The following is a 112,000-nucleotide window of genomic DNA, read 5'->3' as shown; positions in this document are numbered from 1 at the left end:
CCCGGCCCGGGCGAGACGATCCTCGCCACCGGGGCGGCGAGCGGCCCCGGTGGCAAGGGGTTGAACCAGGCGGTCGCCGCTGCCCGTTCTGGAGCCTCGACCACGTTCGTCGGAGCCGTGGGCGACGACGAGGCCGGTGAGCGACTCCGCGGAGTGCTCATCGAAGAGGGGGTGCGCGCGGGACTCAGCGTCTCCGAGCGACCCACGGGCACGGCGTTCGTCATGGTCGCCGACGACGGCGAGAACGCGATCGTCGTCGTCGCCGGGGCCAACGGCGACGGCGCCGCGATCACCGCGGAGGCGGCATCCGCTCTCGCGTCGGCGGGCTCGGGCGACCTCGTCCTCGCGCAACTGGAGGTGCCGCTCGACGCCGTGTTGTCGGCGTTCCGCTCGGCGAAGGAGCGCGGGGCGACGACCGTTCTCAACGCCGCACCCAGCAGGCCGCTCTCGGACGATCAGCTGGCTCTCGTGGATGTGCTGATCGTGAACCAGCACGAGTGCCTCGACCTCGCGGGGGCACCGGTCGAGGGGGTCGGGGGTGCCGCTGTCGCCGATGCCGCGCGCCTCCTCGCCGCACGCGTCGGGACCGTCGTCGTGACGCTCGGCTCCGAGGGCGCGCTCGTCCTCTCCGCGGGCGAGGCGACGCGGATCCCCGCGTTCCCGGTCACTGCCGTCGACACGACCGCCGCGGGCGACACGTTCTGCGGGGCACTGGTCTCCCGCCTCGCGGCAGGAGACCCCCTCGCGGCGGCCGTGCCGTTCGCCTCGGCGGCCGCGGCCCTGTGCGTGCAGCGGTCGGGGGCCGCGGCATCCGCTCCCCGCCTCGACGAGATCATGGAACTGCTCGAGAGCCGCGCCTGGAGCGCCTGATGCGGCGTTCACAACTCCTCAAGATACGCGCGACTCCGGCTCCCTCCAGCCCGGATCAGCCCGGATGGACCCGTTCTTGAGGAGTTGTGAACCGCCGCCGCCACCGCACGCGGCCCGACAAGCGTCCGGCCCGAGCCGCGCTCGCCCGAGACGCACGAAGGGCCGGGGCGCGCGCCCCAGCCCTCGGTTCTCGCGCATGAATCAGAGCGGCGCGACGATGTCCTGCGCGACGTCCCACTCGGTGATCTCCAGCGAGCTCTCGATGCTCTGGCCGGCGGCCTCGGTGGTGCCGCTCGTGGCGAGCACCACGTAGTCCTTCGTCACCTCGAAGGTCACGTCGACGTCCACGCCCTGAGCGGCGGAGGTCCCGCTGACGATGTAGACCTCCTGGCCGAGGCGCGTGCCGGTGCCGGTGACGGTGAAGTCGCCGGTCAGGGCGCCTGCGGTCTCGGCCGGATCGGTGCTCGCGGCCGCGACCGCACCGCTGCTGAGCGCCGCGATGATCGGGTCGCTGGAGTTCGGGTCGGCGACCTGCCAGTCGCTCGTCGACGACTTCACCCAGGCGTCGTCGCCGATCACGATCAGCGATCCCATCGGCGTCGTCGTCTCGACGGCCTTGTTCTGCGGGTTGTACCGCGCGTTGGTCTCCATGCCGAGGAGCGTGGTCTTCGCGGTGTATCCGGCGGTGTCCTGCATCGCGTCGGAGATGCAGGGGCCCAGGGCTGCACCGTCGACGGTGGCCCCCTCGGAGAGCTCGGGGCAGTCGGATGCGGGTGCGGGTGCGGTGGTCTCCTCCGCCGCCGCGGAGGGCTTCGGATCGGTGGGCTCCTCGGCACCTGCGGTGCAGCCCGTGAGCAGGACACTGGCGGCCAGCACGAGGCCGACCCCCCATTTGTTGACGCGCATGGCGTTCCCCCTTCGGTCGTGTGCGTGCGATGCCTGTCGGCATGCACGGCACCAAGCTTGCCAAGTCCTCGGCGACCCGGGTGGAGGCGACACGGAGGTTTCTCCGCTACACTGTCAAGGTTGTCTGCCTTCCGGCATCCATTCGGGATGTCACGGCGGATGACGTGCACACACCCTCCTGTTTCCGGGAAATCCTCGGAAACCGTTCTAGTCCGAAGGAGGTGGGTAAGTGACGCACCAGTACGAACTCATGGTCATTCTGACCCCCGAGATCGATGAGCGCCAGGTCGCTCCTACGCTCGACAAGTTCCTCAAGGTCATCACCAACGATGGCGGTTCGATCGACAAGGTCGACATCTGGGGCAAGCGCCGTCTCGCGTACGAGATCCAGAAGAAGAACGAGGGCATCTACGCCGTCGTCAACTTCACCGCGACCAGCGAGGCCACGCAGGAGCTCGATCGTCAGCTGAAGCTGAACGAGCAGATCATGCGCACCAAGGTCCTCCGCTCCGAGGAAGCTCAGGCGATGGTCGCGACCGAAGCCAAGCGCACCGAAGAGAAGGCTGCCCGCAAGGCCGCCAAGGCTGCGAAGGCCTGAGTCCGATGGCCGGCGAAACAGTCATCACCGTGGTGGGCAACCTCACGGCCGACCCCGAGCTGCGGTACACGCAGAACGGACTGCCGGTGGCGAACTTCACCATCGCTTCGACGCCTCGGAACTTCGATCGCGCCGCCAACGAGTGGAAGGACGGCGAAGCGCTGTTCCTCCGTGCGTCGGTCTGGCGTGAATTCGCCGAGCACGTGGCGGGTTCGCTGACCAAGGGCATGCGCGTCATGGCGCAGGGCCGTCTGCGTCAGCGCTCCTACCAGGACCGCGAGGGCAACCAGCGCACCGCTATCGAGCTGGAGGTCGACGAGATCGGCCCCTCGCTCCGGTATGCGACTGCACAGGTCACCCGTGCGGCCTCGAACGGTGGCGGCGGCGGTGGCGGCGGACAGTCGCGTCCCGCTCAGCAGCAGCAGGTGTCGGAGGAGCCGTGGTCAACGCCCGGCTCGTCGACCAGTGCCGATGCCTGGAGCACTCCGGGCAGCTTCGGCGACGACACCCCCTTCTGAAACAGGATCTCCGGATGCCTCGGCATCTGTCTCAAAACTAAGGAAAAACAATGGCTGGAAAGTCGAGCGGCGACCGCCGCAAGCCGCGGAAGGGCGCGAAGAACGCCGCTCCCGCGAAGTCGATCCGGGTCGGAGTCATCGATTACAAGGATGTCTCCACCCTCCGTAAGTTCGTCTCGGAGCGCGGCAAGATCCGCGCCCGTCGTATCACCGGTGTCTCGGTGCAGGAGCAGCGTCTGATCGCCACGGCGATCAAGAACGCACGCGAGATGGCGCTCCTGCCCTACGCTGGCGCCGGCCGGTAAGGGGTATCGAGATGGCAAAGCTGATTCTCACGAACGAGGTCGCCGGGCTGGGCAGTGCCGGTGACGTGGTCGAGGTCAAGAACGGGTTCGCCCGTAACTACCTCATCCCCCAGGGCTTCGCTACGGCGTGGACCCGCGGTGGCGAAAAGCAGGTCGCTTCGATCCAGGCTGCTCGTCAGGCGCGTGCGATCCACGACCGCGACGAGGCCGTGGCACTGAAGAACTCCCTCGAGAGCACCAAGGTGCGCCTGGCCGTCAAGGCCGGCAACGAGGGTCGCCTCTTCGGCTCGGTCAAGACCGATCACATCGCGGATGCTGTCGCAGCCGCGGGTCTCGGCTCGATCGACAAGCGCAAGGTGCACATCCCGTCGCCCATCAAGGTCACGGGCGAGCACGAGGCCACGGTTCGTCTGCACGACGACGTGACCGCAGTCATCACGCTGCAGGTCGTCGCCGCCAAGTAAGGCGCGACGTCTTGAACACCCCCTGTCCCTCCGGACAGGGGGTGTTCTGCGTCTTCGGGGGCCTGTTCTCCGGGCTGCGGAGCGTGACGCGCCCGGTGAAAATCCAGCTTGACTTTCCCCAGGTTGTACACATCTCGTCTGGGATTCCCTCAACCTTCAATGTGCGGTTGAAGCGCATTCTCATCCACAGGGTGGGGAAACGATAAATACCTGGTCAAAGCGATATTTCAAGGTTCAACTTCGGGTACTCCACCGGGTTATCCACACCCGTTCTGCACAGACTCTCCGGACTTGTTCGCACGCTCTCCACAGAGTTATCCACAGCCTGTGTTGCGACCCGAAACCGCCGCTCGTAGCGTGGTCCAGCGACCCGATGTCGGACGTGCCTGGTTTGCTGCGCAGACAGGCATTCTCGACCGAGTGCCCCGCGCGCCGCCGACTCCTCGGCTCCGCCGGAGGACCGTCGCAGAGAAGGGAGCAGCGTGTCGATCGCCGACATCTCAGAGGACCGCATGGGCAGCAAGCGGTCGCACGAGCGCACCCCGCCCCACGACCTGCTCGCCGAGCAGAGCGCCCTCGGCGGAATGCTCCTCTCGAAGGACGCCGTCGCCGACGTCATCGAGACGCTCAAGGGCGCGGACTTCTACATCCCCAAGCACGAGCTCATCTTCGAGGCGATCCTGTCGCTGTACTCGCACGGTGAGCCGACCGACGTGGTGGCCGTCACCGACGAGCTCATCAAGACGGGCGAGCTGAGTCGCGCCGGCGGCGCCGACTACCTGCACACCCTCACCTCGATCGTCCCCACGGCCGCGAACGCCGGCTACTACGGCGGGATCGTCTCGGAGCGCGCCATCCTGCGCCGCCTCGTCGACGCGGGCACGCGCATCGTGCAGCTCGGGTACGACGGGCAGGGCGACGCCACCGACATCGTCAACAACGCCCAGGCGGAGATCTACTCGATCACCGGGTCCGAGACGGCCGAGGACTACGTCCCCCTGCAGATCGCCGTCGACGCGGCGCTCGAGGAGATCGAGGCGGCCAGCGGGCGCGACGGATCGATGACCGGCGTGCCGACCGGCTTCAAGGAGCTCGACGAGCTCACCAACGGCCTGCACGGCGGTCAGATGATCGTCGTCGCCGCGCGTCCCGCGATGGGTAAGTCGACGCTCGCGCTCGACTTCGCGCGCTCGGCCTCGATCGGGCACAACATCCCCTCCGTCTTCTTCTCGCTCGAGATGGGCAAGAGCGAGATCGCGATGCGTCTGCTCAGCGCCGAGGGGCAGATCCCGCTGCAGAACATGCGCAAGGGAAACCTCGACCCGCGCGACTGGACGACGGTCGCCGCGACGCGAGGTCGCATCAACGACGCGCCGCTCTACATCGACGACAGCCCCAACATGACCCTCGTCGAGATCCGTGCGAAGTGCCGTCGCCTCAAGCAGCGTGAAGGACTGCGGATGGTCATCATCGACTACCTGCAGCTGATGACGTCGGGTAAGCGCGTCGAGTCGCGTCAGCAGGAGGTCTCGGAGTTCTCGCGAAGCCTCAAGCTGATCGCCAAGGAACTGCAGGTCCCGGTCATCGCCCTCTCGCAGCTGAACCGTGGGCCCGAGCAGCGCACCGACAAGAAGCCTGCGATCAGCGACCTGCGTGAGTCCGGCTCGATCGAGCAGGACGCCGACATGGTCATCCTGCTGCACCGCGACTCGGTGTACGACAAGGACGTCCGCCCGGGCGAGGCCGACCTGATCGTGGCCAAGCACCGTAACGGTCCGACGGCGACGATCACCGTCGCATTCCAGGGCCACTACTCGCGCTTCCACGACATGGCGCCGGGCGGCGACTTCAACTGATCGTCGACCTCGCGCAGCTGACCTGATCCAGCTGACCTGATCCAGCTGACCCCGTGCAGCGGAGCCCGATGTCGGAGATGGCCCGCGATCTCCGGTCTCGTGGCGATTCTCACCACGTACGTCAACCTGCTCTTCGAGTATCGAGACTGGCGGTCCGAGAAGACCGAGGTGGACTGGCTCTTCGGGTAGTACCTTCCGCAACAGAGCTCGTCGCCGCTCCCCGCCCTAGGCTCGGACATGCGGGCCCGGGTTTGACCGGTGCGGTGCTGCGCGGCGATCATGAGATTCACGCGCTGACGGGTGCGCACGGGTGAGGAGCGGAATATGCAGCGCGGATCGAACCTCCCTGCTGTGGGCGTCTACAACCAGGCGCTCGTCTTCGACCTCATCCGCCGTTCCGAAGAGGGGCTCAGCCGCAGCGAGCTCGCCGAACGCACCGGGCTGTCGACGCAGACGCTCAGCAATGTCACTCGCCGGCTGGCCAACGAAGGGCTGATCGAGGAGACCGGAAAGGTCATCTCGGGTCCCGGAAAGCCGCGCACGCTCCTCGCGCTGCGATCGGACTCCCGCTACGCGGTGGGTGTGCACCTCGACCCGGCCGTCGACACCATCGTGGTCGTCGATGCCGCCGGCGCTGTCGTGGCCAGGACCGAGCAGACCCCCGGAGGCGCTGACGCGTCGCCGGATGAACTCGTGGGACGTCTCGGAGACAGCGTCCGGTCGCTCATCGGCGAGGCGCGGCTTCCTGCCGAGCGCGTGCTCGGGATCGGCGTGGCCGCTCCGGGGCCCTTCGACCGCGACGCGGGTCGACTGCTGAACCCGCCGCTCCTGCCTGCGTGGCACAACGTGCCCGTGCGCACGGAGCTGGAGCGGGTCAGCGGGCTGCCGACACTGCTCGAGAAGGATGTCGTGGCGACCGTCGTCGGCGAGCAGTGGTTCGACGCGGGGCAGGAGCTCGCCGACGCGATGTTCCTCTACTACGGCGCCGGACTCGGCCTCGGGCTCTCGGTCTCGGGGGCGCCGGTGCACGGCAGGACGGGCAACGCCGGCAACATCGCGCACATCGTCGTCGACACCGAGGGGCCGATCTGCACCTGCGGATCCCGTGGCTGCATCGGAGTGATCATGGAGCCGCGGATGCTCCTGGCGCAGGCCGGGCACGCGGCACCGCCGAGCGGCACGGGCGATGCGCGGATGCAGCTCGAGCGGCTGTCGTCGTTGGCCGCCGCCGGAGACGAGGGAGTGCTCGCGGCCCTCGACAGCGCGGGGCGGCACCTCGCGACGGCGATCGTCGAAGTGAACAACCTCCTCGATCTCGGCATCGTCGTCCTCGGCGGGCCCGCATGGTCGAGGCTCGGCGAGCGGCTTCTGCCGGTGCTCGATCACTGGGTGCACACCACCGCCGTCAGCACGTCCACAGAGCCCGTGCATCTGCGCCCCTCGCAGATCGGAGCGGACTCCGCCGCGGTGGGGGCCGCGTGCCTCGTGCTCGACGATGCGCTCACGGCGCGGGCGTCGCGACTCATGATCAGTCGCTGACCGCGGACGGAACTCCATAGCGTTCCGTGACGGAACTGTTACTCCGCCCTCTCGACCTATTTATCCCATTTGATAGGATTATCCGTCTGAGGGCCTCAACAGCGAGGTCCGCATGCAAAGGAGCAAATCAGATGCGAACGAAGCCCCTCGCCGCCATCGGCGCGATCGCGGTCGGCGCGGTCGTCCTCTCGGGATGCGGTGCGTCCGGCGACGCAGAGACGTCCGACAGCGGCGACCGCACCATCACCGTCGCGTATCAGATGACGTCCGCGTTCCACCAGCTCGACGATCTCTTCCAGAAGGTCAAGCCGGAGTTCGAGGCCGCGAATCCCGGTGTGACGGTCAAGCTCCAGCCGATCGAATCCGAAGACGAGTACTTCACGAAGCTGGCCCTGATGAACGGCTCGCCCGACACCGCACCCGACGTGATCTATGAAGACACCTTCCAGCTGCGCTCCGACGCCGCGGCCGGCTACCTGCTGCCGATCGACGACTACCTCGATGACTGGGACGACTGGGACCAGTTCTACGACGCGGCCAAGGAGGCAGGACTCGGGGGAGACGGCAGCACCTACGGCGTCTCGATGGGCACCGACACCCGCGCGATCTACTACAACAAGGAGATCTTCGCGGCCGCGGGACTCCCCACCGACTGGCAGCCGGAGTCGTGGCAGGACATCCTCGACGCCGCTGAAGCCGTCAAGGCCTACGACGCCGACCTGATCCCGCTGAACATCTACGGCAGCAAGAGTGCGGGTGAGCAGACGTCGATGCAGGGCCTCGAGATGCTCCTCTACGGCACCGAGTCCACTCTCTACGACGCCGACTCCGACAAGTGGGCGGTGGGCTCCCAGGGTCTCACCGACGCCTTCGGCTTCTACGACACTCTCTACAAGAACGATCTCGCGACCCCGCTCGATCTCGCCCTCGACTCGACCATCGGCAGCCGTGTCTCCACCGAGCTGCTCCCCGAGGGCAAGCTCGCCATGGCCATCGACGGATCGTGGCTCCCCGGCGGCTGGATCAGCGGCGACGGTGCCTGGGACGGCTGGGCCGACACGATCGGTCTCGCGAAGATGCCGACGCAGGACGGCGGCAAGCCCGGCTTCACCTCGATGTCCGGGGGCTGGACCCTCGCGGTCGGATCCCAGACCAAGCACCCGCAGACGTCGTTCGACTTCATCGCGATGGCGCTGAACCAGGAGAACTCGCTCAAGTACGACACCGAGAACAGTCAGATCGCCGTCCGTGAGGACGTCGCGACCGACGACGCGTACCTCGCGTACAACCCGACCTTCGCGTTCTTCTCCGACCTCGTGCAGTACACGCACTTCCGTCCGACCACGCCGGACTACTCGCAGATCACCAGCGCTCTCCAGCAGGCCACCGAATCGGTGATCACCGGAGAAGCGACCCCGGAGGATGCCGCGAAGACCTACGACGACGCGCTCACCCAGATCGTCGGCCCGGACAAGGTCGAGTAGGACTCCCGCAGTGACCTCTGCAACCGCAACGCGCAGCCCGGCCCCGGTGCACCCCGGGGCCGGGCGGCGCGCCCCGCTCCGCGACCTGCTGCGCTCCGTCCCGCTGCTGCCCGCCGTGGTGCTGCTGGTCGTGTTCCTGCTCGGGCCGATCCTCTACGCCATCTGGGGATCGCTGACCAACCGCGCCCTCACCGGCTACCGGGCGGCGAAGCCCGAGTTCGTCGGATTCGACAACTACATCTCGCTGTTCACCGACCCGAACTTCTGGACGGCGCTGGTTCTCACGGTCGTCTTCGTGCTGTTCTCCGCGATCATCGGTCAGAACGTGCTGGGACTCGGTGTCGCCGCGCTCATGCGCATCGGCTCGAAGTCGGTCAACAGCGTCGTCGGCGCGCTCGTCGTCGTGGCCTGGGTGATGCCCGAGATCGTCGCCGCTTTCGCCCTGTACGCCTACTTCTCGAAGGACGGCACGCTCAACGCGCTGCTGGAGGGCATCGGCATCCCCGCGGTGAGCTGGCTCATCGAGTACCCGATGTTCGCCGTCATCCTCGCCAACGTCTGGCGGGGCACGGCCTTCTCGATGCTCGTCTACGGAGCCGCCCTCAACGAGGTGCCGCCGGAGGTGATGGAGGCCGCGCAGATCGACGGCGCGAACGCCGCCCAGCGCTTCTTCCTCATCACCATCCCGATGATCCGCCGCTCGATCTCGACGAACCTCATGCTCACCACCCTGCAGACGCTCGGCACGTTCGGGCTCATCTGGGTGATGACCAAGGGAGGGCCGGGCGTCTCGAGTTCCACCCTCCCCGTCCTCGCCTATCAGGAGGCCTTCCAGTACTCCCAGATCGGCTACGGCACGGCGATCGCCGCGGTGACGCTCGTGCTCGGTGCGATCTTCGCGATCTTCTACATCCGCATCCTCAAGCCGGAGGTCGACTGATGACTGCCACCGAAGCACTCGTCCGCCCCACCGTCCGGCGCGGCCCGCGCATCTCGGTCGCGTCGCCCGCGAAGCGCCGCTCCACGGGGCTCGCCAACGCCGTCCTGATCGTGATCGGGGTCGTGTTCCTCGTGCCCATCGCGTGGATCGCGTTCTCGGCGGTGTCTCCGTCGGCCACGGTGTCGATCTCGGTGCCGGAGAGCCTCACGCTCGACAACTTCGTCGCGGTGTTCGACTGGTCGATGACGCTGCTGCCGCTGTGGAACTCGGCGCTGATCTCGTTCGGCACGGCCCTCATCACCGTCGTCGTCGGCGTGCTCGCCGCATATCCGCTGTCGCGGCACAACTCCCGTTTCCAGCGCGGCTTCATGTACTCGGTGCTGTTCGGCTCCTGCCTGCCGATCACGGCGATGATGGTGCCGGTCTACGCGCTCTTCGTGCAGCTGAAGATGCTCGATTCGCAGGTCAGCGTGATCCTGTTCATGGCCGCCACCTCGCTGCCCATGGCGATCTGGATGCTGAAGAACTTCATGGACTCGGTGCCGGTCTCCCTCGAAGAGGCCGCATGGGTCGACGGCGCCTCCGCCATGCGGGCGCTGTGGACCATCGTCCTGCCGCTCATGCGTCCCGGCATCAGCGTCGTCTTCATCTTCGTGTTCACGCAGGCATGGGGGAACTTCTTCGTCCCGTTCGTCCTGCTGTTCAGCTCGGAGAAGATGCCGGCGGCCGTCGCGATCTTCACCTTCTTCGGCAATCACGGCGCGGTCGCCTACGGGCAGCTCGCCGCATTCGCCACGTTGTACTCCGTGCCGATCCTCGTCCTGTACCTGCTCGTGCAGCGTCTCTCCGGCAGCAGCTTCGCGCTGGCCGGCGGCGTCAAGGGCTGATCCCCGCCTCCTCGCACCCCCCGATCCAGAAAGCACCACTCATGCACGACCGCACCGCGCTCATCGAGATGCGCATCGACCGATTCATCCGCGAGCGTCTGCGCCCGGCCCGTCACCGGCTGAGCCACCCGCTCGAGGTTCGCGCCTGGGAGGCCCCGGGCGAGCCGGTGCCCTTCTCCGAGGCCGTGCAGGCCGAGTACGCGCCCACCGCGGTCGGAGCGGCGTGGGGACGCCCCTGGGGCACGACATGGTTCCGGGTGAGCGGGCAGGTGCCGGCCGAGTGGCGCACGGCATCCGGCGATCTCCCCGAGGGCACCAGGGCCGAACTGCTCGTGGACCTCGGCTTCACGGCCGGACAGAGCGGCTTCCAGGCCGAGGCCCTCGTGTGGGGTCTCGACGGCAGTCCGATCAAAGGCATCTCGCCGTTCAACAACGCGGTCGCCGCCGCGGTGCAGCCCGACGGCCGCATCGACGTGCTGCTCGAGGCGGCATCCAACCCCGACGTGGGCAGCATCTTCACGTTCGACCCGACCGCTCTCGGCGATCCCGACACCGCCGGCGTCGATCCGATCTACGTGCTCCGGGTCGTGGACGTGGCCCTGCGCGACCTGACCGTCGAGTCGCTGCTCGACGACACCGTGATCCTGCGGGGGCTCCTCGGCGAGCTCGATGCCTCGTCGCCGCGACGGGCCGAGATCGTGCAGGCGCTGGATCGCATGATCGACCTCGTCGACCCGCACGATGTCGCCGGCACGGCGGCGGAGGGCCGGGAGGCTCTGCGCGGGGTGCTGGCGAGTCCCGCCCATGCCAGCGCGCATGTGCTGCACGCCGTCGGGCACGCGCACATCGACTCGGCATGGCTGTGGCCCGTGCGCGAGACGGCACGCAAGGTGTCGCGGACCTTCTCGAACGTGCTCGCGCTGATGGACGAGAACCCCGACGTCGTCTTCGCCAGTTCGTCGGCGCAGCAGTTCGCCTGGATCAAGGAGCGCTACCCCGAGATCTGGGAGCGTCTGGTCGAGCGCGTGCGCGAGGGCCGCTTCGTTCCGGTCGGCGGCATGTGGGTCGAGTCGGACACGAACATGGTCGGCTCCGAGGCCCTCGCCCGCCAGCTCGTCGAGGGCAAGGGATTCTTCCTCCGGGAGTTCGGGATCGACACCCCTGAGGTCTGGCTGCCCGACTCCTTCGGCTACAGCGGCGCCCTTCCGCAGATCATCAAGGCCTCGGGATCGAAGTGGTTCCTGACGCAGAAGATCTCGTGGAATGAGACGAATCGGATGCCGCATCACACCTTCCTCTGGGAGGGCCTCGACGGCACACGCGTGTTCACGCACTTCCCCCCGGTGGACAAGTACAACTCGGATGCCTCGCAGGCCGATCTCGCGCACGCGCAGCGGAACTTCCAGGACAAGGGCAGAGCCCGAGTGTCACTGCTGCCGTACGGGTACGGCGACGGCGGAGGCGGACCCACCCGGGAGATGGCCGCGCAGGTCGAGCGCGCGGGGTCGCTGGAAGGGTCCCCGGTCGCCCGGCATTCCACGCCGCGGGCGTTCTTCGAGCAGGCCGAGTCCGAATACCCGTCGCCCGAGGTGTGGAGCGGCGAGCTGTATCTCGAGTTCCACCGCGGCACGTACACGAGTCAGCTGCGCACCAAGCAGGGCAACCGTCGCAGCGAGCACCTGCTCCGCGAGGCCGAGCTCTGGGCGGCGACGGCGTCGGTCCGCACCGGTCGCCCCTACCCGGCCGAGCAGCTCACCCGCCTGTGGCAGCTCGTGCTCCTCCAGCAGTTCCACGACATCCTGCCCGGCACGTCGATAGCCTGGGTGCATCAGGATGCCGAGCGCAACTATGCGGCGATCGCCGTCGAGCTCGAGCAGATCATCGCCGAGGCCCTGCGCGCACTGGTCGGCGAGGGCACGCGCAGCCTCGTCGCCAACGCGGCGCCGCACGGGTACGCCTCGGTCGGAGCGCTGGCGATCGGCGAGGCGGATGCGGTCGTGCCGGTCGTACCGATCGCGGCGGACGGCGGGTTCGTGCTCGACAACGGGCTCGTGCGAGCGACGGTCGACTCCCGCGGTGTGCTGACCTCGATCATCGACCTGACGAGCGGGCGCGAGGTCGTGCCGGCTGGTCAGAGCGCCGGCGTCTTCCAGCTGCACCGGGACACCCCGACGCAGTGGGACGCGTGGGACATCGACGAGCACTACCGCCGCAACGTCACCGATCTCCTCGACGTGGACGGCATCGAGATCGTCGACGGCGCCGTGGTGATCTCGCGCTCATTCGGTGCATCGACGCTGGTGCACAGCATCCGTCTCGATGAGGGATCGCGCACGCTGAAGCTGGCTGTCGACGTCGACTGGCGCGAGCAGCAGAAGCTGCTCAAGCTCAGTGTCCCCGTCGATGTGCACACCGATCATGCCGCCTCGGAGATCCAGTTCGGGCACATCGTGCGTCCGACCCACACCAACACCTCGTGGGACGCTGCGCGCTTCGAGACCGTGGCGCATCGATGGGTCAGAGTGGGCGAGAGCGACTTCGGCGTCGCGGTCACCAACGACTCCACCTACGGCCACGACATCACCCGGCATCCGCGTGAGAGCGGCGGCACGTACTCGACCGTGCGGCTCTCGCTCGTGAGGGCGGCGCTGTTCCCCGACCCGCAGCAGGATCAGGGCCGGCACCATCTGGAGGTCGGCATCGTCGTCGGCGGCGAGCTCGTCGATGCGGTCGCCGAGGGGTACCGCACGAACCTCGCGGAGCGCCGCCTCGTCGGCGCCGACGACGTGCACCCCCTCGTCGCGATCGATCACCCGGGCGTGGTCGTCGAGGCGGTCAAACTCGCCCAGGACGGCAGCGGCGACGTCATCGTGCGACTGTACGAGGCTCTCGGGCGTCGCGCCGATGCCACGGTCGCCGTGGGATTCCCGAGCGGTGACGCCGGCGAGGTCGACCTGCTCGAGCGTGAGATCGAGCCGGCCGCGCTGGCGGGTCAGGATGCCGACGGCATCCGTCTGTCGCTCCGACCGTTCCAGCTCGTGACGCTGCGGCTGCCGCGAGGCTGAGGGGAGGACGGGACGCCCCCACCACGGGGGAGGCGGCAGAAAGGGCGCCCCATCCGATGCCGCCATCTGGACGGCACCCCAGCTGCCGCGACAGGCGCGACAGAGCTGTATCGCAAGAGTGACACCGGAGCGCCCGCCGCGCAAGGGCTATCGCGCACGGCGGGCGCTCCGGATCACCTCAGCCGAGCGTCACGGGGTGGGCATGCCGCCGTTCACGTTCAGGGTCTCGCCGATCACGTAGCTGGATTCGGCCGACGCCAGGAACACGTAGGCGGGAGCCAGCTCCGCGGGCTGCCCCATGCGTCCGAGCGGGGTCTCCTCGCCGAACTGCTCGATCTTCTCCTGCGGCTGACCGTCGCTCGGCTGCAATGGCGTCCAGATCGGACCGGGAGCGACCGCGTTCACGCGGATCCCCTTCGGCGCGAGCTGGTCGGCGAGGCCCTTCGTGAAGGCGTTGATCGTCGCCTTGGTCGAGGCGTAGTCGACGAGGATGCCCGACGGCGAGTACGCCTGGATCGAGGTGGTGTTGATGATCGACGCACCGGCCGGCAGGTGCGGGAGCGCCGCCTTGGTGATCCAGAACATCGCGTAGACGTTCGTCTTGAAGGTGTCGTCGAACTGCTCGTCGGTGATGTCGACGAGCGACTCCTGATAGACCTGCTTCCCGCCGTTGTTCACCAGGATGTCGAGGCCGCCGAGAGCCCCCACCGTCTCCGCCACGAGAGTGCGGCAGTACTCCGGGTCGCGGAGGTCGCCGGGGAACGTGGCCACGGTGGCGCCGGCCTCGCGGAGGATGCCGGCGATGCGTGCCGCATCCTCCTCCTCTTCCGGCAGGTACGAGAGTGCGACGTCGGCACCCTCTCGCGCGAAGGCGATGGCGGTGGCCGCACCGATGCCGGAGTCGCCGCCGGTGATGAGAGCCTTGCGGCCGGTCAGGCGGCCGCTGCCACGGTAGCTGTCCTCGCCGAGGTCGGCCTTCGGGGCGAGGTCGGCGTCGAGCCCGGGCTCGGGCATGTGCTGCTTCTCGGGCTCGATGTCGGAGTAGAGCTCTGCGGGGTTGACGAAGGTGTACTGGTCACGAGACATGGTGTGTCCTCTCCTTGTTTTCGTTCGGTCTGGGGTCTGGGGCGCGGTCATCGGAGCCGGATCACCATCCGGCTCAGCGATCGCCGAGCTCGTCGGCGGGCACGACCTCGCGGATCGTCATCGCCGCGGTCAGGAAGGCCAGGTGACTGAGCGCCTGCGGGGTGTTGCCCCACGCGGCCCCGTCGTCGGCATCGATCATCTCGGCGTAGATGCCGACGTCGTTGGCGTGCTCGATCAGCGTCTCCATGAGCGCGAGGGCCTCGTCGTGTCGCCCGACGCAGGCGAGCGCCTCGACCCGCCAGAACGCGCAGGCGACGAAGGTCTTCTCCTCGTCGGCGACGCCGCTGTAGCGGTACATCAGCGCTCCGGCGCCCAGCTCGGCGCTGAGGGCGTCGATCGTCGACGCCATGCGCTCGCCGCGGTCGAATCCGCTGGGCGCGTGCAGCAGCACCGAGGCGTCGAGCTGATCGGAGCCCGCGAAGAAGACGTACGCGCCGCGGCTCTCCGACCAGCAGTGCGCATCGATCCAGGCGCGGATGCGGTCGCGCTCCGCCCGCCAGCGCTCGGCGCTGCCCGGGATCGCCCCGGACTCGGCGAGGGCGATCGCATCTTCCAGAGCTTTCCAGCACCCCATCTTCGACGACGTGTAGTGGCGCTCCTCGGGGAGCTCCCACATGCCCGAATCCGGGTTGCGCCAGACATCGCAGGTGCGATCGGCGATGCTCGCGAGCAGCCGTGAGGTCTCGACGTCGAGGACGTTTCCGGCATCGACATACGTTCGGCAGATGGCCACCAGGTCGCCGTAGACCCCGAGTTGCAGCTGGGATCCGGCGGGGTTGCCCGTGACGACGGGACCGATGCCGCGCCATCCCGAGACGTCGTACTCGTGCGGCTCGGGAACCCGAGAGCCGTCGAGTGCGTACATGACATGCAGGTCGGATCCGTGCTCACGGATCGTGCGCAGCAGCCACGACAATGCGGCGTGCGTCTCCTCTCGCAGCCCGAAGCGCACCAGGGCGTGCGCGGTGTACGCGAGGTCGCGCACCCACGCGAAGCGGTAGTCCCAGTTCTTGCCGCCGCGGGGGTTCTCGGGAAGAGACGTCGTCGCGGCTGCGGCGATGGCGCCGGAGGGACTGTGGATCAGGAGCTTGAGCGCGAGAGCGTTGCGCTGCACATGCGAGCGCCACGGCCCGTCGTACGAGAACACCGACGACCAGTGCTGCCAGTGCTGCACCGTGCGGTCGATGCCGAGATCGACGTTGTGCGCGTCGGGGATGTGCAGCGGCTCCCCGTGCGTCGCCGCCAGTGCGATCAGGTGCCGGGATCCCTGCGAGGTCGTGAACGACCCCTCCTGCTCGGGGCCGACGGACGATTCCGAGGCCGCGGCGATCGGGCCGTGCGCGAAGCCGACCACGACCAGGGCGGTCGCGCCGCTGCGGATGATGTCGGCATGCTCGGTCCGTTCCACCCACGGCGCGGCGGTCTGCAGGGAGGATCCGGGCTGCACGCGCCAGTGCATCGCGACCTCGCCCTCGACGCCGTCGATGCGCCGGGCGAGCTCGGCCCAGGGCAGTCGTCCGGCGACGCCCGAGACGAGGGCGTCGGTGACGCGCACCGTGCCGGCGTCGGTGAGAAACGTCGTCTCGAGCACGTTCGTCTCCGGCACGTAGCGCCGCTCGGTGCGGAACTTCCCGGTGGGCTGCAGCTCCACGCATCCGCCGGTCTGCTCATCGAGCAGGCGCGCGAACACGGGAAGATCGGTCAGCCCCGGAAGCGGCAGCCAGTCGATGCGCCCGTCGAGACCGATCAGCGCGACCGTTCTGCCGTCGCCGATCGGCGCGTACGACGCGAGGGGACGAGCGGAGGGGGGCATGCGTCCATGGTGCGCCCGAGGGGGAAATACCGCCTACCGCCTTGCGCGTCCTGCATCCGCTCGCTATACGAGCACCGCGGCGGGGTCAGGGGCGGACGCGCACCGTGCGGCCCTCGAAGGTGACGAGGTCGCCGTCGTGCAGCTGGCGTCCGCGGCGGCGATCGACCTCGTCGTTCACCCGCACGTAGCCGTCGATGATGACCTCTTTGGCGTCGCCGCCGGAGTCGAGGAGCCCCGAGAACTTGAGGAACTGCCCGAGGCGGATCATGTCGCCGCCGATGGAGACATCGTCGATTCGGCCGGAATTCGTCATGTCTGAATGCTAATCGCCCGACACGGTGCGAGCCGCCGTCCGGATCGGACGGCGGCTCGGGAACGACCCCGGCGGATCAGTCGTCGATGTCGGTGCCGACGACGGCGAAGTCGGCGCTGAAGTCGATGTCGACCGACTGTCGATCGCCCGTGAGCACCGACACGTCATATGGACTCACGTCGTCGTTGTCGGCGTCGAGATCGGTGATCAGGCCGTCGGCCTCGGCCAGTGCCGCGTCGACGAGGGCGCGGATCGTCGCCTCATCGAGTGTGCGGGTCGGCGCGGAATCGTCGTCGTCCTGCTCGGAGGAGACGACGGTCGTCGCGAGATCGGCGGTCACGCGGACCTCGCTCTCGCTGCCGTCCGCCGCGGTCAGCTGCACCTCCCAGGCGCCGTCGCGCTTCGCGTCGATCGAGGTGACCTCGCCGTCGGCGGCGCCGCGTGCGGCATCCGCGATCGCGACGATCTCGTCGGCCGAATCGGTGCCGATCTCACCCGCGGGTCCGCCCGAGCCGGGTGCCGCGTCGGCGGGACCGTCTTCGGCGTCGTCGCGGTCGTCTCCGGGGCGTCCGCCGCGGTCGTCGGCTCCGCGGTCGTCGCCGCGGTCGTCGGCGCCGCGGGGGCCATCGGATATCGAGGGGCGGTCGTCGTCGCCGAACTCGTCGCCGACGGCTGCGCCCAGGGCCACTCCGCCACCCACGAGCACGACGGCCGCGGCGATCCCGCCGCCGATGAGCAGCGCACGCGTGCGGCGGGGCTTCGCCGGAGCGGATGCGGGGGTCTCGGCGGCGGGATCGGCGGTGAGAGGCGCGACCGGTACGGTCTCGGCATCCGCGGCCGGGGGTGCGGGGGGAGCCGGGGGAGCCGGGGGCGTGTTCGCGGGGAGGTTCTCGGGCGTCTGGTCGGGTGTCGGGTTCTTGTCGTTCATGAGTCGATCGTCCCGCGCAGGTGCTGAAGCCACACTGAAGCCCCCTGAAGGCCTCTTCAGGAACGGGCGCTCGTGGTCGGGGCTGGTGCCGGCGTGGTGACCGGGGGAGGTGCCGTGTGCAGTGCCGGTGCCGTGTGCAGGATCACGGCACGGATGCAGGAGGGAACGACGGGTCTGGTCCTGCATCCGTGCTTCGGTCCTGCAGATGGCCCGGGGGAGAGAACCAGGGGGAAGAGAACGGGGGAGAGAAAGGGGGGAGAGATCCCGGGAACGGGTCAGCCCCGCACGGCACTCGCCACGTCGTCGAAGGATGCCGGCACGAACCCGCCGTGCGCCTGCTCGCCGTGCACCAGCTCACCCGACCCGGTCTCGGCGCTGCCGAGCACACCCCACGGGTCGACGATCCTCACGTCGTGACCGTCGAGGTGCAGCCGACGGACGCCCTCGAGCAGCATCCGCTTCGCGATGTCGTTGGCGCGCTGCACGCGGTCGAGGTCGATGACCACCGGGTCGTCGCCGGCCTGCTCCTCGGCGAAGCCCCGCAGCACCCGCTCGGCCTCCATGAAGTGCAGGTCGCCCGCGATCTCGTGCACCGCGATCCCGTCGTGCTCCACGCGACGCGACACCGACCGCGCCCGCTCGGTCGAGGTCATCAGATGCAGGCCCAGATCGTGGTTCATGCGCTCGAACATCCGCACCCCACGCGTGCTGTTGCCGTGCTCGTCGAGCCGGGGCGAGAACACCGCGATGCCGACCTGACCGGGCAGCACGCCCATCAGACCCCCGGCGACGCCGCTCTTGGCGGGGATGCCGACCGAGGTGAGCCAGTCGCCGGCCGAGTCGTACATGCCGCAGGTGGTCATGACGCTCAGCACCTGCCGGTTCACGACGGGGTCGATCAGCTGCTCGCCCTCCGGCGACAGCCCGCCGGCGGCGAGCACCGAACCCATGCGGGCGAGATCGCGCACCGAGACCGACACCGAGCACTGGCGCGTGTACCCGCGCACGATGTCGGCCGGGTCGGCGTCGAGCACGCCCACGGTGCGAAGCATGTACGCGAGCGCCATGTTGCGGTCTGCGGTCGACAGCTCGGACTCGAACACGTCCTCCGCGATCGAGAGCTCGCGGCCCGCGAGGCGGCTGTACAGGTCGAGGATGCGCTCGGCGCGACCATCGGCGTCCGTGCCGTCGACCAGGGCGTGGGCGGCGATCGCTCCCGCATTGATCATCGGATTGCGAGGGCGACCGCTCCCGGGCTCCAGCGAGATCTCGTTGAACGCGTCGCCGGACGGCTCGACGTCGATCCGTTCGAGCACGGCATCGAGACCACGATCCGCGATCGCGAGAGCGTAGGTGAACGGCTTCGAGATCGACTGGATCGTGAACTCGACGTCGGCATCCCCCGCGACGTAGACCTCGCCGTCGAGCGTGGCGACCGCGATGGCCAGGCGATCCGGGTCGGCATCCGCGAGCTCCGGGATGTACGAGGCGACCTCGCCGGCATCCTCCCCGCAGGAGTCGAGCAGCAGCTGGAGGTAGTCGATCATCGGGGTCTGCATGTGCTCCATGCTCCCACGGGCGTTCAGTCGGAGAGAGGGAGGGCGACGACGAATCGCGCCCCGTCCCAGCGTGACGCGTCGACGGAGACGGTGCCGCCGCCGGCCGCCGCGATGCCCCGGACGATCGCCAACCCGAGTCCGCTCCCGCCCGCATCGCGGCTGCGCGCCTCATCGAGCCGCACGAAGCGCTCGAAGATGCGCTCCCGCTCGGGTTCGGGCACGCCGGCGCCGTCATCCTCGATCGTCACGAACACCCACGAGCCCTGCGGGATCACGCTGATCGCGACGCGTCCGGCGCTGTGCCTCGCCGCGTTGTCCGCGAGGTTGCGCAGCAGCTGGCCGAGCAGCCGTGGGTCGCCGACGACGCGCGCGGCGGCGATGCCTGTCCCGTCGACGTCGACCCCGCGCGAGCGCAGTCGGCGCACCTCTCCGAGCGCCACATCGTCGAGATCGACCGCCTCGTCGTGAGTGCCCGCTCCCTCATCGAGGCGGGCGAGCAGCAGTAGCGACTCGACGATCCCCTGCAGGCGCAGCCCTTCGTCGGAGACGACCTCGGCCAGCTCGTCGATGCTGGTGGTGGCGGGGTGCGCCTGGGCGAGCTCGGCGTGCTGGCGGATCGTGGCCAGGGGTGACCGCAGTTCGTGGGAGGCATCCGACACGAAGCGGCGCTGAGCGGTGGCCGAGGCGTCGAGCCGATCGAGCATGCGGTTCATGGTCGTCGCGAGCGCAGCGATCTCGTCGGACGACGGGGGCACCTCGACCCGTCGGTGCAGGTGCTCTGCGGTGATGCCGTCGACCTCCCGTCGGATCCTCGTCACGGGTCTCAGCGCACGGCCGACGACCAGCCAGGTCGTGACGGCGACGAGCACGAGCAGCAACGGCACGGCCACGGCCAGCAGAACAGCCACGGTCGACAGGGTCTCGACGGAATCCTCGATCGGCACGGCGAGCACGAGGGTCTCGTCGCCGTGCAGATCATCCGAGACGATCAGCATCGGCGTGCGGTCGATCGTGCGCGTGCTCGCCCCGTCGACGATCGGCAGGGCGGTGGACCCCAGGTCGTCGAGGGCGTATTCGCTCGCCGCGCGCACCGACCCGTCCGGCGCGATGATCTGCACGATCTCGTCTTCGAGGGTGTCGATCCCGCGGCCGCCGGGCCCGTCCAGTCGCTCCGTCAGCTCATCGAGGCGCTGTTCGGCCGCACGTTCGGCACTCGCATGGATGCTGGAGCTCAGGATGCCGTAGAACGAGAACGCACCGATCAGCAGGGCGACCGCGACGACGAGGGTGGCGCCGAGAGTGGTCCGCGCCCGCACCGATCGCCACGCGCGGCTAGCCACCGTCGGCCGCCAGTCGGTATCCGGCCCCGCGGATCGTCTCGATCGCCTCGCGGCCGAACGGCTTGTCGAGCTTGCGGCGCAGATGCCCGACATAGACCTCGACGATGTTCGGGTCGCCGTCGAAGTCGTCGTCCCAGACGCCCTCGATCAGCGCTCGCTTCGAGAGCACCTGACCGCGATGGCGCATCAGGTACTCCAGCACTGCGAACTCGCGGGCGGTCAGGGTGAGGGGAGTCTCGCCGCGCCAGACGTGGTGAGACGAGGGATCGAGTCTCAGGTCGCCGGCTTCGAGGACCGCGGGGCGCGCGACCGCGCCGCGGCGCACCAGGGCGCGGATGCGGGCGACGAGGATCGCGAACGAGAACGGCTTCGTCACGTAGTCGTCGGCTCCGGTCTCGAGCGCCTCGACCTGATCCCACTCGCCGTCCTTCGCGGTGAGCATGAGCACGGGCGTCCAGTTCTCCTCGGCGCGCAGCGCCTCGCACACCTTCCAGCCGCTCATGCCGGGCATCATCAGGTCGAGGACGATCGCGTCATAGCGTGTCTCGCGCGCCCGCCAGAGCCCGTCGACCCCGTTGTGGGCGACGTCGACCGCGAAGCCCTCGGCCTCGAGTCCTCGGCGCACGGCGTCGGCCAGACGCGCCTCGTCGTCCACCACCAGGATCCGCATGATCCCAGTGTGGCGGGCGCACGCTGAATCCGCGCTGAAGCGGGGCGGTCGAGGTGTGGTCGGCGGCGGCGTGGAGGAGAACGGAGGGAGGTTGGCAGCGTGGATCGCCTGTGGTTTCATGAGGGGATGACCAGGATCCGGGGGGACAGGTCGAGAGGCACGCGTCTGCTTCTCGTCATCGCGACGACCATGCTGCTCGCGGGGTGCGCGACAGCGACCACCGGACTGTCGACGGCATCGCCGACGGCATCCCCGAGTCCCACCCCCACCGCGGCGTGCCCCCAGGTCGAAGGCGTCGAGCTGCCCGCGGACTGCGCGCCGTACGACCCCGAGAATGCGATGGCGCAGAACGACCGCTACCGCGACCGCGTGGATCTGACGGAGGCGAGCCGAACGGCGGCCGAGCGGCCGGCGACCGACATCCGCACGGCCCTCGAGGCCCTGCGCGCCTCGGGCGACCTGTCGGTCGACGCCGTGGAGGACGCGATCTCGGATGCCGGGCTGAGCGACATCCAGATCATCGGCGACGACCGCGCCGTCGCGTTCGGGGTCGCCGCACCCGAGGGCGGATGCATCTTCGGAGAGGTGTCGGCCGATGTGCTCACCGTCGAGGTCGGCGGCATCATCATGGACGGCGGCTGCCTGCCGGCGGTCGGTCACTGACCGGCGCGAGCACTCCCGCGAACACTCCTCTGGGAGGAAAACTCTGTCTCGGGAGGACCCGATCCCGCGGATTCTCCTCCCGACAGGCAGTTCTCCTCCCACGGCTTCGTCGACCGGCACCGACCGGCGTCACCGACGCCGACAGGCAGCATGGAGATCACACGTCGGTGCGGAACCCCGACGCCTTGTGCGTGCCGTCGCAGAACGGCTTGATCGTCGACAGGCCGCACCGGCAGAGCGCGACGGTGCGTCGGCTGACAGGGATCGGCTCTCCGTCGGAGTTCTCGATCACGGCCGCCCCTCTGACCAGCAGCGGCCCGTCGGGATACGCGGTGATCGTCACGGACTCCTCCGGCCCGATCATCGCGACGACCGCTCCCGCAGCGAGGACTCGCCGCGTGTCCACGACTCGAGCATGTGCCCGGCCGCCCAGCCGTCGACGGTGAGACAGGCCGCGGCGCCGAACATGATGTCCTCGAGCAGCTCGGGGCGGTCCTCGGCCAGAGCACCCGCGAGGTCACGTGCGGCGATCTGCTCGTGCACGGCATCCGCCTCGACATGCTCGTCGAAGTACTCGGTCACGTCCGCGGTGAAGCCGAGCCGGCGCAGACCGTCGCCGTACATGCGGTTGGGGATCGACGAAGTGATCTCGAACGCCGCGAGATGTCCGACGATCGCGCCGACGAGTCGTCGGTTGATGCCGAACATCGACATCATGTTGAGCGATGCGAGCGTGATCGCCGGAACGTCGTCGACGTACCCGCCGTAGGTGTCGTCGAGGCCGGCGCCCCGCATCGCGCGAGCGAAGATCGTCGCATGCACGCGGTCGGGGCGTCCTCCGCCGTACTCGTCGGACTGGATCTCGACGAGCGCGGCCTTCGCCCGACCGCGCAGACGCGGGATCGCCCAGGAGTGCGGGTCCGCCTCCCGCAGTGTGTAGATCGAGCGCTGCATGAAGAACTCGCGCATCTGCTCCTCGGTCGCCTTCTTCGCGACGTAGCGCGACAGGCTCGGGCCGGTGTCCGCCTCGGCGAGGGCGAACAGCGCGCGGCCGACCGCGTCGACGGTCGGTTCGGGCAGCTCAGGAGCCGGAACCGTGGCTCGCAGCGCCCGCTCGAACGCGTGCTCGACGAGCCCTCGGGTGGCGACCAGCGCCGGATCCCACTCCAGAGCAGGGTCGAGCTCGGGCAGCGAGCCGTACGACGAGGCGTAGAGCACGAAGAGGGCGAGCTGCACGTCGTCGTCGCGCAGGATGTCGTCGCTCGCGGCGAGGGCGACCTCTGCCCGCGCGCCGAGGTCGTCGACGTCGGTTCCGGTCAGTCGGCGGATGACGGCGTCGCTCAACGGGCCGCGGGCGGCGCAGCCATGGAGGGCGGACGGAACGAGGGTCGGTGCAGACATGCTCGCAGTCTCGCCCGCGGCCGATCGCCCGAGAAGGGACTTGACGGCGGCGCATCGGATGCGGAAGGGCGGATGCCGCAGCATCCGCCCCACCCCTCTCGTCGCGTCAGGCGTGCACCGGGTAGTGGCTGCTGATCGCGATGCGGTTCCAGCTGTTGATCACGACGACGAGCCAGGTCACGGCTGCGATCTGCTTCTCGGTCAGCACGCCGTCGATCGCGACTCCCCGGTCGGCGAGGCGACCCGGATCGCCGATGATCGTGACGTTCTCGGCGATCTGCAGCGCCGCCTGCTCTTCGGGGCTGAAGTACTGCGATTCCCACCAGCCCGCGAGCACCGCGAGGCGGTCGGCCGTCTCCCCGGCCTCGACGGCGTCGGCGCAGTGCATTCTGAGGCAGAACGCGCAGCCGTTGAGCTGCGAGGCGCGAACCTTGACCAGCTCCACGAGCAGCGGCGAGAGCCCGGCATCCGCTCCCGCCTCTGCGGCCTTTGCGGCGAACTCGAGCATCGCCTGGTACGGGGCTGCGTAGATCTTGCCGATGTTCACGTGCGACACGTCGTCTCCTTCACTGGGGAGGCGCCCGATGCGCCTCACCGGTACTGACGACGCAGCATCCGGATCTGTGACGTCAGTCCTGCCGCCTAGGCTGGAAGCATGAACAAGAACTCGCTGTGGACCGTCATCGGAGTCGTCCTCGCCGTGGTGATCGCCTGGTGGATCGTCAGCGCGCTGTTCTCGATCCTGTGGTTCATCGCCAAGCTCGCGATCGTGCTCGTCGTCGCGGGCGTGGTGTTCCTCGTCCTGCGCGGACTCTTCAGCTCGAAGGCCGAGTGACCTCTCGCACGACCAGTTGATCAGGCGACCGGAGTCTTCGCCCCCACCCGGTATCGCGCGGCGCGATGCGTGTCCTGCACCCGGTCGCCCTTGCCCTGCAGCTTGTGACGCAGCGTGCCCGGCGTGTACTCGTTCGGGTAGACGCCGCGCTCGCGCAGCACCGGGATGACGTGCTCGATCACGTCCTGCCAGGTGCCGGGAGTGACCGCATAGGCGAGGTTGAAGCCGTCGATGTCGGTCTCCTCGACCCACGACTGCAGTTCGTCGGCGATCTCGACGCCCGAGCCCACGACGGTCGGGCCGAGGCCGCCGATCGCGTTGTGGCGGCCGAAGTCGCCGACGGTCCATTCGCGACCGAGGTCGGCCTCCTCTTTCAGGTGCTGCAGGACCGACCGGATGGCGTTCGACTCGACGTTCCCGACCGGCTCGTCCTCGGCGTACTGCGACAGGTCGACGCCCATCCAGCCCGACATGAACGTCAGCGCGCCCTCGGGGCTCGCGTACGAGAGGTACTCGGCGTGCTTCGCCGCGGCATCCGCGCTCGTCGCCCCGGTGATCACCGTGAGCAGCGTGTAGATCTTGGCGTCGTAGCGGTCGCGACCGGCATCCTCGAGCGCGTCGCGGATGCGCTTCACGGTGCCCGCGAGCACCTCCTTCGAGGGCGCGGCGACGAAGATCGCCTCGGCGTTCTCCGACGCGAACTTCACCCCGCGGGGACTGGCACCGGCCTGGTAGATCACCGGAGTGCGCTGCGGCGACGGCTCGGAGATGTGGATGCCGGGAACGCTGAAGTGCTTTCCCTCGTGGCCGATCGGATGCACCTTCGCCGGGTCGGTGAAGATGCCGCGTTCGCGGTCCTCGACCACGGCGTCGTCTTCCCACGACCCCTCCCACAGCTTGTAGAGCACCTCGACGTACTCGTCGGCGTGGTCGTAGCGGTCGTCGTGGGCGAGCTGGTCGGTCTGGCCCATGTTGCGCGCCGCGCTGGGCAGGTACCCGGTGACGACGTTCCAGCCGACCCGGCCGTTCGTGAGGTGATCGAGCGTGCTCAGGCGGCGCGCGAACGGGTAGGGGTGTTCGAACGCGGTGCCCGCGGTGATGCCGAATCCGAGATGCTCGGTGACGGCGGCCATGGCGCTCACGAGCAGGATCGGATCGTTCACGGGCACCTGGGCGCCGTTGCGGATCGCCGCCTCGTTCGTGCCGCCATAGACGTCGTAGGTGCCCAGGACGTCGGCGATGAAGATGCCGTCGAAGGTCGCGCTCTCGAGCAGCTTCGCCAGATCCGTCCAGTACGAGAGGGTGTTGTACTGGCGGGAGCGGTCATCGGGATGCCGCCACAGGCCGGACGACTGGTGGGCGACGCAGTTCATGTCGAAGGCGTTGAAGCGGATCTGACGGGTCATGGCGTCTAGCAAACCCGCCGATCGGCCGCCCGGCCAGCCGCGCGACACGTGCCGACACATTCGGGGGAGTCCCCGGCGGATCGCTCGATGCGAATCGGGGCCTGGTCAGTCCCGGTCCGGGCCGATCGTCTTCACCGTCGAGGTGATCGGGCGGGGATCGGGCATGATCGTCTCGACCTGAGGTTTCGCATTCGCCTGCGCGCGGCACCAGACGACGAAGCCGACCGCGGTGAAGACGCCGTAGAAGACGTACATGAAGCCGGTCGCGTAGAAGCCGGAACTGAACAGCAGCGGCACGCCGACCACATCGACGGCTATCCAGATGAGCCAGAACTCCGTCCAACCTTTGGCCATGCCGTACGTGGCGAGCAGGGATCCGACGAACGTCCAGGCGTCCGCCCAGACTGGCTCCCACGATCCGAGCGCGCGGAAGAGCGGAGTGAGCGCGATCGTGCCGATCACCATGACCAGCACGAGGCCGATCCGGGCGCTGTTCGGAGCCCAGCGGGGCGTCACGCGCCCGCCGTCCGATGCGGCCTGGCGCCAGCGCACCCACCCGTAGACCGCGACGACGATGAACATCACCTGGCGACCGGCCTGCCCGAGCAGGTGGGGCAGCTCGTGGTCGGGATTCAGGATGGATCCGAGGAACACGGTGAGCAGCAGCAGGTTGCCCACGATCCCCACCGGCCACGCCCAGATCTTGCGCTGCATGCCGCCGAGGGCGCTCGCGAGGCCGAACACGTTGCCCACCACCTCGCGGATCAGCAGCACCTGGCCGCCGGGCAGCACCCACTGCGAGTTGAAGGCGTCGGCCAGCCAGAGCAGGGCGTTCACGAGAGCTCGTCCGGGAAGGGACGGTCGTCGAGCACGAGCTGCAGCAGGGTGAGATCGAGCCAGCGATCGAACTTGGCGCCGACTTGCGGCATCCGCCCGACCTGCAGGAAGTCGAGGCGCTTGTGCATGATGACCGAGCCGGTGTTGCCGCTCTCGACCGCCGCGACCATCACGTGCACGCCGAGCCTGCGCGCACGGTCGATCAGCTCGACCATCAGCGCTCTGCCGATGCCGCGCCCGCGCTCGCCGTCGCGGACATAGACCGAGTGCTCGACCGTGTGCCGGAAGCCGTGGTGCGGACGGAAGTCGCCGAAGGTGGCGTAGCCCAGCACTCCGGTGCCGTCTCCCGTGTCGTCGACCGCGACGAGCACCGGATATCCCCGTGCGGTGCGCTCGGCCATCCATGCCGTGCGGTCGGCGAGGTCGACGGCGTCATCGTTCCAGATGGCGGTCGTGCGCAGCACCGCATCGTTGTAGATCGCGAGGATCGCCTCGAGGTCGGCGGTCTCGGCATCCCGGATCTGGTGGTCGCTCATCGGTCTCCTGCATCTGCACGGGGGTGCGCACGGGACGACGCTAGCAGGAGGCCGTGTGGCGGGCCGTGCGTGCCGGGTGGCGGGGCCGTGCGCGCCGGGTGGTGGGGCCGGCATGCACCGTCCGCAGGACCGGCATGCACCGTCTGCAGGGCCGGCGCACGTCTGCAGGACCGAAGCTCGTCGACCATCCTGCATCCGTGCATCGATCCTGCAGACGGGCCGTGCGAGGACGAGCGGATCAGAGGGCGGGCCGCCAGTGGGTCAGTTTGGCGGGGTTGAGGACGATCCACAGCTGGGTGATCACGCCGTGTTCGACGTGGAGGTTCATGACCGAGTGCACGGCGCCCTCGTTGCGGAACACCAGGCCGATCCCGTCGCCGAACCGCTGTTCCTCCACCGTCAGACGGGGGCTCTTGGCTGCGATCCCGAGCAGGAAGCGGGCGACGTGGTCGGCTCCGCTCACGACGTTGCGCGCGGCGCTGACGACACCGCCGCCGTCGCTGCGGAGCTCGACGTCGGGGGCGAGGAATCGCAGAAGCGCGCCGATCTCGCCGGTTCGCGTGGCGTTCTGGAACGCGCGGACGACCCGATCGTGCTCATCGCGAGGAACCGCGACCGCCCGGCTCTCGCGCACGTGGCGACGAGCGGATGCCGCGAGCTGCCGCACGGCCGCGGAGGATCTGCCGACCGCCTCGGCGATCTCGTCGAACGGCACGGCGAAGACGTCGTGCATCACGAACGCCACGCGTTCGGCGGGTGTCATCGCCTCGAGCACCACGAGCAGTGCGGTCGAGACGTCGTCGTCGAGGGTGATGCGGTCGAGGGGATCCGGGGGCGACGCCGTGTGCGCCCCGATCGCCCCGGCGAACACATCGGTCGGAACGGGCTCCGGCAGCCAGGGCCCGACGTACTGCTCGCGTCGACGACGTGCCGACCCGAGGAGGTCGAGCGCGACGCGGCCGGCGACGGTCGTCAGCCAGCCCGCCGGGTTCGCGATGCCCTCGCGCTCGACATCGGTGAGCCGATACCACCGCAGGTACGTCTCCTGCACGATGTCCTCGGCATCCGCCAGCGTCCCCGTCATCCGGTAGCCGAGTGCGAGCAGACGGCGGCGTTCGCGGAAGACGTCGTCGAGATCGTCGTCCATGGGTGTCTCCTCCGGTGCGGCATCCGCCGTGTTCTCGTCCTGTGTCGCGCTCGTGGGTCGTGCTCGTGCTCGCGGGGGCTCTTGCCGCGCGTTTTCTGTCGGTGCTTTCCTGTCGCGGGTGCCTTCGCAGGATATGACGACGCAGGGTGCGCACGTGTGAGGCCTCACATTCTTGACGGCCGTCCCGTCATCACAGCGGGAGGGTGCGCGGTGGGCGCACGCACCGCGCGAAGGCGTGTTCCCGGAGCAGAGAGGAAGTCGGATGAGGATCGCCGTGGCAGGAGGAACGGGTGTCGTGGGTCGGCATGCCGTCGCGCAGGCGCGGGCCGCGGGGCATGAGGTCGTCGTGCTCTCGCGCGCGGGCGGCGTCGACGTGGGCCGTGTCGACGTGGGCCGTGTCGACGTGGGCCGTGTCGACGTGGGCCGTGTCGACGTGGGCCGTGTCGACGTGGGCCGTGTCGACGTGATCACGGGCGCGGGTCTCGTCGCGGCGCTGCAGGGCGCGGATGCCGTGATCGACGCCACGAACACGACCACCCTCTCGGCGACGAAGGCGATCGCCTTCTTCGAGACGGCGAGCCGCACTCTGCTCGCTGCGGAGGAGGTGGCGGGTGTCGGGCATCACGTCACGCTGTCGATCGTGGGGATCGACGGGATCGATTCGTCCTACTACGCGGGCAAGCTCGCACAGGAGCGGGCGGTGGCGAGGGGACCGGTGCCTTTCACGATCGCGAGAGCGGCGCAGTTCCACGAGTTCGCCGGGCAGATGCTCCAGCGGATGCGCGGGCCGGTGGCACTTCTGCCGAGGCTGCTCATGCGGCCGGTGGCCGCTCGGGAGGTCGGCGCGCATCTGGTGCGGGTCGCAGAGGGTGCGCCGGCCGGTCGGGCGAGCGACCTGGTCGGTCCGCGCGATGAGATCCTGCTCGACGTCGCCCGACGGCAGCTCGCGTATGACGGTCTGCGCCGGCGCGTGGTGGGGGCGCGCCTGCCCGGCGCATACGGCACGGGGCTCGCGTCGGGGGCGCTGCGCGGCGGCGCCGATGCCCGGCAGGGGCGCATCAGATTCGACGAGTGGCTGCGCAGTGAGGATCACGTGCGCGGCGAGTGAGGCCGCAGCGCGCTGTGGTGGGACGCGTGTGCGCCCGGTGTGGAGGCGGCGTCGCACAGTGTGGAGGCGCCGTCGCACAGTGTGGAGGCGGCGTCGCGCAGTGTGCGGGCGCCGCGATTGCGCGGCGAGTGAGGCCGCAGCGCATGCCGGCATTCCGACCATAGTTTAGAACATATGTACTAAACTGAGACCATGACCACGACCCGTCTGACGCCGCTTCTCGAGGCCATCGAGCGCCTCGGCGATGCGTGGGCCGATGCGGAGAGAAGCACCGATCTCTCGCGGTCCGAACTGCTCGACGCGCATCGCGCGGTCGGCGAGGTGCAGCGCTGTCTCGACGGGCTCCACGCCGAACTCGCGGCGACGATCGCGCACGAATCACGGCCGGAACTCGGCCCCGACGGGTTGGCCAAGGAGCAGGGATTCCGCAACGCCGGAGCACTGATCGCGACCACGACGGGCGGTTCGCCGGGCGATGCTAAGCGCCTCATCACGGTGGGTCAGGCCGCCGCACCGCGCAGCAACCTGCTGGGTGAGGCCCTGCCCGCGAAGTACCCCGCCCTGGCGGCAGCGCTCGCCGCGGGTGAGATCTCCGTGGCAGCCGCCGCGGTCATCGTCGCACTGCTCGACCGGCTTCGCCTCCGGGTGGGGGCGGCGCGGGTCGACGAGGCCGAGGGGCTGCTCGTCGCTCGCGCCGCGGGGATGACGCTCGACGACGTGCGCACGCTCGTCGCCCGCACCGAAGCCTGGCTCGACCCCGATGGGGTGGCTCCCAAAGAACAGCAGTCGCGTGATCGTCGCTCCCTCACCATGTTCGAGCGCGACGGCTCCTTCCACCTGAACCTGCAGACCGACATCGCGTCGAGCGCGCCCATCAGGGCAGCGATCCAGGCCTACGTGTCCGCGACGTTCCAGGCGCGGATCACGGCACCCGAGCCCGGCGCGGCCGACGCCGATCACCGCACCGTGGTGATGATCCAGGCCGACGCCATCACCGCCCTGTGCGAGCATGCGATCGCCTGTGACAACGGCGGGATGCCGGCGACCGGCGCGACAGTGGTGGTGCGCGTGAACCTCGACGACCTCACCTCGGGGCGGGGAGCCGCGACGATCGACGGCAGCGACCAGCCCGTGAGCATCAGCACCTGCCGACGGATGGCAGCGGGTGGCGGGATCATCCCGGTGGTGCTCGGCTCGGCCGGAGAGATCCTCGACTGGGGCCGCGAGAAGCGACTGTTCACGCGGGCGCAACGTCTCGCCCTCGTCGAGCGAGACGGTGGATGCGCGATGTGCGGCCTCCCGCCCCAGATGACCAAAGCGCATCACATCAGGTGGTGGCAGCGCGACACCGGGCCGACCGATCTGAACAACGGCGTACTGCTGTGTGAGTCGTGTCATCACCGCATCCACGACAACGGATGGGACATCAGCGTCGACGGTGTCGGTGTCGCCGCGCGGGTCTGGCTCATTCCTCCGCCGCACGTCGATCCGGCGCGGACTCCTCGCCTCGGAGGACGGGCTCGCTATGACGTCGCCGCGTGACGATACCCGTGAGCGCGGGCGGGCATTCGTCTGTCCCCCAATCGGCCTACAGACGAGGTGCCGACAACCCGCTACGGTTTGCCACGAGGCGCACGGGCATCTCGATCGACGGAGAAGAGAAATTATGAAAACGCATGCGCAGTGCCGGGCCCTGTGGCTCGCGCCACGGGTGCGGATCGCGCTCACGCTGCTGATCGGGGGGCTGCTCATCACCGGATGCACGCCGTTGATGTCTCCTCCGTCGCGTACTCCATCGCCCGTTCCGGCGGAAGAGACTGGGCCGTCCTCGGCCGCTCCTTCCGAGTCGATCCTCACTCCCGAGTCATGGGAGCTCGTGCCAGGCGAGACCGTTCTTCAGGCTCGAAGCGGATCCGAGCCGAGCGGAATCGACATTCCTATGGACGGAGCGGGCAAGACGTACGTCATGTACGCGATGTGCTCCTCAACGGAGGGGCTTTCTGTCGAGGCGATCGGAATGCGCAACGGCGAGGAGTACGTCGTCTCCGAATGGGACGTCACCTGCGACGAGGTCCCCAGCAGGAGAACGAATTACACGGACGAGGCATCCGCGACGCATCTGCTCCGTCTCTCGACCGAGGGGACGGGGGCATGGGGATTCGTCCTCGCTGACGCCGCGTGAGGAGGGCGCATCACGGCCTCCAGACGCGTAGACGGATCCGTTGACGGACGCGACGAGCGATGCGCCGAGGGACGCGTTAGGCGTGCACGTCGACGGGGGATTCCCCGCCCTCGTGGAAGTTCGGCTTCTTGCCGAAGAGCTTCGCGATGCCCAGCACGATGGCCACGATGATCAGGCCCGCGATCAGCCCGGCGATGGCAGAGAACAGGGTGTCGCCGATCCAGACGATCACACCGCCTGCGGGCTCGAGGAGGTGCTCGATGCCATGCAGGATGTCGGCTCCGAAGTGCACGCCGACCTCGCCGAGATTGACGAGCAGCAGGTGGCCACCGACCCACAGCATCGCGACGGTGCCGAGGATGCTGATGAAGCGGAACACTCCCGGCATCGAGCGCACGATCCTGGTGCCCGTGTGGCGCACGCGCTGCACCGGGCTCTTCGCCATCTTCAGGCCGATGTCGTCGATCTTCACCAGGAGCGCGACCGCGCCGTACACCACACCGGTCATGATCAGGGCGATCACCGCGAGGATCGCGAGGGTGGTCCAGATGTCGAGACCGGCCTCGAGATTCGCGAGCGAGATCAGCATGATCTCCGTAGAGAGGATCAGATCCGTGCGCACGGCGCCGAGCACCAGCTTCCGCTCGTCGCGCGCGCTCTCGTCGGCGTGCCCGTGCTGCACGCCGAACCACTCGAGCACCTTCTCGGCCCCCTCGAAGCACAGGTACGCTCCGCCGAGGATCAGCAGATAGGGCAGCACCCAGGGTGCGAAGGCGGTCAGCAGCAGCGCCACGGGGATGATGATCAGGAACTTGTTGGCGAGAGACCCCACCGCGATCTTCGCGACGACCGGCAGCTCACGCGCAGGCGTGATGCCCTGCACGTACTGGGGTGTCACGGCGGCGTCGTCGATCACGACGCCCGCGGCCTTGGCGGATGCCTTCATCGCCGCGCTCAGAATGTCATCGACGACCGCGAGCAGTCCAACCGACATGTGTGTCTCCCCTGTGGTGTGTGTGGCGGAGCAACTCTATCGACTACGACGAAACTCACAGCCCGCTCACAGTCCTGCGGGACCAAAACCGGGCATCCGCCGGTTGTGCTCTATGACGCCGCAGCCAGCTGCGTCGGAAAAGGAGACGCATCATGTCGAATGACTACGGCAGGACTCCGGAGGCCGTCAGCGACCTCACCCACCTGCAGTACGAGGTGACGCAGGAGGATGCCACCGAACCGCCCTTCCGCAACGCCTACTGGAACACGCACGACGATGGCATCTACGTCGACGTGGTGTCGGGTCAGCCCCTCTTCTCATCGGCCGACAAGTTCGACAGCGGCACCGGCTGGCCGAGCTTCACCCGGCCGATCGAAGAGGACGCGGTCACCACGCGCACCGACCGGAAGCTCTGGATGACGCGCACCGAGGCCCGCTCCACCGGAGCCGACAGCCATCTCGGGCACGTGTTCGACGACGGACCCCGCGCCGCCGGCGGCCTCCGCTACTGCATGAACTCCGCCGCCCTGCGCTTCATCCCGGCTGACAGCCTGGAGGATGAGGGGTACGGTCGCTACCGTCACCTCTTCGCCGGCGCCGACGCCGATCCCGACACCACCACCACCCCCACCTCCGAGGAGCAGTCATGACAGACACCGGAACCATCACCCGCACCCCAGGCACCGAGACCGCCGTGCTCGCAGGCGGCTGCTTCTGGGGGATGGAAGACCTCATCCGCCGCCAGCCCGGAGTGCTCGACACCCGGGTCGGCTACACCGGCGGATCGAACGACCACGCGACCTACCGCAACCACCCCGGCCACGCCGAGGCCGTGGAGATCGTGTTCGACCCGACCAAGACGACGTACCGCGACATCCTCGCGTTCTTCTTCCAGATCCATGACCCGTCGACGCTCGATCGGCAGGGCAACGACCGGGGGTCCAGCTACCGCTCGGCGATCTTCCCGCTCTCTCCCGAGCAGGAGACCGTCGCCCGCGACACCATCGCCGACGTCGACGCGTCGGGCCTGTGGCCGGGCAAGGCCGTCACCGCGATCGAGCCCGCCGGACCCTTCTGGCAGGCCGAGGAAGAGCACCAGGACTACCTGATCAAGTACCCGAACGGGTACACCTGCCACTTCCCGCGCGCCGGATGGGTGCTGCCGAAGCGGGAGCAGAGCGCCGCGGTCTGATCGCCGGCCCGTCCGTCCCCTGAGCGAGCACAGCGAGACGAACGGCCCGGTCCGTCTCCGTTCGCCGGCCGAGCGCAGCGGAACGAGGGGCCGGGTCCGTCTCCGTCCCCTGAGCGAGCGCAGCGGAACGAGGGGCCCGGTCCGTCTCCGTCCCCTGAGCGAGCGCAGCGAGACGAAGTGCTGGTCTCGTGCCCTCGTGACTCCGTCCCCTGAGCGAGCGCAGCGGAACGAAGGGCCCGGCCCGTCTCTCTCCGTCCCCTGAGCGAGCGCGGCGAGACGAAGGGCTGGTCTCGTGCCCTCGTGACTCCGTCCCCTGAGCGAGCGCAGCGAGACGAAGGGCCGCGTCAGCTCCCGGACAGGAAGGCCAGGGCCGCCTCCTTGAAGGCGCGGGATCCCGGAGCGTTGAAGTGATTGCGGTCCGGGATCTCGAAGAACCGTCCCTGCGGGGTGGCGGAGGCCAGAGCGCGGGAACCCTCGATGATCGCATCCTTCGATCCCGTCGCGAACAGGATCGGACTCGCCGGAGCGTTCGACGGATCCGGGTCGATCGTCCGTGACGAGCGCATCCCCTCGGCGAGGGCGACCAGCGCGGCGAGGTCGTTGCCGGGCACGCGTTCGGTCAGCGTGATGTAGTTCTGCGTCGTCGGATCCGACACGGGGGTCCCCTCCGCCAGATACGCGCGCACCTGATCGAGATCCAGCCGGGCGAGCGGGATCCCGTCCGGCACCCCGCCGAGCACCGCACGGCCGATGCGCTGGGGCAGGTCGCGCACGACCTCCCAGCCCACGCGCGCACCCAGCGAGTACCCGACGTAGAACGCGTCATCGACGAGATACGCGTCCATGACCGTCTCGACATCCGTCGCGAGGGTGCGGATCCCGTAGGCATCGGCCTGATGGGGCTTCTCGCTGTGCCCGTGGCCGCGCTGGTCGAGCGCGAGAACGCGATAGCCGGCCTTGGTGAGTTCCCGCACCCACCCGGTGAGCACCCACGTGTCGCGGGCGCTGGAGGCGAAGCCGTGCACGATCACCACCACGGGCGCGTCGAGGTCGCCCCACGTGTACGTCGCGAGGCGCGTGCCGTCCGCCGCGTACACCTGCTGGGGCTCAGGCATGTTGTTCAGGTCGGAGAGAGGGACTGCCACGGCATCCATTCTGGCCCTTCCGAACGACCGTGGCCGCGCACGCGACGGGGGCCGACACGCCACCCGCAGGACGGTTGGTACAAAACCATCCTGCACGTGGCGTGTCGGCCCCCGAAGTGGAGTGGGCCGGTCAGCGGATGCCGGTCAGCCCATGCCGAGCGGACCGCTCAGAAGCGGGCGCGCAGCGCGTCGCCGAGCGAGGCGTCGACGTTCGTCCAGTACTGGAAGAAGCGCTCGCGGATCGCGTCGATCGTGATGCCCTGACCCTGACCCGTGAGGGTGTCGAGGAATCGGGCGCGCTGCTCGTCGTCGAAGACCATGCGGTACAGCGTGCCGGCCTGACCGAAGTCGTCGTCGTCGAGGTGCAGGGTCGCCGCCGAGCGGATCAGCTCGCCGTCCGACTCCCAGCTCGCCTCGACGCCGGCCAGCGGGTCGGCCTCGGGGCCGCCCTCGGGGCCGTACGAGTTCGGGGTGTACACGCGGTGCTCGGCCGGGTTGAACCGGTACTGCATGTGCCCCTCGTGCATGTAGTTGCGCACCTCGGCGGCATGCGGCTGGTTGACCGGCAGCTGGTTGTAGTTCGTGCCGACGCGGTGACGCTGGGCGTCGGGGTACGCGAAGACGCGCGCCATCAGCATCTTGTCCGGGGAGATGCCGGTGCCGGGCACCTGGTTGCCGGGCGAGAACGCCGCCTGCTCGATTTCGGCGAAGAAGTTCTGCGGGTTGCGGTTCAGCGTGAACGTGCCGACCTTGATCCGCGGGTAGTCCTTCTTCGACCACGTCTTGGTGAGGTCGAACGGGTTGAAGCGGTACTCCTTCGCCTCGTCGTACGGCATGACCTGCACGTAGACGTCCCACGAGGGGTGCTCGCCGCGGGTGATCGCATCGAACAGGTCGCGGCGGTAGTGGTCGGCATCCGACCCTGCCAGCTGCTCGGCCTCGGCCGCACCCATCGCCTCGACGCCCTGGTTGGACATGAAGTGGTACTGCACCCAGAAGCGCTCGCCCTGGGCGTTGACCCACTGGTAGGTGTGCGAGCCGTAGCCGTTCATGTGGCGCCAGCTGCGGGGCAGTCCGCGGTCGCCCATGAGGTAGGTCACCTGGTGGGCGGATTCGGGCGAGAGGGTCCAGAAGTCCCACTGCATGTCGGCGTCGCGCAGGCCGGAGTCGCCGAGGCGCTTCTGCGAGTGGATGAAGTCCGGGAACTTCATCGCATCGCGGATGAAGAACGTCGGGGTGTTGTTGCCGACGATGTCGAGGTTGCCCTCGGAGGTGTAGAAGCGCAGCGAGAATCCGCGCACGTCGCGCCAGGTGTCGGGGGAGCCCTGCTCACCGGCGACCGACGAGAAGCGCAGCAGCGTCTCGCTGGTGGCGCCCGGCTGGAACACCGCGGCACGGGTGTACGCCGAGACGTCCTCCGTGACGACGAACTCGCCGAAGGCGCCGCCGCCCTTGGCGTGCGGGTTGCGCTCCGGCACACGCTCGCGGTTGAACGAGGCGAGCTTCTCGACGAGGTAGCGGTCGTGCAGGACCGTGGGGCCGTCGGCGCCGACGGTGAGCGAGTGCGCGTCGCTCGGTGCCGGGGTGCCGGTCTGGGTCGTGGTGTTCGGTTTCGTCATGTGCTTCTCCTTCTGCGCGAGGCGAGACGAGGGCATCCGTGGGTCCGGGTGCTCTCGGTGTTCACGCCTATGCGGCGTTCTGGCAACTGGGGCACAGGCCCCAGAAGGTGACTTCGGCTGTTCGGACGGTGAATCCCCCCGCCGAAGACGGGGTGAGACACGGCGCATCGCCGACGACGCAGTCCACATCGCCGACCGCACCGCACCGGGTGCAGACGACGTGGTGGTGGTTGTCGCCGATGCGCCGTTCGTAGAGCGCTGCGGAACCTGCCGGTTCGATCCGACGGAGCAGGCCCGCCGCCGTCAGGTCCGCGAGGATGTTGTGCACCGACTGGATCGACGTCGTCGGGAGCACCGCCGACACGGAACGGTAGACCCGCTCCGCATCCGTGTGGGCCATGGATTCCATCGCCTCGAGCACGGCGACCCGGCCCGCGGTCGCCCGCAGTCCCGCGTCGCGGAGCGCGGAGTCGAGTTCGGTGTCCATGCCTCGACTGTACCTGTTGTTTTGAGTTGTTCAAAAGACCGGCGTGTCGGCATCGGCGGTTGCGCACATCGTGCAGATGCGTAGCGTGGAGTGATGGCTATGAGACGAGCGGCGACGATCGGACTGATCCTGGCGGCGGGCATCGCGCTCGCCGGATGCACGGGGGAGGCCACCGGTTCACCCACCGGATCCCCGGCAGGGTCCCCCTCCCCGTCGGCGTCGACACCGCTGCCCACAAGCACCGGGGAGGCGGCGGCCGCCGACGAAGCCCTGCTGCCGATGCCCGTCGAGGAGATCAAGGACTGGGCCGAGACGGCGGTGCCCGGCGCGGATTCCGAGGGGGCCGGCCCGATCCTCTCCGGCTGGCTGAGCGAGAACACCTCCCCGCACCACAAGACGTTCCTGAAGTCTCAGGAGGCCGGTGCCTATCAGGCGCAGCTCGCCTGCCGGGGCGACGGCACCATCACTCTGACGGCCGGCGAGCTCGACGACGAGCTGTCTGCCGAGCCGATCGTCTGCGACAACGAGACGATCGCGTTCGACGTCACCACCACCGCCACCGGGATGCAGATCGTGATGGACCTCGAGGGCGCTCCCACGATCTATGCCCTGTCGCTGCAGAGGATGGGCTGAGCCGCGATCAAGGTGCCGCGGCCATGCTGAGTGCCGTGCGCAGCTGCTCTTTCGCGCGCTGATAGCGACTTCTCGCCGTGGAAGCGGGGATCCCCACGATCTGTGCCGCTTCCGCGATGCTCATGCCGTCCCAGTGCACGAGCTGGATCAGCTCGGCGAGATCAGGCTCCAGACGAGCGATCGCGTCACGCACCTCGATGTGTTCGTCAGCAGCCGGAGCGGCACAGAGCGAGGCGTTGGCGCGCACTCGTCCGGCCAGCGCCCATCGACGACGCTCGCCTCTTCTGTGATTCTGGAGCGCTCCGCGTGCGATCCCGAAAAGCCACATTCGCGCCTGTTCGGGATCGGCGGGAACGTCGCCCGCTCGGCGCCAGGTGGTGGCGAAGGTTTCGCCCAAGAGGTCAGGAGCGTCTTCGACGCCCACACGCCGGCTCAGGTACGAGAGCAGGTCGACCGAGTTCGCCCGGATGGCGTGCTCGACGCCTGATCGCCAAGACACGCGCGGCCGCATCATTCACTGATCGCTTCGCACTGGATGTCGTAGTCGGAACTCCACTGACCGGAGTCGAGCCCGTAGGCAAGAGCCTCGGCCCGCAGGGCATCCCCCAGGGCGTCGTGTGCGGCAGCCGCGTAGACGTCGTCGGCGGTCGGCCCTTCGGCTGTCTCGCGGACATCCGAGAGCTGGCCCTCAGGCGACACGGCGACCATCATTCCGCTGCCCGCTCGCCTGTGCACCTCTGCAATCGAGCCTTCGATATCCGCAGCGGCAATCGCGTCGAACGATCGGAAGTGCGCGCTCAGCGCCGCGTCGGGAGCACCCGAGATCGGACCGGTCTCGGGTGCGTCGGTGACCAGGAGCATCTTCACTCGGGCCTCGCAGTCCCTTCCGCTGGGAAGAGTGAAGGGGTAGGCGATGTCCGGGTCCTGGGCCCAGGGCGACCAGTTGAAGGTCGTCGCAGCCACAGCCGTTCCGGCTCCCCCGAGGAGAAGGAGCGACAGCCCGGCGCCGACCAGGATGCGTGCGGGGCGGTGTCGTGACGCCTCTGCGCCGCGGGCTTCACGCGAGAGCAGTGCAAGATCGCGGTCCAGGCGTGGCGTTCTCCTCACGGAGCCGGGAGCGGAGTGGGTGAGAAGGTCGTCGAGTGGGTCGCGGTCAGTCATGAGTGCCTCCAAGCAGGTTCACTTACTGACATGTCCGGCTGCGCCGCAAACGTCCACCAAGACATCGAGCGATCTGGTGGCTGCCCGTGAGCGGCGGCCGTGCGGCCGTGCGGCGGCTGCATCCTGAGCTGCGATTCGCGGTGGTCAGGACTCCGAAGGCGCGAGAGGCAGCTCGAGTCCGTAGTTCCACGACAGGATCGCCGGCTGCTCGCGATAGAAGCTCAGCACGGAGACGGATCCGGCGTCCAGGCTGATCTGCGCTCCGAAGCGGGGTGCCAGTCGAAGGTAGACGGCGGTCAGGATGCGCAGGAAGTGGCCGTGCGCGACAAGGGCGACATCCCCGTCGGCCAGGGCGGGAAGGATGCGCGTGAGCACCCGCGATGCCCGCGCAGCCACCTCTTCGACGGTCTCGCCCGGTGTCGCGCCGCGGATCACCCCGTGCGTGAAGGCGCTCCAGTTGTAGCCCAGTTCCTCGCGGATGTCCTTCGTCGTGCGTCCCTCGTATCCGCCGTAGTCCCACTCCACCAGCAGCGGATCGACCTCGGCGTGCAGACCCGCGAGCTCGGCGGTGCGCCGGGCACGCTGCAGCGGCGAAGTCAGGACGAGCGAGAAGTCGTAGTCGGCGACCAGTTCTCCGGCTCCGCGAGCGAGATCCTCACCCCGGGAGGTGAGCGGGATGTCGGTGAGGCCGGTGTGCAGACCGGCCTTCGACCATTCGGTCTCGCCGTGGCGCAGGAGCACGAGCTTTCCCGAGGGATTGTCGGGCGCGGGGCGGTCGGGCAGCGGGTCGTGTTCGGTGAGCGCAGGCACACCGCAACCGTAGTCCGCACGCGTCGTGGGGGGACAGCCCCGCCGGGACTCAGACGAACGTGACGGTCTGCTGCAGGCGCGTGCGCACGTCGAACAGCTCGTTGCCCCCGATCGCGCGGGCGCCCGGCACTCCCTGGCGCAGCACCATCGACAGCGCGCTGCGCCGCACGACCACGACCGGCATGCCGCGGCTGCTGCCGAGCGGCGTGACGGCCTGCGCGAGATCGTCGTCGGGGAGCACCATGATCGCGCCGCCGAACTTCACCCTGGCGGCCTTGGCCACCGTGCGCATGCGGGCGAGGGCCGCGGTGACCGGTGCGCGGGTGCCGAGGCTCGGTCCGGTGATCTCGCCGCGACGGAAGCCGACGACCCCGCCGAAGTCCTCCGACATCACGCCGTACAGACCCGACGGGCTGAGCACCACGTGGTCGAGCTTGTCGTCGGCATCCGCGCCCGTGGCGACATCGTGCCAGACGGTGAAGCCCATGCCGAGGGCGCTCACCGTGCGGGCGGTCGCCTCTTCGGCCAGAGCATCGGCGAGCAGTCGTCGCAGGTCTCGCGGAGCCGAGCGCACGAGCGCGGGGTCATAGGGGTCCGGCACCTCGACGCCGCGGCCCGCCCATTCGCGGATCAGCGACAGGTAGCGCTCGCGACGCCAGCCGCCGGGATGGCCGTACGAGCGCGCCCGGGGGCGGGTGTCGGTGCGCGTCGCGGTGTGCGGACGCCATCCGCTCCACTCCGGCTCCGACGGGATGCCCGGGTGCGTGCCGCTGCGGCGGTCGTAGGCGGCGCGACTCTCGGCGGTGCCGACGAGCTCCCACGCGCGCTGCACCTGGATGAACACGGCCGCGTCGCCGCCGGTGTCCGGATGCGTCTCGCGCAGCCGCAGCCGGTAGGCGCGTCGCAGTTCGACATCGTCGACCGACGGATCCACACCGAGGATCTCGTAGGCGGAGGCCGAGAGCGGGCTGTCGAACATCGCTCTCCTTCCGAGATCGCGGCATCCAGAATATCCGGCCGCTGTTGTGTATCGGCCCGGCAGTCGGGATCAGCCGGGATCCGTCACGATCAGTCGGGCACGTCGACGATGCGCTCGCCGCCGATCACCGGCACGACGGCTCCCGCGGAGGCCGCCGCGATGTCCTCCGCGAGCCGGTCGAGCTCGGGCGCCGGAACCCAGGCCTCCAGCGTCGCCCGTGCCCCGTACCGAGGTTCGCCGAGCGTCGCCCCGTGGTGCAGCACCCAGTCGCGCAGCAGGTTGTCGAAGCGCCCGGCGTCGGCGTGCGAGACCTCCATCGTGATCCGGGTGAGCGACTGCCGGCGCACGAGCGATGCCAGGTCGAGGGCCTCGGAGACGGCCGAGGAGTAGGCCCGCACCAACCCGCCGGCGCCGAGCTTCACCCCGCCGAAGTAGCGGGTGACCACCGCGACGACATCGGTCAGCTCGCGGCGGCGCAGCACCTCGAGCATCGGCACGCCGGCTGTCCCCGAGGGCTCGCCGTCGTCGGAGGACCGCGCCTGATCGCCGAGCAGGCCGGTCACCATCGCGGTGCAGTTGTGCCGGGCATCCCACCACTGCCTGCGGAGGCGCGCGATCACGGCATCCGCGTCCTCGACCGAGATGACCGGAGTGACGGTCGCGATGAATCGGGACTTCTTGATGACCAGCTCGTGCTCCACAGGCGCGGCGATGGTCGCCGGGTGGCTGCGGGGCGGAGTCATCCGCCTCAGACTACCCAGCCCGGGTGCCTGCTCAGCGCCGCCTGCTCAGAGCAAGCTCCTGCTCAACGGTCGACGAACGACATCTGCTGCGGGTTGTAGCGGTCGCCCTGCACCCCGACGCGCGCCGCGAGCTGGTCGAGATCCGCCATCTCGTCGGCCGAGAGCGACACGGCGGTCGATCCCGCATTCTCGGCGATGCGCGAGGTGCGTCTGGTGCCGGGGATCGGGACGATGAACGGCTCCCGGGCGAGCAGCCAGGCCAGCGCGACCTGTCCGGAGGATGCCTCCTTCGCCTCCGCGAGGGCTGTGACGTGACTCACGAGGGCCTGGTTCGCGGCCCGGTTCTCCTCGCTGAAGCGCGGGATCGTGCCGCGGATGTCGCCGTCCGAGAACGAGGTGCTCTGATCGACCGTGCCGGTGAGGAACCCCTTGCCCAGCGGGCTGAAGGGCACGAAGCCGATGCCGAGGTCGGCGAGGGTGGGCAGCACCTCGGCTTCGGGATCCCGGGTCCACAGCGAGTACTCGCTCTGCAGGGCGGTGACCGGCTGCACCGCATGCGCGCGCCGGATCGTCGGGGCGGATGCTTCGGAGAGGCCGAAGTGGCGCACCTTGCCCTCGGCGATCAGCTCGCCCACCGTGCCGGCGACATCCTCGATCGGCACGTCGGGGTCGACGCGGTGCTGGTAGAAGAGGTCCAGCACGTCCGTGCGCAGCCGTCGCAGCGACTCCTCGGCGACGCGGCGGATCTGCTCGGGCCGACTGTCGAGGCCGATGCTCGTGCCGCCTTCGATGCGCCAGCCGAACTTCGTCGCGATGACGACCCGGTCGCGGATCGGCTGCAGCGCCTCGCCCACGAGCTCTTCGTTGACGTACGGCCCGTAGACCTCGGCCGTGTCGAAGAACGTCACTCCGTGGTCGAGCGCGGAACGGAGCACGGCGATCATCTCGTCGCGGCTGCCCGGGTTGGGGCCGTAGCTCTGCGACATCCCCATGCAGCCGAGACCGATGGCCGAGACCTCGAGTCCCTGTCCGAGTGTGCGAGTGTGCATGTCGTGTCCTTTCGTCGAGGACGACGCTACGCCCGCGCTCGACGCGGTGGGAGGCCCTGCCGGAGCCTCCCTCCGGCATCCTGAGTTCACGATTCAGCATGAACAGTCCCGGAAAGGCCGGAACCGGCCGATTCCTCGGGAGCCGGCCGGCTCATGCTGAGTTGTGAACGCGAAACCCGGCTACTCCGCGGAGTCGTCGCGCAGGTACGCGATGTGCGCCGCGTGCCGCGTCAGGTGGTTCTGCGACCTGCGCACGAAAAGCCACGCCACGAGCAGCAGCACGAACCAGATCGGCGTCACCAGCAGCGCGGTCAGCGTGTCGGGCTGCGTCGTGAGCGCCCACAGGATGAACACGAAGAACGCCAGCACGACGTAGACCATGAAGATGCCACCGGGCATCCGGAACGTCGACGTCGCGACCTTCTCGGGACGCCGGCGCCGGTATGCCAGGTAGCTGCAGAGGAAGATCGTCCACACGAACATGAAGCACACCGCCGAGACGGTGGTCACCATCGAGAACGCGGTGCCGATGTCCTCGCCCGCGTACAGCAGCACCACGCCGGACAGCAGCAGGATGCACGAGAGGAACAGGGCGTTCTGCGGCACGCGCCGTCTCGACAGGCGGCCGAAGAGTCGCGGCGCATCGCCGTCCTGTGCGAGGCCGAACACCATGCGCGAGGTCGAGTAGATGCCGGAGTTCGCGCTGGACATCGCCGAGGTCAGCACGACGAGGTTGACGACCGTGGCGGCGATGCCGAGGCCCGCGAGGGCGAACATCGCGATGAACGGGCTCTCGTTCGCGACGTACTCCGTCCACGGGGTGACGGCCATCAGGATCACGAGTGCGCCGACGTAGAACAGCAGGATGCGGATCGGGATCGCGTTGATCGCCTTGGGCAGATTGCGCTCGGGGTCTTTGGTCTCGGCCGCCGCCGTGCCGACGAGCTCCACGCCGACGAACGCGAAGACCGCGATCTGGAATCCGGCGACGAAGCCCAGGAAGCCGTGCGGGAACATCCCGCCGTGCTCCCACAGGTTGGCGAAGCTCGCGGTTCCCGCGTCGTGCTGGAAGCCGGTGAAGATCATCACCAGACCGGTGATGATGAGGGCGACGATCGCGATGATCTTGATGAGGGCGAACCAGAACTCCATCTCGCCGAACGCGGCGACGGTGGGCAGGTTCAGTGCGAGCAGGATCACGACCACGAGCACCCCGGGAATCCACAACGGGATGCCGGGGAACAGCGCGTCGGAGTAGCCGGCGATCGCGATCACGTCGGCGACTCCGGTCACCACCCAGCAGAACCAGTACGTCCAGCCGGTGAAGAACCCTGCCCAGGGACCGAGCAGGTCGCTGGCGAAGTCGCTGAACGACTTGTACTTGAGGTTGGAGAGCAGCAGCTCGCCCATCGCGCGCATGACGAAGAAGAGCATGAACCCGATGATCATGTAGACGAAGATCACCGAGGGTCCGGCGACCGAGATCGTCTTGCCGCTGCCCATGAACAGGCCCGTGCCGATCGCGCCGCCGATCGCGAGCAGCTGGATGTGGCGGTTGCTCAGCGCCCGCTTCAGGTGCTGCTCGTCACCGCCCGCGGATCCGCCCGTGGATCCGCCCGCGGATCCGCCCTTCGCTCCGTCCACGCCGACGGTCGCGCCTGTGTTCTCTGTCGTCATCGTTCGAGCCTCCGGTGGTTCTGTGCCGCCTCCCGCTGCGGCATCCTTCCGACCGTACTTCGCGATCGGGGGTGTCGGCGGAGCGAATCGCGTCGACATGCCGCAACACGTCGTCGCGCGGGTGCCCGGCTCAGCCCGACGACGCGGAGGAGGGGGCGCGGTAGGTGCCGATGATCGCCGCGATGAGGTCGGAGTACGCGGCGTCCTGGCTCGCGAACGAGCCGTTGTTGCGTCCGTGACGGAGCACTTCGACCCGATCCGACACGGCCTGCACATCGGCGATGTTGTGGCTGATGAAGACCACGCCGAGACCGAGCTCGCGGAGCCGCTCGATGTGCGTGAGGACGTCGGCGGTCTGCGCGACGCTGAGCGACGCCGTCGGCTCGTCGAGGATCACGATGCGAGGCTGACTGATGAGCGTGCGGGCGATCGCGACCGCCTGGCGCTGCCCGCCCGACAGGGTGTTCAGAGCGGAGCGGATCGAGGGGATGTTCGCGGCGAGGTCGCTGAGAGCCTGTCGCGTCGACTGCTCCATCTCGCCCTCGCGCAGCATCCCGCTCGGCGTGCGCAGCTCGCGGCCGAGGAAGACGTTCGCCGTGACGTCGAGGTTCTCGCACACCGCGAGATCCTGGAACACCGTGGCGATCCCGAGCCGATGGGCTTCCGCGGGCCTCGAGATGTCGACGCGTTCGCCGTCGATGCGGATCTCGCCCGAGGTGGGCGTCAACGCCCCGGCGATGATCTTGGCCAGAGTGGACTTGCCGGCGGCGTTGTCTCCGATGAGGCCGACCACCTCACGAGCATGCACGGTGAAGTCGACGTCGGTGAGGGCCTCGACCGCCCCGAAGCGCATCGAGATCCCGCGCAGGGTGAGCAGGGGCTCCGCCTGCGCCGCGGTGATGTTCACGAGCGGTCCTCGAGCAGCTGCGACGGATCCGTCGACTGCAGGATGTGGATGATCGCGCCGGTGAGAACGGCGTCCCTGCCGAACGACGAGGGCACAGGGTCGCGCCGCGGAGTCCGCCCCTGCGGCGCGTTGTCGCGGACGGCGGCGGCGAACGGCAGCAGGAAGATGGGCCCCGCGTCGACCAGCTCGCCCCCGACCGTGATCACCTCGGGCGCGAGCGACTGGTGGGCGGCCGCCACGACGCGTCCGAGTGCGGTCGCGGCGTCGGCGACGACCCGCGCGCACCCGGGGTCGCCCGCGGCCGCGCGGGCGATGACATCTTTGAACGTCACCTGCCCGAAGGTGGCGCGCAGGGGCGCGGTGACCGCTTCGGCCCCGGCCACGGTTTCGAGGCAGCCGCGCTGCCCGCAGGCGCAGACGGATCCCGCGGGGTCGACCTGCACATGGCCGATCTCGCCCGCCGTTCCGGAGCGTCCACGGTAGATCTGCGAATTCAGGACCACGCCGGCGCTCGCCGTGTACGAAGCATGCACGAACAGGCTGTCCTTCACGTCTCGCGCCGTGCCCAGCGTGGCCTCGGCGAGGGCGGCGAGGTTCGCGTCCTTCTCGACGAGCACGGGGCAGCCGATCCGCTGCTCGACGACCTCGGCGACCGGCCGCGTCTCCCATCGGCGCATCACCCCGCTGTAGGCGATCAGCCCCGTCTCCGGGTCGATCGGTGCGGGCAGGGCGATGCAGACGCCGATCAGATCGTCGGCATCCGCGGCGATCATGCCGAGCATGTCGATGATGAGAAGAGTGATGCGATCGAGCACCGTGTCTTCGGCGTGGTCCGTCGGCAGCGGCATCGACCGGTCGGCCAGGACGTCCTGTCCCACGTCGGAGAGCCGCACGCGCATGCTGCGGTTGCCGATCTGCACGGCGGCGACCAGGCCCGCCCGCCGAGCGATCGTCACGAGCTGCGCACGGCGTCCGCTGCGCGAGGTCGGGTGCGTCTCGATGAGGCCCGAGAGGCCGAGCTCCTTCACGATGGCCGAGACGGTGGCCGTCGAGAGGCTGGTCGCTTCGGCGAGCTCGACCTGGGTGAGCCCGCCGAAGCGCTTGACCGCATCGACGATCTTCGCCGTGTTGGCCTCGCGCAACCCCGACTGGGATCCCGCGGGCCATCTGCTCATAGCGGGAGCTTATCGCGCGTCGATGCCGTCGCCGCGGTCAGCGGGCGGCACCGGCCCGACGCTTGTTCCAGACGTCGAAGGCGACCGCGATCAGCAGCACGAGACCCTTGACCACCTGCTGGGTCGCCTGGTCCAGACCCATGAGCTGCATGCCGTTGCTCATCACCGCCATGATCAGGCCACCGACGATCGCCCCGCCCACGCGGCCGACACCGCCGGTGACGGCCGCACCGCCGATGAAGCAGGCGGCGATGGCGTCGAGCTCGAACATGTTGCCCGCCCCCGGCTGGGCACCGTTCGTGCGCGACGAGAACACGACCCCGGCGATTCCGGCGAGCATGCCCATGTTCACGAAGATCCAGAAGTTGACCCTCTGCACGTTCACGCCGCTGAGCAGGGCCGCGTGCAGGTTGCCGCCGATCGCGTAGACGTGGCGGCCGAACACGCTCTTCTGCGTGATCACCGAGTACGCGATGATCAGCACCGCGAGGATGATCAGCACGAACGGCAGGCCGCGGCTGGTGGAGAGCTGGTAGCCGAACCACATCACGACGGCCGCCACGATCGCGATCTTGGCGACGAACCAGCCCAGTGCCTCGACCGACTGTTGGTGAGCGAGCTTCGACCGGCGGCTGCGGACCTGCCAGACGGCGTAGCCGACGACGCCGATCGCGAAGATCACGAGAGTGAACACGTCGACCCCGTATCCGCCGAACAAGCCGTTTATGAACCCGTTGGCGATCGAGTAGTAGGTGCCGCCGAACGGCGACAGCGAGACGTTGCTCAGCACGATGAAGGTGAGTCCGCGGAACAGGAGCATGCCGGCCAGCGTCACGATGAAGGCGGGGATGCCGACGTACGCCACCCAGAAGCCCTGCCAGGCCCCGACGAGCAGCCCGACGGCGATCGCCGCGAGAACGCCCACCCACCACGGCTGCTGTCCGCGGATCACGATGACAGCGGCCGTCGCACCGGTGAGCGCCACCACCGAGCCGACGGACAGATCGATGTGGCCCGCGATGATGACGATCACCATGCCGATCGCGAGGATCAGGATGTAGGAGTACTGGAGGACGATGTTCGTGAGGTTGCCCGGCGAGAGGAACGTCGGGTTCAGGATCGCGAAGAACGCGACGATCGCGATGAAGGCGACGAGGATGCCGCTCTGGCGGAGGTTCCGTGTGGCGAGGCTGAAGAGGTTGCTGACGCCGGTCATCGCGCGGCCGTCCTTTCGAGGGTCATGAGCTGCATGAGGTTCTCCTGTGTGGCTTCTGCGGCGGGGAGTTCACCGGTGATCCTGCCGAAGGCCAGGGTGTAGATGCGGTCGCAGATGCCGAGGAGCTCGGGCAGCTCCGAGGAGATCACCAGCACTCCCTTGCCGGCCGCGACCAGGCGATTGATGATCGTGTAGATCTCGTACTTCGCGCCGACGTCGATACCGCGGGTCGGCTCGTCGAGGATCAGGACGTCGGGTGCGGTCTGGATCCACTTGCTCAGCACGACCTTCTGCTGATTGCCTCCGGAGAGGTTGCCGACGAGCTGGAGCACGCTGGGGGTCTTGATGTTCAGCTCGGCACGGTACTGCTCCGCCACCTGCAGTTCGCGGTTGGCATTGATCCATCCGCCGGGGCTGATCAGGCGCAGTGACGCCATGGTGATGTTGTGCCGGATGTCGTCGATGAGGTTGAGCCCGAATCGCTTGCGGTCCTCGGTGGCGTAGGCGATGCCCGCACGGATGGCGGCGCTCGTCGTCGAGGTGTTCACCTCTTTGCCGCGGACGAAGACCTTGCCGCGTGCATGGCGTCCGTAGGTGCGCCCGAACACGCTCATCGCGAGTTCCGTGCGTCCGGCGCCCATGAGACCGGCGATGCCGACGACCTCTCCGGCGCGGACCGACAGAGAGGCGTCGTCGACCATGACGCGTCCCGGCTGGGTGGGGTGGCTCACCGACCAGTTCTCGATGCGCAGCACCTCCTCGCCCGGGTTCGAGACGCGCTCGGGGTAGCGGTGGGCCAGATCGCGGCCGACCATTCCCCGGATTATCCGCTCCTGGGTCGAGGCGGGATCCTTCATGTCGAGGGTCTCGATCGTCTTGCCGTCGCGGATGATCGTGGTGCGGTCGGCGATCTCGGCGATCTCGTTGAGCTTGTGCGAGATGATGATCGACGTCATGCCCTCGTCGCGCAGCCGGCGAAGCAGATCGAGCAGGTGCGCGGAATCGGTGTCGTTGAGCGCGGCGGTCGGCTCGTCGAGGATCAGCAGGCGCACGTTCTTCGACAGCGCCTTGGCGATCTCGACGAGCTGCTGCTTTCCCACGCCGAGCTGCGCGACGGGCGTGGCCGGGTTCTCGTCGAGCCCCACCTGTGCGAGGAGCGCGGATGCCTCGGCGTTCGCCCTGTCCCAGTCGATGAGGCCGTTCTTCGCCCGACGCTCGTTGCCGAGGAAGATGTTCTCGGCGACGCTCAGATAGGGGATCAGCGCGAGCTCCTGGTGGATGATCACGATCCCCTTCTGCTCGGAGTCGGTGATCGCGCCGAAGGCGGCCACCTCGCCCTCGTAGATGATCTCGCCGTCGTACGTGCCGTGCGGATAGACGCCGGAGAGCACCTTCATGAGGGTGGACTTGCCCGCGCCGTTCTCGCCGCAGATCGCGAGGATCTCGCCGCGGTTCACGTCGAGGCTGACGCCCTGGAGCGCCTTCACACCCGGGAAGCTCTTCTCGATCTCCCGCATCTGCAGAACCGGTGTCGTCATGACCCGATGTCCTTTCGTGAGAGTGGGGCGTGCTGCCGGTCCGGCAGCACGCCCCGAGGGAGATCTATTCGGCGACGCCCGAGTCGACCTCGGCCTGCGTCCAGTAGCCGGAGTCGACCAGGAGCGAGGTGATGTTGTCCTTGTAGACGATGTCGGACTGCAGCAGGTACGAGGGCACGACCTTCACCCCGTTGTCGTAGGTCTCGGTGTCGTTCGCCTCGGGCTCATCGCCCTCGAGCATCGCCTCTGCGGCGACGACCGACTGCTCGGCGAGCTTGCGGGTGTCCTTGAAGATCGACGAGAACTGCACGCCCTTGTCGATCAGCGTGATGGAGGCGATCTCGGCATCCTGGCCCGTGACGACGGGCAGGCCGTCGGCGATGGTGGCCCCGAACCCGCCGGTGCCCTGCAGCGCCGTGATGATGCCGCGCGAGAGCCCGTCGTACGGCGACAGCACTCCGTCGAGCTTCGTGCCGTTGCCGTAGGTCGAGGTCAGCAGATCCTCCATGCGCTTCTGTGCGGTCTCCTGCTGCCAGCGCAGGGTCGCGGCCTGCTCGATCTCGACCTGGCCGGACGGAACCGCGAGCACGCCGTCGTCGATGAACGGCTGCAGGGTGTCCATCGCGCCCTTCCAGAAGAAGTGCGCGTTGTTGTCGTCGAGCGAGCCGGCGAACAGCTCGATGTTGAAGGGCCCCTTCTGGCCGGTCTCCTTGCCGTCGGCGTCGAGGACTCCGAGGCCGACGAGCAGCGAGGTGGCCTGCTGCACGCCGACCTTGTAGTTGTCGAAGGTCACGTAGAAGTCGACGTGCTCGCTGTCGCGGATCAGGCGGTCGTAGGAGATCACCGGGATGTTGGCGGCCGCCGCGGCGTCGAGCTGCGACGACAGCGCGGTGCCGTCGATGGCCGCGACGATGAGCAGGTCGGCGCCCTTGGTGATCATCTGGTCGATCTGCTGACCCTGAGTGGGGATGTCGTCGCCGGCGTACTGCAGCTCGACCTGGTACCCGGCATCCTCGAGGCCCGCCTGCACCGCGTCGCCGTCGGCGATCCAGCGCTCCGAGGTCTCGGTCGGCATCGAGACGCCGATGAGCATGTCGCCCTTGTCGGCGCCCTCTGCTCCTGCGGGTCCGCCGGTCGAGCCTGCTCCTCCTCCGCCACAGCCGGCGAGGGCGAGTGCCCCGACCAGGCCGAGTGCGGCCAGTGCGTACTTCTTCTTCATCACGAGCTCCTTCGCTGTGCATGCGTGGTGGGCGCCATCGCCCGAGATCGGAATCCCGGCCATTCGGGACTCGCTCCGGAGACACTTTCCTTGAGTTCGAGTCTCGAAGTCAAGGGGCTGTGATCAATTCGTGACTTCCGGGAGTGCGTCCGCGAGCAGGGTGCTGTTGACGTCAACCCACGCGGTCCGCGGATCCGCTCGGTTCGAGGTTCGAAGTCAAGACCGGCGTTGCCAGGTCCGAGAGAATCGACCCTTTCGCCGCCCCGAATCGATTCGATATCCTGAACGCTCCCCCGATCATCCCCAGTCCTGCGAGCCGCTCCCTCATGGCCACCTCCCTCACCACGGGCCGCCCGTGGCGCGTCATCCTCTCGTTCTCGATCCCGCTGCTGCTCGGCAACGTCGTGCAGCAGATGTACCAGTTCGCCGACGCCGTCGTCGTCGGCAGGCACCTCGGCGTGCAGTCGCTCGCCGCCGTCGGCGCGACGGGCAGCCTGCTGTTCCTGCTGATCGGATTCGCGTGGGGTCTCACCAGCGGCTTCGCGATCCCCATCGCCCAGGCATTCGGTGCGGGCGACGGCGCTGCCGTGCGGCGATCCGTCGCGACCGGCGTGATCCTGACCGGTGCGACGAGTGTGGTCCTCACCGTCGTCGCGCCGCTGATCGCGGCGCCCCTGCTCGATCTGCTCCAGACGCCCGCAGAGCTCATGCCCGAGGCGACGACCTTCACGCAGATCAGCTTCATCGGCGCGAGCGCGACGATGTTCTTCAACTACCTGTCGGCGATCATCCGTGCGATCGGCGACTCCCGCACCCCGCTGATCTTCCTCACCGTCTCGTGCGTCCTCAACGTCGCACTGGTCGTGCTGATGGTGGGTCCGCTCGACTGGGGCGTGGGCGGCGCGGCGCTCGCCACCGTCATCGCACAGGCGGTCTCGGTGGTGCTCTGCCTCGAGTTCGTGCGTCGTCGTCTGCCGATGCTGCACCTGCGCCGTGCGGACTGGCGGGTCTCCCGCGACGACGTCCGCGAGCACCTGCGGCTCGGTCTGCCGATGGGGTTCCAGGCGTCGATCATCGCGATCGGCACCCTCACCGTGCAGGTCGCGCTGAACACCCTCGGCTCCGATGCGGTCGCCGCGTACACCACGGCTTCCCGCGTCGACGGTCTGGCGGTGGCGTTCCTGTCGTCGCTGGGACTCGCGTCCTCGATGTACGCGGCGCAGAATCTGGGCGGTCGGCGGCCCGACCGCATCCGCCGAGGAGTCATCGAGGGCACCTGGATGGCGGTGATCACGGGCGCCCTGCTCGGCGCGCTCATCATCGCGTTCGGCACCTCCATGGTGCGGCTGTTCGTGGGGGAGGGGTCCGACGAGGTCGTGCGCCTCGCGCACCTCATGCTCGTCATCAACGGATGCGGCTACTGGGCGCTCGGGGTGCTGTTCGTGCTCCGCGGCGCGCTGCAGGGACTCGGCCACACCCTCATCCCCACGGTCACCGGCGTCATCGAGCTGGTGATGCGGGTGGGCGCGGCCGTCGTGCTGGGCGCACTGATCGGCTTCGAGGGGGTGGCTCTCAGCAACCCGCTGGCGTGGCTCGGGGCGATCACGCTGCTGGTTCCGGCCTACGTGCGCGCCCACCGGTCGCTCGCGCGCATGCCGGTCGACCCGGTCGAGTCCACCGAGACGTCCGCCATCGCGATCGTCGGACCCACCGACGGATCCATGGTCGTCGATGCGGTGCTCACCCAGCCCGTGCGGGTGGTGCGCGGCTCGCGGTTCGCCTGGCTGACCCGGCGCTGACCCGGCGTTGACCCGGCGTTGACTCGGGGGCGGGCGGCTCGCCGCGTCGGGCGCGGCGCGAGGCGTCACGATCGCAGAACATCATCCTTGAGACGGATGCCCGGAATGCCGACACTTCGTAATGTTGGTCATACGGAGGTTCCGTTGACCGGGGGGTCGTGATGACGTCATCGAGAGTGGCAAGCGAACTGGCATCGATTCTGGTGCCGATCGGTATGGCCGGGGCGGTGTTCGCGGCACTGTGCGCGATCGTCGCAGCCGTCGCGATCATGCGCGGCGCGGCAGGACTCGCCGGCGGAGCAGTGGGCCTGTGGATACCCGGCGCCCTGCTCAGCTCGACGGCGTCGTTCGCGAGCCAGTGGACGCCGATGCTCGTGTCGGGCGGCATGCTCGTCGCGATGCTCGTGATCGGAGCGGTGGCGCGCGGGGTCGTGAACGCCGGCGAACCCGCACGGCAGGCGGCGCGTGAGGCTCGGGCCGCGGCGGTCGTCGATGCCGTCACGGTCGCCGAAGGTGCAGCATCCGCCACGCCCCGCAGCACGAAGCCGGCCACCAGCACGGGCAGTCAGCCGGCGCTGGCCGGCTGACACAGCGCGCGGCGATGCCGTTCAGCGATGCCGCTCAGCGGTGGTCGCGCGGCGATTCTCAGCGCTGCCGCTCAGCGGTAGTCGCGGTCGAGGTGCTGCCGCGCGTCGTCTCCCGAGGCGACGCGCTCGCTCTCGCGCGCCCGCAGCTCCACCCGGCGGATCTTGCCCGAGATCGTCTTGGGCAGCTCGGGCACGAACTCGATGATGCGCACCCGCAGATGGGCGGAGAGTCGGTCGTGGGCGTACGCGAAGATCGACCGTGCGGCCGCGGTGTCGTCGACCGCCGCATCCGCCCGCAGGCAGACATACGCCTTGGGCACCGCCAGCCGCGTGGGATCGGGGCTGGGAATCACCGCCGCCTCGACCACGAGGTCGTGCTCCAGCAGCACCGACTCGAGCTCGAACGGTGAGATCTTGTAGTCCGATGCCTTGAAGACGTCGTCGGCGCGACCGATGTAGGTGAGGTAGCCGTCGGCATCCCGCTGCGCGATGTCACCGGTGTGGTGATAGCCGCCCATCCGCGACTCGGCCGTCTTCTCGGGATCGTCGTAGTACCCGGCCATGAGCCCTGTGGGCGGATGCGCGAGGTCCAGCGCGATCTCGCCCTCGGCGTCGGCGAGCTCGCCGGTCGCGGGGTCAAGCAGCACGACCGGGTAACCGGGAAGGGGGCGGCCCATCGAGCCGACCTTCACGACCTGACCGGGGGAGTTGCCGACGCAGGCCGTCATCTCGGTCTGCCCGAATCCGTCGCGGATCGTGCCGCCCCAGGCGTCGCGCACGCGGTCGATGACCTCGGGATTCAGCGGTTCGCCGGCGCCGACGAGTTCGCGCGGCGGGTGGGTGAGGCGCCCGAGATCCGCCTGGATCAGCATGCGCCAGACCGTCGGCGGGGCGCAGAACGTCGAGACGTGGTGGGTGTCCATGACCTGCATGAGAGTGTTCGCGTCGAAGCGGTCGTAGTTGTACACGAACACCGTGGCCTCGGCGAGGAACGGCGAGTAGAAGCTCGACCAGGCGTGCTTGGCCCAGCCGGGTGACGAGATGTTGAGGTGCACGTCGTCGGGACGCACGCCCAGCCACCACATCGTCGACAGGTGCCCGATCGGGTACGAGACGTGCGTGTGCTGCACGAGCTTCGGACGGCTGGTGGTGCCGCTCGTGAAGTAGAGCAGGGCCGTGGCGTCGGCGGGGGTCGGTGCATCCGGCTCGAACGTCGTCGGCGCGGTGGTCGAGTCGTCGAAGCGCGTCCACCCCTCGGGGATGCCGTCGCCCACCCCGATGCGCAGCACCTGCGCGTCGATGTCGGCGATGCGCTCGGCGAGTCCGCCCGTCGTCACGATCGCGCGGGCGCGGCCGTGCTCGACGCGGTAGGCGAGGTCGGATGCCGAGAGCAGCGTCGAGGTGGGGATCGACACGGCCCCGATCTTGGTGATCGCGAGCATCACCTCCCACAGCTCGATCGTGTTGCCGAGCATCACGATCACGTGGTCGCCCCGGCGGATGCCGATGCCGGTGAGCCACGCGGCGACCTGGTCGGAACGCGCCGACAGCTCGCCGTACGTCCACGACCTGCGGGTGAGGTCGGCGGAGACGATCTGCACGGCCGGGCGCTCGGGCCTCTCGCCGGCGATGACGTCGAACCACTCCAGTGCGAAGTTGAACGTCGCGGGTGTCGGCCACGAGAATCCGTCGCGGGCCGCGGCGTAGTCGGTGGCGTTCGCGAAGAGGAAGTCGCGCATCTCTCGGACCGATGTCGTGGCTGCGGTGGCGCTGCGGCTCATGAGGGGCTCCCTTGCTCGACGGACGACGTGTCCATCCTCGCCCACGATCCTCTCAGCGCGCGAGCAGACCCGCGCCGTCGCGCAGCTCGAACACCAGTTGGGTCTCGGTACCGCGCACCACGGGGTGCACCGTGATGTGCTCGAGCACGATGTCGCGCAGCGCCGTGGCATCCTGCACCGCGACGTGCACCAGGAAGTCGTCGACGCCCGCGACGTGGAACACCTGCAGCACCCGGGGGATGCCGGCGAGCGCGTCGAACAGTGCGGTGACCTTCGGGCCGGTGTGGTTCGCCAGCCGCACTTTGATGATCGCCTGCAGCGGCGATCCGAGGGCGGCCTCGTCGACCCTGATGCGGGTGTCGCGGATGATCCCTCGTTCGCGCAGAGAGCGCACCCGGTGGGCGCAGGTCGATTCGGCGAGACCCAGGCCGCGGGCGAGCGCCTTGTTGGTGACCTCGGCGTCTCGGGTGAGCACGGCGAGGATCTCGAGATCGACCTCGTCGAGTTGCGCTTTCGCCAACGTGACCATCTCCCTGCAGCTCCGTTCCGCTCAGAATAGCGAGATCGGCGGATGCAGTGAGTGATTCTGTCGAACCGCGGCGGCAAAAGCGCATTTCCGGCAACGTGGAAGCATGACTGCACCGTTGCATCCAGACACCCTCGCCGTGCACAGCGGGCGCGCCGACCTCGACGGACTCGGCGTGCACGCCCTGCCGATCGACCTCTCGACGACCAATCCGCTTCCCGACATCGAACGGGGCGGCGATTCGTACGAGGCGATGGCGACGGGGGGCCGTCCACCTGCCGACGGCAGCCTCGTCTATGCGCGCCTCTGGAATCCGACCGTCGCGCGGTTCGAAGACGCGCTCGCCGAACTGGAGCACGCCGAGGCGTCGGTCGCGTTCGCGTCGGGGATGGCGGCGATGACCGCCGTGATCCTCGCCCACGGTCCGGCGGCGGGTAAGCACCACGTGGTGGCGGTGCGTCCGCTCTACGGGGGCACCGACCACCTGCTCGGGTCGGGGCTCCTCGGCGTCGAGACGACCTACTGCGAGGCGGCCGACGTCGCCGCGGCGATCCGCCAGGACACGGGTCTGGTGGTGCTCGAGACTCCGGCGAACCCGACCCTCGACCTCGCCGATATCGCCGCCGTCGTCGCTCGCGCGGGAGACGTGCCGGTCGTCGTCGACAACACCTTCGCGACGCCGGTGCTGCAGAACCCGATCGATCACGGCGCGGCCATGTCGCTGCACAGCGCGACCAAGTATCTGGGCGGCCACGGCGACGTGATCGCCGGAGTGGTGGCCTGCAGCGAGACGACGGCCGAGGCCCTGCGCCGGGTGCGGGCGGTGACGGGAGGTCTGCTGCATCCGCTGGGCGCCTATCTGCTGCACCGCGGACTCACCACCCTGCCGGTGCGGATGCGCGCGCAGCAGGAGAACGCGCGACGCATCGTGCAGTGGCTGGGGGATCGCCCCGAGGTGGCCGAGGTCTTCTACCCGGGGCTCGACGGCGACCCCGCCGGCATCCTCGAGAGGCAGATGCGGGGCACCGGGGCGATGATCGCGATGCGGATGCGGGGCGGCTTCGCCGCGGCATCCGCGGTGACCTCGTCGACCACCCTGTTCACCCACGCCGTGTCGCTGGGCGGCGTCGACTCTCTGATCCAGCATCCCGCCGCCCTCACGCACCGACCGGTCCCGGAGGAGGCGCGACCCGACGCCGACGTCCTGCGACTCTCGATCGGTCTGGAGAACGTCGACGATCTGATCGCCGACCTCGCGCGGGCGTTCGCGGAACTGCCCTCCGCGCGCACACTCGTCGGGGTCGGGCGCGGGGTCGGGGTCGGGGTCGGGGTCGGGCGCGACTGAGGGACCGGCCGTCTGCCGGATCGACTGAGGGACCGGGCCGTCTGCCGGATCGACTGAGGGACCGGGCCGTCTGCAGGATCGACGCATGGATGCAGGATGATCCGGCAGATCTGGTCCTGCATCCGTGCCGAGGTCCTGCATCCGGCCGCCGGCGTGGCCGGGGCACCGGGCCTACGGCAGGCGGATGGTCCCCGTGGCCAGGCGCTCGGTCGGCATCCGGTCACGGTTGTACGTGATCTCGCTGTAGCCGTGCGGGGTGGGCAGGCCGTCGTCATCCAGGCTCACGAACACGATCTTCTCGATCGTGAGGATGCGCTTGCGGGTGATCATGTTGCGGGCGACGGCCCGCATGGTCAGTGACGTGGTGCCGAAGTGCGTCGCCTGCAGGCCGATCTCGATCAGGTCGCCCTGCACAGCGGACGCCTCGAAGTTGATCTCCGAGATGTGCTTGGTCACCGCCCGGTAGTTGCCGAGCTGGACGATCGCGTAGATCGCCGCCTCCTCGTCGATCCACTTCAGCAGGCTGCCGCCGAACAGCGAGCCGTTCGCGTTCAGGTCCTCGGGCTTGACCCATTTGCGGGTGCGGAAGTTGATGCCGTCCTCGGACCACTGCCACTCGGGAGTCTTGTTCGTCGCCATGCTCCGAGGGTAGGAGCCTCGTGAGTCGGGAAGGTTACGCCTGCACATCCGTGCATCGTGAGGGGTGATCCGCCGAGGGCTGATCTGCCCCGAGCGGATTCCACCCCGCGGCAGAGCGAGGCGGCGGATGCTGGTCGCATGAGCGAAGACAACCGCATCCCGCAGTTCGGCCCCGAGACCAGAAGAGCCCTGTTCCACGAGCGTGTGCTCGTGCTCGACGGCGCACTCGACGACGACAACGGCACGTTGCTCATGACGCAGCTGCTGACTCTCTCGGCCGAGGATCCGACCACCGACATTGCCCTGTGGATCCACTCGCCCGGGGGCTCGGTGCCGTCGATGCTCGCGATCCGCGACCTGATGACCATGGTGCCGAACGACGTATCGACGCTGGCGCTCGGGCTCGCCTGCAGCGCGGGGCAGTTCCTGCTCTCGGCGGGCACGAAGGGCAAGCGCCGCGCGCTGCCGCATGCGCGCATCCTGATGCATCAGGGGTCTGCGGGCATCGGCGGATCGGCGGGCGAGATCGAGACCCAGGCCGACGACCTTCGGCACATGCGCGACACGGTGCTCGGGCTGATCGCCGCCGACACCGGGCAGCCGGTGGATCGCATCTTCGAGGACTCGCTGCACGACCGCTGGTACACCGCAGGGCAGGCGAAGGACTACGGCTTCATCGATGAGATCGTCGCCTCGCTCGGGAACCTCATGCCGCGTCGACGGGCTCGGGTCGGACTGGGGGCGAGCGCATGAGCGGCTACACGATCCCGAACGTCATCGCCCAGCATCCGCGGGGCGACCGGGTCATGGACGTCTACTCGCACCTGCTCGCGGAGAGGGTCATCTATCTCGGCACGGGGATCGATGCGGGGGTCGCGAACGCGCTGATCGCGCAGCTGCTGCACCTGGATGCCGACAGTCAGGATTCCGGCATCCAGTTCTACATCAACAGCGAAGGAGGTGACCCGGGGGCGGCGCTCGCGATCTACGACACGATGCAGCACATCCGCCCCGCCGTCGCGACGACCTGTGTCGGGCAGGCGATCGGACCCGCCGCGCTGCTCGTCGCCGCCGGAGCACCGGGGCAGCGCGCCGCACTCGCCCATGCCCGGATCGTGCTGCATCAACCGGCCGGACAGTCGCGCGGGGCGATCCCCGACCTGATCCTCGCGGCCGACGAGGTCGTGCGGGTGCGTGCGGACATGGAGGCGATCCTCGCCAGGCACAGCGGGCGGTCGCTGACCGAGCTGCGTGCCGACACCGATCGCGACCGCGTCTTCACGGCATCCGCCGCGCTGGACTACGGACTGATCGACACCGTGCTGGGGGAGCGGGCCGTCTGATGGGCGGTGCGGGGTCGATAACGCATCCCGCCCGCGGTGCGGGGTTGATAACGCATCCCAAACGGCCAAATCCGGTGCACGATCGACCCCGCACCATCGACCCCGCACCGCGAGGCACTGGGTGAGGGCGCTGAGGGCGCGCATTGGGTCAGGCTGCGAGGGCGAAGGCCCCGCGGGCGACGGACACCGCAGCGGATGCCGGAGCCGCCGTCGTCTGGCGCAGCTCGTCGGCGACGGCGCTCGTCAGCTCGATCAGTGACGTGTCGAGCGCACCCGCGATCGCGGCGATCATCTCGCTCGAGGGCTCCTTGAGTCCTCGTTCGACCTCAGAGAGGTATTGGGGCGAGACTCCGGCGTTCCCGGCCGTCTCGGTCAGGGTCTCGTCGCGGTGGTGGCGTCGGCGTCGCAGCTGGTCGCCGACCATCTGGCGCCATAGGGGTTCAGGCTCACTGGGACGAGGGCGGGTAGAGCGAGATGCGCGAGGGAACGGGACGAGGTCGGCCATGCCTCACGATAATCCGCCGTCAGCGAGGGATTCGAGCCGTTCTGCTCAGAGCAGAAAGCTCCGCTCACGCGTCGGTGCGCTCCGCCGACGCGGTCTCAGAAGATGCCGCAGCATCCGTCGCCGCCCAGCTCGCGAGCATGCGCAGCTTCTCCTCCGATGCGGACCCCGGTTCGGCCGTGTAGGTCGACATCTGCAGGCCGGGGTCGGCCGGCAGCTCGAACGCCTCGTAGGTGAGTTCCATCTCGCCCACGACGGGGTGGTTGATCCTCTTGACGCCGCTGCGATGGAAGCGCACGTTGTGCGCGGCCCACAGGGTGCGGAACCGCTCGCTGCGCGTCGACAGCTCGCCCACGAGGTCGGTGAGCGTGCGGTCGAACGGGTTGCGTCCGGCCTCGCCGCGCATCGCGGCCACGAGCTCCCGGGTGTTGCGCTCCCACTCGGGGTAGAACTCCTGCGCGGCCGGGTCGAGGAACGCGAAGCGGGCGCTGTTCGGCACCGCGGTCGTGAAGAGCGGGGCGTAGAGCGCGCGGCCCAGTGCGTTCGCCGCGAGGTAGTCGAAGTAGTTGTTGCGCACGATCGCCGGCGCCTCCGTCATCGCGTCGAGCAGGCGCAGGATGCTGGGTCGCAGCGTCGCAGCCTTCCTGCGCGGAGTGCGGGCGACCGGTGACGCGTTGGCCGTGCGGGCGAGGTCGAACAGGTGCGCCGTCTCGGCCTCGTCGAGCTGCAGGGCGCGGGCGAGGGCGTCGAGCACCGTGTCGGAGACCCCGGAGAGGTCGCCGCGCTCGAGGCGGGTGTAGTAGTCGACGCTGACGCCGGCGAGCAGCGACACCTCTTCGCGGCGGAGTCCCGGTACGCGCCGGTTGCCGCCGTAGGCGGGCAGGCCCGCCTGATCGGGGGTGATGCGATCGCGCCTCGACGAGAGGAATTCGCGGACCTCGGTGCGGGTGTCCATGTGATCGACGGTACGCCCCCCCAGAGCATCGAGGGAGGTTCCACCAGACTCTCCCTCGTCGTCGAGAGGTCTGAGTCAGAGCGCCGCAGTCACACCCGGGAGCAGCTTGGCCGCGATCGCGCCGAGCTGCTCCCGCTCTGCGTCCGTGAGCGGGTCGAAGATCAGCTCACGGATCTGCGCGACGTGCACGGGGGCTGCTCCCCGGAGCAGTTCGCGACCGGCATCCGTCAGCGCGGCGGTCAGCGTGCGCTTGTCGGTGCTGCACGAGGTGCGCGTCACCCATCCGCGTTCTTCGAGCGAGTCGATGGTGTGGCTGAGCCGCGAGCGGCTGAGCCCCGCGATCTGCGCGAGCTCGGTCATCGGGATCGCGCGATCGTCCTGGCCCGCCAGAGTCACGAGGATCGCGTAGTGCGCGTGCTTGAGTCCGGTCTCGGCCTTCAGCGCGCGATCGAGCACCTGCGGCAGCAGCTGGACGAACCGGATGGTCGGCAGCCACGTCTGCATCTCGATGTCGTCGAGCCTCCGGTCGGTCATCTGCACGCTCCCGATGCTCGCCGTGCTCACGCCGCGGACAGATCGAGCGTGTGCGCGGTGTGGTCGCGCTTGGCCTCGAGGTAGCGGTGGTTCGCGTCCGACAGGTGCACACCGGTGCGCACGTGCTCGGTGACGCGGATCCCGAGGGATTCCAGCTGCGTCGCCTTGTCGGGGTTGTTGCTCAGCAGGCGGATGCTGTCGGCACCCACCGCGTGCAGCATCTGCGCCGCGACCGTGTAGTCGCGCTCGTCCTCGCCACGCCCGAGCGCCACGTTCGCCTCGTACGTGTCGAGCCCTGCGTCCTGCAGCGCGTACGCGTCGAGCTTGGCGTACAGGCCGATGCCTCGGCCTTCCTGGCGCAGGTAGAGCAGGAATCCGCCCTCGTTCGCGATGCGCTCGACGGCCTCCCGCAGCTGCGGCCCGCAGTCGCAGCGCTCGGATCCGAACACATCGCCGGTCAGGCATTCGCTGTGCGGGCGCACGAGCGGCGCATTCCCGCCGGCGGCTGCACGGTCGAGCGCGCTCTTCCAGTCGCCGAGGCCCAGGAGCAGGTGCTCGCGGCCATCGACCAGTCCGTCGAACGTCACGACGTCGGCAGCGGTCGAGAACCCGTCGGCGAAGCGCATCGGCACGCGCACCCGGGTGCGCTCCGTGGCGACCGGGACGACGGTTGAAATTTCAATCATGTGGGGTGAAACGCTCCGCGCGCCCGACTATTCCCGCGAAGGGTGTCTCATCAGAACCTCCCGCGCACGCGACAGAAGGAGTTGACTGGAACCTCGACATCGAAGGAGCACACTCATGCGTGGAGTAGTCATGTACGCACCCGGCGACGTGCGCGTCGAGGACCGCGAGAAACCGACCATCACCCGTCCGACCGACGCCGTGATCAGGATCGCCGCGACCTGCATCTGCGGATCCGACCTGTGGCCCTACCGGGGCGCGAACGAGGTCGATCACGACCCGATGGGCCACGAGTACGTCGGCATCGTCGAGGAGATCGGTGCCGACGTGAAGACGGTGAACGTGGGTGACTTCGTCGTCGGCTCATTCATGGCCTCCGACAACACCTGCGAGATCTGCCGGGCCGGATACCAGTCGCGCTGCGTGCACGTGGTGCCGATGGGCCGATTCGGCACCCAGGCCGAGTACTCGCTGATCCCGCACGCCGACGGCACTCTCGTCGCGACGCCGGGGCAGCCCGACGCCGATCTGATCCCCTCGCTGCTCGCGGCATCCGACGTGCTGGGCACCGGATGGTTCGCCGCCGTCGCCGCAGAGGTCGGCCCCGGCAAGACCGTCGCCGTGGTCGGTGACGGAGCAGTGGGTCTGCTCGGCGTGCTCGCCGCGCGTGAGCTCGGCGCCGAGCGGATCATCGCGATGAGCCGGCACGCCGACCGTCAGGCGCTGGCGCGCGAGTTCGGCGCGACCGACATCGTCGAAGAGCGCGGAGACGAGGGCGTCGCCCGCATCAAGGAGCTCACGAACGGTCTCGGCGCGCACTCGGTGATCGAGGCCGTCGGCACGCAGGAGTCGATGATGCAGGCGATCCGCGCGACCCGCCCCGGCGGTCACGTCGGATACGTCGGGGTCTCGCACGATGTCGCGCTGCCCGGTGAGGAGCTCTTCTTCTCGGGCGTGCACCTGCACGGCGGCCCTGCTCCGGTTCGTCGCTTCCTCCCCGAGCTGATCCAGCTCATCTGGGATCGCAGGATCGACCCCGGCCGGGTGTTCGACCTCACGCTGCCGCTCGAGGATGCCGCTGAGGGCTATCGCGCCATGGACGAGCGACGCGCCACCAAGGTGCTGCTCACGGTCTGAGCCGACCCTCGACGGCCCGATCGCGGCGGCGCACGAGTCGGAGCTCGCTGGCCAGGATGCCGAGCACGACGAGTGCGCCGCCGATCAGCGCCGCGGCGGGCAGTCGCTCGCCGGCGATGCGTCCGATCGCGGCCGCCCACACCGGCTCGCCCGCGTAGATGATCGTCGCACGGGTCGGCGAGACCGACTTCTGCGCCCAGTTCATCGTGAGCTGGATGATGCAGCTCGCCGCCCCGAGTCCGACCGCGCAGCCGACCCAGATCCACGAGAACTCGGGGAGCCCCTCACCGACGACCGGCATGGTCAGGATGCCGAGCACCCCGGCGGTGAGGAGCTGGATGATGGTGATGCGGCCGAGGTCGATCCTGCCGGCGAACACGCTGATCAGGATGATCTCGGCCGCGATCGGCAGGGTGCTGATCATCGTGAGGATCTCGCCCGACCCCAGCGTCAGCGCGAACGCGTCGGGGCCGGCGATGAGCAGCAGCCCGAGGAACGCGAGTCCCGCGCCGACGAACGCCATCGCCGGCGGACGCTTGCGGAACACCGCCCACTGCGCGAGCGGCACGAGCGGGATGTACATCGCGGTGATGAAGGCCGATGTGCTCGAGTCGATGGTCTGCAGCCCCACGGTCTGCAGTCCGTAGCCCAGGTGGATCATCACGCCGATCGCGGCTCCCGCCCCGATGTCGCGCCAGCGGATGCCGCGCAGAGCGCCCCGGAAGATCACGATGCTGATCACCCCGGCGACGAGGAATCGGATGCCGACGAAGAACCACGGGCCCGAGTGCTGCATCGCCCAGTGCACGAGCAGGAAGGTGCTGCCCCAGACCGCCGTCACGGCGATGAGTGCGACCTCCTGCCGATGGAGCCCCATCCAGCGGAATCGAGTGGACATGCGGGTCCTTTCTCGACGCGGCCGGATCGAGCCTAGTGCCCGGCGGATGCGGCATCCGGCGCCGCCCTCGGTACCCTCGCAGCATGAGCAACTTCGTGAGCGCCGAGCAGCTGAGCGCACTGCAGTCCTCGGGGGCACCCGTCCGGGTGATCGACGTGCGCTGGCGCCTCGACCGGCCGGACGGTCACGCGGAGTACCTCGGCGGACACATCCCCGGGGCGGTCTACGTGCCGCTCGCCACCGAGCTCGCCACGCACGGGGAGGCGTCGGAAGGACGGCATCCGCTTCCCTCCACGCGGACCCTGCAGGATGCCGCGCGCCGCTGGGGCGTGCGCCGGGGCGACCTCGTGATCGCATACGACGACGCGAAGGGCCTGAGCGCGTCCCGCGCATGGTGGCTGCTGCGTCAGGCGGGCGTCGAGGTCCGGGTGCTCGACGGCGGCCTCCCTGCGTGGACCGCGGCCGGCCTTCCCCTCGCGACGGACGACGTGCAGGTGGACCCGGGAGATGTGGTGCTGAGCGAGATCGGGGCCGATGCGATCTCGATCGACGAGGCCGCCGCCTTCCCCGAGAGAGGCATCCTGCTCGATGTGCGCGCTCCCGAGCGGTATCGCGGCGAGCACGAGCCGCTCGACCCGGTCGCCGGGCACATCCCCGGGGCGGTCAACGTGCCGATGGCAGCGCACCTCGACGCGGAGGGGCGGATCCTCGACATGCACACCCTGCAGGCGACCTTCGCGAAGGTCGGGGTGACCGAGGGCACGTCGGTGGCGGCGTACTGCGGCTCGGGTATCACTGCCGCGCACACCGCGCTGGTGCTCGACGAGGTCGGCATCGCGGCGAAGGTCTTCCCCGGCTCCTGGAGTCAGTGGTCGAACACCCCGGGGCGTCCGGTCGCGACGGGCGATCAGCCCGCGTGAGCGACGCCCCCACCAGGGTGGCGGCCGTCAGCGACCGTCGGCGTAGCTCCAGCTGACGCCGAGCGCCCCCGGACCGAACGCGCGGCGCACCTGGTGCACAGACCCGCGACCTTCGAGCGACAGCTCGGTCGTCGTCACCCCGGCGGGAGTCTCGACGCGCTCTTCGATGCGGTCGGGCAGGGCATCGGGGTGGAAGCGCGTCCAGACGAGCAGTTCCCGGCACTGTCGTGCCATGGCATGCCCCGTCTCGCGCTGCGGCGGATAGCCCGCGGGGTACTCGACCGACCATTCGACCATCGCGGTCGCCGGCGCGGTCAGCGGCGCGTCGAACTCGAACAGCACGCCGTGCACCTCGCCGTTCGGGTGCGAGTAGTGGGCCGAGATGCGTCCGCCCGACACGGCCCTGATGATCGGGGGAGGCGTGCTGATGCCGGGGCTGATCTCGAGGAACGGCGTCGACGTGACGGTGCCGACCGTCGCCTGCAGGATGCTGCGGGTGATCGAGTACGCGACGTTGCCTGACGCGTCGACGTCGGTCACGGAATGAGTCGTGAGCTCGCGGGTGGTGTCGGGGTACTCCGCGCCGAGGGCGGTGTACGCGTCCTTCACGGCCTGTTCGAGTTCCTCCTCGTCGAGGGGGAACTGAATGGGGCCGAGCGGGCCGGTGCGGTTGGTCGTGCCCAGCAGCCCCGTCAGCGAGCCGGGGGCGAGATGCAGCAGCTGCTCGATGTCTCCCAGTGCCGCCATCGACTGGGCGCCCTCGGGTCGGCGCGCCCCCGACCGCCAGTAGCTCAGCGTCGCCATCGACACGCTGTTGCCGCGGGCGCGCAGCAGCTCGTGCAGCTTCGCCAAAGTCAATCCACGCGCATTGATCGCGTCACGGAGCGAGCCTGCGAAAGCGTCGGTGTACCTTCGGATCCCCGTTTCCAAACCCATCACAGCACCCCCTCCGGTATGTGAAGAATCGAGTTCTACAGTGAGCATACGACCACACCAGCATCGCGTAGGGGTACGAGGTGCTATTTCTGGGGTCATAGGCGAGAACAGTCGTGGGCAGGGTGCCCGAACTCACGATGATTCGAGCTACGACGCAGTGTCGCCCCCGTCGCTGCGTTCTGTCGCGGGGCCCGATGATCGATCTGGGGAGATCCATCGGGCCCCGCGAACACCTCTCCTCCGGGGTCCGACCCACTGCGCACCCCCGCGTAGACTGGGAGGAACACCTCGGAGGACCCTGCATCGTCATGTCTGCCCCTGCCCGCGCGTTCACCGTGCGTCACGTCCAGTTGCTGCGCGCGCTCTTCGCCGCGGCCGCTGCGGTGATGATCACGTTCTCTCCTGACCACTCCGCGGCCGTCGGGCTCTCGGTGTTCAGCGGGTTCGTGCTGACGACCGGGCTCGTGATGCTGGTCGCCGCATGGCTCGTGTACCCGGCAGGACAACGCTGGCCCGCCATCGTGTGGGCCCTGCTCGGATTCGTCGCAGGGATGACGGCAGGCGTACCGGCCTGGCGCACCGAAGACGTGTTCTTCGTCGTCGTGATCGCCTGGGCCGCCGCCACCGGGATCCTCGAGCTCGTCGTGGGCCTGCGCGGTCGACGGTCGGGCGAGGCGACGGCGCGTGATTCCGTGACCCTCGGTGCCTTCGGGCTGCTGCTCGCCGTGCTGCTGCTCACGATCCCCGCCGGTTTCGTGCAGCCCTACGCCATCGAGGGGGCCGGCGAGTTCGAGCTCACCGGCATCATCCTCGGTGTCGGCATGTTCGGCGGGTACGCGGCGATCGTCGCGGTCTTCCTCGCGATCGCCGGTCTCAGCCCGAAGGGCGACGACGCGGCCGCCGACCCGCAGACGATCGAGAACGACACCGCCCCCACCGGGCACGCAGACACCGCCCCCACCGGGCACGGAGGAGAGCGATGAGCGACGAGAAGCCCACGCGGCGCGACATTCTGCGCCCGCTGCACCTGCTGGGGATCGCCCTCGCCTGCGGTGTGTTCGCTGCGGTCGTGACGCTCGTGTCGACCGGTGCCTTCACCGCGCGGGTGAACAGCGCCATCGCGAGCGGCACCTACGACGGTCTGACTCCCATCGCCCTGGGGCTCGTGGTCGGCGGCGGTGCGTTCATCGTCACCCTGCTGTTCCTCGCGATGCTGATCCTCGTCGTCGATCCGGCCGAGGTGACCAAGACGGTCGATCGCCCGGTGCTCTACGACGCCGAGCCCGACGCCGACGAGCCCGATTCCGACGGGCCCGACGCCGACGGGCCCGACGCCGACGAGCCTGACGCCGACGGGCCTGGTCGCGGCGCGTCCGCCTGATTCGCCTGATCCGCCTGATCCGCCTGATCCGCGCCGCCCCTCTCTGACACTGGCTCCCTGCGCCGCGCCGCCCTGCTGTGCGGGGTCACTTTCGCACCTGATTTCCCTGCGGGGTCACTTTCGCACCTGATTCCCCTGTTTCCGATGCGCTATCGACCCCGCCGGGAACGTCCGATGCGCTATCGACCCCGCGGGGAGCGTGAGTCTCCGGCATCCATCCGGAATAGTCGCCGGCCGCCGCCGCTTGTGCCTGTAGTGACTGCCTCGATCGATCGCGCCTCCATCGGACTCCGCTCGACGCGTGGCCCGGTGCTCGGTGCGCTCATGCTCGCCACCGGACTCATCGCGATCGATGCGACGATCCTGGCGACGGCGGTGCCCAGCATCGTCCGCGATCTCGGCAGCTACCAGCAGTTCCCGTGGCTGTTCTCGGTCTACCTCCTCGCGCAGGCGGTCAGCGTGCCGATCTACTCGCGCTTCGCGGACACCGTGGGACGCAAGCCGATCATCCTGCTCGGCATCGGACTCTTCCTGCTCGGCTCGGTGCTGTCGGGGTTCGCCTGGAGCATGACCGCCCTGATCGTCTTCCGGATCATCCAGGGCCTCGGCGCCGGGGCCGTCGCGCCGATGTCGATGACCATCGTCGGCGACATCTACACGGTCGCCGAGCGCGCCAAGGTGCAGGGATACATCGCCTCGGTCTGGGCGATCTCCTCGGTGGTCGGCCCCGCCCTCGGCGGGATCTTCGCCCAGCTCGACGCGTGGCGGTGGATCTTCTGGGTCAACATCCCGCTGTGCCTGATCGCGGGGTGGATGCTGCTGCGCAGGTACCACGAAGAGAAGCAGACGCAGCGGCACCGCATCGACTACGCCGGAGCCGTGCTGCTCACGATCGGACTCACCGGCCTCATCCTCGGGATGCTCGAGGGCGGCAACGCCTGGGCCTGGATCTCCGTGCCCAGCGCCATCTGCTTCGGACTCGGAGTCCTGGCGCTGATCGCGTTCGGGATCGTCGAACGACGGGCCGCAGAGCCGATCGTGGACCTCAGGCTTGCCGCTCGTCCGCTCATCCTCACGACCACGATCGTGTCGCTCGGCGTCGGTGCGCTCATGACGGGCGTCACGAGCTTCGCACCCGCCTATCTCGAAGGGTCGATCGGCATCGCCCCGCTGCTGTCGGGACTCGCGGTGGCGGCGCTGACTCTCGGATGGCCGCTGGCCGCGGCGAACTCCGGGCGCCTGTACCTGCGCATCGGGTTCCGCCGCACGGCGCTCACGGGCATGTCGATCACGGCTGTCGCGGCGATCGCCCTCGCCGTGGTGTCGCCCTGGCCGAACCCGTTCTCGATCGCGGCCGTCGCCTTCGTGCTCGGGTTCGGTCTGGGGTGGACCGCGGCGCCCACGCTCATCGCCGCCCAGGCCTCGGTCGGCTGGGGAGAGCGAGGAGCCGTCACCGGCATGAACGCCTTCGCCCGATCGGCGGGAAGCGCGCTCGGAGTGGCCGTGTTCGGTGCGATCTCGAACTCGGTCATCGCCCGGGGCGCGGGGCCGGAGGATGCGGCGACCATCATCTCGGCATCCGTCTGGGTGTTCATCGCCGCCGCGATCGTGGCGGTGCTGACGTTGATCGCCGCGGCGTTCATGCCGCGCGACTCCGCCGGGGCGCATTCCGGTGAGCCGCGCTCTGGCGGGCCGCGATCTGGCGAGCCGCGCTCTGGCGAGCCGCGCTCTGGCGAGCCGCGCTCGTAGCCGTTCGCGACCGTCTCCGCAGCGGCGCCGATCCTGCGCGGGCTTCCCCGGTGCGTGGTTCCCTGGTGCGGGTCTCTTATGCATCCGAGATCGGTGCGGGGTCACTTGCGCATCCCTGATCGGTGCGGGGTCAGTTGTGCATCCGATTCGGCTGTTTGCGACGCGTTATTGACCCCGCGTGAATCGCGCGGTGCGTTATTGACCCCGCGTCGAGCGGTCGGATGCGACGCGCTCGCGTTCGCCCACGTCGGTGCGGGGTCACTTGTGCATCCGATTCGGCCTGTTGCGGTGCGCTATTGACCCCGCACGAATCGCGCGACGCGTTATTGACCCGGCCTGCATCGCGCGGTGCGTTATTGACCCCGCCTGGAGTACGGGATGCACTATTGACCCCGGCTGGTGCGGTCGGATGCGACGCGCTCGCGTTCGCCCACGGCGGTGCGGGGTCACTTGTGCATCCCTGATCGGTGCGGGGTCACTTGTGCATCCAATTCGGCTGTTTGCGATGCGTTGTTGACCCCGCCCCGATCGCGCGATGCGTTATTGACCCCGCACAGATCGCGCGATGCGCTGTGCCCCCTGCGCAGAAGGCGCGGATGGATGCGTAGCCCACCCGCACGCGCACCCGCCCCGCACGCGCACCCACCCCGCACGCGCACCCGCCCCGCACGCGCACCCGCACCGACCGGGACGCGCAGACTACGTCGCGAGCTGCTCGGCGATGCCCGTGTAGGTCGCGGGGGTGAGCGCGAGCAGACGCTGCTTCGCGGCATCCCCGATCTCGAGCTTCTCGACGAATTCCGCGAGATCCGCCGCACCGACCCGGTGTCCGCGGGTCAGCTCCTTGAGCAGGGCGTAGGGGTCGGTGATCGACGAGCGACCGGCGACGACCTCGGCGCGGATGACGGTCTGGATCGCCTCGGCGAGGACCTCCCAGTTCACGTCGAGGTCGGCGAGCAGGACATCGCGCGACAGCGAGATCGCGTTCAGCCCGCGGCGCAGGTTGTCGATCGCGAGCAGCGAGTGTCCGAAGGCCACGCCGATGTTGCGCTGGGTGGTCGAGTCGGTGAGGTCGCGCTGCAGGCGGCTGGTCACCAGAGTCTGACCGAGGGACGCGAGCAGAGCGCCCGAGATCTCGAGGTTCGCCTCGGCGTTCTCGAAGCGGATCGGGTTGATCTTGTGCGGCATGGTCGACGATCCGGTCGCGCCGGCGACGGGGATCTGCGCGAAGTAGCCGAGCGAGATGTACGTCCAGATGTCGGTCGCGAGATTGTGCAGGATGCCGCCGGCATGGCGGATCCGGTCGTACAGCTCGACCTGCCAGTCGTGGGATTCGATCTGCGTGGTGAGCAGATTGAAGCCGAGTCCGAGGCTCTCGATGTACTCGCGGGAGATGGTGGGCCAGTCGGCGTCGGGGTCGGCCGACAGGTGCGCGGACCAGGTGCCCGTCGCGCCCGAGAACTTTGCGAGGTAGTCGGATGCCGCGATCTGGGCGCGCACGCGCTCGAGACGCCATGCGAAGACGGCGATCTCCTTGCCCATGGTCGACGGCGTGGCGGGCTGGCCGTGCGTGCGTGACAGCATCGGGGCGTCGGCGTGCTCGGCCGCGAGTTCGCGCAGCTTCGCGATCACGACGTCGAGGCCGGGCAGCCAGACCTCCTCGACCGCGCGCTTGACGGTCAGAGCGTACGAGGCCGAGTTGATGTCCTCGCTGGTGCAGGCGAAGTGCGTGAGCTCGGCGATCCGGTCGAGGCCGAGACTGCTGAGGCGGTCGCGCACGAGGTACTCGATGGCCTTCACATCGTGCTGCGTGACGGCCTCCTTCTCGGCGAGCCAGTCGATCTCGGCCTGGCCGAAGTCGCGGTAGAGGGCGCGCAGGCGCTCCTTGTCGGCATCCGACAGCGGGCTCGTCTCGAACAGCGAGCGGTCGGTGAGGGCGATCAGCCACTCGACCTCGACCTCGACCCGCGCGCGGTTCAGGCCCGCCTCCGAGAGGAAGTCGGCGAGTCCGGTGACGGCGCCGCGATAGCGACCGTCGAGGGGGCTCAGGGGCTGGGGCGGGAGCGAAGGCTGGAAAGTCAGGGGAGTCCTCCTGATAGGGCCCCTGGCGAGCGGGGCGTGCGGGGCCGACGGATGGCCGGCTCGAGCTGGCGGAACAGGCCGCGGGTCGCCGTCTCAATCATACCGAGCACGGAATCGAACATCTCGGGGCCTGCGTAGTACGGATCGGGGACGTCGTGGGTGACGGCGTCGGGGTCGAAGCCGAGCAGCAGCGTGACCTTGCCCTCTTCGTCTTCGTCTCGCGCCCATTCGCGCAGGTTCCGCTCGTGGGTGCGGTCGAGCGCGACCACCAGATCGTTGTCGGCGAAGGAGGCGAAGGTGAACTGCTTCGCCCGATGCTGCGAGCCGTCGTATCCCCGGCGGGTGAGGGCGTCGAGTGTGCGGTGATCCGCCCGCTCGCCGAGGTGCCAGTCTCCCGTCCCCGCACTGCGCGAGATGATCCGCGAGCCGAGTCCCTGGCGTTCCGCGAGATCGCGGAAGACGACCTCGGCCATCGGAGAGCGGCAGATGTTCCCCGTGCACACGAAGATCACGCGGAAGGGATCCGGGGATGTCACCGTCCTATTCTGCCGCTCGGCGTCGATCTGCGCGACGCCCGCGTCGCCTTCCGGCCGTATCGATGCCCTCTGCACCGATGCCGGCGACCGAGCGACTCCTCACCGCGACCGGAAGATCGGCCGTTCTGCGGCGTGCGCACGGCCCCGGATCGCGGATGCTGGGCGCATGCACTCCTCCTTCGCACTCGTACAGACGGGCTCGGCAGATGTCGTATGGGCCAAGGCTCGGGCGGCCGGCGAGATCCGCGCAGCCGTCGACGCGCTCGACGACGCCGGGGCGGCTCTGCGCGGCCTCGCGGTCGACACCCGATGGCGCTCGGGCGGGGTGACGGCGTTGCGTGAGACGCTGGCCGACGTCGGCCGGCGCGTGGGCGTCGAAACGGCGGGCGCGCGCGATCGTGAGGCCGAGGTCGCGCGGATCGATGCGACGTGAGCGGTCTGACGATCGATCACGGCGGGGTGATCTCGGTCGATCCCGACGAGCTGCGCGACGCCGCGCGTCGTCTCGACCGGGTCGCCTCGCGCATCGATGCGGCGCGGGTCGCTCTCGACGCCGCGCAGCGGATCATCGTCGACACGCCGGGTTTCAGCGCGTACGTCGACATCGTCCTGCTGTGGGGCGCCGTGCAGCACGCGTCGTCGCTCGCGGAGGAGTGTCGCGAGGCCGTGTCGAGCACCCTGCTGATGGCTGACGTCTACGAGTACGTCGAGCTGCGGGCCGAGGCTGAGATGCTCGCGCACACCGACCCTGCGGCGGCCGATCGACTGAGTCTCCGAGCCGAACGGCTCGGTGCCTCGGACGACCGCATCCCCACGATGGCCGCTCAGTTCGAGGCCGCTTGGCGCACGCGACGATTCGAGGGGCTGGTGGGCAACCCGGTGCTGCCGGGGCTGTACGGCGACGTCTTCGGGCTGGCGGCGCTGGTGGGGGTGTTCTCGGGGTTCGGCAAGATCCTGCCGGGAGAGATGCTCTCGGGCAGGGCCGATCGGGTGACCGTGGCGCCGGTGAAGACCTCGTCGCCGTCGAGCGGCCCCGCGGGGCTCGCCGCGGCCTTCGGTCGCATGCCCACCGCCGAGGGAGCGCAGGTGGCGGTCGAGAAGTACTCCTATTCCGACGGTCGCACCCGGTACGTCGCCTACCTGAAGGGCACGCAGAGCGTCGGCTGGGGCGGCCGCGAGCCCTGGGACCTCAAATCCAACGCCGAGCTGTACACGAACAGGCGCTCGGCCTCGTATCAGGCGACCCTCGACGCGCTCGCCGCCGCGGGCGCGGACGCGGGCGACGAGGTCGACGTCGTCGCCCATTCCCAGTCGGGCATGGTCACCGGGCATCTGTCCATGGAGAGCGAGTTCGACGTGCGGGTGCAGATCACGGCGGGGAGCCCGGTCGAACCCACGCTCGACCCCGACCAGACCCTCGTGCAGCTGCGCCACACCGACGATCCGGTGTCGGCGCTCGCCGGCGGCGGTTCACCCGAGGGCACGGGGTCATCCGACAGCGTCACCCTCTCGCGGGAGGGCGATCCGCTGAACACGATCGAGGACATCTGGGTCGACACCCATCTGCTGCACTCGTACACCGAGACCGCGGAGATGGCGGATGCCTCCGGGGACCCGAGGGTGGAGGCTCTCGACGAGTTCTGGGATGACCTCTCCGACGCCGAGATCATCGAACGCACCGAGTACCACGCGGAGCGGGTGCAGTGACCGGCCGGTCGCCCGCCATTCAGTCGCGGCGCTGCTTCTTGCTCTGCGGGCGCAGGATGAAGCCGAACACGCCGTTGATCAGCGAGATGATCAGTGCGGCGAGCACACCCCACCAGAAGCTGCCGACCGTCAGGCCCCAGCCGAAGCCGCTGGTGATCCAGGCGGTGAGCCACAGCAGGAAGCCGTTGATGACGAAGCCGATGAGCCCCAGGGTCAGGATGTACAGCGGGAACGCGACGATCTTGACGACGGTGCCGATGATCGTGTTGACCAGCGCGAAGATGGCGGCGACCGCGAGAAGGGTCAGCACGAGCTGCAGGGTCTCGCCGGGCGCGAACGCTCGGATCTGCACCTGCAGGGCGGGGATCAGCGTGACGACCCAGAGGGCGAACGCGTTGACGACGACTCGGATGATGAAGCGCATGGTGAGGCCAGTCTTCCATGCGCGACGCGAGAAGTCAGCGGATGTGCGCCGAGGGCTATCGGATGTGCGAGGCGATGACTGCGGTGATCGCCTCGAGGTCCATCCTGCTCTGTGCGACGTCCAGGACGAGATCGAAGGCTTCGTCATTGGAGAACGTCACGTCGTATCCGTTGAGCCGGATGAAGGTGAACGTCAGATACAACGAGAGGCGCTTGTTCCCGTCGAACAGCGAGTGATTCTGGGCGACAGAACTGATCAGGGCGGCGGCCTTCGCAGCGAAAGACGGATACGCGTCAGTGCCGAACATGCCGGACGCCGGTCGGGCCAGGGCCGAGAACAACAGACCCTCGTCGCGCACGCGCAGTCCGAGTTTCGCGATCAGCGCCAGTGCCTGCTCCGGTTCGATGTACTCGGTCACGGATCAGGCATCTTCGAGGCGGGTGAGAGCGTCCGCGTAGCGTTCCCCCACCTCGTCAGCGATCGAGAGCACCCGTTCCGTCTTCGACTCGCTGTTCGCGAAGCGGGTCGCCGCCTCTATGAGCACCGCATGCTTCGAGATGTGACGCGCGCGCGCGATCTCCTCGAGCTGGGCATCGAGTTCCTCGGGAAGTCTCACCGTCATCGCCATACCAAAATGGTACTACCTCGCGAAAGTGGTCGCCAGGGCCTGCGGGATCCTTAGACTCATCCTTGTGACCGACCCGATCCTGCCGCGAATCCGTCCCGCCATCGCCGCCCTCGCGCCGTATAGACAGGGCAAGCAGGCGGGGCCCGACGCGTACAAGCTGTCGAGCAACGAGAACCCGTTCGAACCGCTCCCCTCGGTCGCCGCCGCCCTGCAGCACACCACGCCGATCAACCGCTACCCCGATGCCACCGCCACGCGGCTGCGCGAGCGGCTCGGCGCGCGCTTCGCGGTCGAGCCCGACCAGGTGCACGTCGCGGCCGGAAGCGTGTCGATCCTGCACCAGCTGATCCTCGCCACCGCGTCGGTCGACGACGAGGTCGTCTACGCGTGGCGGTCCTTCGAGGCCTACCCGAGCCTGCCGCTGGTCGCCGGGGCGACCGGGGTTCCGGTACCGCTGACCGCGGAGTCGCGTCACGATCTCGACGCGATGGCGGATGCCGTCACCGACCGCACCCGGGCGATCATCCTCTGCACGCCGAACAACCCGACCGGGCCGATCATCACCAGTGACGAGTTCGCGACGTTCGTCGAGCGCGTGCCGACCGATGTGCTGATCATCCTCGACGAGGCCTATGCCGAGTTCGTCGCGGCCCCCGACGCGGTCGACGGCCTCGAGGAGCGGGTGTTCGAACGGCATCCGAATGTGGTCGTGCTGCGCACGTTCTCCAAGGCGTACGGACTGGCGGGTCTGCGCATCGGCTACGCGATCGGCAACGAGAAGGTCCTCGACGCGGCCCGGACGACGGGCATCCCGCTCTCCGTCACGTCGGCGGCCGAGAACGCGGCGATCGCGAGCCTCGATGCCGAGGCCGAGCTCCTCGAGCGGGTCGCCGTGATCGTCGAGCGACGCACCCGCCTGCTCGAAGGGCTGCGCGCGCAGGGCTGGGACGTCCCTGACGCGCAGGCGAACTTCGTCTGGCTCCCGACCGGGGAGCGCACCGAGTCGGTGGCGGCCGCGTTCGTCGCGGCCGACCTGATCGTGCGTCCGTTCCCCGGCGACGGCATCCGCATCTCCGTGGGCGAGGAGGCCGCGGTCGACCGCGTCATCGAGGTCGCCGCCGGCCTCCGCTGACCTCGTCACGCGACCGGCGGGGCGGCCCGAGACCGCCTGTTCTCCGGTTTCCCGGCAGATGCGAGGACGTCCTAGGTATGCGTGACCACGCATGCGCACGCCGGTAGCGTGGGACCGTGACCTCGCCAGAGACTGAACTCGTCCGCGTCCTCGATCAGGACGGTCGCTTCACGCCCAGCCCGGCCGCCGAGCGGTATCTGCCGTTGATCGAGGCGATCAGCGACGCCGAGCTCGAGCAGTTCTACAGCGACATGGTCGTCATCCGCGCGATCGACACCCAGGCCACGAACCTGCAACGTCAGGGTCAGCTCGCGCTGTGGCCGCCGAGCCGCGGGCAGGAGGCCGCGCAGGTCGGATCCGCCCGCGCCGCGCGTGCGCAGGACACGATCTTCCCGTCGTACCGTGAGCACGCGGTCACGCGCATCCGCGGCGTCGACCCCGTCGACATCATCAAGCTCATGCGCGGTGTCTCGCACGGCGGATGGGACCCCACGGATCCGAAGAACGGCAACACCCGGCTGTACACGCTCGTGCTCGGCTCGCAGGTGCTGCACGCGACCGGGTACGCGATGGGACTGAACTTCGACGGTCGCTCCGGCACCGGAGACCCCGAGCGAGACGAAGCCGTCATCGTCTACTACGGCGATGGGGCATCGAGCCAGGGCGACGTGCACGAAGCCATGGTCTTCGCGGCGAGCTACCAGGCACCGACCGTCTTCTTCCTGCAGAACAACCACTGGGCGATCTCCGTGCCCGTGTCGACGCAGTCGCGCGTGCCGCTCGTCGAGCGCAGCGCCGGCTACGGCATCCCCAGCATCCGGGTCGACGGCAACGACGTGCTCGCCAGCTATGCGGTGTCCCGCATCGCCCTCGACGAGGCGCGGGGCGGGGCCGGGCCCCGGGCGATCGAAGCCGTCACCTACCGGGTCGGTGCGCACACCACCAGCGACGATCCCACCAAGTACCGCGGCTCGGACGAGGAGCAGTCCTGGGCCCTGCGCGATCCGATCGACCGGATGCGCTCCTTCCTCGAGAACCGGGGGGCATCGGCACAGTTCTTCGCCGATGTCGAGGCCGAGGCGGCCGACGCGGCAGAGGATCTGCGTGCCCGGAGCGTCGAGCTCGTCGCCCCGACGGCCGACAAGATCTTCGACCACGTGTACAGCGACCCGAATCCGCTCATCGCGGAGCAGAAGGCCTGGCACAAGAGGTACGAGGCATCGTTCGAAGGAGACGGCAAGTGACCCTCGAGACGATGCCGTTCAGCAAGGCGCTCAACGCCGGGCTGCGCAAGGCGATGGAGGATGACCCCAAGGTCCTGCTCATGGGCGAGGACATCGGCAAGCTCGGCGGCGTGTTCCGCGTGACCGAGCACCTGCAGCGCGACTTCGGCGAGCAGCGCGTGCTCGACACGCCCCTCGCCGAGTCCGGGATCGTGGGCACCGCGATCGGACTCGCGATGGTCGGGTTCCGTCCGGTGATCGAGATCCAGTTCGACGGATTCGTGTTCCCGGCGTTCGACCAGATCACGACGCAGCTGGCGAAGCTCACCAACCGTCACGAGGGAAACCTCAGCCTGCCCATCGTGATCCGCATCCCGTACGGCGGGCACATCGGTGCCGTCGAGCACCACCAGGAGAGCCCCGAGGCGTACTTCGCGCACACCCCGGGTCTGCGTGTGGTGTCGCCGTCGACCCCGAACGACGCGTACTGGATGATCCAGGAGGCCATCGCGTCGAACGATCCGGTGATCTTCATGGAGCCCAAGAGCCGCTACTGGCCCAAGGGCGAGGTCGACCTCGCCGGATCCGCCGCGCCGCTGCACTCGTCGCGCGTGGTGCGCACCGGCTCCGACGTCACCCTCGTCGGTCATGGCGCCATGGTCACGACCCTGCTGCAGGCCGCGGCGCTCGCCGAGTCCGAGGGCACCAGCTGCGAGGTCGTCGACGTCCGCTCGCTGTCGCCCATCGACTACGAGCCCATCCTCAACTCGGTGCGCAAGACCGGTCGCATGGTCTACGCGCAGGAGGCGCCGGGCTTCACCAGCATCGGCAGCGAGGTGGCGGCGACCGTCATGGAGCGCGCCTTCTACGCCCTCGAGGCACCGGTGCTGCGCGTCTCGGGGTACGACACCCCGTTCCCACCCGCGAAGCTCGAGGGCACCTACCTCCCGGATGCCGACCGCATCCTCGAGGCCGTCGACCGCTCGCTGGCCTACTGATGCCCGCCGCAGTCGCCTTTCCCCCGGTCATTGAGCGCGGAGCGCAGCGACGAGACGAGATGCCTCCACGCGTTTCGTCTCGCTCTGCTCGCTCAACGACCGCGAACGAGTAAGGATCACCCATGAGCACGCAGAACTTCACCCTCCCCGATGTCGGCGAGGGGCTGACCGAGGCCGAGATCGTGACGTGGAAGGTCGCACCCGGTGACACGGTCGCCATCAACGACGTCATCTGCGAGATCGAGACGGCCAAGTCGCTCGTCGAGCTGCCCTCGCCGCACGCCGGTGTCGTCGGCGAGCTGCTCGCGGCCGAGGGCGAGACGGTCGAGGTCGGCGCCCCGATCATCACCTTCGTGACGGATGCCCGCGACGACGCCGGCCCCGGCGTGGTCGCGACCGCGGAGGCGCCCGCGCCCGAAGAGGGCGGCGGGTCGGTCCTCGTCGGCTACGGCACCGGCGGCGGCGCGACGTCTCGTCGCAAGCGTCCGGCGGAGCGTCCGGTGCGCTCGTCCGTCGGCGTGATCGCGAAGCCCCCGATCCGCAAGCTCGCCCGTGACCTGGGCGTCGACCTCACGACGGTCACGCCGACGGGCGCCGACGGCGAGGTCACCCGCGACGACGTGGTCACCCACGCCCAGCAGGCCAGTGTCTTCCGCAACATCGAGACGCCCGAGTGGGGTGCCGTGCGCGAAGAGACGGTGCCCGCGCCGCAGAGCGCACCTTCGGGCCTCGCTCGGGGGCTGTCGCCGGCCGCGCCCGCAGCGCCGGCAGCGACCGTGTCCGACGACCGCACCGAATCGATCCCGGTCAAGGGCGTGCGCAAGGCGACCTCGTCGGCGATGGTGCAGAGCGCCTATTCCGCTCCGCACGTCACGGTGTGGAAGGAGATCGACGCGAGCCGCACGATGGAGCTCGTCAAGCGCCTCAAGGCCTCGCCGGACTACACCGACATCCGCGTCTCGCCGCTGCTGATCATGGCTCGCGCCGTCATCTGGGCGGCCCGCCGCACCCCGATGGTGAACGCGGCCTGGGTCGAGACCGAGGGCGGGGCCGAGATCTCGGTGCGCCACTACGTGAACCTCGGCATCGCGGCGGCCACGCCCCGCGGCCTGCTCGTGCCGAACATCAAGGACGCGCAGGACCTCAGCATGAAGGACCTCGCCCGGGCCCTGAACCGCCTCACCCTGACGGCGCGCGAGGGCAAGACCAGCCCCGCCGACCAGCAGGGCGGCACGATCACGATCACCAACATCGGCGTGTTCGGGATGGATGCCGGCACGCCCATCATCAACCCCGGCGAGGCGGGCATCGTGGCCATGGGCACGATCAGCCAGAAGCCGTGGGTCGTCGACGGCGAGGTGCGCCCCCGCTGGGTCACCACGGTCGCCGGATCCTTCGACCACCGCGTGATCGACGGCGACGGCATGAGCCGCTTCATCGCCGACGTGGCATCCGTGCTCGAGGAGCCCGCACTGCTCGTGGAGTGATGTGAGCCGGCCCGCAACAATGCATCGGCTGAGAGCACTTCAGGGGGAGGGGCTGATCTTCTGGATTGGTATGTCGACACGTGACCCCTGGGCAGTGTGGCGCCTCGCCCAGACGCAGGTCGCCTGGTGTATCGGTATGTGCACCGCTGAGTTGAAGGGGCATCCACTCTGGTCGGCGCCGGGTAGGTGTAGAGAGAAGGTGCTACTACAAGCGGGAGACCGTGACAGCGCCTGTACGCCGACCGTCTTCGGCATGAAAGTGTGCCGAACTGGTGGTCCAGCTTGCCGTAGCCGCCGAACCGATGCCCACCTGTGCCCTTTTCGAACTTGTCCTGCGCACCTGACGGGCTTCGCCGGATAGGCGCAGATGGCACCAGCCGTTATGGCTACGCCTCGGAGCTTGCGCTAGTCGTTCCCGCGTTCCTCATCTCGCGCAGCGAGCTGCACGCGGCGACGAACAACGAGCTCGCGAGTTCCAGTGATCAACAGAACCAGGCCGAGTACACCGGCGACAGCGGCGGTGACAAACTGCCACCATTCGTCGCCAGCGAATGCGAATGACGCGCTAAGAATCACCACTCCGATTCCTAGGAGCAGTTTCCCCCACGCGAGGCCACCTGTTTCGTTCGGACCGGGCATTGACATGTTTCTACTCTACATCCCGAAACTCGTACGAGACTATGCGCTCACGCTCATGTGCCTTGACAACATGTCCTCTGGACGGGCGCCCAAGTGGTATACGCGCCTGATCCAGGGGGGTTACGAGTTGTTCCACTGACTACTAGACGTTTGTCTAGGTATTCGGCTTAAAGGTCTAGATCCCCAATATATTCCATCGCTGTCCGCCAAAACGGACAGATTTCGTCGGAGTCGTCCCTGTACGCTCAGTCCGGTATCTCAGAGAATGCGGTCAGCAACGTTCGCTCGGACAATGGTGCAGGATCTGATATGCCGCAAAGTCGGGATGCTCTTGTGAATGACTTCCTGCAATATCAAGGGGGTCTTTTGGAAAGTAAAATGACTGACGTTGTCGCCGCCAGAACAATCCGAGAGTGGATAAGTGGCGAACGAACTGAGTGTCGGCGCATATTCTTCGTCTCGAACGGCGCAGATCCGTCTGTGCTTGATGGGGTGATCGGCGGAGATGACGTCGTCTTGCTGCCTCTGGACTGCGACTGGTCGACAGCGCGCGCACGGGAGGTTCGGTACGCGGGGCAACTGCTCGATGTTGGAGATGAACTCTTCATCAACGGCAGAAGTGTCGAACTTCAGGACTACCTGTCCGCGGGGTTTGTTGAAATCGTAGGTCCGACTGCGGTGCGGTTCTTTGATGAGGCGGGCTGGCGTGCGTTCTTCGATGACGCGGATCTCGCGCGACAAACTGGCGTCTTTCCTGCCCCCTTGGTCGATCCGCGCGTGGTCCTAGCCGACCGAAACGCCCTTGATGCCGAGCGGGCGAGTGCAGCCCCCCTCGCCGTCCGCCTGGATGCGGACGGCGCGATTGGTCTTGGCATGCAGGGCATCATTCTCGGGCACACGGATGACTTGGGCTCGGCGATCAACCGCCTTGTGTCTAGGGCAGAGGCGTTCACCGCTGCTGTGCCAGCTGCGGTCGTGGACGACGACCTGGTGTCTCGCCCTTGGTTGCCGCGCTATCTCCGCGCCGCGGAGCTCATCAAGATGTTGCGCATCGCGACCGGGGCGATCGAGATCGACGGCTTCGGCTGGTCCCACGTGACCGACGAGCGCGCGGATGCGGAACCCCTCTCGTCGGATCCGTTTCTCGTCAACGGATCCGAGGGGATCCTTTTCGCGAACGTCGCCAGCAGGCGTCGTCAGCTCTTGACTCCGCTCACGGCTGACGTTGTGTCGATACTCCAAACCTCGAGTTACATCGACTTGGCGCATGACCGAGTGGCGGCCCGACACGGCACTGGACGCTCGACGGCTGCGAACCTCTGCTCCAATGCACTCGAACTTCTCAGCGTGAACCTTGGCGCTCAGCGGATTCCGGAAGAAGCTGGGCTGACCGGGAGCGTGCTGTGAGCACTACGCAGAGTTTGTGGACCTCACTTCTCCCGGCGGACGCCAATTTCACGGACGAGCGGATCGCTGTGGGTGCGGCCGGCCATCGAGTTGAATACCTCGACGGTTCAACACGCTTGTGCGCTACGAGCGGGCTCTGGAACGTTCCGCTGGGGTACGGCAACCCGGCCATCACGGACGCCGTTTCGAAGGCGATGAGGGACGCGTCCTACCTATCTCTCTTCAGAGCGCCTCATCGTTACGCGGCGGACGCTGCTGACGCGCTCATTGAGCTCGCGGACGCGACGAGATACGAACGAGTGATCTTCTCCACGTCTGGAGGTGCCGCGAACGACATCGCTATGAAGCTCGCTCGACAGTACTGGGCTCAGAAGGGCTCCGCGTCACGGAACATTGTGGTCGGTCTCACGGGTAGCTACCACGGCACGATGTACGGTGGCCACGCTCTGAGCGGCGACGACCTAATGCAGGCAGCGTATGCGGTAGACCGCCGCTCAGTCCGACATGTTCCCTATGACGATGGAGGCGCGCGCCTCGACACATTGCTGGCGAGAGAAGGATCTCGCGTCGCGGCGGTCGTGGTGGAACCGGTTCTCGGCAGTGGAGCGTATCCCGTCCCCGCTGAGTTCATCGAACGCCTCATGACCCTTCGTGACAAGTACGGGTTCCTCATCGTCGCGGACGAAGTCGCAACGGGATTCGGGCGGACAGGCAGAATGTTCGCCACGGATGGATGGTCAGTCGCGCCGAACGTCATGATCCTCTCGAAGGCTCTCACCAACGGTGCGATGGGTGCTGCTGCTGTTCTCGTGGATGCTCGGGTGAGCCGAGAGTTCATAAAGGGGGGATGGACGTTTGTTCACGGCGAAACTCAGGCGGGAACCCCGGCGTGCGCCGCGGCGATCTTGGCAGTGATTGGCGAGCTGAGAGCAATCGACGTCGAATCAACGACTCAAGCCCTCGGCAGCGACCTTCGGCGCATCGCAGAGGGTCTGAAAGACGATGGTCGAGTGGCGGGAATCACCGGCGAAGGCTGCTTCCTCGGTCTTGAACTTCGGCACGACGGCGGAACCGAGTACACCGGCGCGGAAATACTCGACCTGGTGTCGACCATCGCGGATCACGGCGTACTCGTCCAGCCCGGTCCGAGTTCAATCGAACTGATTCCCGCTTACGGCTTCAGCATTGACGAACTCGAGGAGCTGGAGGCGGCTCTGCGATCAGGCCTGAGGCAGTACGCGGACGCACGACCGTGAGCCGCCGGACCCTGGGCGAAGGGCCGACGATGTGGTCAGGCAGCGGAATCACAGCCGACACGGTCCGTGGGGTCATCGCTAACCGCAGCGCCGTGATCGTCTCGGACATGAATGTGCCCAGCGCTGCGGCGCTTACGAAGTACGGGCGAAGCATCCGGCTCGACGCTCGACAGGTTCACATCGACACCGTGCGTTCGCTAGCGCAGGATATCGCGACAGTGCAACCAGAGGTCGTCGTGGCCATCGGTGGGGGAACAATCATCGACGCTGCGAAGATCGCAACACTGGGCGCCCGTTCGAGCAGTACTTTCACATACCTGATGGAACACGCACTCCGCTCAGGGCTCACCGTGTTGCCTCCGGCTCAACCGTCAACCGACTTGGTTGCGATTCCCACAACTGTTGGAACCTCGACGGAGACGAACAGTGTCGGGATTCTCGCGACCAGTCACGGGTATCGCCTCATAGTCGGGCATTCACTTCGCCCGCGGCACGCGATCATCGACTCGGACAACCTTGACTCCCTGCCGGATAGTGCCCTGCGTGCTGGCGCCCTTGAGGCGTTGTTGCGACTCGCGGGGGTGAGCACCAGCACCTCGGGCAACGAGCGCGCCCACCGAGATGCTGTTGTCATCGCTCGATCCATCCTCGATGCGGCGAACAGTGATCTGGGTAGCAGCGCAACGCGCCTGCGGGTTGCACGATTGAGCGCGGCTACACAGCGGACTGGCGCGCTCCGGGGTCGTGACCCCTATGCCGCTCGCCACTGGTATGTGGCCAACGAGGTCGCGTTCGCTCTGTCCGTATCGAAGATGTCAGCCACTGCAGCCATCATTGGCGCGATATGGACGCGAATCTGCGCCGGCGACCATCGTTGGGGGACTAAAGACAGCCTCGAAGCATTCTGGCGTGCAATGACGGAGCGCGCCATGCTGCCACGTGAACCGGTTGCTGGCGTCACTGCCCTCATCGAGTCTTGGTCCATCGAACGCCCATCGCGACCTGACGACCGATCAATGCGAGAGATTGCCGCGGCCTCGGAGCTCGCTTGGGGCAATCGTCGCCCCATGCTTCGAGGCGTCGGTGAAAAGGATGTCCGTGAGGTCCTAGAGGAATCTCTCTGGGCCGCGGATGAACCAGCACTTCGGGCTGACCGAAGTCTTCATGAATACGAGGAGGTGAATACATGAATATCAACACCAGCCAGATTCAGTTCGAGGAACTCGACGAGATGGAGGCGCCCAGTTGGGAGAGCTTCTACCAGGGCGTAATTGTCGGGGTGGGGGTTATCGGGATTCTTGCCATGACCTGAGCCGCGTCAGACCGGATGGGTAAGGAAGGGGGTGAAATATGGACAAGACTCTGCAGGCGCTCGATTACGTCGAACTCGACGCGATGGAAGCGCCGGATGACGCGAACGATTGGGTTCGCGGCGTTGCGGTCGGTGTGATCATCGGCGTTCTCGCCTTGACGTGACCGCAAACGAAAGCACACGAGTCACACCCGGGGAGGTGAGAAATGCAGAAGCAACTTGACTTCGTCGAACTCGACGAGCTCGACGCACCGCTCGAGTGGTGGGAGCACGTTGGTTACATCGTGACCATTGTCGGTGGTGCCGTAGCAATCGCGACCTGACGCACGGGTGCGGGTGGACGACTTTCGACCGCCCGCACCCTATGGAGAAAGAAAGGACACCCTCATGACGGGTGGGATCACCGAATCGGTGAAGTCACGACTAGCCGTGCTGAACGCAACGCCAAGTCCGCAGGACCTATATGCAGGCGCGGGAGCGGACTTCTACGAACGCCTTGTAGGGGGTGATCGGTCAGAAGTCCGGGAAGTGCTTGCGCTGGCTCGTGACACTGAGGGGAATGTGCTCGACATCGCCGCTGGCAGCGGGCGGCTCACCATCCCACTTGTCCGATGCGGAAAGCGAGTCACTGCCATTGACTTGTCGCCGGACATGCTCGCGCTCCTGCAGCGGGCGCTGCCCGCGAACCCCCTCCTCGAGTGTGTTGTGGCAGACATGCGCACATTCGCGCTAGGACGACTGTACGATCTCATCGTCATCGGGGCCACCTCGATCACGCTCCTGGATCGGGTGGGGAGGCAAGCTCTCTACGCACGTGTTCGGTCGCATCTTTCCGACGGAGGAACGTTCGCACTCACCATTGCGGGCTCAACCGGTGGGCGGGCGCTGAGCAACACCGAAGATCAGATCGTCACAGTTGAGGGAGTCGACGGCCAGGAAGATTATCTCTACTCCCAGCAGGTAATCGAGGGTGGCGCAGCCCGCGTCGTGAACTGGGTGCGCGAATCGGCGCTGACGATCGACGCTACGGTGACCATCTTGACAAGCCGTCTGCGGATACTCACAGAAGAGATGTTGTCTGCCGAGCTGGTTGAAGCCGGGTTCACCGAACCGGCCGTCCGACCTGTGCGCGCACACGCGGGCGCTGACATCCTCCTCCTGCAAACGTCGTCGCGTGGTCAGGTAACGCCCCGATGAAATCAGCGTCAACAAGCTTTCTCCCCATCCGCCGCGCCGCGCTCGATCCATTGACTCTGGACAGTCGACCGAGTCTTGCCTCGACGGTCGCCTTCGAGGAGCCGACCGTCGAGGGAGCCCCCTGGATAGTGACAGTCGAGGGGGTGCCCACCTCCCGGGTGTCCGGTGCCGTTGTGGAACTACTGTCAGCGATGGACGGAAGATCATCGGTCCGCGACCTCCGCAAGGAGGTCGCCCCCGACGAGCCGGAACCGCAATTCCTCACTCTCGTAGACCGATTTCAGCAGAGCGGGCTGCTTGAAGGCACACAACGGAAGAGCGCCGGGAGAGTCGTGTTCCGCGCACCGCTGACTCTGCAGATCGCGACTCTGCGCGCCCCAGCCATGTTCAGACGCCTCGACCGAATTGTCCGGCCCTTCCCGGGGCGGGCGGGTCTGATCGTCCTCGCAGGCCTAGCGCTCCTTGGTTCCGTTGCCGCAATCATTCAGGTCTCGGACGTGGCGAGGCTGCTGTTCTCGCCGATGCCGCTTCTCCAGCTTGTCGTCGTGCTCGTCGTGCTCGTCGTGCTCACACTGATCCACGAGGGCGCTCATGGGCTCGCGCTGACCCGATTCGGCGGACGCCCTCGCCGCGCAGGCTTCATGATCTTCTATCTCACGCCCGCCTTCTTCGTCGACGTCACCGACGGCTGGCGACTGCGCCACAAGTGGCAGAGAGCATGGGTGGCGCTCGCCGGCCCCGCCGTCCATGCTGTCATCGGTTCAGCCTTCGCACTCGCCGCATTGTTGGCGTCTGCCACCGATCTCCAGCAATTGCTGTTGCTGCTCGCGATTGCTTGCTACGGCATCGTGCTCGTGAATCTCGTACCGTTCGTGAGATTCGATGGATATATCGCGCTCATGAGCGCGTTGGACGAACCGAACCTGCGGGAACGAACGAAGCGAGACGGCGGGAATTGGCTAGTTCATCTGCTTTACGGGGGAAGCCGCGCCCCGAAGCGCCTCAATCGCTGGTGGAGTGTGCCCTTCGGAATTGCGAGCATCCTTGCGCCTGTTTGTCTAGTGATCTTCGCCGTCATGCGCATCGCCCACGCCCTCGCGGGCGGTGGCCTCGTCGCCGGGGTTGTGGTCCTCAGCCTCGAGGTAGCCGTGCTCATCTTGGGCCTGACAGCAATCGCTGGTGGCTTACGCAGAGCATGGCGCGTAGGTGTGTCGGCGTGGAGGTTCGTCCTCGTGAACCTCGTTATCGCGGCGACTGTCGCTCTCGCGGGGGTGTGGATCGTCGTCCCCCTCACAGCGACCGCAGGATTCACTGTCGGCGAGGATAATACCGTCGTTATCGTCCAAGGCGGAAGCACGGAGGATCCCATCCCGGACGGTGCCCGTCTCACTCTCCTAACGAATGGCGTCATGGGGAGCCTTCCTGTGGGGTCGAGCACCTACGAAGCGCGGGTGCCCCAGTCTGTGAACGTTCCGCTCGACGCCCTCTTCCCTGTCAAGATGCACGACGTCGACGTCCCGGCCACCGCTATCGGCGTAGCCCACCTTGGCTCAGACCCAGGACAGGTCCCATCCTCCGGCCAAGCCCGTATGGAACTGGGCAATGTCAACCTATGGCAATCGCTGTGGAACCAGGCCGTCGCCCAGCCCCTCGCCGGGCTCCTGAAACGCTGAACGACTTCTACCGAAGGAAAGAAATGAACGACAACGCAATCGAAGTTCGAGAGCTCACCAAGAAGTACGGGTACGTGACAGCAGTTCAAGACCTGTCCTTCACCGTCCCGCGAGGAGCCATCGTGGGACTTCTCGGGCCCAACGGCGCAGGAAAGTCCACGACGCTTCGAACCATCGTCGGGCTTCTGCGACCGACGAGTGGCACCGCGACCATTGACGGAGCGCCATTCGCAGCGCTCAGGAACCCGGCCTCACACGTCGGCGTGCAGATGGATGGGTTTGGCTTCGAGGTGGGGATCACAGCACGACGTCATCTCGAGATCGCGCGCCTCGCCGCCGGCGCTCCTCGCCAGCGGGTCGATGAGGTGTTGGAAGAGGTGGACCTTCTCTCTGTCGCCAAGCGGAGGGTGAAGACTTTCTCAACGGGTATGGTGCAACGCCTGGGGTTGGCTGCAGCCCTCATCGGATCCCCTCAGACCCTGATCTTGGATGAACCCGCCAACGGGCTCGATCCTGACGGCATTCGTTGGCTCCGCCGGTATCTCCGCGACTATGCAGCACGTGGAGGAACGGTCCTGATCTCCAGCCACCAACTCGCAGAACTCGAGCAGGTTGTGGATGACGTTGTGGTGATCAAGCGAAGGGCTTTGTACGCAGGAAAGCTCAGCGACCTCGTGGCCCGTGATGGCGATTCCCTGGAGGACCGATACTTCGATCTCGTGGAAGGGGTCGTGGCATGATCTCCGCAATCAGAAGCGAAGCGGTGCGTTCAGTGAGCGGACTGTCGCTGTGGGCTGTCTACGTCCTCGCCGTCTTTGTCCCGGTCGTCGTGCTCTCCTCAGATCGCACACTGACTGATCTGAGCGGACTGAGCTCGGGAGCTGCGACAGCACAACTGCTGCAACCGCTCGCATGGTCGTTCATCACTGCCGCCTTCGTGGGCGCATACGCCGTCACCCGGGAGTACTACTACGCGTCGATGGACCGAACGCTCACTGAACTTGGCTATAGCCGGGCTTTCCGGGGCAAGATGATCGCCGGATTGATGACGGCAATCGCTCTCGCGCTCTGCATGTTCGCACTCTGGACCGTCGTCGTATACTTCATCCTCAATCAAGAGGGACTGGTGCTCAATATTGACGAGGCCGCGGTGCGCATCTACGCTGGTGCGCTTCTGGGAGTCATCATGGGTGCGTTCGTCGGCGGCGCTGTGGGGTGGATTTCACGCAACTACTACATCGGGGCAGCGATTGTCTTGGCGTTCCCTATTGGGGTGGAGTTCGCCCTCCTGGGGACGTCGCCCGACGTGGCGCGTTTTTCCCCAGGCATGACTATCGCAGCGCTAAGCGTCCCTGAATACAAGGACCGCCTCCTCGAGTTTGCCCCGGCCGTCAGCGTCGCCGGCGCTTGGACAGTGGGTTTGGTGCTACTCGCGTGGTTCGTAGCACGTCGGCGCGTCGCCTGATGGTGCGCCAGGCCTTCAGAGCCCAGTTCCGAAGTCTCACGGGCGACGTCGTTCTTCTTGGTGTTGCCTCGGCAGCGTTCGTGATGGCGCTCTCCCTTGCGGTGAGTGTGCCGACGGATTTTGCTGATGCGCCAGCCCAGGTGCGTCAGGAGTTCCTCGCGCCTTTCGGCACGATCATGGCGACATACGGAGCTGTTCTCGCAGCGATCTACGGTTCCTTTCGGTACACGATTGACAGGCGGAACGGTGTCGTCGCTCACCGTCTCACGCTGCAACCTCGCTGGGCCAGTTTTCTGTCACGGGCTCCAGTCGCAGCGCTGGGCGGTGCTCTCGTCGCGCTGGCCACAGTCGTCGGGGGGCATGTCGCTCTCACGGTCTCCACGGGCGGTACAGATGTCGACTTGGCGATGGTGGCAGCAACCTCCGTGGTCGGAGCAGTCGCGGGATTGTGGGGGTTCGGAGTGGGGCTCGTAGTTCAGCAGCACCTACTCGCGCTGTTCGTTGCGCCAGTCTCCTTGGGGGCTGCGATGGTCGTCGCTATCTTCTGGGCGCCTGGGGCGGTGTGGTTTCCGCTTCCGGCCATACTGGCCGGCGCTGGATTCGACCTCAGCAATATCGGCATCGACAGTGCTGCTTTGCTTGAGGGACCGCTTTCGACGGCTATCGCGGTGGCGTGGACTGTCCTGATTTTGGCGGCCGGAGCAACCTCCTTCCTATCTCGCGATGTGACGTAGGCGCCGCGACGTTCGGTGAGTTCAGCGTCGGAGCGCGGCGCTGCCCGCCTTGCATCGGGGTGGGAATGACAGACTCTAACGCGCGAGCGAATCGCCGTTCTGGCGCGCCCAGAGTGAAACGGCTACGGCGTATGACGCGCAGTGAAAGTCCATCCGTCTACCTTCCCCGTGAGGTCGTCGAGACGGACGAGCGGAGCGGATGACGTTGGAGCTGAGCTGAGCTCCGAGGCTCGTAGTCGGATGAAGCAAATAGTGCGAGCGTCCAACATTCTGGTGCCCGTTGTGGCGTTGCTCGCATCTGTTACCGCGCGGCGCCCTGCCTCCGCCGCGTTGCGGTGAGGCGGACCTCAACGTCCTTCTTTCCGGGTCTGCTGCGCCAGCTCCGAGCCCGACGATGCGTCGTTGGCAGTCCGACTCGTTTAGAGCACCGCAGGGCAGGAGGCGAAGGACGGTGCACTCGCCCCACCGCAACGAACATGTCACGTCACGCGAGCGCGATCCCCAGCCGTGCGCGCGGCCGCGACCGCTTACTCAGTGATTCACAGGCCTTGAATCAGGCCCTCCAGCGACATCGGTTCAGGGTCGGGCACATTGGAGTAGACCTGCCGGGGCGTCCACACGATGGACAGTCTGCGCCGCCCCTGATGCGAAGGACCCAGCGCTAACTGGTCCACCCGTGCGGCGTGACCGCTTGAGAGCATTTTCTTCACGAACAGCAGTCGTGCGACTGGGCGCAGCACGGCATCGTCGAGACCGAGGCCCCGGATCTCCGCGAACGGGTCAAGGGGGCGCGAGCCCCGGTGGGCCCCGTCTCCCAGCAAGGTCGTGCCGAACAGCCCATCGGACAACTGGCGTCGGAACATCTCGGTAGTACTCACTCCGTTGATGCTCCCCACAGGCTGCCGATATTTGCCGTCCTGCCCCACGACGAGAGTGAGCGTCTCCTCGAAGCGTGCGCGCCGGTCGGGCGGACATCCTCCTCGCCGACCTCCGCGACGAGGAGTGGGTCTCCGTGCATGAGGGATTCCCTCGCGGGAGTGCTCGACTACCTGGCCGCACTGTCGGGGTCACCCCTGCGGATCGCGCATCGCATCAACGAGTTCTCGGTGACGGCGGAGGTCGTGCGTGCCGGGGCGGCGATCGCCGTCATGCCTCGCGCGACGGCCACGCCTCTGGCGGTGGACGGCCTGGTTCTCAGACCGCTGTCGGACGTGGATCTGGTCCGCCACGTCGACGTGCTGGCTCGGCCGGATGCCCTGGCCTACACCTCGGTCAGGCGGGTGCTGCGAACTCTGCAGGATGTCGCCGCCCGTCTGCAGAGCGATCCGCTCAGCTCACCGCGCTGACGCGCGCACGTCACCGCGCTGACGCGTGCATGTCACCGCGCTGACGCGCGTCTCGGGGGCAGCTCCGCGAGCGTCGTGATCGACGCGGTGGCGGGGTCCCAGTGCCGTACGACGCGGGCGTGCGCAGCGATGTCCCCGCCGACGAGGTCGAGCGCTGCCGCAAGGTCGGCGACGCGCAGCCGGCGGGCGAGCGCGACGTGCGGCATCCATTCGCCCGGTGCGGTGTGCGGGGCATCCGCGCCAGGACCGACGGCACCGTGCACCAGGGACCGAAGGGCGAGCAGTTCCCCGGTGGGAACGATGCTCCGCGCCAGGACGCGCCGATCCCCGCAACCGAAGAGCAGTGGAGCACCCAGTGTGAGCGGGAACGACGGGATGCCGTCGAAGACCTCCGCGCCCAGGGTGGGCAGACCGACGCGTGCGACCAGGGTGAGGTGAGGGCGGTTGCTCGCCGAGGTGTGCGCCGCGAGGCTCGACATCCCGGCCGCGGCGAGAGCATCCCATTCGGCCCGGATCGCGACGTCGGCCTCCGTGTCGAACAGCAGCTCGATCGACGAGGGGGAGCGCTGAGGCTCTGGTTCGTGCACGGCTCAGCTCGCCGCGCTGAGACGCCGTTCCGCCAGCAGCGGCACGGCCACCTCGCGCGCGGCCATTCGCGCGGTCGCGACCGCGCCGATCGATACGACCTCGGCGCCGAGCGTGGAGGCGAGGATCTCGGGGGCCGGCAGGTGCAGCTGGGTCGGCAGCACCTCGCGTGCGGCGGCGAGCACCGGCTCGATGCTCCCGGCGACCCCTCCGCAGATGATCACGCGCGCGGGGTCGTACATGCTGCCGAGCACGCCGACGACGCGGGCGAGCGTCGCGCCGACCCGTGACGTCGCGAGCAGCGCATCGCCATCACCGGCGGATGCCGCGGTCAACACGATCCGCGGATCGATGCGATCCTCACCTGCGAGCCGACCGACCGCCGAGTCCGCGTCGATGTCGCCGCTCTCGACCCCCGCGCGCACCTCGTCCTGCAGGGCGTAGCGCAGACCGAAGGCCGATCCGACGCCGATGATGTGGTCGAACACGACGCCCTCGCCGACGCCGCCGTGCGCGCCGTGCAGCACGTGGCCGTCCACGACCACGCCGCCGCCGAACCGCTCGCTCGCGAGCAGGGCGACGTAGTCGCGGCATCCGACGGCGGCCCCCGCCGACCCCTCGGCGATCGCGGCGAGCTGCGCATCGTTCTTGATCTCGACGACGGGCGCCCACTCGTCGAGAGCGTCGGCGAGCCCCGGGTTCGTGCGCTCCCAGAAGCCCTCGGGGTGCGGCGGCGAGACGCCGACCCGGTTCACCGGCGCGGCGACGCCGACGCAGATCGCGAGCACCGCCTCGCGCGGGACCTCGGCCTCGGCGAGCGCGTGCGCCATCTGATCGAGGATCGTGGCGCGCCGCGCCGCCGCCGACTGTGTCGGATCGAGGTCGGTGCGGTGGTGCACGAGGGTGCGGTCGAGCGGATCCGAGATCGTGACCGCGAGGTGGGTGTCTCCGGCATCCACCCCGATGACGACGCCGAGGTCGGATGCCAGCACGAAGCGCCGCGCGGGGCGCCCCGCGCGGTAGCTTCCTGCCACCCGCGCGTTGGGGAGTTCCCGCAGCACGGCGGCGTCGACGAGGGTGTCGATCGCGTCGATCGCGGTCGAGCGGGTCAGCGTGGTGGTCGCCATCGCCTCACTCGCGGTGAACTCGCCGGCGGTCCACGCGAAGTCGAGGATCGCGCCGACACTGGCTCGTCCGGTGCCCAGACCTGCGGATACTTCTGTCACGGGTCTTGACCTCACTCTCGTTCACATGAGACAGTACCGTTCATCGAAGTAAATTCGCTCACTAGATTTAGTCTGCGTATCTACAGCACGAAAGGACAACGGTGTCTGTGAAACCACCACGCCCGGCGCAGATCGTCGCCGGTGCGGCCGCTCTCGCCCTGGTCGGGGCCGCCCTCACCGGCTGCTCGACGGCCGGCGGAACCGAGAACATCCGCTTCACGTTCAGCAAGCGGGAGGCGATCGAGTTCATGACCGAACTCGTGGCGCAGTACAACTCCTCGCAGGACAAGGTGCGGGTCGAGATCGACACCTCGGGTGTCGACGTCGTCTCGGCCAGCTTCGTGCGGGGCAACCCGCCCGACATCATGCTCGCCAACTACAACTACGAGATCGCCCGCTTCGTGCAGCGCTGCGCGCTCACCGATCTGTCGGGCACCGACGCCGCCTCGACCATCCGCGACGATCTGCAGCCCCTCATGGAGCAGTACGGGTCGTGCGAGGGGCGCACGAGCGCACTGCCATACTCGGTGATGGGTGCCTCCGTGATCTACAACAAGGAGATCTTCGCGCAGCAGGGCCTCGAGGTCCCGCAGACCTGGGACGAGCTCCTCGCCGTCTGCGATCAGCTGAAGCAGGCGGGCATCGACCCGTTCTACGCCACCTTCAAGGACGACTGGACGGTCGCCCAGGGCTGGTACGACTACACCGCCGGCGGCTCGGTCGACGTGATCGACTTCTTCGACACGCTCGCGACCGAAGGCACCGGTGTGGGACCCGACTCCCAGGCCTCGTTCGAGAAGGACTTCGCCGAGCCCATGGACCGCATGATGACGCTGGTGAAGGACTACACGAACGCGGATGCCGCGAGCCGGGGTTACGGCGACGGCAACCTCGCCTTCGGCAAGGGCGAGGCCGCGATGTACCTGCAGGGGCCGTGGGCGTTCAGCGAGATCGAGAAGACCGCCCCCGACCTCGACCTCGGCACCTTCCCGCTGCCGATGACCGACGACCCCGCCGACCTCGGCGTGCGCGTCAACATGGACCTCGCCGCGATGATCCCCGAAGGATCGCGCCACCAGGAGGCCGCCCGTGACTTCCTGGAGTACCTGTTCCTGCCCGAGCACATCGAGGAGTACAACACCTCGCAGCTCGGCTTCACCCCCACGAACGATGCTCCGGCTCCCGACGACCCGCGCGTCGCGGGCATGGTCGAGTACTACCAGAACGGCCAGATCTATCAGGGTCCGTCGGTGCTCGTGCCCAAGACCCTTCCGGTCTTCAACTACGCGCAGGCGATGGTGCTCGGCGCGTCCCCGACCTCCACGTTGCGCACCATGGATGCCGACTGGGCCAGGATCGCGTTCCGCGCTCCCATCCCGTCGACCCAGGACAACGCATCGGCTGAGACAGAGGAGTCCACGCCATGACGAACGCCACCCCGGCACCCGCCGTGTCGAACATCACGAAGCCGAACACCCCGACGACCGACACCACGGCGATCGTCACGGGCGGCGCTCGCAAGCTCGGACACCGCGCGCGCAAGGTCGAGCCCATCTACTACCTGTTCCTGCTGCCGACGCTGGTGATCTTCACGCTCGCGATCACGGTGCCCGGCGTCATGGGGATCTTCTTCAGCTTCACCGACTCCATCGGCATCGGCGAGTGGAGCTTCAACGGGCTGACCAACTACATCGCGATGTTCAGCGACCCGGCCATCCTGCAGAGCTACCTGTTCACGTTCGGCTTCTCGATCGCGACGGTGATCGTCGTCAACGTGATCGCGTTCCTGCTGGCGGTCGGGCTGACCTCCCGCATCCGCTTCAAGACGGGTCTTCGCACGATCTTCGTGATCCCCATGGTGATCTCGGGCATCATCATCGCCTACGTCTTCAACTTCCTCTTCTCCAACTCCATCCCGGCCGCGGGCGCCGCCACCGGCATCCCGTGGCTGTCGACCAGCCTGCTCGCCAATCCGGATCTCGCCTGGGTCGCGATCGTCATCGTGACCGCCTGGCAGGCCGTACCGGGCACGCTGCTGATCTACATCGCGGGGCTCCTCTCAGTGCCGGGCGAGGTGTACGAGGCCGCGAGCATCGACGGGGCGAACAAGACGCAGCAGCTGCTCCGCATCACGCTGCCGCTCGTCGCCGGCTACGTGGTGATCAACGTGATCCTCGGCTTCAAGGGCTTCCTGAACGCCTACGACATCATCGTCGGACTCACCAACGGCGGACCCGGCACGTCCACCCGCAGCGTCGCGATGACGATCATCGCGGGCTTCAACGGCGGCGACTACGCCTACCAGATGGCGAACGCGACGATCTTCTTCATCGTCGCCGTGCTCATCTCCCTGCTGCAGCTGTCGCTGACCCGCGGAAGGAACGCACTCTGATGTCGACGCAGACACTCACCACCATCCCCACCTCGGGCAAGAAGCCGCGCATCCGTATGGAGCGCGTCAACTGGTCGGGCACGATCATCCTGATCCTGTGCGCGGTCACCGTGCTGCTGCCGCTGTACGTGACCATCTCGATGGCCTTCAAGACCACCGGCCAGGCGGTCGACGGCAACGCCTTCTCGCTGCCGGCTCCGTTCAGCATCGACGGCTTCGTCGAGGCATGGAACCTCACGAAGTTCCCGGTCGGCGCCGGCATCTCGCTGCTGGTCACGGCCGGAACGGTCATCGCGACCATCGTGCTCGCCGCATTCGCCTCGTACGCGATCGTCCGCAACTGGGACCACCGCCTGTTCCGCTGGTCGTTCTTCTACCTGCTGGCCGCGATGTTCATCCCGTTCCCCGTGGTCGCGCTGCCGCAGATCCAGCTCACCGGATGGGTCGGACTCGACAACCCGTTCGGCGTGATCATCCTCGCGACGATGTTCCAGCTGAGCTTCAGCGTGCTGCTGTTCACCGCATTCCTGCGGTCGATCCCGCTCGAGCTCGAGGAGAGTGCGCGCATCGACGGCGCGACGACGTGGCAGACGTTCTGGCAGCTGATCTTCCCGCTGCTCGCACCGATGAGCGCGACCGTCGGGATCTTCGCGTTCCTGTACGCCTGGAACGACTTCATGATGCCGTCGCTGATCATCTCTGATCCCGCGATGCAGACCCTGCCCGTGCGGCAGAACCTGTTCCAGACCCAGTTCAGCAACAACTACAACGTGTCGTTCGCCTCGTACCTGATGGCGATGGCCCCGGCGATCCTGGCGTACCTGTTCACGCAGCGCTTCGTCATGGAGGGCGTCACGCAGGGCGCCGTCAAGGGCTGACGCATCTCCCACCGCAGACCGCAACACGAAGGAGCAGTACCCCTCATGACCGATGCGCTTCTCACCGAGACCCGCGACGACACGACGGCAGCATGGTGGCGACAGGCCGCCGTGTACCAGATCTACCCCCGCAGCTTCGCGGACGCGAACGGCGACGGACTCGGCGACATCCCGGGCATCGTCTCGCGCGCCGACTACCTGCGCGATCTCGGCATCGACGCCGTGTGGCTCAGCCCGTTCTACCCCTCGGCCCTCGCCGACGGCGGATACGACGTGGCGGACTACCGCGACGTCGACCCGCGTCTCGGCACGCTCGACGACTTCGACGACATGGTCGCGGCGCTGCACGCGCGCGGCATCCGCGTGATCGTCGACATCGTGCCGAACCACTCGTCGGATCTGCACGAATGGTTCCGGGAGGCGCTCGCCGCAGGGCGCGGCTCGGCGGCGCGCGATCGGTACATCTTCCGTGAGGGCTCCGGGCCCGACGGCTCCGAGCCCCCGACGGACTGGACCGCGGCCTTCGGAGGATCGGCCTGGGAGCGCGTCGAGGACGGACAGTGGTTCCTGCACAGCTTCGCGCCCGAGCAGCCCGACCTCAACTGGGATCACCCGGAGGTGCGGGAGGACTTCCTGACGACCCTGCGGTTCTGGTCGGACCGGGGTGTCGACGGATTCCGCATCGACGTGGCGCACATGCTCACGAAGGACCTCAGCGAACCGCTGCCGAGCACCGCCGAGCTCGAGCTCCTGCCGCACGACGGCAGCCACCCGCTCTACGACCGCGATGACGTGCACGAGGTGTACGCCGAGTGGCGCCGGGTCTTCAACGAGTACGACCCGCCCCGCACGGCCGTCGCCGAGGCGTGGGTGAGCACACCCGAGCGCCGGGCCAAGTACGCCTCGGCCGAGGGGCTCGGACAGGCGTTCAACTTCGACCTGCTCGTCGCGGACTTCGATGCGACCCAGTTCCGCACGATCATCGCCGACAACCTCGCGCAGGCTCGCGAGACCGGCTCGTCGACCACCTGGGTGCTGTCGAACCACGACGTGACCCGGCACGCGACCCGCTACGGCCTGGCGCCGCTCGCCGGTCGCACCGGTGTGAAGCAGGGTGTCGAGTGGGTGGCCGCCGGCGGCCCCGCCGATCAGCTCGACCGCGAGGGCGGTCTGCGCCGGGCGCACGCCGCGACGCTGCTGCTGCTCGGGCTGCCCGGCAGCACGTACCTGTACCAGGGCGAGGAGCTCGGTCTGCAGGAGGTGGCCGAGATCGGTCCGGGCGAGCGACAGGACCCGTCGTTCTTCCGCGGAGCGGACTTCGACGGTCTCGGACGTGACGGATGCCGCGTGCCGCTGCCGTGGACGGCATCCGGCCCCTCGTTCGGGTTCGGCACAGGGGAGGCGCACCTGCCCCAGCCCGATTGGTTCGGCCGGTACGCGGTGGATGTCGAGGACGGCGACCCGTCGTCGACCCTGACCCTGTACCGCGAGGCCCTGCGGCTGCGCCGCGAGCTGCAGACCGATGAGAGCCTCGAATGGATCGAGACCGGCCGCGCCGACGTGCTGCGCTTCGCCCGCCCGAACGGCTGGCAGGTCGTGACGAACTTCGGCGCGGAGCCGTTCGACCTCGGGGCGGATGCCGCGGACGTCGTGCTCGGCACCGTCGTCGACGGGGCGGTGCCGGCGGATTCGACCGTGTGGATCGCGTCCGGTCTGACCGGCTGACGCGTTTCGTCTCGTCGCTGCGCTCCTCGCTCAACGAGCGGGCTGCCGCGGACTCGCCCGCTGAGCGGGGCCGCCGCGGACTCGCTCGCTGAGCGAGCGCAGCGAGACGAAGTGCGCCCGCGGGGTGGCCGTGGACTCGCTCGCTGAGCGGGGTGGCCGTGGACTCGTCGGGCCGACGGGGCGGCCGCGGACCCGTCGGGTGAGCGGGGTGGCCGTGGAGCGAGCGGGGTGGCCGCGGACTCGCTCGCTGAGCGAGCGCAGCGAGACGAAGTGCGCTCGTCGGGCGGGCGGGGCGCCGTGCGCCCGTGGGATGAGCGGGGTGGCCGCGGACTCGCCCGCTGAGCGGGGTGGCCGCGGACTCGTGGGGGGGCGGGACGCCGTGCGCCCGTGGGGCGGGCGGGACGCCGTGCGACCGTGGGATGGACGGGGTGGCCACGGACTCGCCCGCTGAGCGAGCGCAGCGAGACGAAGTGCGCTCGTCGGGCGGGCGGGGTGGCCGTGGACTTGTCGGATGGGCGGGGCGGCCGTGGACTCGCCCGCTGAGCGAGCGCAGCGAGACGAAGTGCGCCCGTCGCCAATTTGATAATGGTTCTCATTAGCGTCTAGAGTGGGCGACATGAAGAAGCCGCTCGTCGCCCTCGTCCTCGCATCCGCCGCCGCCCTCACGCTGGCCGGATGCTCGAGCGCCCCCGCCGGGGCCGGTGCGGACGACGGCACCATCACGGTGGCGGCGAGCACCAACGTCTACGGCTCCCTCGCCGCGCAGATCGGCGGAGACCGCGTCGACGTCACCTCGATCATCGAGTCCGTCACGCAGGACCCGCATTCGTACGAGGCCTCGGCGCGCGACCGTCTCACGGTGCAGAAGGCCGACCTCGTGATCGAGAACGGAGGCGGCTACGACGCCTTCATCGACACGCTGCTGCAGGATGCCGGCGACCCGCACCTGGTCACCGCGGTCGAGTTCTCGCACGACTACCCCGGCAATGAGGGTCACGACCACGCCGACGAGGAGAGCGAGAAGGGCGAGGAGCCGCATGACCACGATCACGCCGAAGGCGAGGAGGGTCACGACGGCCACGACCACATCGAGGGCTTCAACGAGCACGTCTGGTTCGACCCGCACACGATGATCCACGTCGTCGAGGCGATCGCCGACGAGCTGAGCGAGATCGACCCCGACGGCGAGAAGGACTTCACCGCGAACGCGAAGAAGATCGTCGACGACCTCGAGGGCTTCGAGACCCGGCTCGAGACGCTGAAGACCGAGGCCGGCGGCGCGAACGTGATCATCACCGAGCCCGTTCCCGGATACCTCGCCGCGGCCGCGGGACTCACCGACGTCACCCCCGACGGCTTCGCGGAATCGGTCGAGGAGGGCAGCGACGTCGCCCCCGCGACTCTGCTCGAGACGCTCAACGTGATCGACGGCGGAGACGTGCGTGCGCTGCTCACCAACGCGCAGACCGGCGGAGCCGAGACGCAGCGCGTCGAAGACGCCGCGACCGCCGCCGGCATCCCTGTCGTCGCCTTCACGGAGCTGCTCCCCGACGGATCGTCGTACTCTGAGTGGATGAGTGACGCGATCCAGAGCCTCGCCGACGCGCTCCAGTCGTGAGCGCCGCCGCCGACGCGCGGGCAGGAGCCGAGACGCAGGACCCCGTTCTGCATGTGCGCGGAGCCGCTCTGCAGCGCGGTGACCGTGAGCTGTGGTCGGGTCTCGATCTGACGGTGCAGCCGGGCGAGTTCATCGCCGTGCTCGGCCCGTCGGGCTCGGGCAAGACCACGCTGCTGCGGGCGATCCTCGGGTTGCAGCCCCTCTCGGCCGGCGAGATCACGGTGGCCGGCGGGCCGGTGCGCAAGGGAAACCCGCGCATCGGGTACATCCCGCAGCAGCGCTCGCTCGCCCCCGACACGAGCATGCGGGCCCGCGACCTCGTGGCGCTCGGGGTGCAGGGCAGCCGGTTCGGCGTGCCCGTGCCGCACCGGGGCGACCGGGAGAAGGTCGATCGGCTTCTCGAAGCCGTCGGCGCCTCGCACTATGCCGACCGCCGGGTCGGACTCCTCTCGGGCGGCGAGCAGCAGCGGCTGCGCGTGGGACAGGCGCTCGCCGACGAGCCCACGCTGCTGCTGTGCGACGAGCCGCTGTCGAACCTCGACCTCGCGAACCAGGTGGCCGTCACCGACATCATCGATCGGCAGCGCCGCGAGCGCGGCGCGGCCGTGCTGTTCGTCACGCACGACATCAACCCGATCCTCGGCAGGGTCGACCGGATCCTGTACATCGCCGGCGGGCGGTTCGTGCTCGGCACCCCCGAAGAGGTGCTGCAGACGCGCGTGCTCACCGCCCTCTACGGCACCCCGGTCTTCGTGCTGCGGGCAGGCGACCGTCTCGTCGTCGTCGGCGTGCCCGACGCCGAGCCCCACCACGACCACGCGCACGACCACGGAGGTGCCGCATGACCGTCGCGAGCGGCATCGTCGCGGCGGTCGACTGGAGCGACGTCTTCTCCTTCCAGGACTACGGCGAGCTCGTCGCCCTGCTCGCGAACTCGATCATCGCGGGCGCCGTGCTCGGCATCGTCGGCGGACTCATCGGCGTGTTCGTGATGCAGCGCGACCTCGCGTTCGCGGTGCACGGGGTCAGCGAACTGTCGTTCGCCGGAGCCGCCGCAGCGCTGCTCTTCGGCGGCAGCGTGGTCGCGGGATCCCTCGGCGGAGCGCTCGTCGCGGCCATCCTGATCGGCGTGCTCGGTGCGAAGGCCAGGGACCGCAACTCGATCGTCGGGGTGCTGATGCCGTTCGGCCTCGGCCTCGGCATCCTCTTCCTCTCGCTGTACGACGGGCGCAGCGCCAACCGCTTCAGCCTGCTCACCGGGCAGATCGTCTCGGTGTCGAGTCCCGATCTCGGCTGGCTGCTCGGCATCAGCATCGTGGTGCTGGTGGGGCTGCTGCTCATGTGGAACCCGCTGCGCTTCGACTCGCTCGATCCCGAATCCGCCGCCGCGCGCGGAGTGCCGACGCGTGCCGTCAGCCTGCTGTTCATGGTGCTGCTCGGGCTCATCGTGGCCGTGAGCGTGCACATCATCGGGGCGCTCCTCGTGATGGCGCTGCTGGTCACTCCGGCCGCCGCCGCGATGCGCCTCACCGCAGGACCGGTGGCCGTGCCCCTGCTCGCGGCTCTCTTCGGGTTCGTGTCGGCGGTCGGCGGCATCCTGCTCGCTCTCGCGGGCACGCTGCCGGTGAGCCCGTACATCACCACCCTGTCGTTCACGATCTACGTCGTGTGCTGGATCATCCAGCGCGCACGCGGCGGTGTGCGCCGCGTGCGCGCCTGACACTCCCAGGGCCCGGCAAGGGCGGCGCGCCTAGAATCGTGGGTATGGCTCAGCGGAACACCTGGCAGCGCGAGCGCGTGCGCGAAGCCCTCGCCGACGCGCGCGGCTTCGTCAGCGCGCAGAACCTGCACGCCGGTCTGCGCGACGACAACACCGGCATCGGCCTCGCGACGGTCTACCGCGCGCTCGCCGGACTCGCGGCGTCCGGCGACGCCGACTCGCTGCAGAGCCCCGAGGGCGAGGCGCTGTATCGCGCCTGCACCACGCAGGGCCATCACCACCACCTGATCTGCCGCAACTGCGGGCTCACCGTCGAGATCGAGGCCACCGACGTCGAGCAGTGGGCGCATCGCACCGCGGCACTGCACGGGTTCACGGATGCCGCGCACGTCGTCGACATCTTCGGGCTCTGCGCCTCCTGCACCAACAAGCGCGACGCCGAAGAGGCAGCGACCGCGTGAGCGCCCCGACCGCCACCCACACCCCGCACCCGCAACGGCTCTCCCGGCCGCCGCGCTCGCCGTGGGTCGGCGTCGCACTCGGCGCGGCCCTCGTGGCCGCCCTGTTCCTCGTGGACCGGTTCCTGCCCGAGCTGTTCACCGCCAGCCTTCCCGCCAGGGCCCAGGACGGCCTGACGCTCGCGATGAGCGTGCTGATCGAGGCGCTGCCGTTCGTGGTCCTCGGCGTGCTGCTCTCGATCGTGGTGCAGGTGTGGCTGCCCGCCGACGTCATCCACCGCTGGCTGCCGAAGCGCGCCTGGGCCCGTCGTGCGGTGCTGTCGCTGCTCGGCATGCTCATCCCGGTGTGCGAATGCGGCAACGTGCCGTTCGCGCGCGGGCTCATGATGCGCGGACTCGCGCCGGCCGAAGCCATGACCTTCCTCATCGCCGCGCCGATCGTGAACCCGATCGTCATCCTCACCACGCACGCGGCGTTCGGCTTCGACGACGGCATCCTCGTCGCCCGTCTGATCGGCGGATACCTGATCGCCAACCTCATCGGCTGGATCTACAGCCGCCACCCCGACCCGAACGCCATGCTCACGCAGCGATTCGTCGACACCTGCGAGCGCGTCACCCACGAGCACGGCACGCCCGTTCGCCGCAGCCTCACGCAGTTCCTCGTCGAGTTGCGCGCCGTGATGCCCGCGCTCATCATCGGCTCGGCGCTCGCCGGCGCCGTGCAGGTGCTGATCCCGCGTGACGTGCTGCTGGCCATCGGCTCGAACCCGGTGCTGTCGATCCTCGCGATGATGGCCCTCGCGATGACGGTCGCGATCTGCTCGAACGTCGACGCGTTCTTCGCGCTCTCCTTCGCCTCGACCTTCTCGTCGGGTGCCCTCGTGGCTTTCCTGCTCGTCGGCCCCCTCGTCGACGTGAAGATGCTCGCGCTGATGCGCACCACCTTCACCACCCGCACGCTCGTCGGCATCGTCGGCGTCGTGGTGTTCGCCGCCTTCGCGATCGGGATCGGGGTGAACGTCCTTGTCTGACCGAACGCATGACCGCACGCACGACCGTGCCGACCGACGCCGGGCGCTCGGCAGCCGCTGGCTGGGCATCGGCCTGGCCACGCTCGTCGCCGTCGTGACGCTCGGGCTCGGCCTGACCGGTCGACTGAATCTCTACATCAGCCCCGAGTCGATCTGGTTCGCGTGCGCGGCCGCCGTCGTGACCATCGCAGGCGCGATCTGGTCGTTCGCGCTGCCGCTCGGCGAAGAGGGCGATCACGGGCACGACCACGGGCACGCGGTGGCGGATTCGTCGGAGCACCCGGATGCCGCGCCGTCGCCCCGGCGCACCCTCGCCCTGGCCGGCACGGTCACCGGCGGCGTCGTCGCATCCGGCGTCGTGATCGCCGCGCTCGTGCTGCCTCCCGCGTCGCTGTCGGTCGAGCTCGCGATGTCGCGCGTGGGAGAGCAGACGGCGCTGTTCGCGGGCGCCGACGACGTGACCCTCGGCGTGGCCGACACCTCCACCTTCGGGGTGGGCGACTGGGCGAGCGTGTTCGCGACGGCCACCAACACAGCGGCATACGACGGCAAGACCGTCACGCTCACGGGGTTCGTCACACCGACGGATGCCGACGGCGTGAACCTCACCCGCCTGGTCATCACGCACTGCGTGATCGACGCGCAGCCCGCGACGCTGCCGGTGACGATCGATGCGGGCGAGTACTCGACCGGTCAGTGGGTGCAGGTCGATGGCACAGTGAAGGCCGACGTCGATGGATCGCTGCACGTCGAACCGACCACGGTGACCGCGATCGACGAGCCTCGGGACCCGTATGAGTACTGACGATCAGCGACCCGACGTGCCCGACGTTCCTGACGTTCCCGACGTGCCGCGCACGAGGGCCGAGATGCGAGCCGCCCGCGAGGCTGCTGCTGCTGCTGCTGAGGCTGAGGCCGCCCGTTCTGCGGATGCCGGCGGCGGAGCCGAGCGAGATGACGCATCCGGTGCAGAGGGGGCGCGTTTCGTCTCGCCTGCGGCTCGCTCAACGGGCGGGGAGGCGGTGCCTGCGGCCGGTTCGGTGGGTGGGGAAGCGGTGCCTGCGGCTGAGGAGGCGCGTTTCGTCTCGCCTGCGGCTCGCTCGACGGGCGGGGAGGCGGTGCCTGCGGCTCGCTCAACGGGCGGGGATGCGGTGCCTGCGGCCGGTTCGGTGGGCGGGGAGGCGGTGCCTGCGGCTCGCTCTACGGGCGGGGATGCGGTGGCTGCGGCTCGCTCAACGGGCGGAGAAGCGGCGCCGACGACGCCCGCTGCCCCGCGCGACCGCCGATTCCTGTTCGCCCTCGGCGCCGTGCTGGGCATCCTCGTCCTCGTCGGCGGCACGCTCGGGTTCGTCAGTCTGACGCAGGGGCCGCGCATCACCGAGGTGCAGGTGAACCCGAAAGAGGCGATCGAGTCGTCGGGCAGTCGCGTCATCCTCACGGCCAACCAGTCTCTCGCGACCATCGACGAGTCGCAGGTGACCGTCGAGCCTGCGGTGCCGTTCACCCTCGATGCGGCGGGCCGGGGCATCGGCATCCGCTTCACGGTGCCGCTCGACGACGACACCGACTACACCGTGAGCGTCGCCGATGCCGTGGGCGCGGGCGGTGGACCCTCGTCGACGCTGACCACGAGCTTCTCGACGCCGGCATCCACTCTGTTCCTGCTGCAACGTGACCCCGAGGGGAAGGACTCGATCTTCCGCACCGACCTCGCCGGCGAGGGCGTGAAGGTGTTCACCGCCGACAAGATCAACGACTTCCGCGCGACCTCGTCGCAGCTCGTCGTGTCGATCGAGGAGGACGAGGGATCCAAGCTCCTCGTCATGGACCGTGACGGCAAGAACTCGCGCGAGCTCGAACTGCCCGGCGTCGGATACGTCCGTGCGATCCAGGTCTCGGACCGCGGCGGCTACGTGGGGTACAGCTACTCCGACAAGGAGGTCAGCGACACCGAGGGCCGGGCGAGCGTGCTCGTCACCCAGTCGCTCAGCGGCGACGACGAGCCCGTGGTGACCGAGGTCGGCGACAAGGAGGCGAACATCTTCGTCTGGCAGTTCGTGCCGGACAGCGCGGCGGTGCTGTTCATCGACTTCGACGGGGCGCTGTCGCTGGTCGACCGCTCGACCGACGCGGGTGTGCAGTCCCTCGGACTCGCGACGACGATCCAGGGCATCTCCCGGGGCACCTACACGGCCATCGTCGAACGGCTCGACGGAACGGTGGTCGAGCTGAACCTCGCCGACGGCACCGAGGTGCCGCTCGAGCCGTCCGACCCGGACTACGGCACGGCGACCACGATCACGCCGTTCCCCGGCGGCACGCTGCGCCATGTGGTCGCGCGCGATGAGAACGGCATCCCCAGCGGTCAGGCGGTCGTGCGCGTCGACGACGACGGAAAGGCCACCAAGCTCGTCGAGGTCGACTCGTCAGACTCGATCCTGCAGGCCTGCGCCTCGCCCAGCGGTCAGTACGCCGCGGTGGTGGTCGCGCCGGACCTGACCGACAACCCCTACGACCAGATGCTGCTGCCCCTGCCGCAGAAGCTCGAGACGCACCTGCTCGATCTGCGCACCGGAGACGAGGTCGTCGCCCTCACCGGCTTCGACGCGTCGTGGTGCCAGACCGCTCCGCAGTTCTGACGTCATGTCCTCCGACGCCCTGCATCGAGCCACCCGCGCCGAGCTGAGCGGACTGGCGGCCGAGGTCGCGCCGCGGCTGCTCGGTGGCGAGCTGCGCACGGTGGTGGCGGATGCCGAGGTGCGAGTGCGACTGACCGAGGTCGAGGCGTACCACGGGCAGGGCACCGGCCCGCAGGCCGATCCCGGCTCGCATGCGCGCATGGGCCGCACCGCACGCAACGCCACGATGTGGGGCGAGCCGGGGCATCTGTACGTCTACCTCAGCCACGGCATCCACTCGTGCGTCAACGTCGTGTGCGGACCCGAGGGGCAGGCGGGCGGAATCCTGATGCGCGCGGGCGAGGTCGTCGACGGGGCGGATGCCGTCGCGGTGCGCCGCCGCGCAACGACGCCCCTGACCCGCACGGCGCTGCGCGACCTCGCGCGCGGACCCGGTCGATTCGGCCAGGCGGTGGGGCTGCGGCATCCGCTCCACGACGGCATCGACGCGGTCACCGGCGCGGAGTTCGAGGGTGCGCGTGCCGAGCTGTGGCTGCGCGATGAGCCGGTCGCCGACGTGGCGACCGGGCCGCGGGTCGGAGTGGCGGGCATCGCGGGGACCGATGCCTTTCCCTGGCGCTTCTGGATCGCCGGAGATCCGACGGTCTCGCCGTTCCGCTGGGGGAGGGGCGCTCAGGCCGAGTCCCTCCACACCACGGGCGTCGGCAGCAGGATGCCCTCGCGCGGTCGCTGATCGTCGCGCAGCTGCGCGAGGACGGATGCCGCCGCAGCCGCGCCGAGCCCCTCGGCCGGCTGGTCTACGGTCGAGAGCTGCGGGGTGGTGCGCGTCGCCCACGAGCTGTTGTCGAAGCCGATCACGCCCACGTCCTCCGGCACCCGTCGCCCGGCGTCGCGCAGGGCTCCCATGGCGCCGGCGGCGACCGCATCCGAGGCCGCGAACACGCCGTCGATGTCGGGCGCGCGCTCGAGCAGCCTGGCCATCGCGGCCGCGCCGTCGGCGTAGGAGTACAGCGGCACCTCCTCGACGAGGAACGGATCGAAGCGCGCGCCCAGCGCGTCGGTGAAGCCGGCGAGACGATCGGTGCCCGAGTCGCGGTCGAGGGCGGCGGCGATCATCGCGACCCGCGTGCGTCCGGTTCCGAGCAGTCGTGAGGTGACGGCACGGGCGGCGCCGCGGTTGTCGACGCCGACCCAGGCGGCATCCACATCGGGCGGGTGTCCGACGTAGGTCACCGGAAGGTCGAGGCGCATGACGGCCTTGGTGATCGGGTCCTGCGCGCGGGCCGAGACGATGACGGCCCCGTCGACGAACCCGCCGTTGAGGTACCGCGCGACGCGCTCGGTGTCGCGCACCGAGTCCACGACCAGGCACACCATCTGGTAGTCGGCCTCGGACAGCGTCTCGTTCGTCCCGAGCATGATCGCGCCGATGTTCGGGTCTTCGAGGAACAGCGCGTGCGGCTCGTGCACGATGAAGGCGATGGCCTGCGTGCGCTGGCGGACGAGGCTCTGGGCGGCCGTGTTCGGCACGTAGCCGACCTCGCGGATCGCCTCTTCGATCGCGCTGCGGGCGGAGTCCGAGACGTAGCCGCCGTTGATCACTCGGCTCACGGTTCCCCGCGACACCCCGGCCACGCGCGCCACGTCGTGCACGGTGCTGCGGCGGCGCGCGGAAGTACTCATGATCGACAGCCTAGCGACCCCGACTTGACGCGATTCGTCTCGCCATGCGACGATGTGTGCACGTTCACAGAAATCTGACCCGCTTCTTCTGCGGCCTCTACTGTGCACGTGCACACATGAACCGCAAAGGAGCGTCACCGATGGCCGCCGCTGTGTCCGACCGCATCGCCACCCTCTCCGCAGGGCGCGGCCTCGTCTTCGGATGCGACTACAACCCCGAGCAGTGGGACCGCAGCGTCTGGCCCGACGACGTGCGTCTCATGCAGCAGGCCGGCGTCGGACTCGTGGCGATCAACATCTTCGGCTGGTCGTCGATCAACCCGGCCGAGGGCGTGTGGGACTTCGATGCGCTCGACGAGATCATCGGCCTCCTGCACGACGGCGGCATCCGCATCAACCTCGGCACCGGCACGGCATCGCCCGCACCGTGGGTCACCGCCCGGCATCCCGAGATCCTGCCGGTCGGCGAAGACGGCACGGTCTTCCAGCAGGGCGGACGCCAGGGGTACTGCCCGAGCTCGCCGGTCTTCCGCGCGTATGCCGCCGAGGTCGTCACCCGCGTGGTCGAGCGCTACGGCGACCACCCCGCTGTGTCGCTCTGGCATGTGTCGAACGAGCTGGGCTGCCACAACGCGCTCTGCTACTGCGGCACGAGTGCCGAGGCGTTCCGCGGTTGGCTGCGCGACCGCTACGACGACATCGACGCGCTCAACCGGGCATGGGGGACCACGTTCTGGAGCCAGCGGTACAGCGATTTCGACGACGTGCGCGTGCCCGCTCAGGCGCTGTCACTGCGCAACCCCGGCCAGATCCTCGACTTCCAGCGCTTCAGCTCCGACGAGCAGCTCGCGCTCTACCGCGCCGAGGCCGCCATCCTGCGCAAGCGCAGCGACGTGCCGGTCACCACGAACTTCATGGTCACCGCCCACATCCGGAACCTCGACTACTGGACGTGGGCGGGCGAGATGGATCTGATCGCCAACGACCACTACCTCGACCGTCGCCTCGACGACCCCCGAGGCGAGCTCTCGTTCGCCGCCGACCTCACCCGCGGACTCGCGCAGGGCGCGCCGTGGCTGCTGATGGAGACCTCCACCGGCGCCGTGAACTGGCAGCCCTACAACCTCGCCAAGGCCCCGGGCGAGCTGCAGCGCAACATCGCCGCGCACGTCGCCCGCGGTGCCGACGGCATCTGCTTCTTCCAGTGGCGCGCCTCGACCCAGGGCGCCGAGAAGTACCACACCGCGCTCGTGCCGCACGCGGGCGAGGACTCCGACCAGTGGCGCGAGGTCGTCGCGCTCGGCGGTCTGCTCGAGCGTCTCGGCGAAGTCGCGGGCACTCGGGTCATCGCCGACGCCGCGCTGTTCTTCTCCTGGGAGAGCTGGTGGGCCACCGAGAACGAGGGGCGACCGAGCGAGGCGCTCACCTACCTCGGTCAGGTGCACGCCGCGCACGCGGCGCTGGCGGATGCCGGTGTCACCACCGATGTCGTGCGCCCCGGCGGCGACCTCGACGGCTACCGTCTGCTGATCGTCCCCGCCCTGCATCTGCTCAGCGACGCGGACGCGGCCGCCATCGCCCGCGCGGTCGAGAACGGCGCCACGGCGCTGATCACATTCTTCAGCGGCATCGTCGACGAGGAGGACCGCGTGCGCACCGGCGGCTACCCCGGCGCATTCCGCGACCTGCTCGGCATCCGCTCCGAGGAGTTCGCCCCGTTGCGCCCCGACGAGACCGTGTTCCTCACCGACGGCACGAGCGGCTCGATCTGGACCGAGAGACTGCGGGCGACGGATGCCGAGGTCGTGGCGTCGTTCGCCGACGGGCCCTCGGCCGGCGGCCCTGCCCTGACCCGCCGCACCGCGGGCGCGGGCGAGGCGTGGTTCGTCGCCACGCAGCCCGACCGCATCGCCTACCGCGACCTCGTCGCCCGCCTCGCCGCCACCGCGGGTGTCGTCGCGCATCCCGGCGGGAACCGCGACGTCGAGATCGTCCGCCGCTCGGGTGATGCGGGGAGCTTCCTGTTCGTCATCAACCACGGCGAGTCCGGAGCCGAGATCTCGGCCACCGGCCACGACCTCGTCACCGACGCCCCTGCGACGGGCTTCGTGCCCGCCGGGGCCGTCCGCATCATCAAGGAGGATGTATGACCACCACGCTCACCGCCCCGGCGGTCGCCTCGACGCCTCAGGCGTCGAGCCGCCGCCGACGGATCCCGCACAAGGGCGCCATCGCGTTCCTGATCGTGCCCTTCGGCGTCCTGTTCGTCCTCTTCTACGTCGTGCCCATCGCGTACGCCTTCTGGCAGTCGCTGCTCGTCGTGAAGCGCGAAGGGACGTTCGGCAAGGCCGAGCAGGTGTTCGGCGGATTCGCCCAGTACGCGCTGGTCTTCCAGAACGAGGCGTTCTGGAGTTCGATGGGCCGGATGCTGATGTTCGGCGTCGTGCAGGTGCCGGTCATGCTCGGCCTCGCGCTGCTGTTCGCCCTGCTGCTGGATTCGCCGCTCGTGCGCGGCAAGCGCTTCTTCCGTCTCGCGTTCTTCGTGCCGTACGCGGTGCCCGGCGTGATCGCCGCGATCATGTGGGGCTCGCTGTTCTCGCCCAACCTGTCGCCGTTCACCGCCATCACCAAGAACATCGACTTCCTCGGCGCCGACCTCGTGCTGTGGTCGATCGCGAACGTGGTCACCTGGGTCTACGTCGGCTACAACATGCTGATCATCTACTCGGCCCTGTTGTCGATCCCGCAGGAGCTGTACGAGGCGGCGCGCCTGGACGGAGCCAGTCAGTGGCGCATCGCCTGGTCGATCAAGATCCCGCTGGTGCGCCCCGCGATCGTGATGACCGCGATCTTCTCGATCATCGGCACGCTGCAGCTGCTCGCCGAGCCGCAGGTCTTCCGGTCGTTCAGCTCGGCCGTGACGAGCACGTTCACACCGAACATGACCGTCTACGCCACGGCATCCATCCCCAACACCAACCTGGCGGCCGCGTTCTCGGTCGTGCTCGCCGTGACGACGTTCCTGCTGTCGTTCGGATTCATGAAGTACATGCAGCGCAAGGAGCAGAACGCATGAGCACCATGTCGATCGTCGCCCCCTCCCGCTCGTCGCGCCGCAGCGGCTCGCGACCGCGGTCCGCTCGGGAATCGGGCATCTCGCGCACGGGCGCCATGCTGATCATGGCCGTCTTCACGGTCTACTTCCTGCTGCCGCTCTGGTGGCTGCTCGTCGCATCGAGCAAGGAGACCGGCGACATCCTCACCACTGCACCGCTGTGGTTCGCCGACTTCCACCTGTTCGACAACATCGCGGAGCTCTTCGCCTATCGTGACGGCGTCTACCTGCGCTGGCTGATGAACTCGGTGCTCTACGCGGCCCTCGGCGGCGCGATCGCCACCCTGCTCGCGGCGATGGCCGGCTACGCCCTGGCGAAGTACCGCTTCCCCGGTCGCGACCTGCTGTTCGACATCGTCCTCGGCGGCGTGCTCGTGCCGGCGACCGCGCTCGCGCTGCCGCTGTTCCTCCTCTTCAGCCAGGCACAGCTCACCAACACCTTCTGGTCGGTCTTCCTGCCCTCGATCGTCAGCCCGTTCGGTGTGTACCTGGCGCGGATCTTCGCGGCCTCCTCGGTGCCCGACGAGCTGCTCGAGGCGAGCCGGCTCGACGGCGCGGGCGAGATCCGCACGTTCTTCACCGTCAGCGTCCGTCTGATGACCCCCGCGCTGGTGACGATGTTCCTCTTCCAGTTCGTGGCCATCTGGAACAACTTCTTCCTGCCGATGATCATGCTCCGGTCCGAGGACCTCTTCCCGGTCGTCTTCGGTCTCTACAACTGGAACAACCAGCTGAACCAGCTGCCAGAACTGCGCGGTCTCGTCCTGATCGGCGCTCTGCTGTCGGTCATCCCGCTGATCGTGACCTTCCTCCTGCTTCAGCGCTTCTGGCGCAACGGACTGGGCGCCGGCGCCCTGAAGTGAGCAGGCGGTCGCCCGGCCACCCCCGGGCGACCTGCACCACCCGCACCACCCTCGCAACACACGCACCATCACACATCGCATCCACGAAAGGGATCGAAATGCAGCATTCGAAGAAGAAGGCAGCGGCCGTCATCGCCATCTCGGCGTTCGCGCTCGCAGGCTGCTCCGCCGGCGGCGGAGACAGCACCGGAGGCGACGCGGCCGTCGCCTGCACCCCGGCGGACGGCGACGTCACGCTCGAGTTCACCTCCTGGATCCCCGGCATCGAAGACGTCGTGAAGATCTGGAACGACGCCAACCCCGAGATCCAGGTCGACGTGCAGACCGGCCCGAACGGCAACGGCGGCACCTATCAGAACTTCTTCAACCAGATCAAGGCGGGCGACGCCCCCGACCTCGGCCAGATCGAGTACGACGCCCTGCCGAACTTCCTCGTGCAGGACGGCGTCGAGGACCTCAGCGCGTGCGAGGACGTCGTCGCCGCCGAGGACCAGTTCGTCGACTGGGCGTGGGGGCAGGTCACGCTCGGCACCGACAGCGTCTACGGCATCCCGCAGGACACCGGTCCCATGGCGCTGTTCTACCGCGCCGACCTGTTCGAGCAGAACGGCATCGCGATCCCGACCACGTGGGACGAGTACCGCGACGCCGCCGTGAAGATCCGCGACCTCGGCGGCTACATCACGAACTTCTCGCAGTCCGACATCAACCAGTTCGCCGGCTTCGCCTGGCAGGACGGTGCGCAGTGGTTCTCGAGCGACGACAAGGGGTGGACGGTCTCGCTGGCCGATGACGCCACCACGACGGTCGCCGAGTTCTGGCAGAGCATGCTCGACGACGACCTCGTCGCCACGGTGCCCGCATGGACCGACGAGTGGAACAACGCCTACAACTCCGGACAGGTCTGGACCTGGAACTCCGCCGTCTGGGGCGCCAACTCCATCTCCAGTGGCGCACCCGACACGGCAGGCAACTGGTCTGTCGCGCCCCTGCCGCAGTGGCAGGCCGGCGGCACCGCCGCAGGCAACTGGGGCGGATCCTCGACTGCCGTCCTCAAGGGCAGCGAGCACGTGTACGAGGCGACGAAGTTCGCCCTGTGGCTCAACACCTCCGACGAGGCGCTGACCGCGCTCGCCGACGCCGCCAACCTCTACCCGGCGACCACCGACGGGCTGACGCTGCCGGTCTTCGCCGACGGCGTCGACTTCTACGGCGGACAGAAGATCTACGACGTCTTCGCCGACGCCGCGACCCAGGTCTCTCCGGACTTCGCCTGGGGCCCGACCATGACCCAGACCTACTCCGACGTCTCCGACGGCTTCAAGGCCGCGGTCTCGGGCAGCGGCACGCTGCTCGATGCGATCGAGAAGGGTCAGACGGCGACCGTCGACGCGCTCAAGGCGGCGTCGATCCCCGTCACGGAGTAACACCCCACGGAGGCCCGCCCGTATGCTCACGGGCGGGCCTCCCTTTCTTCGTCTGGAGCGGCAATGAGCGCACTCGTCCACCTGACCTCGGCCGGCGTGAGCGTGGTCGTCGACACCGCCACCGCACGCCTGCTGCACTGGGGCGCGGCACTGCATCCCGCCGACCTCGACGCGCTCGCGCAGACCTCGACCGGGTCGGTGACCTTCAGCTCCTTCGACGCGCCGCGCACGCTCCCGCTGCTGGCCGTCGAGGCCGACGGCTGGTCGGGCGCCCCCGCACTCGCCTGGCACCGGGACGGCCTGCACAGCGCCCCGCTGCTGCGCGCGGGGGAGTGGGAATCCACCGCGACCTCGCTGCGCGGACGCTTCGCGGATGCCGGGGCCGCCGCCTCCGTGATCCTCGACCTCGATCTCGACGCCGCCGGAGTGCTGACCGCGCAGGTGACGGTAACCAGCACGGCCGACCCCGACGCCGCCCCGCTCGACCTGCTCGCCGCCCGCGTGCTGCTGCCGATTCCCGCCCACGCGACGGAGGTGCTCGACCACACCGGACGCTGGACGGGCGAGCGCAGCCCGCAACGCGGCCCCCTGCGTCACGGCGCGCATCTGCGGCAGGTGCGTCGCGGACGCGGCGGACATGATGCCCCCTACCTCACCGTGCTCGGCACCGACGGGTTCGGCTTCCGCCGGGGCGAACTGTGGGCAGCCCACGTCGCGTGGAGCGGCGACCTCGAAGTGGGAGTCGAGAGGCTCCCCGAGGGTGCGGGCGTGCACGGCGCGGTGCTCGGCGGTGGAGAGCTGCTGCTGCCCGGCGAGATCCGGCTCGGCGCGGGCGAGACGTATGTGTCGCCGCGGGTGTACCTCGCTTACGGGGAGGCCGGGCTCGACTCGGTGTCCGTGCGCCTGCATCGGACCGCTCGGGCGCTGCCCGGACACCCCGAGACGCCGCGACCCCTCGTGCTCAACACCTGGGAGGCCGTCTACTTCGACCACGACCCCGCGAAGATCGCGGCGCTGGCCGAGGCCGCCGCATCCGTCGGCGTCGAGCGCTTCGTGCTCGACGACGGATGGTTCCGCGGCCGCCCGGACGATCGCTCCGGGCTGGGCGACTGGTACATCGACGACGCCAAGTGGCCCGAGGGCCTCCGTCCCCTCGCCGATCACGTGCACGGTCTGGGGATGCAGTTCGGGCTCTGGTTCGAGCCCGAGATGGTGAATCCGGTCTCGGAGCTCGTCGCGCAGCATCCGGACTGGGTCCTGCAGGCGTCGCCCGATTCGCCCACCTGGCGGCACCAGAAGGTGCTCGACCTCGCGAACCCGGGCGCCGCGGCCCACCTGCTCGAGCGCCTGAGCGCGCTGGTGGCCGAGGTCGGCGTCGACTTCATCAAGTGGGACCACAACCGCGACCTGCACGCCGCGGTCTCGCCGCACACCGGACGCGCCTCGGTGCACGCCCAGACCACGGCGTTCTATGCCCTGCTCGACGCGCTGCGCGAGCGGCATCCGGCGCTCGAGATCGAGTCGTGCGCGAGCGGAGGCGCCCGCGTCGATCTCGGTGTCCTGCAGCGCACGCAGCGGGTGTGGGCCTCCGACTCGAACGACCCCGTCGAGCGTCAGCGCATCCAGCGCTGGACGGGAACCCTCGTGCCGCCCGAGGTGGTGGGCTCGCACGTCGGGCCCGCGATCGCCGAGACCACGCATCGCGCCGCATCGTTGCCGTTCCGCATGACGACCGCGCTGTTCGGCCATGCCGGCATCGAGTGGGACATCACCGGGTGCACGCCCGAGGAGCGCGCGGCGCTCACGCGCTGGACG

Annotated in this window: 112 protein-coding genes and 2 pseudogenes (2 of these 114 only partly in view); 65 read left to right on the top strand and 49 right to left on the bottom strand. The window is 68.5% G+C overall.

Annotated features, from left to right (window positions below):
* Positions 1-870: the 3' portion of a ribokinase gene (locus DXT68_RS16555; protein ID WP_216822641.1), read on the top strand. 87 nt of this gene lie to the left of the window's left edge; 870 of the gene's 957 nt are visible here — the last part of the coding sequence; its start codon lies beyond the left edge, outside the window; it ends in the stop codon at positions 868-870.
* 201 nt (positions 871-1,071) lie between these two features.
* Here the strand turns inward: DXT68_RS16555 and DXT68_RS16550 are convergent, their stop codons facing one another.
* Positions 1,072-1,776 (bottom strand): hypothetical protein, encoded by a 705-nt coding sequence (locus DXT68_RS16550; protein WP_045253959.1) that lies wholly within the window; start codon positions 1,774-1,776, stop codon positions 1,072-1,074.
* Positions 1,777-2,005: 229 nt separating this feature from the next.
* On the opposite strand from DXT68_RS16550, the gene rpsF reads away from it, so the two are divergent.
* The 10 genes from rpsF (at position 2,006) to DXT68_RS16500 (ending at position 13,432) form a co-directional block, all read left to right on the top strand.
* Complete coding sequence (rpsF, locus tag DXT68_RS16545) at positions 2,006-2,374, top strand: 30S ribosomal protein S6 (RefSeq protein ID WP_045253958.1); 369 nt, start codon at positions 2,006-2,008, stop codon at positions 2,372-2,374.
* 5 nt (positions 2,375-2,379) lie between these two features.
* Positions 2,380-2,892, top strand: a complete 513-nt coding sequence (locus DXT68_RS16540; RefSeq protein ID WP_045253957.1) for a single-stranded DNA-binding protein — start codon at positions 2,380-2,382, stop codon at positions 2,890-2,892.
* Between the two features lie 50 nt (positions 2,893-2,942).
* Positions 2,943-3,197 (top strand): 30S ribosomal protein S18, encoded by a 255-nt coding sequence (rpsR, locus tag DXT68_RS16535; protein WP_045253956.1) that lies wholly within the window; start codon positions 2,943-2,945, stop codon positions 3,195-3,197.
* Between the two features lie 11 nt (positions 3,198-3,208).
* Positions 3,209-3,661, top strand: coding sequence for a 50S ribosomal protein L9 (gene rplI, locus DXT68_RS16530; protein WP_045253955.1), 453 nt, complete (start codon positions 3,209-3,211; stop codon positions 3,659-3,661).
* Between the two features lie 512 nt (positions 3,662-4,173).
* Positions 4,174-5,517: a replicative DNA helicase gene (gene dnaB / locus DXT68_RS16525; RefSeq protein ID WP_167541592.1), complete on the top strand. Its 1,344-nt coding sequence runs from the start codon at positions 4,174-4,176 to the stop codon at positions 5,515-5,517.
* Between the two features lie 324 nt (positions 5,518-5,841).
* Positions 5,842-7,056: an ROK family transcriptional regulator gene (locus DXT68_RS16520; RefSeq protein WP_045253953.1), complete on the top strand. Its 1,215-nt coding sequence runs from the start codon at positions 5,842-5,844 to the stop codon at positions 7,054-7,056.
* A gap of 131 nt (positions 7,057-7,187) precedes the next feature.
* A complete protein-coding gene (locus DXT68_RS16515) occupies positions 7,188-8,540 on the top strand; it encodes an extracellular solute-binding protein (protein ID WP_045253952.1) in 1,353 nt (450 codons plus the stop codon).
* 10 nt (positions 8,541-8,550) lie between these two features.
* Positions 8,551-9,480 carry a carbohydrate ABC transporter permease gene (locus tag DXT68_RS16510; protein ID WP_373372450.1) on the top strand — a complete coding sequence of 310 codons (930 nt, stop codon included), beginning with the start codon at positions 8,551-8,553 and terminating at the stop codon, positions 9,478-9,480.
* Positions 9,480-10,367: a carbohydrate ABC transporter permease gene (locus DXT68_RS16505; RefSeq protein WP_045253950.1), complete on the top strand. Its 888-nt coding sequence runs from the start codon at positions 9,480-9,482 to the stop codon at positions 10,365-10,367. Before DXT68_RS16510 ends, DXT68_RS16505 begins: the two co-directional genes overlap by 1 nt.
* Before the next feature lie 41 nt (positions 10,368-10,408).
* Positions 10,409-13,432 carry an alpha-mannosidase gene (locus DXT68_RS16500; RefSeq protein WP_045253949.1) on the top strand — a complete coding sequence of 1,008 codons (3,024 nt, stop codon included), beginning with the start codon at positions 10,409-10,411 and terminating at the stop codon, positions 13,430-13,432.
* 189 nt (positions 13,433-13,621) lie between these two features.
* Here DXT68_RS16500 and DXT68_RS16495 read toward each other — a convergent pair whose 3' ends face one another.
* From DXT68_RS16495 to DXT68_RS16465, 7 genes are all read right to left on the bottom strand, one after another.
* On the bottom strand, positions 13,622-14,518 hold the full coding sequence (locus tag DXT68_RS16495) for an SDR family oxidoreductase (protein ID WP_045253948.1): 897 nt from the start codon (positions 14,516-14,518) through the stop codon (positions 13,622-13,624).
* A 73-nt stretch (positions 14,519-14,591) separates the two neighbouring features.
* Positions 14,592-16,391, bottom strand: coding sequence for a glycoside hydrolase family 15 protein (locus DXT68_RS16490; RefSeq protein WP_045253947.1), 1,800 nt, complete (start codon positions 16,389-16,391; stop codon positions 14,592-14,594).
* Positions 16,392-16,476: 85 nt separating this feature from the next.
* On the bottom strand, positions 16,477-16,704 hold the full coding sequence (locus DXT68_RS16485) for an RNA-binding S4 domain-containing protein (RefSeq protein ID WP_045253946.1): 228 nt from the start codon (positions 16,702-16,704) through the stop codon (positions 16,477-16,479).
* Positions 16,705-16,780: 76 nt separating this feature from the next.
* A complete protein-coding gene (locus tag DXT68_RS16480) occupies positions 16,781-17,632 on the bottom strand; it encodes a hypothetical protein (RefSeq protein ID WP_115760526.1) in 852 nt (283 codons plus the stop codon).
* A gap of 275 nt (positions 17,633-17,907) precedes the next feature.
* The gene (locus DXT68_RS16475; RefSeq protein WP_045254070.1) at positions 17,908-19,191 is read right to left on the bottom strand and encodes a glutaminase; all 1,284 of its coding nucleotides are present in this window, start codon (positions 19,189-19,191) and stop codon (positions 17,908-17,910) included.
* Positions 19,192-19,214: 23 nt separating this feature from the next.
* A complete protein-coding gene (locus tag DXT68_RS16470; protein WP_045252834.1) occupies positions 19,215-20,531 on the bottom strand; it encodes a sensor histidine kinase in 1,317 nt (438 codons plus the stop codon).
* The gene (locus DXT68_RS16465) at positions 20,524-21,201 is read right to left on the bottom strand and encodes a response regulator transcription factor (RefSeq protein WP_045252833.1); all 678 of its coding nucleotides are present in this window, start codon (positions 21,199-21,201) and stop codon (positions 20,524-20,526) included. Before DXT68_RS16465 ends, DXT68_RS16470 begins: the two co-directional genes overlap by 8 nt.
* Positions 21,202-21,327: 126 nt before the next feature.
* On the opposite strand from DXT68_RS16465, the gene DXT68_RS16460 reads away from it, so the two are divergent.
* On the top strand, positions 21,328-21,864 hold the full coding sequence (locus tag DXT68_RS16460; RefSeq protein WP_045252832.1) for a hypothetical protein: 537 nt from the start codon (positions 21,328-21,330) through the stop codon (positions 21,862-21,864).
* A 157-nt stretch (positions 21,865-22,021) separates the two neighbouring features.
* Here the strand turns inward: DXT68_RS16460 and DXT68_RS16455 are convergent, their stop codons facing one another.
* The 3 genes from DXT68_RS16455 to DXT68_RS16445 all read right to left on the bottom strand — a co-directional run bounded on the left by DXT68_RS16455 (position 22,022) and on the right by DXT68_RS16445 (position 23,821).
* Positions 22,022-22,228: a CDGSH iron-sulfur domain-containing protein gene (locus DXT68_RS16455; RefSeq protein WP_045252843.1), complete on the bottom strand. Its 207-nt coding sequence runs from the start codon at positions 22,226-22,228 to the stop codon at positions 22,022-22,024.
* A complete protein-coding gene (locus DXT68_RS16450; protein WP_052677593.1) occupies positions 22,225-23,265 on the bottom strand; it encodes an iron-containing redox enzyme family protein in 1,041 nt (346 codons plus the stop codon). The genes DXT68_RS16455 and DXT68_RS16450 overlap by 4 nt, the downstream gene beginning before the upstream one ends.
* Positions 23,266-23,371: 106 nt before the next feature.
* Positions 23,372-23,821, bottom strand: coding sequence for a carboxymuconolactone decarboxylase family protein (locus DXT68_RS16445; RefSeq protein ID WP_045252831.1), 450 nt, complete (start codon positions 23,819-23,821; stop codon positions 23,372-23,374).
* A 99-nt stretch (positions 23,822-23,920) separates the two neighbouring features.
* Here DXT68_RS16445 and DXT68_RS16440 point away from each other — a divergent pair, with 99 nt between their 5' ends.
* Positions 23,921-24,100 carry a hypothetical protein gene (locus tag DXT68_RS16440; protein ID WP_045252830.1) on the top strand — a complete coding sequence of 60 codons (180 nt, stop codon included), beginning with the start codon at positions 23,921-23,923 and terminating at the stop codon, positions 24,098-24,100.
* A 20-nt stretch (positions 24,101-24,120) separates the two neighbouring features.
* Here DXT68_RS16440 and DXT68_RS16435 read toward each other — a convergent pair whose 3' ends face one another.
* The 4 genes from DXT68_RS16435 to sigJ form a co-directional block, all read right to left on the bottom strand.
* On the bottom strand, positions 24,121-25,506 hold the full coding sequence (locus tag DXT68_RS16435) for an LLM class flavin-dependent oxidoreductase (RefSeq protein ID WP_045252829.1): 1,386 nt from the start codon (positions 25,504-25,506) through the stop codon (positions 24,121-24,123).
* A gap of 105 nt (positions 25,507-25,611) precedes the next feature.
* A complete protein-coding gene (gene pnuC / locus DXT68_RS16430) occupies positions 25,612-26,343 on the bottom strand; it encodes a nicotinamide riboside transporter PnuC (RefSeq protein ID WP_174233223.1) in 732 nt (243 codons plus the stop codon).
* Positions 26,340-26,879, bottom strand: a complete 540-nt coding sequence (locus tag DXT68_RS16425) for a GNAT family N-acetyltransferase (RefSeq protein ID WP_045252828.1) — start codon at positions 26,877-26,879, stop codon at positions 26,340-26,342. The genes pnuC and DXT68_RS16425 overlap by 4 nt, the downstream gene beginning before the upstream one ends.
* A gap of 238 nt (positions 26,880-27,117) precedes the next feature.
* Entirely contained in the window at positions 27,118-28,026 is a 909-nt protein-coding gene (sigJ, locus tag DXT68_RS16420; protein ID WP_045252827.1) for an RNA polymerase sigma factor SigJ, read from the bottom strand.
* A 262-nt stretch (positions 28,027-28,288) separates the two neighbouring features.
* On the opposite strand from sigJ, the gene DXT68_RS16415 reads away from it, so the two are divergent.
* From DXT68_RS16415 to DXT68_RS17030, 3 genes are all read left to right on the top strand, one after another.
* Entirely contained in the window at positions 28,289-29,134 is an 846-nt protein-coding gene (locus tag DXT68_RS16415) for an SDR family oxidoreductase (protein WP_045252826.1), read from the top strand.
* Positions 29,135-29,326: 192 nt separating this feature from the next.
* Positions 29,327-30,676, top strand: coding sequence for an HNH endonuclease signature motif containing protein (locus DXT68_RS16410; RefSeq protein ID WP_115760525.1), 1,350 nt, complete (start codon positions 29,327-29,329; stop codon positions 30,674-30,676).
* 475 nt (positions 30,677-31,151) lie between these two features.
* A complete protein-coding gene (locus DXT68_RS17030) occupies positions 31,152-31,316 on the top strand; it encodes a hypothetical protein (protein WP_156149239.1) in 165 nt (54 codons plus the stop codon).
* Between the two features lie 76 nt (positions 31,317-31,392).
* Here the strand turns inward: DXT68_RS17030 and DXT68_RS16400 are convergent, their stop codons facing one another.
* Complete coding sequence (locus DXT68_RS16400; RefSeq protein WP_045252823.1) at positions 31,393-32,310, bottom strand: DUF808 domain-containing protein; 918 nt, start codon at positions 32,308-32,310, stop codon at positions 31,393-31,395.
* Positions 32,311-32,462: 152 nt separating this feature from the next.
* Between DXT68_RS16400 and msrB the strand changes: the two genes are divergently transcribed.
* Both msrB and msrA read left to right on the top strand, forming a co-directional pair.
* Positions 32,463-32,960 (top strand): peptide-methionine (R)-S-oxide reductase MsrB, encoded by a 498-nt coding sequence (gene msrB / locus DXT68_RS16395; RefSeq protein WP_045252822.1) that lies wholly within the window; start codon positions 32,463-32,465, stop codon positions 32,958-32,960.
* The gene (gene msrA / locus DXT68_RS16390; RefSeq protein ID WP_045252821.1) at positions 32,957-33,502 is read left to right on the top strand and encodes a peptide-methionine (S)-S-oxide reductase MsrA; all 546 of its coding nucleotides are present in this window, start codon (positions 32,957-32,959) and stop codon (positions 33,500-33,502) included. The genes msrB and msrA overlap by 4 nt, the downstream gene beginning before the upstream one ends.
* A 344-nt stretch (positions 33,503-33,846) precedes the next feature.
* Here the strand turns inward: msrA and DXT68_RS16385 are convergent, their stop codons facing one another.
* Together DXT68_RS16385 and DXT68_RS16380 are read right to left on the bottom strand one after the other, a co-directional pair.
* Positions 33,847-34,656, bottom strand: a complete 810-nt coding sequence (locus tag DXT68_RS16385) for an alpha/beta fold hydrolase (protein ID WP_045252820.1) — start codon at positions 34,654-34,656, stop codon at positions 33,847-33,849.
* Positions 34,657-34,814: 158 nt separating this feature from the next.
* Positions 34,815-36,266 carry a catalase gene (locus DXT68_RS16380; protein ID WP_045252840.1) on the bottom strand — a complete coding sequence of 484 codons (1,452 nt, stop codon included), beginning with the start codon at positions 36,264-36,266 and terminating at the stop codon, positions 34,815-34,817.
* On the opposite strand from DXT68_RS16380, the pseudogene gvpH reads away from it, so the two are divergent.
* Positions 36,265-36,540: pseudogene (gvpH, locus tag DXT68_RS17425) on the top strand (gas vesicle protein GvpH); the annotation flags it as partial. The gene DXT68_RS16380 and the pseudogene gvpH overlap by 2 nt on opposite strands.
* Here gvpH and DXT68_RS16375 read toward each other — a convergent pair.
* A pseudogene (locus tag DXT68_RS16375) lies at positions 36,460-36,753 on the bottom strand (Fur family transcriptional regulator); the annotation flags it as partial. The pseudogenes gvpH and DXT68_RS16375 overlap by 81 nt on opposite strands.
* A 93-nt stretch (positions 36,754-36,846) precedes the next feature.
* Here DXT68_RS16375 and DXT68_RS16370 point away from each other — a divergent pair.
* The gene (locus tag DXT68_RS16370) at positions 36,847-37,386 is read left to right on the top strand and encodes a hypothetical protein (RefSeq protein ID WP_156149238.1); all 540 of its coding nucleotides are present in this window, start codon (positions 36,847-36,849) and stop codon (positions 37,384-37,386) included.
* Positions 37,387-37,393: 7 nt separating this feature from the next.
* Here the strand turns inward: DXT68_RS16370 and DXT68_RS16365 are convergent, their stop codons facing one another.
* From DXT68_RS16365 to chvE, 12 genes are all read right to left on the bottom strand, one after another.
* A complete protein-coding gene (locus DXT68_RS16365; RefSeq protein WP_244268091.1) occupies positions 37,394-37,885 on the bottom strand; it encodes an RNA polymerase sigma factor in 492 nt (163 codons plus the stop codon).
* An 11-nt stretch (positions 37,886-37,896) separates the two neighbouring features.
* Complete coding sequence (locus tag DXT68_RS16360) at positions 37,897-38,547, bottom strand: hypothetical protein (RefSeq protein WP_045252817.1); 651 nt, start codon at positions 38,545-38,547, stop codon at positions 37,897-37,899.
* A gap of 144 nt (positions 38,548-38,691) precedes the next feature.
* Positions 38,692-39,357 carry a histidine phosphatase family protein gene (locus tag DXT68_RS16355; protein WP_244268089.1) on the bottom strand — a complete coding sequence of 222 codons (666 nt, stop codon included), beginning with the start codon at positions 39,355-39,357 and terminating at the stop codon, positions 38,692-38,694.
* A 49-nt stretch (positions 39,358-39,406) separates the two neighbouring features.
* On the bottom strand, positions 39,407-40,336 hold the full coding sequence (locus tag DXT68_RS16350) for a DnaJ domain-containing protein (RefSeq protein WP_045252816.1): 930 nt from the start codon (positions 40,334-40,336) through the stop codon (positions 39,407-39,409).
* 89 nt (positions 40,337-40,425) lie between these two features.
* Positions 40,426-41,079 carry an IMPACT family protein gene (locus tag DXT68_RS16345; protein WP_045252815.1) on the bottom strand — a complete coding sequence of 218 codons (654 nt, stop codon included), beginning with the start codon at positions 41,077-41,079 and terminating at the stop codon, positions 40,426-40,428.
* Between the two features lie 62 nt (positions 41,080-41,141).
* Entirely contained in the window at positions 41,142-42,128 is a 987-nt protein-coding gene (locus DXT68_RS16340) for an aldo/keto reductase (RefSeq protein WP_045252814.1), read from the bottom strand.
* Between the two features lie 180 nt (positions 42,129-42,308).
* Complete coding sequence (cycA, locus tag DXT68_RS16335) at positions 42,309-43,805, bottom strand: D-serine/D-alanine/glycine transporter (protein WP_244268087.1); 1,497 nt, start codon at positions 43,803-43,805, stop codon at positions 42,309-42,311.
* A 130-nt stretch (positions 43,806-43,935) separates the two neighbouring features.
* The gene (locus tag DXT68_RS16330; RefSeq protein ID WP_230111174.1) at positions 43,936-44,712 is read right to left on the bottom strand and encodes an ATP-binding cassette domain-containing protein; all 777 of its coding nucleotides are present in this window, start codon (positions 44,710-44,712) and stop codon (positions 43,936-43,938) included.
* Positions 44,709-45,887, bottom strand: coding sequence for an ROK family transcriptional regulator (locus DXT68_RS16325; protein ID WP_045252813.1), 1,179 nt, complete (start codon positions 45,885-45,887; stop codon positions 44,709-44,711). Before DXT68_RS16325 ends, DXT68_RS16330 begins: the two co-directional genes overlap by 4 nt.
* Positions 45,888-45,924: 37 nt before the next feature.
* Complete coding sequence (mmsB, locus tag DXT68_RS16320) at positions 45,925-47,103, bottom strand: multiple monosaccharide ABC transporter permease (protein ID WP_045252812.1); 1,179 nt, start codon at positions 47,101-47,103, stop codon at positions 45,925-45,927.
* Complete coding sequence (gene mmsA, locus DXT68_RS16315; protein WP_045252811.1) at positions 47,100-48,641, bottom strand: multiple monosaccharide ABC transporter ATP-binding protein; 1,542 nt, start codon at positions 48,639-48,641, stop codon at positions 47,100-47,102. Before mmsA ends, mmsB begins: the two co-directional genes overlap by 4 nt.
* A 64-nt stretch (positions 48,642-48,705) precedes the next feature.
* Positions 48,706-49,860 (bottom strand): multiple monosaccharide ABC transporter substrate-binding protein, encoded by a 1,155-nt coding sequence (gene chvE / locus DXT68_RS16310; RefSeq protein ID WP_045252835.1) that lies wholly within the window; start codon positions 49,858-49,860, stop codon positions 48,706-48,708.
* A 326-nt stretch (positions 49,861-50,186) separates the two neighbouring features.
* Here chvE and DXT68_RS16305 point away from each other — a divergent pair, with 326 nt between their 5' ends.
* Positions 50,187-51,659, top strand: coding sequence for an MATE family efflux transporter (locus DXT68_RS16305; RefSeq protein ID WP_045252810.1), 1,473 nt, complete (start codon positions 50,187-50,189; stop codon positions 51,657-51,659).
* A gap of 161 nt (positions 51,660-51,820) precedes the next feature.
* On the top strand, positions 51,821-52,246 hold the full coding sequence (locus tag DXT68_RS16300; RefSeq protein ID WP_156149237.1) for a hypothetical protein: 426 nt from the start codon (positions 51,821-51,823) through the stop codon (positions 52,244-52,246).
* 71 nt (positions 52,247-52,317) lie between these two features.
* Here the strand turns inward: DXT68_RS16300 and DXT68_RS16295 are convergent, their stop codons facing one another.
* Entirely contained in the window at positions 52,318-54,027 is a 1,710-nt protein-coding gene (locus tag DXT68_RS16295; RefSeq protein WP_045252808.1) for an AMP-binding protein, read from the bottom strand.
* A gap of 52 nt (positions 54,028-54,079) precedes the next feature.
* Complete coding sequence (locus tag DXT68_RS16290; RefSeq protein ID WP_045252807.1) at positions 54,080-54,556, bottom strand: Lrp/AsnC family transcriptional regulator; 477 nt, start codon at positions 54,554-54,556, stop codon at positions 54,080-54,082.
* Positions 54,557-54,659: 103 nt separating this feature from the next.
* Here DXT68_RS16290 and DXT68_RS16285 point away from each other — a divergent pair, with 103 nt between their 5' ends.
* The gene (locus DXT68_RS16285) at positions 54,660-55,898 is read left to right on the top strand and encodes a trans-sulfuration enzyme family protein (RefSeq protein ID WP_115760524.1); all 1,239 of its coding nucleotides are present in this window, start codon (positions 54,660-54,662) and stop codon (positions 55,896-55,898) included.
* A 171-nt stretch (positions 55,899-56,069) separates the two neighbouring features.
* On the opposite strand, the gene DXT68_RS16280 is transcribed toward DXT68_RS16285, so the two are convergent.
* Positions 56,070-56,537 carry an acyl-CoA thioesterase gene (locus tag DXT68_RS16280; RefSeq protein WP_082068796.1) on the bottom strand — a complete coding sequence of 156 codons (468 nt, stop codon included), beginning with the start codon at positions 56,535-56,537 and terminating at the stop codon, positions 56,070-56,072.
* Positions 56,538-56,675: 138 nt separating this feature from the next.
* Between DXT68_RS16280 and DXT68_RS16275 the strand changes: the two genes are divergently transcribed.
* Positions 56,676-57,290, top strand: a complete 615-nt coding sequence (locus tag DXT68_RS16275) for a ClpP family protease (RefSeq protein WP_045252875.1) — start codon at positions 56,676-56,678, stop codon at positions 57,288-57,290.
* Positions 57,287-57,880: a ClpP family protease gene (locus DXT68_RS16270; RefSeq protein ID WP_045252874.1), complete on the top strand. Its 594-nt coding sequence runs from the start codon at positions 57,287-57,289 to the stop codon at positions 57,878-57,880. Before DXT68_RS16275 ends, DXT68_RS16270 begins: the two co-directional genes overlap by 4 nt.
* A 148-nt stretch (positions 57,881-58,028) precedes the next feature.
* Here DXT68_RS16270 and DXT68_RS16265 read toward each other — a convergent pair whose 3' ends face one another.
* The 4 genes from DXT68_RS16265 to DXT68_RS16250 form a co-directional block, all read right to left on the bottom strand.
* Positions 58,029-58,304 carry a helix-turn-helix domain-containing protein gene (locus DXT68_RS16265; protein ID WP_244268099.1) on the bottom strand — a complete coding sequence of 92 codons (276 nt, stop codon included), beginning with the start codon at positions 58,302-58,304 and terminating at the stop codon, positions 58,029-58,031.
* Positions 58,305-58,449: 145 nt separating this feature from the next.
* Positions 58,450-59,337 carry a helix-turn-helix transcriptional regulator gene (locus tag DXT68_RS16260; protein WP_045252872.1) on the bottom strand — a complete coding sequence of 296 codons (888 nt, stop codon included), beginning with the start codon at positions 59,335-59,337 and terminating at the stop codon, positions 58,450-58,452.
* Between the two features lie 75 nt (positions 59,338-59,412).
* Positions 59,413-59,871, bottom strand: coding sequence for a MarR family winged helix-turn-helix transcriptional regulator (locus DXT68_RS16255; RefSeq protein WP_052677597.1), 459 nt, complete (start codon positions 59,869-59,871; stop codon positions 59,413-59,415).
* 26 nt (positions 59,872-59,897) lie between these two features.
* Positions 59,898-60,557 (bottom strand): GTP cyclohydrolase II, encoded by a 660-nt coding sequence (locus DXT68_RS16250; protein WP_045252870.1) that lies wholly within the window; start codon positions 60,555-60,557, stop codon positions 59,898-59,900.
* Positions 60,558-60,672: 115 nt separating this feature from the next.
* Between DXT68_RS16250 and DXT68_RS16245 the strand changes: the two genes are divergently transcribed.
* Positions 60,673-61,692, top strand: coding sequence for a zinc-dependent alcohol dehydrogenase family protein (locus tag DXT68_RS16245; protein ID WP_045252869.1), 1,020 nt, complete (start codon positions 60,673-60,675; stop codon positions 61,690-61,692).
* Here DXT68_RS16245 and DXT68_RS16240 read toward each other — a convergent pair.
* The gene (locus tag DXT68_RS16240; protein WP_045252868.1) at positions 61,682-62,590 is read right to left on the bottom strand and encodes a DMT family transporter; all 909 of its coding nucleotides are present in this window, start codon (positions 62,588-62,590) and stop codon (positions 61,682-61,684) included. The two genes, DXT68_RS16245 and DXT68_RS16240, sit on opposite strands and share 11 nt — an antisense overlap.
* Before the next feature lie 83 nt (positions 62,591-62,673).
* On the opposite strand from DXT68_RS16240, the gene DXT68_RS16235 reads away from it, so the two are divergent.
* Positions 62,674-63,510: a sulfurtransferase gene (locus DXT68_RS16235; RefSeq protein ID WP_045252867.1), complete on the top strand. Its 837-nt coding sequence runs from the start codon at positions 62,674-62,676 to the stop codon at positions 63,508-63,510.
* A 27-nt stretch (positions 63,511-63,537) separates the two neighbouring features.
* Here DXT68_RS16235 and DXT68_RS16230 read toward each other — a convergent pair whose 3' ends face one another.
* On the bottom strand, positions 63,538-64,362 hold the full coding sequence (locus DXT68_RS16230; RefSeq protein ID WP_244268098.1) for a hypothetical protein: 825 nt from the start codon (positions 64,360-64,362) through the stop codon (positions 63,538-63,540).
* Positions 64,363-64,754: 392 nt separating this feature from the next.
* On the opposite strand from DXT68_RS16230, the gene DXT68_RS16225 reads away from it, so the two are divergent.
* The 3 genes from DXT68_RS16225 to DXT68_RS16215 all read left to right on the top strand — a co-directional run bounded on the left by DXT68_RS16225 (position 64,755) and on the right by DXT68_RS16215 (position 67,576).
* Positions 64,755-65,429 (top strand): acyl-CoA synthetase, encoded by a 675-nt coding sequence (locus tag DXT68_RS16225; RefSeq protein ID WP_045252865.1) that lies wholly within the window; start codon positions 64,755-64,757, stop codon positions 65,427-65,429.
* Positions 65,426-65,827: a hypothetical protein gene (locus DXT68_RS16220; protein WP_045252864.1), complete on the top strand. Its 402-nt coding sequence runs from the start codon at positions 65,426-65,428 to the stop codon at positions 65,825-65,827. Before DXT68_RS16225 ends, DXT68_RS16220 begins: the two co-directional genes overlap by 4 nt.
* A gap of 255 nt (positions 65,828-66,082) precedes the next feature.
* Complete coding sequence (locus DXT68_RS16215; RefSeq protein ID WP_208856506.1) at positions 66,083-67,576, top strand: MFS transporter; 1,494 nt, start codon at positions 66,083-66,085, stop codon at positions 67,574-67,576.
* 699 nt (positions 67,577-68,275) lie between these two features.
* Here the strand turns inward: DXT68_RS16215 and purB are convergent.
* Positions 68,276-69,658, bottom strand: coding sequence for an adenylosuccinate lyase (gene purB / locus DXT68_RS16210; protein WP_045252863.1), 1,383 nt, complete (start codon positions 69,656-69,658; stop codon positions 68,276-68,278).
* Entirely contained in the window at positions 69,655-70,131 is a 477-nt protein-coding gene (locus DXT68_RS16205) for a low molecular weight protein-tyrosine-phosphatase (RefSeq protein WP_230111678.1), read from the bottom strand. Before DXT68_RS16205 ends, purB begins: the two co-directional genes overlap by 4 nt.
* Positions 70,132-70,360: 229 nt before the next feature.
* On the opposite strand from DXT68_RS16205, the gene DXT68_RS16200 reads away from it, so the two are divergent.
* Both DXT68_RS16200 and DXT68_RS16195 read left to right on the top strand, forming a co-directional pair.
* Complete coding sequence (locus tag DXT68_RS16200) at positions 70,361-70,627, top strand: hypothetical protein (protein ID WP_045252862.1); 267 nt, start codon at positions 70,361-70,363, stop codon at positions 70,625-70,627.
* Positions 70,624-71,901 (top strand): hypothetical protein, encoded by a 1,278-nt coding sequence (locus DXT68_RS16195; protein WP_045252861.1) that lies wholly within the window; start codon positions 70,624-70,626, stop codon positions 71,899-71,901. Before DXT68_RS16200 ends, DXT68_RS16195 begins: the two co-directional genes overlap by 4 nt.
* A gap of 19 nt (positions 71,902-71,920) precedes the next feature.
* On the opposite strand, the gene DXT68_RS16190 is transcribed toward DXT68_RS16195, so the two are convergent.
* Genes DXT68_RS16190 through DXT68_RS16180 form a run of 3 tightly spaced genes read right to left on the bottom strand, consistent with a single transcriptional unit; the run spans position 71,921 to position 72,953 of the window.
* Entirely contained in the window at positions 71,921-72,325 is a 405-nt protein-coding gene (locus DXT68_RS16190; protein ID WP_045252860.1) for a phage holin family protein, read from the bottom strand.
* Positions 72,326-72,380: 55 nt separating this feature from the next.
* Positions 72,381-72,743: a type II toxin-antitoxin system death-on-curing family toxin gene (locus tag DXT68_RS16185; RefSeq protein WP_045252859.1), complete on the bottom strand. Its 363-nt coding sequence runs from the start codon at positions 72,741-72,743 to the stop codon at positions 72,381-72,383.
* Between the two features lie 3 nt (positions 72,744-72,746).
* Positions 72,747-72,953, bottom strand: a complete 207-nt coding sequence (locus tag DXT68_RS16180) for a ribbon-helix-helix protein, CopG family (protein WP_045252858.1) — start codon at positions 72,951-72,953, stop codon at positions 72,747-72,749.
* 64 nt (positions 72,954-73,017) lie between these two features.
* Here DXT68_RS16180 and DXT68_RS16175 point away from each other — a divergent pair, with 64 nt between their 5' ends.
* From DXT68_RS16175 to DXT68_RS16120, 15 genes are all read left to right on the top strand, one after another.
* Complete coding sequence (locus tag DXT68_RS16175; protein WP_045252857.1) at positions 73,018-74,085, top strand: histidinol-phosphate transaminase; 1,068 nt, start codon at positions 73,018-73,020, stop codon at positions 74,083-74,085.
* A gap of 116 nt (positions 74,086-74,201) precedes the next feature.
* The gene (locus tag DXT68_RS16170; protein ID WP_045252856.1) at positions 74,202-75,329 is read left to right on the top strand and encodes a thiamine pyrophosphate-dependent dehydrogenase E1 component subunit alpha; all 1,128 of its coding nucleotides are present in this window, start codon (positions 74,202-74,204) and stop codon (positions 75,327-75,329) included.
* Between the two features lie 11 nt (positions 75,330-75,340).
* A complete protein-coding gene (locus tag DXT68_RS16165) occupies positions 75,341-76,306 on the top strand; it encodes an alpha-ketoacid dehydrogenase subunit beta (RefSeq protein WP_045252879.1) in 966 nt (321 codons plus the stop codon).
* A gap of 122 nt (positions 76,307-76,428) precedes the next feature.
* Complete coding sequence (locus DXT68_RS16160; RefSeq protein WP_045252855.1) at positions 76,429-77,793, top strand: dihydrolipoamide acetyltransferase family protein; 1,365 nt, start codon at positions 76,429-76,431, stop codon at positions 77,791-77,793.
* 972 nt (positions 77,794-78,765) lie between these two features.
* Complete coding sequence (gene mpaB / locus DXT68_RS16155; protein ID WP_216822640.1) at positions 78,766-79,839, top strand: daptide biosynthesis RiPP recognition protein; 1,074 nt, start codon at positions 78,766-78,768, stop codon at positions 79,837-79,839.
* Positions 79,836-81,095 carry a daptide-type RiPP biosynthesis aminotransferase gene (mpaD, locus tag DXT68_RS16150; RefSeq protein WP_052677596.1) on the top strand — a complete coding sequence of 420 codons (1,260 nt, stop codon included), beginning with the start codon at positions 79,836-79,838 and terminating at the stop codon, positions 81,093-81,095. Before mpaB ends, mpaD begins: the two co-directional genes overlap by 4 nt.
* A 92-nt stretch (positions 81,096-81,187) precedes the next feature.
* A complete protein-coding gene (gene mpaC / locus DXT68_RS16145) occupies positions 81,188-82,285 on the top strand; it encodes a daptide-type RiPP biosynthesis dehydogenase (RefSeq protein WP_244918547.1) in 1,098 nt (365 codons plus the stop codon).
* A complete protein-coding gene (mpaA1, locus tag DXT68_RS17355) occupies positions 82,282-82,407 on the top strand; it encodes an MpaA1 family daptide-type RiPP (protein ID WP_279625468.1) in 126 nt (41 codons plus the stop codon). Before mpaC ends, mpaA1 begins: the two co-directional genes overlap by 4 nt.
* A 38-nt stretch (positions 82,408-82,445) precedes the next feature.
* Positions 82,446-82,571: an MpaA2 family daptide-type RiPP gene (mpaA2, locus tag DXT68_RS17350; protein ID WP_279625467.1), complete on the top strand. Its 126-nt coding sequence runs from the start codon at positions 82,446-82,448 to the stop codon at positions 82,569-82,571.
* Positions 82,572-82,613: 42 nt separating this feature from the next.
* Entirely contained in the window at positions 82,614-82,730 is a 117-nt protein-coding gene (gene mpaA3, locus DXT68_RS17380; RefSeq protein WP_341853348.1) for an MpaA3 family daptide-type RiPP, read from the top strand.
* Between the two features lie 64 nt (positions 82,731-82,794).
* A complete protein-coding gene (gene mpaM / locus DXT68_RS16140; protein ID WP_052677595.1) occupies positions 82,795-83,604 on the top strand; it encodes a daptide-type RiPP biosynthesis methyltransferase in 810 nt (269 codons plus the stop codon).
* Positions 83,601-85,277 (top strand): daptide biosynthesis intramembrane metalloprotease, encoded by a 1,677-nt coding sequence (gene mpaP, locus DXT68_RS16135; RefSeq protein WP_156149241.1) that lies wholly within the window; start codon positions 83,601-83,603, stop codon positions 85,275-85,277. Before mpaM ends, mpaP begins: the two co-directional genes overlap by 4 nt.
* 23 nt (positions 85,278-85,300) lie before the next feature.
* The gene (locus DXT68_RS16130) at positions 85,301-86,017 is read left to right on the top strand and encodes an ABC transporter ATP-binding protein (protein WP_045252852.1); all 717 of its coding nucleotides are present in this window, start codon (positions 85,301-85,303) and stop codon (positions 86,015-86,017) included.
* Positions 86,014-86,742 (top strand): hypothetical protein, encoded by a 729-nt coding sequence (locus tag DXT68_RS16125; protein WP_045252851.1) that lies wholly within the window; start codon positions 86,014-86,016, stop codon positions 86,740-86,742. The genes DXT68_RS16130 and DXT68_RS16125 overlap by 4 nt, the downstream gene beginning before the upstream one ends.
* Positions 86,742-87,476 (top strand): hypothetical protein, encoded by a 735-nt coding sequence (locus tag DXT68_RS16120; protein ID WP_045252850.1) that lies wholly within the window; start codon positions 86,742-86,744, stop codon positions 87,474-87,476. Before DXT68_RS16125 ends, DXT68_RS16120 begins: the two co-directional genes overlap by 1 nt.
* 539 nt (positions 87,477-88,015) lie before the next feature.
* Here DXT68_RS16120 and DXT68_RS16115 read toward each other — a convergent pair.
* On the bottom strand, positions 88,016-88,354 hold the full coding sequence (locus DXT68_RS16115) for a hypothetical protein (protein WP_156149240.1): 339 nt from the start codon (positions 88,352-88,354) through the stop codon (positions 88,016-88,018).
* Between the two features lie 138 nt (positions 88,355-88,492).
* Between DXT68_RS16115 and DXT68_RS16110 the strand changes: the two genes are divergently transcribed.
* Positions 88,493-88,822: a LysR family transcriptional regulator substrate-binding protein gene (locus DXT68_RS16110; RefSeq protein ID WP_052677594.1), complete on the top strand. Its 330-nt coding sequence runs from the start codon at positions 88,493-88,495 to the stop codon at positions 88,820-88,822.
* Positions 88,823-88,854: 32 nt separating this feature from the next.
* Here DXT68_RS16110 and DXT68_RS16105 read toward each other — a convergent pair whose 3' ends face one another.
* Both DXT68_RS16105 and DXT68_RS16100 read right to left on the bottom strand, forming a co-directional pair.
* Complete coding sequence (locus DXT68_RS16105; RefSeq protein WP_045252848.1) at positions 88,855-89,409, bottom strand: 2'-5' RNA ligase family protein; 555 nt, start codon at positions 89,407-89,409, stop codon at positions 88,855-88,857.
* 3 nt (positions 89,410-89,412) lie between these two features.
* On the bottom strand, positions 89,413-90,633 hold the full coding sequence (locus tag DXT68_RS16100; RefSeq protein WP_045252847.1) for an ROK family protein: 1,221 nt from the start codon (positions 90,631-90,633) through the stop codon (positions 89,413-89,415).
* A gap of 101 nt (positions 90,634-90,734) precedes the next feature.
* Between DXT68_RS16100 and DXT68_RS16095 the strand changes: the two genes are divergently transcribed.
* The 12 genes from DXT68_RS16095 (at position 90,735) to DXT68_RS16040 (ending at position 103,830) form a co-directional block, all read left to right on the top strand.
* Complete coding sequence (locus DXT68_RS16095; protein ID WP_045252846.1) at positions 90,735-92,060, top strand: ABC transporter substrate-binding protein; 1,326 nt, start codon at positions 90,735-90,737, stop codon at positions 92,058-92,060.
* Entirely contained in the window at positions 92,057-93,025 is a 969-nt protein-coding gene (locus DXT68_RS16090) for a carbohydrate ABC transporter permease (RefSeq protein WP_244268092.1), read from the top strand. Before DXT68_RS16095 ends, DXT68_RS16090 begins: the two co-directional genes overlap by 4 nt.
* On the top strand, positions 93,025-93,903 hold the full coding sequence (locus tag DXT68_RS16085) for a carbohydrate ABC transporter permease (RefSeq protein WP_045252845.1): 879 nt from the start codon (positions 93,025-93,027) through the stop codon (positions 93,901-93,903). The genes DXT68_RS16090 and DXT68_RS16085 overlap by 1 nt, the downstream gene beginning before the upstream one ends.
* 45 nt (positions 93,904-93,948) lie before the next feature.
* Positions 93,949-95,628, top strand: a complete 1,680-nt coding sequence (locus tag DXT68_RS16080; protein ID WP_045252844.1) for a glycoside hydrolase family 13 protein — start codon at positions 93,949-93,951, stop codon at positions 95,626-95,628.
* A 616-nt stretch (positions 95,629-96,244) separates the two neighbouring features.
* Positions 96,245-97,246, top strand: coding sequence for a metal ABC transporter solute-binding protein, Zn/Mn family (locus tag DXT68_RS16075; RefSeq protein WP_045252484.1), 1,002 nt, complete (start codon positions 96,245-96,247; stop codon positions 97,244-97,246).
* A complete protein-coding gene (locus DXT68_RS16070) occupies positions 97,243-98,091 on the top strand; it encodes a metal ABC transporter ATP-binding protein (protein WP_045252483.1) in 849 nt (282 codons plus the stop codon). Before DXT68_RS16075 ends, DXT68_RS16070 begins: the two co-directional genes overlap by 4 nt.
* A complete protein-coding gene (locus DXT68_RS16065; RefSeq protein WP_174233220.1) occupies positions 98,088-98,966 on the top strand; it encodes a metal ABC transporter permease in 879 nt (292 codons plus the stop codon). The genes DXT68_RS16070 and DXT68_RS16065 overlap by 4 nt, the downstream gene beginning before the upstream one ends.
* Positions 98,967-99,010: 44 nt before the next feature.
* Entirely contained in the window at positions 99,011-99,427 is a 417-nt protein-coding gene (locus DXT68_RS16060) for a Fur family transcriptional regulator (protein ID WP_045252482.1), read from the top strand.
* Positions 99,424-100,458: a permease gene (locus DXT68_RS16055; protein ID WP_045252481.1), complete on the top strand. Its 1,035-nt coding sequence runs from the start codon at positions 99,424-99,426 to the stop codon at positions 100,456-100,458. The genes DXT68_RS16060 and DXT68_RS16055 overlap by 4 nt, the downstream gene beginning before the upstream one ends.
* Positions 100,451-101,263, top strand: a complete 813-nt coding sequence (locus tag DXT68_RS16050) for a TIGR03943 family putative permease subunit (RefSeq protein WP_082068747.1) — start codon at positions 100,451-100,453, stop codon at positions 101,261-101,263. Before DXT68_RS16055 ends, DXT68_RS16050 begins: the two co-directional genes overlap by 8 nt.
* Positions 101,253-103,097, top strand: a complete 1,845-nt coding sequence (locus DXT68_RS16045; RefSeq protein WP_115760522.1) for a hypothetical protein — start codon at positions 101,253-101,255, stop codon at positions 103,095-103,097. Before DXT68_RS16050 ends, DXT68_RS16045 begins: the two co-directional genes overlap by 11 nt.
* A 4-nt stretch (positions 103,098-103,101) precedes the next feature.
* Complete coding sequence (locus DXT68_RS16040; RefSeq protein WP_045252954.1) at positions 103,102-103,830, top strand: DNA-3-methyladenine glycosylase; 729 nt, start codon at positions 103,102-103,104, stop codon at positions 103,828-103,830.
* Here the strand turns inward: DXT68_RS16040 and DXT68_RS16035 are convergent.
* On the bottom strand, positions 103,770-104,780 hold the full coding sequence (locus DXT68_RS16035; protein WP_045252955.1) for a LacI family DNA-binding transcriptional regulator: 1,011 nt from the start codon (positions 104,778-104,780) through the stop codon (positions 103,770-103,772). The two genes, DXT68_RS16040 and DXT68_RS16035, sit on opposite strands and share 61 nt — an antisense overlap.
* A 140-nt stretch (positions 104,781-104,920) precedes the next feature.
* Between DXT68_RS16035 and DXT68_RS16030 the strand changes: the two genes are divergently transcribed.
* From DXT68_RS16030 to DXT68_RS16010, 5 genes are all read left to right on the top strand, one after another.
* Entirely contained in the window at positions 104,921-106,930 is a 2,010-nt protein-coding gene (locus DXT68_RS16030; RefSeq protein WP_045252956.1) for a beta-galactosidase, read from the top strand.
* Positions 106,927-107,856: a carbohydrate ABC transporter permease gene (locus tag DXT68_RS16025; protein WP_045252957.1), complete on the top strand. Its 930-nt coding sequence runs from the start codon at positions 106,927-106,929 to the stop codon at positions 107,854-107,856. The genes DXT68_RS16030 and DXT68_RS16025 overlap by 4 nt, the downstream gene beginning before the upstream one ends.
* The gene (locus DXT68_RS16020; RefSeq protein WP_174233219.1) at positions 107,853-108,758 is read left to right on the top strand and encodes a carbohydrate ABC transporter permease; all 906 of its coding nucleotides are present in this window, start codon (positions 107,853-107,855) and stop codon (positions 108,756-108,758) included. The genes DXT68_RS16025 and DXT68_RS16020 overlap by 4 nt, the downstream gene beginning before the upstream one ends.
* Positions 108,759-108,856: 98 nt before the next feature.
* Positions 108,857-110,185, top strand: coding sequence for an ABC transporter substrate-binding protein (locus DXT68_RS16015; protein WP_045252958.1), 1,329 nt, complete (start codon positions 108,857-108,859; stop codon positions 110,183-110,185).
* Positions 110,186-110,248: 63 nt separating this feature from the next.
* Positions 110,249-112,000: the 5' portion of an alpha-galactosidase gene (locus DXT68_RS16010; protein ID WP_052677604.1), read on the top strand. Its footprint extends 393 nt past the window's final position; 1,752 of the gene's 2,145 nt are visible here — the first part of the coding sequence; its start codon is at positions 110,249-110,251; its stop codon lies beyond the right edge, outside the window.

It is taken from the genome of Microbacterium foliorum (genome assembly GCF_003367705.1).
Lineage (GTDB): Bacteria > Actinomycetota > Actinomycetes > Actinomycetales > Microbacteriaceae > Microbacterium > Microbacterium foliorum.
The sequence above is the reverse complement of the archived record's forward strand: the minus strand, read 5'-3'. Positions and strand labels throughout refer to the sequence as shown.

Bases quoted from the DNA above. Each gene is read 5' to 3' on its own strand.
- DXT68_RS16550 (WP_045253959.1), bottom strand. From the start codon at position 1,776: ATGCGCGTCAACAAATGGGGGGTCGGCCTCGTGCTGGCCGCCAGTGTC.
- DXT68_RS16540 (WP_045253957.1), top strand. From the start codon at position 2,380: ATGGCCGGCGAAACAGTCATCACCGTGGTGGGCAACCTCACGGCCGAC.
- rpsR (WP_045253956.1), top strand. From the start codon at position 2,943: ATGGCTGGAAAGTCGAGCGGCGACCGCCGCAAGCCGCGGAAGGGCGCG.
- rplI (WP_045253955.1), top strand. From the start codon at position 3,209: ATGGCAAAGCTGATTCTCACGAACGAGGTCGCCGGGCTGGGCAGTGCC.
- dnaB (WP_167541592.1), top strand. From the start codon at position 4,174: ATGGGCAGCAAGCGGTCGCACGAGCGCACCCCGCCCCACGACCTGCTC.
- DXT68_RS16520 (WP_045253953.1), top strand. From the start codon at position 5,842: ATGCAGCGCGGATCGAACCTCCCTGCTGTGGGCGTCTACAACCAGGCG.
- DXT68_RS16515 (WP_045253952.1), top strand. From the start codon at position 7,188: ATGCGAACGAAGCCCCTCGCCGCCATCGGCGCGATCGCGGTCGGCGCG.
- DXT68_RS16505 (WP_045253950.1), top strand. From the start codon at position 9,480: ATGACTGCCACCGAAGCACTCGTCCGCCCCACCGTCCGGCGCGGCCCG.
- DXT68_RS16500 (WP_045253949.1), top strand. From the start codon at position 10,409: ATGCACGACCGCACCGCGCTCATCGAGATGCGCATCGACCGATTCATC.
- DXT68_RS16495 (WP_045253948.1), bottom strand. From the start codon at position 14,518: ATGTCTCGTGACCAGTACACCTTCGTCAACCCCGCAGAGCTCTACTCC.
- DXT68_RS16490 (WP_045253947.1), bottom strand. From the start codon at position 16,391: ATGCCCCCCTCCGCTCGTCCCCTCGCGTCGTACGCGCCGATCGGCGAC.
- DXT68_RS16485 (WP_045253946.1), bottom strand. From the start codon at position 16,704: ATGACGAATTCCGGCCGAATCGACGATGTCTCCATCGGCGGCGACATG.
- DXT68_RS16480 (WP_115760526.1), bottom strand. From the start codon at position 17,632: ATGAACGACAAGAACCCGACACCCGACCAGACGCCCGAGAACCTCCCC.
- DXT68_RS16475 (WP_045254070.1), bottom strand. From the start codon at position 19,191: ATGCAGACCCCGATGATCGACTACCTCCAGCTGCTGCTCGACTCCTGC.
- DXT68_RS16465 (WP_045252833.1), bottom strand. From the start codon at position 21,201: ATGCGGATCCTGGTGGTGGACGACGAGGCGCGTCTGGCCGACGCCGTG.
- DXT68_RS16460 (WP_045252832.1), top strand. From the start codon at position 21,328: ATGACCAGGATCCGGGGGGACAGGTCGAGAGGCACGCGTCTGCTTCTC.
- DXT68_RS16455 (WP_045252843.1), bottom strand. From the start codon at position 22,228: ATGATCGGGCCGGAGGAGTCCGTGACGATCACCGCGTATCCCGACGGG.
- DXT68_RS16450 (WP_052677593.1), bottom strand. From the start codon at position 23,265: ATGTCTGCACCGACCCTCGTTCCGTCCGCCCTCCATGGCTGCGCCGCC.
- DXT68_RS16440 (WP_045252830.1), top strand. From the start codon at position 23,921: ATGAACAAGAACTCGCTGTGGACCGTCATCGGAGTCGTCCTCGCCGTG.
- DXT68_RS16435 (WP_045252829.1), bottom strand. From the start codon at position 25,506: ATGACCCGTCAGATCCGCTTCAACGCCTTCGACATGAACTGCGTCGCC.
- DXT68_RS16425 (WP_045252828.1), bottom strand. From the start codon at position 26,879: ATGAGCGACCACCAGATCCGGGATGCCGAGACCGCCGACCTCGAGGCG.
- sigJ (WP_045252827.1), bottom strand. From the start codon at position 28,026: ATGGACGACGATCTCGACGACGTCTTCCGCGAACGCCGCCGTCTGCTC.
- DXT68_RS16415 (WP_045252826.1), top strand. From the start codon at position 28,289: ATGAGGATCGCCGTGGCAGGAGGAACGGGTGTCGTGGGTCGGCATGCC.
- DXT68_RS16410 (WP_115760525.1), top strand. From the start codon at position 29,327: ATGACCACGACCCGTCTGACGCCGCTTCTCGAGGCCATCGAGCGCCTC.
- DXT68_RS17030 (WP_156149239.1), top strand. From the start codon at position 31,152: ATGCGCAACGGCGAGGAGTACGTCGTCTCCGAATGGGACGTCACCTGC.
- DXT68_RS16400 (WP_045252823.1), bottom strand. From the start codon at position 32,310: ATGTCGGTTGGACTGCTCGCGGTCGTCGATGACATTCTGAGCGCGGCG.
- msrB (WP_045252822.1), top strand. From the start codon at position 32,463: ATGTCGAATGACTACGGCAGGACTCCGGAGGCCGTCAGCGACCTCACC.
- msrA (WP_045252821.1), top strand. From the start codon at position 32,957: ATGACAGACACCGGAACCATCACCCGCACCCCAGGCACCGAGACCGCC.
- DXT68_RS16385 (WP_045252820.1), bottom strand. From the start codon at position 34,656: ATGGATGCCGTGGCAGTCCCTCTCTCCGACCTGAACAACATGCCTGAG.
- DXT68_RS16380 (WP_045252840.1), bottom strand. From the start codon at position 36,266: ATGACGAAACCGAACACCACGACCCAGACCGGCACCCCGGCACCGAGC.
- DXT68_RS16370 (WP_156149238.1), top strand. From the start codon at position 36,847: ATGGCTATGAGACGAGCGGCGACGATCGGACTGATCCTGGCGGCGGGC.
- DXT68_RS16360 (WP_045252817.1), bottom strand. From the start codon at position 38,547: ATGACTGACCGCGACCCACTCGACGACCTTCTCACCCACTCCGCTCCC.
- DXT68_RS16350 (WP_045252816.1), bottom strand. From the start codon at position 40,336: ATGTTCGACAGCCCGCTCTCGGCCTCCGCCTACGAGATCCTCGGTGTG.
- DXT68_RS16345 (WP_045252815.1), bottom strand. From the start codon at position 41,079: ATGACTCCGCCCCGCAGCCACCCGGCGACCATCGCCGCGCCTGTGGAG.
- DXT68_RS16340 (WP_045252814.1), bottom strand. From the start codon at position 42,128: ATGCACACTCGCACACTCGGACAGGGACTCGAGGTCTCGGCCATCGGT.
- cycA (WP_244268087.1), bottom strand. From the start codon at position 43,805: ATGACGACAGAGAACACAGGCGCGACCGTCGGCGTGGACGGAGCGAAG.
- DXT68_RS16325 (WP_045252813.1), bottom strand. From the start codon at position 45,887: ATGAGCAGATGGCCCGCGGGATCCCAGTCGGGGTTGCGCGAGGCCAAC.
- mmsB (WP_045252812.1), bottom strand. From the start codon at position 47,103: ATGACCGGCGTCAGCAACCTCTTCAGCCTCGCCACACGGAACCTCCGC.
- mmsA (WP_045252811.1), bottom strand. From the start codon at position 48,641: ATGACGACACCGGTTCTGCAGATGCGGGAGATCGAGAAGAGCTTCCCG.
- chvE (WP_045252835.1), bottom strand. From the start codon at position 49,860: ATGAAGAAGAAGTACGCACTGGCCGCACTCGGCCTGGTCGGGGCACTC.
- DXT68_RS16305 (WP_045252810.1), top strand. From the start codon at position 50,187: ATGGCCACCTCCCTCACCACGGGCCGCCCGTGGCGCGTCATCCTCTCG.
- DXT68_RS16300 (WP_156149237.1), top strand. From the start codon at position 51,821: ATGACGTCATCGAGAGTGGCAAGCGAACTGGCATCGATTCTGGTGCCG.
- DXT68_RS16295 (WP_045252808.1), bottom strand. From the start codon at position 54,027: ATGAGCCGCAGCGCCACCGCAGCCACGACATCGGTCCGAGAGATGCGC.
- DXT68_RS16290 (WP_045252807.1), bottom strand. From the start codon at position 54,556: ATGGTCACGTTGGCGAAAGCGCAACTCGACGAGGTCGATCTCGAGATC.
- DXT68_RS16285 (WP_115760524.1), top strand. From the start codon at position 54,660: ATGACTGCACCGTTGCATCCAGACACCCTCGCCGTGCACAGCGGGCGC.
- DXT68_RS16280 (WP_082068796.1), bottom strand. From the start codon at position 56,537: ATGGCGACGAACAAGACTCCCGAGTGGCAGTGGTCCGAGGACGGCATC.
- DXT68_RS16275 (WP_045252875.1), top strand. From the start codon at position 56,676: ATGAGCGAAGACAACCGCATCCCGCAGTTCGGCCCCGAGACCAGAAGA.
- DXT68_RS16270 (WP_045252874.1), top strand. From the start codon at position 57,287: ATGAGCGGCTACACGATCCCGAACGTCATCGCCCAGCATCCGCGGGGC.
- DXT68_RS16265 (WP_244268099.1), bottom strand. From the start codon at position 58,304: ATGGTCGGCGACCAGCTGCGACGCCGACGCCACCACCGCGACGAGACC.
- DXT68_RS16260 (WP_045252872.1), bottom strand. From the start codon at position 59,337: ATGGACACCCGCACCGAGGTCCGCGAATTCCTCTCGTCGAGGCGCGAT.
- DXT68_RS16255 (WP_052677597.1), bottom strand. From the start codon at position 59,871: ATGACCGACCGGAGGCTCGACGACATCGAGATGCAGACGTGGCTGCCG.
- DXT68_RS16250 (WP_045252870.1), bottom strand. From the start codon at position 60,557: ATGATTGAAATTTCAACCGTCGTCCCGGTCGCCACGGAGCGCACCCGG.
- DXT68_RS16245 (WP_045252869.1), top strand. From the start codon at position 60,673: ATGCGTGGAGTAGTCATGTACGCACCCGGCGACGTGCGCGTCGAGGAC.
- DXT68_RS16240 (WP_045252868.1), bottom strand. From the start codon at position 62,590: ATGTCCACTCGATTCCGCTGGATGGGGCTCCATCGGCAGGAGGTCGCA.
- DXT68_RS16235 (WP_045252867.1), top strand. From the start codon at position 62,674: ATGAGCAACTTCGTGAGCGCCGAGCAGCTGAGCGCACTGCAGTCCTCG.
- DXT68_RS16225 (WP_045252865.1), top strand. From the start codon at position 64,755: ATGTCTGCCCCTGCCCGCGCGTTCACCGTGCGTCACGTCCAGTTGCTG.
- DXT68_RS16220 (WP_045252864.1), top strand. From the start codon at position 65,426: ATGAGCGACGAGAAGCCCACGCGGCGCGACATTCTGCGCCCGCTGCAC.
- DXT68_RS16205 (WP_230111678.1), bottom strand. From the start codon at position 70,131: ATGGCCGAGGTCGTCTTCCGCGATCTCGCGGAACGCCAGGGACTCGGC.
- DXT68_RS16200 (WP_045252862.1), top strand. From the start codon at position 70,361: ATGCACTCCTCCTTCGCACTCGTACAGACGGGCTCGGCAGATGTCGTA.
- DXT68_RS16190 (WP_045252860.1), bottom strand. From the start codon at position 72,325: ATGCGCTTCATCATCCGAGTCGTCGTCAACGCGTTCGCCCTCTGGGTC.
- DXT68_RS16180 (WP_045252858.1), bottom strand. From the start codon at position 72,953: ATGGCGATGACGGTGAGACTTCCCGAGGAACTCGATGCCCAGCTCGAG.
- DXT68_RS16165 (WP_045252879.1), top strand. From the start codon at position 75,341: ATGCCGTTCAGCAAGGCGCTCAACGCCGGGCTGCGCAAGGCGATGGAG.
- DXT68_RS16160 (WP_045252855.1), top strand. From the start codon at position 76,429: ATGAGCACGCAGAACTTCACCCTCCCCGATGTCGGCGAGGGGCTGACC.
- mpaA1 (WP_279625468.1), top strand. From the start codon at position 82,282: ATGAATATCAACACCAGCCAGATTCAGTTCGAGGAACTCGACGAGATG.
- mpaA2 (WP_279625467.1), top strand. From the start codon at position 82,446: ATGGACAAGACTCTGCAGGCGCTCGATTACGTCGAACTCGACGCGATG.
- mpaA3 (WP_341853348.1), top strand. From the start codon at position 82,614: ATGCAGAAGCAACTTGACTTCGTCGAACTCGACGAGCTCGACGCACCG.
- mpaM (WP_052677595.1), top strand. From the start codon at position 82,795: ATGACGGGTGGGATCACCGAATCGGTGAAGTCACGACTAGCCGTGCTG.
- mpaP (WP_156149241.1), top strand. From the start codon at position 83,601: ATGAAATCAGCGTCAACAAGCTTTCTCCCCATCCGCCGCGCCGCGCTC.
- DXT68_RS16130 (WP_045252852.1), top strand. From the start codon at position 85,301: ATGAACGACAACGCAATCGAAGTTCGAGAGCTCACCAAGAAGTACGGG.
- DXT68_RS16125 (WP_045252851.1), top strand. From the start codon at position 86,014: ATGATCTCCGCAATCAGAAGCGAAGCGGTGCGTTCAGTGAGCGGACTG.
- DXT68_RS16120 (WP_045252850.1), top strand. From the start codon at position 86,742: ATGGTGCGCCAGGCCTTCAGAGCCCAGTTCCGAAGTCTCACGGGCGAC.
- DXT68_RS16110 (WP_052677594.1), top strand. From the start codon at position 88,493: ATGAGGGATTCCCTCGCGGGAGTGCTCGACTACCTGGCCGCACTGTCG.
- DXT68_RS16090 (WP_244268092.1), top strand. From the start codon at position 92,057: ATGACGAACGCCACCCCGGCACCCGCCGTGTCGAACATCACGAAGCCG.
- DXT68_RS16085 (WP_045252845.1), top strand. From the start codon at position 93,025: ATGTCGACGCAGACACTCACCACCATCCCCACCTCGGGCAAGAAGCCG.
- DXT68_RS16080 (WP_045252844.1), top strand. From the start codon at position 93,949: ATGACCGATGCGCTTCTCACCGAGACCCGCGACGACACGACGGCAGCA.
- DXT68_RS16075 (WP_045252484.1), top strand. From the start codon at position 96,245: ATGAAGAAGCCGCTCGTCGCCCTCGTCCTCGCATCCGCCGCCGCCCTC.
- DXT68_RS16065 (WP_174233220.1), top strand. From the start codon at position 98,088: ATGACCGTCGCGAGCGGCATCGTCGCGGCGGTCGACTGGAGCGACGTC.
- DXT68_RS16060 (WP_045252482.1), top strand. From the start codon at position 99,011: ATGGCTCAGCGGAACACCTGGCAGCGCGAGCGCGTGCGCGAAGCCCTC.
- DXT68_RS16045 (WP_115760522.1), top strand. From the start codon at position 101,253: ATGAGTACTGACGATCAGCGACCCGACGTGCCCGACGTTCCTGACGTT.
- DXT68_RS16040 (WP_045252954.1), top strand. From the start codon at position 103,102: ATGTCCTCCGACGCCCTGCATCGAGCCACCCGCGCCGAGCTGAGCGGA.
- DXT68_RS16035 (WP_045252955.1), bottom strand. From the start codon at position 104,780: ATGAGTACTTCCGCGCGCCGCCGCAGCACCGTGCACGACGTGGCGCGC.
- DXT68_RS16030 (WP_045252956.1), top strand. From the start codon at position 104,921: ATGGCCGCCGCTGTGTCCGACCGCATCGCCACCCTCTCCGCAGGGCGC.
- DXT68_RS16025 (WP_045252957.1), top strand. From the start codon at position 106,927: ATGACCACCACGCTCACCGCCCCGGCGGTCGCCTCGACGCCTCAGGCG.
- DXT68_RS16020 (WP_174233219.1), top strand. From the start codon at position 107,853: ATGAGCACCATGTCGATCGTCGCCCCCTCCCGCTCGTCGCGCCGCAGC.
- DXT68_RS16015 (WP_045252958.1), top strand. From the start codon at position 108,857: ATGCAGCATTCGAAGAAGAAGGCAGCGGCCGTCATCGCCATCTCGGCG.